123 protein-coding genes and 1 pseudogene (1 of these 124 running past the window's edge) are annotated in these 112,532 nt (G+C 48.8%); 62 read left to right on the top strand and 62 right to left on the bottom strand.

All coding sequences use genetic code 11. The features are described from left to right. The 5 genes from OGX91_RS15790 to OGX91_RS15770 form a co-directional block, all read right to left on the bottom strand. Positions 1-545: the 5' end (the start) of a phage portal protein gene (locus OGX91_RS15790; protein WP_101701335.1), read on the bottom strand. 688 nt of this gene lie to the left of the window's left edge; 545 of the gene's 1,233 nt are visible here — the first part of the coding sequence; its start codon is at positions 543-545; its stop codon lies off the left edge, out of view. Next, a complete protein-coding gene (locus OGX91_RS15785; protein ID WP_046671243.1) occupies positions 535-696 on the bottom strand; it encodes a hypothetical protein in 162 nt (53 codons plus the stop codon). The genes OGX91_RS15790 and OGX91_RS15785 overlap by 11 nt, the downstream gene beginning before the upstream one ends. Continuing rightward, positions 693-2,426 carry a terminase large subunit gene (locus OGX91_RS15780; protein ID WP_131445660.1) on the bottom strand — a complete coding sequence of 578 codons (1,734 nt, stop codon included), beginning with the start codon at positions 2,424-2,426 and terminating at the stop codon, positions 693-695. Before OGX91_RS15780 ends, OGX91_RS15785 begins: the two co-directional genes overlap by 4 nt. Next, on the bottom strand, positions 2,423-2,920 hold the full coding sequence (locus OGX91_RS15775; RefSeq protein ID WP_075848475.1) for a phage terminase small subunit P27 family: 498 nt from the start codon (positions 2,918-2,920) through the stop codon (positions 2,423-2,425). Before OGX91_RS15775 ends, OGX91_RS15780 begins: the two co-directional genes overlap by 4 nt. Positions 2,921-3,046: 126 nt before the next feature. After that, the gene (locus tag OGX91_RS15770) at positions 3,047-3,397 is read right to left on the bottom strand and encodes an HNH endonuclease (RefSeq protein ID WP_286626782.1); all 351 of its coding nucleotides are present in this window, start codon (positions 3,395-3,397) and stop codon (positions 3,047-3,049) included. A 132-nt stretch (positions 3,398-3,529) separates the two neighbouring features. Here OGX91_RS15770 and OGX91_RS15765 point away from each other — a divergent pair, with 132 nt between their 5' ends. Beyond that, complete coding sequence (locus tag OGX91_RS15765; protein WP_286626780.1) at positions 3,530-3,739, top strand: HEAT repeat domain-containing protein; 210 nt, start codon at positions 3,530-3,532, stop codon at positions 3,737-3,739. Positions 3,740-3,821: 82 nt separating this feature from the next. Here OGX91_RS15765 and OGX91_RS15760 read toward each other — a convergent pair whose 3' ends face one another. The 15 genes from OGX91_RS15760 to OGX91_RS15690 form a co-directional block, all read right to left on the bottom strand. Beyond that, positions 3,822-4,019: a hypothetical protein gene (locus OGX91_RS15760; RefSeq protein ID WP_286626777.1), complete on the bottom strand. Its 198-nt coding sequence runs from the start codon at positions 4,017-4,019 to the stop codon at positions 3,822-3,824. After that, positions 3,976-4,245, bottom strand: a complete 270-nt coding sequence (locus OGX91_RS15755; protein WP_286626776.1) for a hypothetical protein — start codon at positions 4,243-4,245, stop codon at positions 3,976-3,978. The genes OGX91_RS15760 and OGX91_RS15755 overlap by 44 nt, the downstream gene beginning before the upstream one ends. A gap of 7 nt (positions 4,246-4,252) precedes the next feature. Beyond that, a complete protein-coding gene (locus OGX91_RS15750; RefSeq protein ID WP_286626775.1) occupies positions 4,253-4,867 on the bottom strand; it encodes a glycoside hydrolase family 19 protein in 615 nt (204 codons plus the stop codon). Further along, positions 4,867-5,148, bottom strand: a complete 282-nt coding sequence (locus OGX91_RS15745; protein ID WP_072161075.1) for a phage holin family protein — start codon at positions 5,146-5,148, stop codon at positions 4,867-4,869. The genes OGX91_RS15750 and OGX91_RS15745 overlap by 1 nt, the downstream gene beginning before the upstream one ends. After that, on the bottom strand, positions 5,135-5,521 hold the full coding sequence (locus tag OGX91_RS15740; RefSeq protein ID WP_001283171.1) for a phage holin family protein: 387 nt from the start codon (positions 5,519-5,521) through the stop codon (positions 5,135-5,137). The genes OGX91_RS15745 and OGX91_RS15740 overlap by 14 nt, the downstream gene beginning before the upstream one ends. A gap of 87 nt (positions 5,522-5,608) precedes the next feature. Then, entirely contained in the window at positions 5,609-5,890 is a 282-nt protein-coding gene (locus tag OGX91_RS15735) for a hypothetical protein (RefSeq protein WP_286626774.1), read from the bottom strand. Positions 5,891-6,100: 210 nt separating this feature from the next. Then, entirely contained in the window at positions 6,101-6,790 is a 690-nt protein-coding gene (locus OGX91_RS15730) for a bacteriophage antitermination protein Q (RefSeq protein ID WP_286626772.1), read from the bottom strand. Between the two features lie 21 nt (positions 6,791-6,811). Continuing rightward, positions 6,812-7,807: a DUF968 domain-containing protein gene (locus OGX91_RS15725; RefSeq protein ID WP_286626770.1), complete on the bottom strand. Its 996-nt coding sequence runs from the start codon at positions 7,805-7,807 to the stop codon at positions 6,812-6,814. Then, the gene (locus OGX91_RS15720) at positions 7,804-8,490 is read right to left on the bottom strand and encodes a phage regulatory protein/antirepressor Ant (protein WP_003034743.1); all 687 of its coding nucleotides are present in this window, start codon (positions 8,488-8,490) and stop codon (positions 7,804-7,806) included. Before OGX91_RS15720 ends, OGX91_RS15725 begins: the two co-directional genes overlap by 4 nt. Positions 8,491-8,503: 13 nt before the next feature. Beyond that, on the bottom strand, positions 8,504-8,890 hold the full coding sequence (locus tag OGX91_RS15715) for a RusA family crossover junction endodeoxyribonuclease (RefSeq protein ID WP_000767088.1): 387 nt from the start codon (positions 8,888-8,890) through the stop codon (positions 8,504-8,506). Then, positions 8,887-10,206 (bottom strand): phage N-6-adenine-methyltransferase, encoded by a 1,320-nt coding sequence (locus tag OGX91_RS15710; protein WP_286626768.1) that lies wholly within the window; start codon positions 10,204-10,206, stop codon positions 8,887-8,889. Before OGX91_RS15710 ends, OGX91_RS15715 begins: the two co-directional genes overlap by 4 nt. Continuing rightward, positions 10,197-11,060 (bottom strand): conserved phage C-terminal domain-containing protein, encoded by an 864-nt coding sequence (locus OGX91_RS15705; RefSeq protein WP_286626767.1) that lies wholly within the window; start codon positions 11,058-11,060, stop codon positions 10,197-10,199. Before OGX91_RS15705 ends, OGX91_RS15710 begins: the two co-directional genes overlap by 10 nt. After that, positions 11,050-11,229 (bottom strand): DUF4222 domain-containing protein, encoded by a 180-nt coding sequence (locus OGX91_RS15700; RefSeq protein WP_003034732.1) that lies wholly within the window; start codon positions 11,227-11,229, stop codon positions 11,050-11,052. The genes OGX91_RS15705 and OGX91_RS15700 overlap by 11 nt, the downstream gene beginning before the upstream one ends. Before the next feature lie 172 nt (positions 11,230-11,401). Continuing rightward, positions 11,402-11,953 (bottom strand): YmfL family putative regulatory protein, encoded by a 552-nt coding sequence (locus OGX91_RS15695; protein WP_286626765.1) that lies wholly within the window; start codon positions 11,951-11,953, stop codon positions 11,402-11,404. Positions 11,954-11,963: 10 nt separating this feature from the next. Beyond that, positions 11,964-12,209 carry a helix-turn-helix domain-containing protein gene (locus tag OGX91_RS15690; protein WP_125112482.1) on the bottom strand — a complete coding sequence of 82 codons (246 nt, stop codon included), beginning with the start codon at positions 12,207-12,209 and terminating at the stop codon, positions 11,964-11,966. Positions 12,210-12,306: 97 nt separating this feature from the next. Between OGX91_RS15690 and OGX91_RS15685 the strand changes: the two genes are divergently transcribed. Then, on the top strand, positions 12,307-12,999 hold the full coding sequence (locus OGX91_RS15685; protein WP_125112483.1) for an XRE family transcriptional regulator: 693 nt from the start codon (positions 12,307-12,309) through the stop codon (positions 12,997-12,999). A 443-nt stretch (positions 13,000-13,442) separates the two neighbouring features. Here the strand turns inward: OGX91_RS15685 and OGX91_RS15680 are convergent, their stop codons facing one another. Then, the gene (locus OGX91_RS15680; protein WP_286626763.1) at positions 13,443-13,997 is read right to left on the bottom strand and encodes a hypothetical protein; all 555 of its coding nucleotides are present in this window, start codon (positions 13,995-13,997) and stop codon (positions 13,443-13,445) included. A 439-nt stretch (positions 13,998-14,436) separates the two neighbouring features. Here OGX91_RS15680 and OGX91_RS15675 point away from each other — a divergent pair, with 439 nt between their 5' ends. The 13 genes from OGX91_RS15675 (at position 14,437) to OGX91_RS15615 (ending at position 22,604) form a co-directional block, all read left to right on the top strand. After that, complete coding sequence (locus OGX91_RS15675; RefSeq protein ID WP_001515608.1) at positions 14,437-14,808, top strand: YfdP family phage-associated protein; 372 nt, start codon at positions 14,437-14,439, stop codon at positions 14,806-14,808. A 56-nt stretch (positions 14,809-14,864) separates the two neighbouring features. Next, positions 14,865-15,692 carry a YfdQ family protein gene (locus OGX91_RS15670; protein WP_106902745.1) on the top strand — a complete coding sequence of 276 codons (828 nt, stop codon included), beginning with the start codon at positions 14,865-14,867 and terminating at the stop codon, positions 15,690-15,692. A 128-nt stretch (positions 15,693-15,820) separates the two neighbouring features. After that, positions 15,821-16,360: an HD family hydrolase gene (locus tag OGX91_RS15665; protein WP_286626760.1), complete on the top strand. Its 540-nt coding sequence runs from the start codon at positions 15,821-15,823 to the stop codon at positions 16,358-16,360. Beyond that, on the top strand, positions 16,348-16,524 hold the full coding sequence (locus OGX91_RS15660) for a hypothetical protein (protein WP_001253786.1): 177 nt from the start codon (positions 16,348-16,350) through the stop codon (positions 16,522-16,524). The genes OGX91_RS15665 and OGX91_RS15660 overlap by 13 nt, the downstream gene beginning before the upstream one ends. Continuing rightward, positions 16,521-16,775: a hypothetical protein gene (locus OGX91_RS15655; RefSeq protein WP_048220741.1), complete on the top strand. Its 255-nt coding sequence runs from the start codon at positions 16,521-16,523 to the stop codon at positions 16,773-16,775. Before OGX91_RS15660 ends, OGX91_RS15655 begins: the two co-directional genes overlap by 4 nt. After that, a complete protein-coding gene (locus OGX91_RS15650) occupies positions 16,772-17,455 on the top strand; it encodes an ead/Ea22-like family protein (protein WP_286626759.1) in 684 nt (227 codons plus the stop codon). Before OGX91_RS15655 ends, OGX91_RS15650 begins: the two co-directional genes overlap by 4 nt. Further along, complete coding sequence (locus tag OGX91_RS15645; protein WP_286626758.1) at positions 17,455-17,694, top strand: hypothetical protein; 240 nt, start codon at positions 17,455-17,457, stop codon at positions 17,692-17,694. The genes OGX91_RS15650 and OGX91_RS15645 overlap by 1 nt, the downstream gene beginning before the upstream one ends. A gap of 116 nt (positions 17,695-17,810) precedes the next feature. Then, positions 17,811-18,374: a hypothetical protein gene (locus OGX91_RS15640; RefSeq protein ID WP_286626830.1), complete on the top strand. Its 564-nt coding sequence runs from the start codon at positions 17,811-17,813 to the stop codon at positions 18,372-18,374. Between the two features lies 1 nt (position 18,375). Further along, positions 18,376-18,945, top strand: coding sequence for a 3'-5' exonuclease (locus tag OGX91_RS15635; protein ID WP_286626757.1), 570 nt, complete (start codon positions 18,376-18,378; stop codon positions 18,943-18,945). Positions 18,946-18,983: 38 nt separating this feature from the next. Beyond that, positions 18,984-19,190, top strand: coding sequence for a hypothetical protein (locus OGX91_RS15630; RefSeq protein WP_024135505.1), 207 nt, complete (start codon positions 18,984-18,986; stop codon positions 19,188-19,190). Further along, positions 19,151-20,326, top strand: a complete 1,176-nt coding sequence (locus OGX91_RS15625) for a site-specific integrase (RefSeq protein WP_100194714.1) — start codon at positions 19,151-19,153, stop codon at positions 20,324-20,326. The genes OGX91_RS15630 and OGX91_RS15625 overlap by 40 nt, the downstream gene beginning before the upstream one ends. Positions 20,327-20,365: 39 nt before the next feature. Beyond that, on the top strand, positions 20,366-21,178 hold the full coding sequence (locus tag OGX91_RS15620; protein ID WP_286626753.1) for a hypothetical protein: 813 nt from the start codon (positions 20,366-20,368) through the stop codon (positions 21,176-21,178). 205 nt (positions 21,179-21,383) lie between these two features. Next, a complete protein-coding gene (locus tag OGX91_RS15615; RefSeq protein WP_109885630.1) occupies positions 21,384-22,604 on the top strand; it encodes an integrase domain-containing protein in 1,221 nt (406 codons plus the stop codon). A 63-nt stretch (positions 22,605-22,667) separates the two neighbouring features. Here OGX91_RS15615 and OGX91_RS15610 read toward each other — a convergent pair whose 3' ends face one another. The 8 genes from OGX91_RS15610 to OGX91_RS15575 form a co-directional block, all read right to left on the bottom strand. Next, on the bottom strand, positions 22,668-23,444 hold the full coding sequence (locus OGX91_RS15610; RefSeq protein ID WP_109885629.1) for a hypothetical protein: 777 nt from the start codon (positions 23,442-23,444) through the stop codon (positions 22,668-22,670). Next, positions 23,445-24,272: a hypothetical protein gene (locus OGX91_RS15605; RefSeq protein WP_085335206.1), complete on the bottom strand. Its 828-nt coding sequence runs from the start codon at positions 24,270-24,272 to the stop codon at positions 23,445-23,447. It lies immediately after the preceding gene. A gap of 312 nt (positions 24,273-24,584) precedes the next feature. Next, positions 24,585-25,022 (bottom strand): hypothetical protein, encoded by a 438-nt coding sequence (locus tag OGX91_RS15600; protein WP_286626752.1) that lies wholly within the window; start codon positions 25,020-25,022, stop codon positions 24,585-24,587. A 28-nt stretch (positions 25,023-25,050) separates the two neighbouring features. After that, positions 25,051-25,287: a hypothetical protein gene (locus OGX91_RS15595; RefSeq protein ID WP_085335204.1), complete on the bottom strand. Its 237-nt coding sequence runs from the start codon at positions 25,285-25,287 to the stop codon at positions 25,051-25,053. Then, the gene (locus OGX91_RS15590) at positions 25,284-25,697 is read right to left on the bottom strand and encodes a hypothetical protein (protein WP_130953981.1); all 414 of its coding nucleotides are present in this window, start codon (positions 25,695-25,697) and stop codon (positions 25,284-25,286) included. Before OGX91_RS15590 ends, OGX91_RS15595 begins: the two co-directional genes overlap by 4 nt. Then, positions 25,690-26,031, bottom strand: coding sequence for a hypothetical protein (locus OGX91_RS15585; protein ID WP_085335202.1), 342 nt, complete (start codon positions 26,029-26,031; stop codon positions 25,690-25,692). The genes OGX91_RS15590 and OGX91_RS15585 overlap by 8 nt, the downstream gene beginning before the upstream one ends. After that, complete coding sequence (locus OGX91_RS15580) at positions 26,021-26,356, bottom strand: hypothetical protein (protein ID WP_085335201.1); 336 nt, start codon at positions 26,354-26,356, stop codon at positions 26,021-26,023. The genes OGX91_RS15585 and OGX91_RS15580 overlap by 11 nt, the downstream gene beginning before the upstream one ends. Further along, a complete protein-coding gene (locus tag OGX91_RS15575) occupies positions 26,353-26,538 on the bottom strand; it encodes a hypothetical protein (RefSeq protein ID WP_085335200.1) in 186 nt (61 codons plus the stop codon). Before OGX91_RS15575 ends, OGX91_RS15580 begins: the two co-directional genes overlap by 4 nt. A 340-nt stretch (positions 26,539-26,878) precedes the next feature. Between OGX91_RS15575 and mobQ the strand changes: the two genes are divergently transcribed. The 3 genes from mobQ (at position 26,879) to OGX91_RS15560 (ending at position 29,451) form a co-directional block, all read left to right on the top strand. After that, positions 26,879-28,180, top strand: coding sequence for a MobQ family relaxase (gene mobQ / locus OGX91_RS15570; protein ID WP_162597963.1), 1,302 nt, complete (start codon positions 26,879-26,881; stop codon positions 28,178-28,180). A gap of 362 nt (positions 28,181-28,542) precedes the next feature. Continuing rightward, on the top strand, positions 28,543-29,037 hold the full coding sequence (locus tag OGX91_RS15565; protein ID WP_085335198.1) for a DUF4755 domain-containing protein: 495 nt from the start codon (positions 28,543-28,545) through the stop codon (positions 29,035-29,037). Between the two features lie 36 nt (positions 29,038-29,073). Then, positions 29,074-29,451, top strand: coding sequence for an SEN1984 family lipoprotein (locus OGX91_RS15560; protein WP_085335197.1), 378 nt, complete (start codon positions 29,074-29,076; stop codon positions 29,449-29,451). Between the two features lie 910 nt (positions 29,452-30,361). Here the strand turns inward: OGX91_RS15560 and OGX91_RS15555 are convergent. Then, positions 30,362-30,565: a helix-turn-helix transcriptional regulator gene (locus OGX91_RS15555; protein WP_053896513.1), complete on the bottom strand. Its 204-nt coding sequence runs from the start codon at positions 30,563-30,565 to the stop codon at positions 30,362-30,364. A gap of 488 nt (positions 30,566-31,053) precedes the next feature. Between OGX91_RS15555 and OGX91_RS15550 the strand changes: the two genes are divergently transcribed. Beyond that, positions 31,054-32,244, top strand: coding sequence for an integrase domain-containing protein (locus OGX91_RS15550; RefSeq protein ID WP_286482879.1), 1,191 nt, complete (start codon positions 31,054-31,056; stop codon positions 32,242-32,244). A 35-nt stretch (positions 32,245-32,279) separates the two neighbouring features. On the opposite strand, the gene OGX91_RS15545 is transcribed toward OGX91_RS15550, so the two are convergent. The 4 genes from OGX91_RS15545 to sid form a co-directional block, all read right to left on the bottom strand. Then, positions 32,280-35,027 carry a TrlF family AAA-like ATPase gene (locus OGX91_RS15545; protein WP_191215492.1) on the bottom strand — a complete coding sequence of 916 codons (2,748 nt, stop codon included), beginning with the start codon at positions 35,025-35,027 and terminating at the stop codon, positions 32,280-32,282. 305 nt (positions 35,028-35,332) lie between these two features. Further along, on the bottom strand, positions 35,333-35,899 hold the full coding sequence (locus OGX91_RS15540; RefSeq protein ID WP_286626739.1) for a phage polarity suppression protein: 567 nt from the start codon (positions 35,897-35,899) through the stop codon (positions 35,333-35,335). A gap of 15 nt (positions 35,900-35,914) precedes the next feature. Beyond that, complete coding sequence (locus OGX91_RS15535; protein ID WP_000468229.1) at positions 35,915-36,154, bottom strand: STY4826 family bacteriophage gene regulatory protein; 240 nt, start codon at positions 36,152-36,154, stop codon at positions 35,915-35,917. Between the two features lie 3 nt (positions 36,155-36,157). After that, positions 36,158-36,901: a capsid size-determining scaffold Sid gene (gene sid, locus OGX91_RS15530; protein WP_286626738.1), complete on the bottom strand. Its 744-nt coding sequence runs from the start codon at positions 36,899-36,901 to the stop codon at positions 36,158-36,160. A 536-nt stretch (positions 36,902-37,437) separates the two neighbouring features. Here sid and OGX91_RS15525 point away from each other — a divergent pair. The 5 genes from OGX91_RS15525 to OGX91_RS15505 are packed head-to-tail and all read left to right on the top strand — an operon-like array spanning position 37,438 to position 41,147. After that, the gene (locus tag OGX91_RS15525) at positions 37,438-37,704 is read left to right on the top strand and encodes a helix-turn-helix transcriptional regulator (RefSeq protein ID WP_179128934.1); all 267 of its coding nucleotides are present in this window, start codon (positions 37,438-37,440) and stop codon (positions 37,702-37,704) included. Beyond that, positions 37,701-38,249 (top strand): host cell division inhibitor Icd-like protein, encoded by a 549-nt coding sequence (locus tag OGX91_RS15520; protein WP_286626736.1) that lies wholly within the window; start codon positions 37,701-37,703, stop codon positions 38,247-38,249. The genes OGX91_RS15525 and OGX91_RS15520 overlap by 4 nt, the downstream gene beginning before the upstream one ends. Further along, positions 38,246-38,449 (top strand): hypothetical protein, encoded by a 204-nt coding sequence (locus OGX91_RS15515; protein WP_286626734.1) that lies wholly within the window; start codon positions 38,246-38,248, stop codon positions 38,447-38,449. Before OGX91_RS15520 ends, OGX91_RS15515 begins: the two co-directional genes overlap by 4 nt. Positions 38,450-38,469: 20 nt before the next feature. Further along, on the top strand, positions 38,470-38,790 hold the full coding sequence (locus OGX91_RS15510) for a DUF5375 domain-containing protein (RefSeq protein ID WP_115181267.1): 321 nt from the start codon (positions 38,470-38,472) through the stop codon (positions 38,788-38,790). Positions 38,791-38,804: 14 nt separating this feature from the next. After that, entirely contained in the window at positions 38,805-41,147 is a 2,343-nt protein-coding gene (locus tag OGX91_RS15505) for a primase-like DNA-binding domain-containing protein (protein ID WP_286626731.1), read from the top strand. A gap of 624 nt (positions 41,148-41,771) precedes the next feature. Here OGX91_RS15505 and OGX91_RS15500 read toward each other — a convergent pair. Beyond that, a pseudogene (locus tag OGX91_RS15500) lies at positions 41,772-41,924 on the bottom strand (phage polarity suppression protein); the annotation flags it as partial. A gap of 413 nt (positions 41,925-42,337) precedes the next feature. Here OGX91_RS15500 and OGX91_RS15495 point away from each other — a divergent pair. Beyond that, a complete protein-coding gene (locus tag OGX91_RS15495) occupies positions 42,338-43,759 on the top strand; it encodes a DUF262 domain-containing protein (protein WP_040233339.1) in 1,422 nt (473 codons plus the stop codon). Beyond that, on the top strand, positions 43,752-45,791 hold the full coding sequence (locus OGX91_RS15490) for a DUF262 domain-containing protein (RefSeq protein ID WP_155021806.1): 2,040 nt from the start codon (positions 43,752-43,754) through the stop codon (positions 45,789-45,791). Before OGX91_RS15495 ends, OGX91_RS15490 begins: the two co-directional genes overlap by 8 nt. Before the next feature lie 73 nt (positions 45,792-45,864). Here the strand turns inward: OGX91_RS15490 and OGX91_RS15485 are convergent, their stop codons facing one another. Next, positions 45,865-46,590: a GNAT family N-acetyltransferase gene (locus tag OGX91_RS15485; protein WP_005123004.1), complete on the bottom strand. Its 726-nt coding sequence runs from the start codon at positions 46,588-46,590 to the stop codon at positions 45,865-45,867. Positions 46,591-46,827: 237 nt separating this feature from the next. Then, positions 46,828-48,297: a MocR-like pyridoxine biosynthesis transcription factor PdxR gene (gene pdxR / locus OGX91_RS15480; protein ID WP_286626728.1), complete on the bottom strand. Its 1,470-nt coding sequence runs from the start codon at positions 48,295-48,297 to the stop codon at positions 46,828-46,830. 126 nt (positions 48,298-48,423) lie between these two features. Here pdxR (OGX91_RS15480) and OGX91_RS15475 point away from each other — a divergent pair, with 126 nt between their 5' ends. Next, a complete protein-coding gene (locus tag OGX91_RS15475) occupies positions 48,424-48,882 on the top strand; it encodes a GNAT family N-acetyltransferase (protein ID WP_005123001.1) in 459 nt (152 codons plus the stop codon). A gap of 635 nt (positions 48,883-49,517) precedes the next feature. Here the strand turns inward: OGX91_RS15475 and OGX91_RS15470 are convergent. The 4 genes from OGX91_RS15470 to dpaL form a co-directional block, all read right to left on the bottom strand. Further along, positions 49,518-50,804: an MFS transporter gene (locus OGX91_RS15470; RefSeq protein ID WP_155021804.1), complete on the bottom strand. Its 1,287-nt coding sequence runs from the start codon at positions 50,802-50,804 to the stop codon at positions 49,518-49,520. Positions 50,805-50,882: 78 nt separating this feature from the next. After that, positions 50,883-52,475 (bottom strand): N-acyl-D-amino-acid deacylase family protein, encoded by a 1,593-nt coding sequence (locus OGX91_RS15465; protein ID WP_005122999.1) that lies wholly within the window; start codon positions 52,473-52,475, stop codon positions 50,883-50,885. 68 nt (positions 52,476-52,543) lie between these two features. Then, positions 52,544-53,728: a YgeY family selenium metabolism-linked hydrolase gene (locus OGX91_RS15460; protein ID WP_286626725.1), complete on the bottom strand. Its 1,185-nt coding sequence runs from the start codon at positions 53,726-53,728 to the stop codon at positions 52,544-52,546. A 33-nt stretch (positions 53,729-53,761) separates the two neighbouring features. After that, positions 53,762-54,976: a diaminopropionate ammonia-lyase gene (gene dpaL, locus OGX91_RS15455; protein ID WP_040233393.1), complete on the bottom strand. Its 1,215-nt coding sequence runs from the start codon at positions 54,974-54,976 to the stop codon at positions 53,762-53,764. A gap of 380 nt (positions 54,977-55,356) precedes the next feature. On the opposite strand from dpaL, the gene OGX91_RS15450 reads away from it, so the two are divergent. After that, complete coding sequence (locus OGX91_RS15450; RefSeq protein ID WP_188232390.1) at positions 55,357-57,105, top strand: sigma-54 interaction domain-containing protein; 1,749 nt, start codon at positions 55,357-55,359, stop codon at positions 57,103-57,105. Between the two features lie 128 nt (positions 57,106-57,233). Here OGX91_RS15450 and OGX91_RS15445 read toward each other — a convergent pair whose 3' ends face one another. Further along, entirely contained in the window at positions 57,234-57,707 is a 474-nt protein-coding gene (locus tag OGX91_RS15445; protein ID WP_040233336.1) for an anti-virulence regulator CigR family protein, read from the bottom strand. 241 nt (positions 57,708-57,948) lie between these two features. Between OGX91_RS15445 and OGX91_RS15440 the strand changes: the two genes are divergently transcribed. From OGX91_RS15440 to galE, 5 genes are all read left to right on the top strand, one after another. Next, positions 57,949-58,200 carry an aminotransferase class I/II-fold pyridoxal phosphate-dependent enzyme gene (locus tag OGX91_RS15440; RefSeq protein WP_286626723.1) on the top strand — a complete coding sequence of 84 codons (252 nt, stop codon included), beginning with the start codon at positions 57,949-57,951 and terminating at the stop codon, positions 58,198-58,200. Between the two features lie 158 nt (positions 58,201-58,358). After that, on the top strand, positions 58,359-58,643 hold the full coding sequence (locus OGX91_RS15435) for a beta C-S lyase family protein (RefSeq protein WP_223237016.1): 285 nt from the start codon (positions 58,359-58,361) through the stop codon (positions 58,641-58,643). A 155-nt stretch (positions 58,644-58,798) separates the two neighbouring features. Then, positions 58,799-59,434, top strand: a complete 636-nt coding sequence (locus OGX91_RS15430) for a carbonic anhydrase (RefSeq protein WP_005122990.1) — start codon at positions 58,799-58,801, stop codon at positions 59,432-59,434. A 153-nt stretch (positions 59,435-59,587) separates the two neighbouring features. Next, positions 59,588-60,526, top strand: a complete 939-nt coding sequence (locus OGX91_RS15425; protein ID WP_286626720.1) for a glucosamine inositolphosphorylceramide transferase family protein — start codon at positions 59,588-59,590, stop codon at positions 60,524-60,526. A gap of 65 nt (positions 60,527-60,591) precedes the next feature. Then, complete coding sequence (galE, locus tag OGX91_RS15420) at positions 60,592-61,608, top strand: UDP-glucose 4-epimerase GalE (RefSeq protein ID WP_005122986.1); 1,017 nt, start codon at positions 60,592-60,594, stop codon at positions 61,606-61,608. A gap of 47 nt (positions 61,609-61,655) precedes the next feature. On the opposite strand, the gene OGX91_RS15415 is transcribed toward galE, so the two are convergent. The 13 genes from OGX91_RS15415 to tctD form a co-directional block, all read right to left on the bottom strand. Then, positions 61,656-63,047 (bottom strand): DUF4832 domain-containing protein, encoded by a 1,392-nt coding sequence (locus OGX91_RS15415; protein WP_155021800.1) that lies wholly within the window; start codon positions 63,045-63,047, stop codon positions 61,656-61,658. 31 nt (positions 63,048-63,078) lie between these two features. Next, positions 63,079-63,486 (bottom strand): membrane protein, encoded by a 408-nt coding sequence (locus OGX91_RS15410; RefSeq protein WP_040233329.1) that lies wholly within the window; start codon positions 63,484-63,486, stop codon positions 63,079-63,081. Between the two features lie 2 nt (positions 63,487-63,488). Next, positions 63,489-64,601, bottom strand: a complete 1,113-nt coding sequence (locus OGX91_RS15405) for a glycosyltransferase family 4 protein (protein WP_040233326.1) — start codon at positions 64,599-64,601, stop codon at positions 63,489-63,491. A gap of 1 nt (position 64,602) precedes the next feature. Beyond that, positions 64,603-65,814 carry a glycosyltransferase family 4 protein gene (locus OGX91_RS15400; protein WP_286626719.1) on the bottom strand — a complete coding sequence of 404 codons (1,212 nt, stop codon included), beginning with the start codon at positions 65,812-65,814 and terminating at the stop codon, positions 64,603-64,605. A gap of 14 nt (positions 65,815-65,828) precedes the next feature. Then, positions 65,829-66,818 (bottom strand): glycosyltransferase family 2 protein, encoded by a 990-nt coding sequence (locus OGX91_RS15395; RefSeq protein WP_286626718.1) that lies wholly within the window; start codon positions 66,816-66,818, stop codon positions 65,829-65,831. Then, entirely contained in the window at positions 66,808-68,193 is a 1,386-nt protein-coding gene (locus OGX91_RS15390) for a hypothetical protein (RefSeq protein ID WP_005122979.1), read from the bottom strand. The genes OGX91_RS15395 and OGX91_RS15390 overlap by 11 nt, the downstream gene beginning before the upstream one ends. After that, positions 68,190-69,401 (bottom strand): lipopolysaccharide biosynthesis protein, encoded by a 1,212-nt coding sequence (locus tag OGX91_RS15385; RefSeq protein WP_040233323.1) that lies wholly within the window; start codon positions 69,399-69,401, stop codon positions 68,190-68,192. The genes OGX91_RS15390 and OGX91_RS15385 overlap by 4 nt, the downstream gene beginning before the upstream one ends. Then, entirely contained in the window at positions 69,398-71,515 is a 2,118-nt protein-coding gene (locus tag OGX91_RS15380; protein ID WP_149692468.1) for a GumC family protein, read from the bottom strand. Before OGX91_RS15380 ends, OGX91_RS15385 begins: the two co-directional genes overlap by 4 nt. Positions 71,516-71,517: 2 nt before the next feature. Then, complete coding sequence (locus tag OGX91_RS15375) at positions 71,518-72,075, bottom strand: polysaccharide biosynthesis/export family protein (RefSeq protein WP_040233320.1); 558 nt, start codon at positions 72,073-72,075, stop codon at positions 71,518-71,520. Between the two features lies 1 nt (position 72,076). Next, the gene (locus OGX91_RS15370; RefSeq protein ID WP_040233319.1) at positions 72,077-73,363 is read right to left on the bottom strand and encodes an outer membrane beta-barrel protein; all 1,287 of its coding nucleotides are present in this window, start codon (positions 73,361-73,363) and stop codon (positions 72,077-72,079) included. Further along, positions 73,353-74,768 (bottom strand): undecaprenyl-phosphate glucose phosphotransferase, encoded by a 1,416-nt coding sequence (locus OGX91_RS15365; protein WP_040233318.1) that lies wholly within the window; start codon positions 74,766-74,768, stop codon positions 73,353-73,355. Before OGX91_RS15365 ends, OGX91_RS15370 begins: the two co-directional genes overlap by 11 nt. A 451-nt stretch (positions 74,769-75,219) precedes the next feature. After that, the gene (locus tag OGX91_RS15360; RefSeq protein ID WP_286626714.1) at positions 75,220-76,632 is read right to left on the bottom strand and encodes a sensor histidine kinase; all 1,413 of its coding nucleotides are present in this window, start codon (positions 76,630-76,632) and stop codon (positions 75,220-75,222) included. Beyond that, positions 76,619-77,293: a transcriptional regulator TctD gene (gene tctD / locus OGX91_RS15355; RefSeq protein ID WP_182289987.1), complete on the bottom strand. Its 675-nt coding sequence runs from the start codon at positions 77,291-77,293 to the stop codon at positions 76,619-76,621. Before tctD ends, OGX91_RS15360 begins: the two co-directional genes overlap by 14 nt. 152 nt (positions 77,294-77,445) lie before the next feature. Here tctD and OGX91_RS15350 point away from each other — a divergent pair, with 152 nt between their 5' ends. From OGX91_RS15350 to OGX91_RS15340, 3 genes are read left to right on the top strand one after another with little or no spacing between them, the layout of a single operon-like run. Then, on the top strand, positions 77,446-78,423 hold the full coding sequence (locus tag OGX91_RS15350) for a Bug family tripartite tricarboxylate transporter substrate binding protein (protein WP_286626712.1): 978 nt from the start codon (positions 77,446-77,448) through the stop codon (positions 78,421-78,423). A gap of 14 nt (positions 78,424-78,437) precedes the next feature. Then, the gene (locus OGX91_RS15345) at positions 78,438-78,872 is read left to right on the top strand and encodes a tripartite tricarboxylate transporter TctB family protein (RefSeq protein WP_199947813.1); all 435 of its coding nucleotides are present in this window, start codon (positions 78,438-78,440) and stop codon (positions 78,870-78,872) included. A gap of 10 nt (positions 78,873-78,882) precedes the next feature. Beyond that, a complete protein-coding gene (locus OGX91_RS15340; RefSeq protein WP_005122965.1) occupies positions 78,883-80,397 on the top strand; it encodes a tripartite tricarboxylate transporter permease in 1,515 nt (504 codons plus the stop codon). Positions 80,398-80,445: 48 nt separating this feature from the next. Here OGX91_RS15340 and OGX91_RS15335 read toward each other — a convergent pair whose 3' ends face one another. Then, positions 80,446-81,330, bottom strand: a complete 885-nt coding sequence (locus OGX91_RS15335; RefSeq protein ID WP_286626710.1) for a LysR substrate-binding domain-containing protein — start codon at positions 81,328-81,330, stop codon at positions 80,446-80,448. Between the two features lie 98 nt (positions 81,331-81,428). Between OGX91_RS15335 and OGX91_RS15330 the strand changes: the two genes are divergently transcribed. From OGX91_RS15330 to csiR, 7 genes are all read left to right on the top strand, one after another. Next, positions 81,429-82,031, top strand: a complete 603-nt coding sequence (locus OGX91_RS15330; protein WP_286626708.1) for a short chain dehydrogenase — start codon at positions 81,429-81,431, stop codon at positions 82,029-82,031. Between the two features lie 260 nt (positions 82,032-82,291). After that, positions 82,292-83,269, top strand: coding sequence for a glutarate dioxygenase GlaH (gene glaH / locus OGX91_RS15325; RefSeq protein ID WP_005122961.1), 978 nt, complete (start codon positions 82,292-82,294; stop codon positions 83,267-83,269). Positions 83,270-83,288: 19 nt separating this feature from the next. Further along, positions 83,289-84,557 (top strand): L-2-hydroxyglutarate dehydrogenase, encoded by a 1,269-nt coding sequence (gene lhgD, locus OGX91_RS15320; RefSeq protein ID WP_199947812.1) that lies wholly within the window; start codon positions 83,289-83,291, stop codon positions 84,555-84,557. A 23-nt stretch (positions 84,558-84,580) separates the two neighbouring features. Then, the gene (gene gabD / locus OGX91_RS15315) at positions 84,581-86,029 is read left to right on the top strand and encodes an NADP-dependent succinate-semialdehyde dehydrogenase (protein ID WP_040233304.1); all 1,449 of its coding nucleotides are present in this window, start codon (positions 84,581-84,583) and stop codon (positions 86,027-86,029) included. Between the two features lie 25 nt (positions 86,030-86,054). Then, entirely contained in the window at positions 86,055-87,338 is a 1,284-nt protein-coding gene (gene gabT / locus OGX91_RS15310; protein ID WP_199947810.1) for a 4-aminobutyrate--2-oxoglutarate transaminase, read from the top strand. Positions 87,339-87,523: 185 nt separating this feature from the next. Next, positions 87,524-88,924 carry a GABA permease gene (gene gabP, locus OGX91_RS15305; protein WP_199947808.1) on the top strand — a complete coding sequence of 467 codons (1,401 nt, stop codon included), beginning with the start codon at positions 87,524-87,526 and terminating at the stop codon, positions 88,922-88,924. Between the two features lie 45 nt (positions 88,925-88,969). Then, the gene (csiR, locus tag OGX91_RS15300; protein ID WP_005122955.1) at positions 88,970-89,656 is read left to right on the top strand and encodes a DNA-binding transcriptional regulator CsiR; all 687 of its coding nucleotides are present in this window, start codon (positions 88,970-88,972) and stop codon (positions 89,654-89,656) included. 12 nt (positions 89,657-89,668) lie between these two features. On the opposite strand, the gene lysM is transcribed toward csiR, so the two are convergent. Continuing rightward, on the bottom strand, positions 89,669-90,118 hold the full coding sequence (gene lysM, locus OGX91_RS15295) for a peptidoglycan-binding protein LysM (RefSeq protein ID WP_005122954.1): 450 nt from the start codon (positions 90,116-90,118) through the stop codon (positions 89,669-89,671). Positions 90,119-90,213: 95 nt separating this feature from the next. Next, complete coding sequence (locus OGX91_RS15290) at positions 90,214-90,372, bottom strand: YqaE/Pmp3 family membrane protein (RefSeq protein ID WP_003037242.1); 159 nt, start codon at positions 90,370-90,372, stop codon at positions 90,214-90,216. A gap of 182 nt (positions 90,373-90,554) precedes the next feature. On the opposite strand from OGX91_RS15290, the gene OGX91_RS15285 reads away from it, so the two are divergent. The 3 genes from OGX91_RS15285 (at position 90,555) to OGX91_RS15275 (ending at position 91,651) form a co-directional block, all read left to right on the top strand. Beyond that, positions 90,555-90,854 (top strand): ArsR/SmtB family transcription factor, encoded by a 300-nt coding sequence (locus OGX91_RS15285; RefSeq protein ID WP_005122952.1) that lies wholly within the window; start codon positions 90,555-90,557, stop codon positions 90,852-90,854. A gap of 9 nt (positions 90,855-90,863) precedes the next feature. Next, positions 90,864-91,391 (top strand): rhodanese family protein, encoded by a 528-nt coding sequence (locus tag OGX91_RS15280; protein WP_005122951.1) that lies wholly within the window; start codon positions 90,864-90,866, stop codon positions 91,389-91,391. An 80-nt stretch (positions 91,392-91,471) separates the two neighbouring features. After that, entirely contained in the window at positions 91,472-91,651 is a 180-nt protein-coding gene (locus tag OGX91_RS15275; protein ID WP_005122950.1) for a GDFGVC terminal motif YodC-like protein, read from the top strand. Positions 91,652-91,686: 35 nt separating this feature from the next. Here the strand turns inward: OGX91_RS15275 and stpA are convergent, their stop codons facing one another. Beyond that, complete coding sequence (gene stpA / locus OGX91_RS15270) at positions 91,687-92,088, bottom strand: DNA-binding protein StpA (RefSeq protein ID WP_040233298.1); 402 nt, start codon at positions 92,086-92,088, stop codon at positions 91,687-91,689. A 556-nt stretch (positions 92,089-92,644) separates the two neighbouring features. On the opposite strand from stpA, the gene alaE reads away from it, so the two are divergent. Next, positions 92,645-93,094: an L-alanine exporter AlaE gene (gene alaE, locus OGX91_RS15265; protein ID WP_005122945.1), complete on the top strand. Its 450-nt coding sequence runs from the start codon at positions 92,645-92,647 to the stop codon at positions 93,092-93,094. Between the two features lie 37 nt (positions 93,095-93,131). On the opposite strand, the gene OGX91_RS15260 is transcribed toward alaE, so the two are convergent. Beyond that, complete coding sequence (locus tag OGX91_RS15260; RefSeq protein WP_005122944.1) at positions 93,132-93,482, bottom strand: DUF2002 family protein; 351 nt, start codon at positions 93,480-93,482, stop codon at positions 93,132-93,134. 123 nt (positions 93,483-93,605) lie between these two features. Then, positions 93,606-94,940: a MocR-like pyridoxine biosynthesis transcription factor PdxR gene (gene pdxR / locus OGX91_RS15255; RefSeq protein ID WP_286626700.1), complete on the bottom strand. Its 1,335-nt coding sequence runs from the start codon at positions 94,938-94,940 to the stop codon at positions 93,606-93,608. Positions 94,941-95,030: 90 nt separating this feature from the next. Here pdxR (OGX91_RS15255) and OGX91_RS15250 point away from each other — a divergent pair, with 90 nt between their 5' ends. The 14 genes from OGX91_RS15250 (at position 95,031) to emrB (ending at position 109,224) form a co-directional block, all read left to right on the top strand. After that, positions 95,031-95,462: a carboxymuconolactone decarboxylase family protein gene (locus OGX91_RS15250; protein ID WP_005122942.1), complete on the top strand. Its 432-nt coding sequence runs from the start codon at positions 95,031-95,033 to the stop codon at positions 95,460-95,462. A gap of 279 nt (positions 95,463-95,741) precedes the next feature. After that, positions 95,742-95,987 carry a glutaredoxin-like protein NrdH gene (gene nrdH, locus OGX91_RS15245; RefSeq protein ID WP_005122941.1) on the top strand — a complete coding sequence of 82 codons (246 nt, stop codon included), beginning with the start codon at positions 95,742-95,744 and terminating at the stop codon, positions 95,985-95,987. Then, a complete protein-coding gene (gene nrdI / locus OGX91_RS15240; protein WP_155021789.1) occupies positions 95,984-96,394 on the top strand; it encodes a class Ib ribonucleoside-diphosphate reductase assembly flavoprotein NrdI in 411 nt (136 codons plus the stop codon). Before nrdH ends, nrdI begins: the two co-directional genes overlap by 4 nt. Then, complete coding sequence (gene nrdE, locus OGX91_RS15235; RefSeq protein ID WP_155021788.1) at positions 96,367-98,511, top strand: class 1b ribonucleoside-diphosphate reductase subunit alpha; 2,145 nt, start codon at positions 96,367-96,369, stop codon at positions 98,509-98,511. Before nrdI ends, nrdE begins: the two co-directional genes overlap by 28 nt. Before the next feature lie 10 nt (positions 98,512-98,521). After that, entirely contained in the window at positions 98,522-99,481 is a 960-nt protein-coding gene (gene nrdF / locus OGX91_RS15230) for a class 1b ribonucleoside-diphosphate reductase subunit beta (RefSeq protein ID WP_155021787.1), read from the top strand. Between the two features lie 354 nt (positions 99,482-99,835). Then, complete coding sequence (gene proV / locus OGX91_RS15225; RefSeq protein WP_003037282.1) at positions 99,836-101,038, top strand: glycine betaine/L-proline ABC transporter ATP-binding protein ProV; 1,203 nt, start codon at positions 99,836-99,838, stop codon at positions 101,036-101,038. Continuing rightward, a complete protein-coding gene (proW, locus tag OGX91_RS15220) occupies positions 101,031-102,095 on the top strand; it encodes a glycine betaine/L-proline ABC transporter permease ProW (protein ID WP_286626699.1) in 1,065 nt (354 codons plus the stop codon). Before proV ends, proW begins: the two co-directional genes overlap by 8 nt. Positions 102,096-102,188: 93 nt before the next feature. Next, positions 102,189-103,184 carry a glycine betaine/L-proline ABC transporter substrate-binding protein ProX gene (proX, locus tag OGX91_RS15215; protein ID WP_005122935.1) on the top strand — a complete coding sequence of 332 codons (996 nt, stop codon included), beginning with the start codon at positions 102,189-102,191 and terminating at the stop codon, positions 103,182-103,184. A gap of 191 nt (positions 103,185-103,375) precedes the next feature. Then, positions 103,376-104,560 carry an MFS transporter gene (locus OGX91_RS15210; RefSeq protein WP_188232399.1) on the top strand — a complete coding sequence of 395 codons (1,185 nt, stop codon included), beginning with the start codon at positions 103,376-103,378 and terminating at the stop codon, positions 104,558-104,560. Between the two features lie 122 nt (positions 104,561-104,682). Further along, on the top strand, positions 104,683-105,420 hold the full coding sequence (locus OGX91_RS15205; protein ID WP_005122932.1) for an AzlC family ABC transporter permease: 738 nt from the start codon (positions 104,683-104,685) through the stop codon (positions 105,418-105,420). Then, positions 105,410-105,745, top strand: coding sequence for an L-valine transporter subunit YgaH (gene ygaH, locus OGX91_RS15200; protein WP_005122930.1), 336 nt, complete (start codon positions 105,410-105,412; stop codon positions 105,743-105,745). Before OGX91_RS15205 ends, ygaH begins: the two co-directional genes overlap by 11 nt. 90 nt (positions 105,746-105,835) lie before the next feature. Beyond that, positions 105,836-106,366, top strand: a complete 531-nt coding sequence (gene mprA / locus OGX91_RS15195) for a transcriptional repressor MprA (protein ID WP_005122929.1) — start codon at positions 105,836-105,838, stop codon at positions 106,364-106,366. A gap of 130 nt (positions 106,367-106,496) precedes the next feature. Then, positions 106,497-107,669, top strand: a complete 1,173-nt coding sequence (emrA, locus tag OGX91_RS15190) for a multidrug efflux MFS transporter periplasmic adaptor subunit EmrA (protein ID WP_040233282.1) — start codon at positions 106,497-106,499, stop codon at positions 107,667-107,669. Between the two features lie 16 nt (positions 107,670-107,685). Beyond that, entirely contained in the window at positions 107,686-109,224 is a 1,539-nt protein-coding gene (gene emrB, locus OGX91_RS15185; protein WP_005122927.1) for a multidrug efflux MFS transporter permease subunit EmrB, read from the top strand. A gap of 98 nt (positions 109,225-109,322) precedes the next feature. Here the strand turns inward: emrB and OGX91_RS15180 are convergent, their stop codons facing one another. After that, entirely contained in the window at positions 109,323-111,749 is a 2,427-nt protein-coding gene (locus OGX91_RS15180) for a hypothetical protein (RefSeq protein ID WP_286626694.1), read from the bottom strand. Between the two features lie 70 nt (positions 111,750-111,819). On the opposite strand from OGX91_RS15180, the gene OGX91_RS15175 reads away from it, so the two are divergent. Beyond that, positions 111,820-112,517 (top strand): IS1-like element IS1A family transposase gene (locus OGX91_RS15175; RefSeq protein WP_103215986.1). Its coding sequence is split into 2 segments (ribosomal slippage): positions 111,820-112,069 and positions 112,069-112,517, totalling 699 coding nucleotides; the frame shifts between segments, so codons are not numbered across the junction. The last annotated feature ends 15 nt before the right edge of the window (positions 112,518-112,532 follow it).

Genomic DNA, 112,532 nt, shown 5'->3' with positions numbered 1-112,532 from the left:
TGCTGCATCACTGGACTAAGCCCCATTTTCTGGTTATTACCCAGCGCGCGAATGTGAACCATATCGTCAGGGCTGATGGCGAAAGCGCCTTCTTCGTTGTAAACCCCATAAGTGTAACGACCACCGGTATTAATCAGGGTCGTTTCCCATGGCATGCAGCAATCCAGTGCAGTTACTTCGCCGCGGCGGTTGCGTTTCACCCAGGTGTACCCATTCCCCCAGCCGAGGATGTGGCGTTGCTTCAGCTCGCGCCATTTGTAACTGGTCTGCCAGGTGTTTGGCTCATCATGAACCAGATAAAACGCAGGGTGATCCCGTGCGGGTTCAACCTTACCATTGTGCTTACGCATAACATGCAGTGGCATCTGGGCAAGGTTGGAAGACAATACATAGATACAGGCATACACCGCCGCCAGTTTCATCGCAGTCTCAGGACTGACATAAACATCTGCCCGGAACAACCCATCAGTATCAACAGCATCCCCGGTAATCGGGGTGGAAGGATTTTCCAGTGACTCACTTCTGAACATAGCATCAAGCAGCACGCGTCCCCCTTCTGGCTATAGCCAGGGCGCCGACCAGCAGGAGTCCGCCGGAGAACATGAGAGCCGGGGCCAGACCAAACTGCAGGTAAAACCCAGACGTGAGCAGGCCGAAACCGGCCATACCGATAACATCAGCAATAAGTGATTTCATAGAATTAAGAGATCATCGTCCGGATCAAGAGATGAGAGGAAATCGCCAGGCTCTTTAAGCATTGCCCGTCCGATCGCCATTATCAGCGCCACCGCGCCGTCGATTTTATTTTCGTTCTGCTCCTTGATAGGCTTCACAACATCATCGTTCCCCGGCAGATATTTCCCCACCACGTTGCTGATACACCAGCTCATTATCGGGTTGCCGTCGTGATGAAAACGCCCAGACTCAATGGCTGCTTCCAGCTCTTTCATTGGGTCTGACATATTGGTGTAGTTCTGAACGATAGTGATCGGATTAAGACTTTCATCAGCCAGATCATGTGAAAGCCCCGTCGCGCCGAATGGGTCAATCGGTGACTCACTGACCGGGTTGAGTTTGTTTGCCGCTTTGGCCTCTTCAAGGATGTAGCGGTAATCCACTTCAGCGCCATCAGTAACTGTAAGCAGTTCCATTTCAACCCATTTCTGAAATCGCTCCGCAGTACGACGATCTTCGTTCTTTTCAACACTGAATACTGTGTCGTAGGGAACCCAGAAGCGGGGAGCAACGCTGTAGTAATGTGTCTTGCCGTCAATTTCCCTGGTGAACAACCGCGCCATACTGTTCATATCCAGCTTGCGCGCCAGGTCAAAAGCCAGAACACATGGTTGACCTTCGAACATTTCCAAGGTCAGGGTTTTATCTTCGCAGTTCTGCCAGGATACCAGGTTGAAGAAAGCTGCTCGGGCAGCAACCCAGATATTGAGATGCTTGGTTTTGAACACGCCAGCCTGGCGAGCATTATTGATAGCACGCTGTTGCTGGCTTAACAGAAAGTCGCGGTAGACTGAGACACCCATATTCGGGTTGGCTTTCTCAAGCACCTTTGGATCAGTCCAGTCGTCACCTTCATCAACCGTATAGATCACGCCAAACAACTCGTCGTTGGGTACCGTGCCGTTTAGCATTTCAATCACTTCACGTCGTTTGTCGTAGCATGGACCTTCGATGTTGTAACCTGCTGTGGTGATCGCCCACATCAGCGGTTGTCGCCGCGCCCCCATACCAGTCAGCATTGTGGTGTAGAGCGAATCTGTTGGGTGTTCGTGATACTCGTCAACAATCGCACAGTGCGGTGAAGCGCCGTCCCCAGGGTTACCAATCAGCGGCTCAAAACGCGCGCCATCTTCTGGCCGGTTCAGGTTGGATGCATTAACTTCGATCCCGAACGCTTCCACCAGCAGCGGTGTGCGCTTACACATCAGACGAGCGGGCCTGAATACTTCCCACGCCTGCTTTTCAGTTGTGGCCCCGGAATATACTTCAGCGCCAAACTCGTTATCACAGGTAAAACAGTACAGCGCCACACCCGCCGAAATGGCCGATTTCCCGTTTTTACGCGGTATCTCCGTGTAAACCTCGCGAAATCGACGAAGCTTCGATCCTTTCTGGACCCAGCCAAAGGCGCAGCACACAATAAACAGTTGCCATGCCTCCAGGGTGATCGGCATCCGCTTGAATGCCCACTCTCCTTTTGTATGTGGCAACAGCTGGATAAATTTCGCAGCCTTTTCTGCCATGTCTTTATCGAAGCGGTAACGAAATTTCTTACTCTTTTCAGCCGCCATGTCATCGATATGACGCTGACAGGCCTGAATGACAAACTGGCACGCCGGAATTTTCCCCCGCACAACGTTGCGGGCGTATTGATTCGCGGCGTTTACGTTGGGGTACGATTTCCGGCTCATGAGTTGATCATCTTCAGGAATGGGTTAGAGGTTTTCTTCTGTCCGGCAAGGCCAATCAGTCGCTGACGACTGCTGGGGTCAAGGCCAAGCATGGAGCCGGTAGAACTCATCTCCGATTCCTGCTCTTTCTTTGCGGTTAGCTCAGGGTTTTTTATCTTCCCCCCCATAGCACCAGTGATAGACAGCCCGTCTCTGGCGATATTTTTAACCGCCCTGCGCCAGAACTCGTAGGCAACACACCAGCGCTCAAGTACGGCAAGATCGGTAACACAGAGTAGCCCCTGTCCACATAATTCTTTCGTGGTCAGTTCCCACATGACGGCCGCCATTGGCAGACCTTCATCCTCAGAAAACCAGTCAGGTGGTGCCACGCCTTTAATCGGTGTGAATACAGGTTCCTCTTTATTCAGGGCTCGTTTGCCGGGGTTCCCTGCCAGCTCCTTGCGCGCCGTTGGCTTGGGGCGACGCCCGGAACGCCCCGCCGTTCCAGCCATAAGCGACACTCCTAGTTAAATTTCATTTTTCGCGGGTATAAAAATACGAGGAGGCGGGCAGTCCGGAAGGCACGCGGTCGCAGAGATTTGACCTCCCCCTCCCCTGCCTGATGATGACAATTATTCTCATTTGAGCCGTTCACGGGCAGTCTTCGCTGCGTGACACGACCAGCACAGGCTTTCAAGGTTGCTGTCTTCATCAGTGCCGCCGTGGGCCTTCGCCTTGATGTGATCCACACAGGAAGCCTGCTTCACTATCGCCTGCCGTAGATGGTTCTGACACAGCCCTTTGTCGCGCTTAAGTATCCGCTCCCGGATGATTTCCCACTTTGTTCCGTATCCACGCTGCTGCCGGGATTGTCCGGGTTTGTATGATTTCCATCCTTCGCCTTTGTGGGATTCACAGTAACCTGATGGATCTGTGGTGGTAGAACGGCAACCACGGACACGGCATGCTTTTGGTGTTCGAGGTGGCATATTAGATCCTCTTAACTAATATCACTATTACCAAAAAAGTTAGGCAATTCGTCAACCTATGCTGCTATGCCTAATCGTTATAATCATCTACTCTATGTAGGGTTAAATTGCCGATTTAAGAGGACTATTATTATGCTTTCAGAAATTGTTGACCGTTTAATCACTCTCACTAGGGATCGTGACCCTTCTGTTGTCATTGCAGCCGCCTTGGCTCTAGGCGAAGGGGCTCCAGACACAAGTGATGTTGTTGAATGCCTGATGTCTCTTACAGAGAACTATGAACCATCAATAAAGAGTGCTGGAGCTACTGCGCTTGGTCGTTTATATCGCCGTCGCAGATAATTCCGATATTTAAATTTGTGACATGATTGAACCAGCTAAAGAACCTCGTCAAGGCAAGGTTCTTTAGTGTTAAATAGCCCCGCTATTGCGAGGTCTGGGGGATTTTTTGCGGACAATTTCGTAGCACTGATTTGTTATGCGCCAGAATGTCACGCTTCGTCTGTTTATCCAACACAGCAATATCGTGCTCAGTGAGGTAGATGATGTTCACCCAGTCACAGGCCGTGTCCGTTACTTCAGGTTTTGCGGGTATATCTTTCGCGCAACTCGCGGTCAACATCGTCATCAGGAAGATGATTAACAGTCTGCTGTACATCCCTGGCTCCCTTTGTTGTTTCTACCCGGCGTTCGGCTACCGCTTCAGTAGCTGCTGCACGTTCTTCAGTGTGTTGTTGGTCCGCTTTTGCTTCAGCAATATTGGTACCGCGTGATTTACCCAGACCAAAAGCACCGGCAATTGCAGCCAGCACAGCAACGGCCAGGCCGATAATCATTTCAAGTCCCATAGTGACCTCATACTAGTGCGGCTTTTGCTTTGGCGTAACGTTCACGGCGGTCTTTGATACCGTTCTGCCCGCCGTTAATAATCTGCGTTACGCGTTCCACATCACCCGAATACATCAGGCAACCGCGTAACGTGAAGTACCACGCCGCCGAACGGGCCGCATGTCGCTCCTGCGTTAGCAGTTCCGGTGTACTGACAAGGTCAAGCTTCAGCGCTGCACCACATTTGGTGTAATTCTCACGACCTGTGATTTGCAGCAGGCCGCGACCGCGATATTTCCAGCCGTCACCCTGGCTGTTATTACCCATGCGGTCACCGTAAACCAGATTAGCTATTTGTGGCTGGTGAGCGACCTGCTTACCATCGACACGCCCCAGCATTTCGCACTGATACGACGTCAGACGCTTACCAAAGGTTTTCTTCAGCCCCTCAACCGAGTAGTTGAAGTTCTCGACCAGCGATGTAAAGCCATTAGATTCGTGCCCGACTTGTGCAATGAACATGGCTTGATCATTAACCGCTGTAATTCCAAACTCTTTCATTGCCGCATCAATGTGCGGAAACCAGCGCGCAGAAACCCCGGCGCTGATACCAGCCGCCTGCTGAAATTGTGATTGGTTCATTATTGCCTCAGATGATCAACCAGCCGCGCTACGTTGCCTCTGACGGCGACCAGCACGGACAGGAAAATAATGTTGGCCCCGATAGTGGCCCACGATGAGTAAGGGTAGATACCGCACAGATACGCCAGTGGAACGGCGCTGTAGATGACCGTAAGCAGCCACGCTAAGCGGGATATCCAAGGTCGATGCCGGGAATCACCGCGACGGTAAAACATCAGGGTCAGCACTACCCCAGCGCAAAGCAGCGCATTGATTGTTGCCGATGGGTCATTTAGTACCACCTGAACCTCCCCGGCGCGTTATCAGCGCCACCAGCGAGCCGACATCCTGATTATTCAGGAACGTCAGGATTTTGACGGCTAAAGCAGAAACGATTACGGCGCCAATGGCATCCAGTGGTTTATCACTGTATCCGGTCGCCTGAGCCAGCTTTGAACCCACCAGCCCGGAACAGAGGATCCCTGCGATATACGACACCAGAAAATATGCCAGTCGGCGCGCTGCACTCAGGTCTGCTGCGGTCGCAATGTAAAATACAGCTCCGGCAAATGCGCCAAACACCACGCCGTAATCGGTTCCGGACAGAAATCCATAGACACTGGCACCCGTCAGGACACCACCAGCCAGCCCAGTACCGGAAATCGGATCGGACATTTAGCCCCCTCTTAATTGCTGTGAGTCCTCTCTGTATGAGGGGAATAAAAAAGCCCCGGCTAATGCCAGGGCTTGAATAATTCAATCTTAGATATCAAATGGGTTTTGTTTTAACCCTAGCGCTTCCTGCTGCCGCCAATGTAGCCACTGTGGCTTGCCCATCTCAGCTTCTTCGGCTGTGGCATATGTCCTTAGATAAGAATACTCAGTCATCGCGATGCTAACGCCGGTATCAGGAAACAATCCATAGTAATAGTTAATTTCATCACAGCTATACCCTGAGATGCAAATTTCCTGCACAAAGCTTTTTATTCCATCATTGGAATTATGGCTAGCTGGAATATAACGTGGTGTATCTGAGATATGCATAGTTTCACCTTTATAGAGACTAACCGCACATCCTACGCGCATCACCCGGCGGGTGATGAGTGTGTTTTACCCTTTTCCAGTAGTGTAACCAATAAAAAACCCGCTCATCGGCGGGTTTATAAAACTTTGGCAACATATCAAATATGCTTCAAATATGGCTTATTTTGTTGCATTTTGCAAGCGCGTTTGAAGGAGATAGTGAAATTTACTTCACATTTCTGCCATTTTGAGGGCTTCTTCTTCCTCATAGTATTCAAGAGCCATGGCCAACGCGGATTCATCAAGCTGGGTAAAAGCGGCCTTTAACCCAGCCCAGTGCCCTGAATAGATGCGCAACCATGTCGAACGGTCAACGCTAACCATGCGGGCCAGCGCTGCACCAGCATAGTCTTTATAGGTTTCATTATTTCTGGCTGCTGCAATTTCCTGCCCTGCAAGCCATACCAGGCCTATAAGTTTCTTTACTACGCGCTCCTGAAGCAAGGTTTCACCCAGGCATTTCTGATAAGTCTTCCATACGTATTCGCACATCATCTCCTGGTGTTTATAGCTCAGGTCAAAGCCGTAGCAGTACCGCAGCCAGGCCTGCTGGTATCCACTAAGCGCAGAAACTGCCCGGCGCCACGGCGCGGACTCAAATTCCGCATCTTTAATCGGCGGCATTGGCCTGCGGCGGCTGCGCGTTTCCAGCACATACAGTGGCGCGGCCAGCGAGTTAACAAATCGAGGCCCCTTCTCTCCCTCGAGTTCGACAAGATGAATGCCACGGCGCGGGGTGGCATTTTTGTCTGCTGGTGGGTGTTCACTGAAAGCCTCAAGCTGCCCTTTTGTTCCCCCAGAGAGGTCTGGTAGCGCGCGGCGCAATTCTATTCTTACAAAATTAAGGTCTTGTTGATTCATGCTTCTTTGCGCTCCATACACTTAAGCTTTCGCAATTACGCCTATCGCCAGCGCCCGATCCATAAAACGCAGTAGCAGCTCAAGCTGCGTACCATGCTTCTGCTCGAATGCCGGTACATCGGCGTGTAACTCGTCGTGGCACTCTCTGCACAGAGGGATCACGAAGAGGTCATGGGCTTTTGTTGCTGTACCACCCATACCATGCCCTACGATATGGTGCGGATCATCTGCTGGCCGTCGGCAACACTCACAGGGTTGTGTTTTTACCCAGCGGGTGTAAGTCTCATTTACCCAGCGGCGTCGCTTTGGCCTGAGCATGAAAGATTCTGGAGACTCCGGATCAACAGAGAGCGTGAGGATCTTCTTCGCCTTCTCCTGCACGAGGCTGGTTGCAGAAGCGGAAGGCACAATGTCGCTTTCCCTCATAACCGAGCGGATCTTCTCATCCGGAAGGCGTAGCCCCTTGTGCGCAACGCTTTCCGGAATAACATCAGCCAGGTCGTTTCTGACCATCCACCAGCACAGTTCCGGAAGCGTCAGGACATGCGACTCGGGAAAACCAGAATCACGCTGAATGACTTCCAGAATCCAGGATACCAGGTTTCCTGCCGCTATACCTGCAAGCTGTTCGGTATGCTGCCCGGACAAAGTGTGATCGCAATGCCAGCACAGGCGAATACTTCCTGGTGGGTGCCGCATTGTTGTGAAGTTCTTGTCGTGCCACGATGAATGTGGCCACTGGCATTCAAACCGATTACTCAACCATTGCTCAAGTGAAGGAAGCCCACCGGCACGCTGAATAACCCGATCATTCTCGAAGACCTGCCGCATTACCGGATCATCAGCCAGCGGCTGAATGGCGGCGGGAACAGCTCCTGTACTGAATGACGCCATTTCTTCTGGTTCAGGCTCAAGCAGAACGCGACCGCGCATGAAGAGGTGCATTAATTCCGCGCCGGGACGAAACAACACAATCCCCATGCGATGGGCGACTTCAGGAGTTAACAAAGCCCTCACGCCGCCTGCCCCCCTGCAATATGTTCAGCCCACAAACCACCAATCCAGCGTACTCCCTTGGCAGTGAAACGCGTCTGGCTGAATGCGTGATTGGATGTGCTCGATGTTCCCGTCTTAACTTCAAATCTTCCCGCGGAAATGTGCTGCGCCATGGGGGTAAGTGTACCGCCGAGGCGATACAGGATATTGCGTTCGATAAGGAACAGACGAAACTCAGTTTCTTTTGCGTTAAGCAATTTGGCTACCTGCCGGAATGACATGGAGCCTTTTGCAGAGCAATAACGATCAACAAACTCCACTTTTGGCGCCGCGGCTGCCAGTTGGATGGTCAGTTGCTCTTTCTGCTCGGCTAAATCAGCAGCCAGGCGAAGCGCTTCCGGCAATGAACGGGGAACACTGACACTCTGCCCTTCTTCCAGTTCCTGCCAGCGATCGACGACCGCAGCGGTAAATTCAGGTGATAATCTGGCAACAATCACCAGAGAGTCGCGTTTGTTAAAACGATACTCCTGGTACACATTACCGTTATGCTCAAAATCGAACTGCGCCAACGGCGCGGTTAAAATTCCCGCAGCAACAAGACGCTCAGCCGAGCGTTTCACGTCACTGTGTTTACTCTGAACCAGATCCGCAATATCACGGCTGGACATTGTTACTACACCATTCACGATTAACTGGCTCATACTTTTCTCCATATCAGGCGGCTGCACCCGCCGGTTCATATCTGCTGATCGTTATCTCTACCCGACCTTTCGGCACAACGGGTCCCCATTCCACCAGCATGCGCTTAATCTGGCTGTCGTCTTCCCAGACACCCGCATGCGTCAGCGCGTCAAACAGGGCTTTGTTGTAATTATCGATATCCCGGCGGCGCGCATCCGGCGGGTACAGGGTGATTTCTACTGCTGCAAGTTCAGTCGATGGCTTTGGAAGGCGTCGTAATTGCTCAATGATCGCCACGCAGGCAGCGCTCTGGTATTTACGGCCATCAGCGCTAATGAGGTGACGACCGGCCAGCGGCCCCTTGTTAGGGGCGCGCCAGTATGTGTTCACGCTCGGAGGAAAAGGCAGGATCAGTTTCACGCGGCCTCTCCCCTCATACTGCGAACAAGTTCAGAAGCTGCAGTAATGATTTCGCTGGTGGCCGTCCGCTCCAGCCAGAGTTGATTGATATTGGCTTTCAGTTTGTTCTGCTGTGATTCATTCAGCATGTCAGCGCCATCAACCTGGTCGAATACAATTCCAACCTCCAACGGCCAGATACGGGGCTCGGGAAGCGGATCCGCCACTGGTTTAGCTTTCTCACGGATGTGCATGCGGATGTGGCGAATATTGGACCAACCGGAAACATCCAGGCTTCCCATAGCTGCAATGAAATCAGCACTGTTCATGCCATATTCACCGGATGCTTCAAGGGCAACAGTGCGAATACGTTCCGACATACCCAGGCGCGCAGCAGCGTCATCGAATTGAATCGACAACAGCCACTCATCCACACCGAACAAAATACTCTCACGAATAAGCAGCTTCGCTTTGTCGATCGTTAATGGTGATACCTGAGTGAATTCCGGTGCTTCGACAGAATCCGCCGCCCAAGTATGCCCAAACTTCGATTCACTGAATGTGTATTCTTCTTTATCGCCGAACGCAGCTCTAACACATGCCCACGCTTCGACACCGCTGATATCAAAAATATCTTTCTGGGTGAGTGGCAACTCTGTTTCTGGCTTACCGGCTACTGTTGGTGTGGACGTTGCTGGTTGAGGTTTGCTGGTGGCAAATTGTGCCAAAGCCATAAACGCACGCCCTTTTGCCTCCAGTTCTGTACGGTTGATATAGCTGAAACGCTCGCCACGCCATGACTTATCGAATACAGCTATGGCACCGGCAAAAAACGCGCTGGTGGGCTTCTGTTTTTCGTCAGCAGGTATAAACCACACAGGCAGATCGAACCCAATGCGCCCACGGATGAATACGATGTGATCGGCATCTTCCGGCCACCACGTTTCGCTCGGCGCAGCTTTTATCAGGAATACATAACGCCCGCCCTTTTCGCGCTGGGCTGCTGCGTAGTTCATGATGTGCGTCATGCCGGTGATCGCCTGTTTCTCGTGGTACTGCGAACGGCTATACGGTGGGTTGCCATAACCAGCGCCACCCAGTTCTGCAAGACGTTCAGACCAGTCCTGCGTCAGCGCATTATCTTCGGCGGTGTACCATGCCGGGCACTTCGCGTTGTCGTCGTCAGCAAACAAGTCCAGAACTAATGGCCCAAATAGCGCATTGATACCCCAGAAAAGCAGATCCGGTGTCCGCCACTGATCGCCTACTTCTTTCAATTCGTGGGCTGGTTGGCTACGTAGTGCCGCCAGCGCCTGGCAATATTTGTTTAACTGCATCCTCTGAACCCCGCAGGAATCTTTGTATCAACCGGACCAAAAGCCATCACATCGCGCTTTTTCGCCCCCCAGTCAGCGCGTTTAGGCCGTCCCTTCTGATCCCAGCGGGTAGCGCTTTGCAGATAGCTCTCGAATTTCTTCGGGCCGAACAGCGTTTCCGGGCGCATGTACTGGTACTGCTCGTCGTTCTCGTGCCAGTGCTCATGCTTCAGGTCGATAACCAGTTGCAGGTCTGCAACGCTGTATCCCTCACGCAGTCGGGCACGAATGTTCTCCAGGGATGTTTTTGATTTCTGATACCGGGATCCGCTTATCTGGTTCAAATGGGACAAAACCAAAATCGCCTGGTCAGTAATCACGACTTCAGGGTCTGGTTGCGCCGCAACCGGACAAGAGGGTTTTGAAGTTACTTGTGGATCTTGTGTTGATTTTACTGACGGATCCCCGCCAGATTCTGACGGGTCAAAACCGCCTTTTTTGCCAGATTTCGACGGGTCAGTTTTTGAGGCGTCAAAATTTGATGCGTCAGATTTTGACGTGTCAGAATCTGACAGTTGAGAAAATGCGGCAGCCTGAAGTTTCGCCACATTCAGGCGGTACACGTTTGACGCATTACGGTTACCATTACGGCGCTGTGTACGCGTGAGCCAGCCATCTTTTTCAAGCTTAGCGATTGCCGTTCTGATAGTGCTCGGCCCAGCGCCAAGCTGGCGAGCGATAGTTTCAATGGACGGCCAGCACACCCCCTCATCGCTGCTAAAATCAGCCAGACGAGCCATGATCGCGACACTAGACAACTTCATGCCCGACGCCGCGCAACCATCCCATACGTAGCCGGTTAATTTAGTGCTCATGATCGTCCGTTATCTCCCTGAACTTTTGCCTGAAATGCTCAAGTGGGCTGAAGCATTCGTGTGGGTAGCCATCACGCAGGTAGATAACGCGCTGTGTTTCTGGCTCCCAGCGGATAACACGGACTGGCACTCCACGGTGGTCTTTGAACCTTCGGTTAAGTTCGCGCACAGGCGTTTTGCCCTCCGGTAGTAGACCCCCACAATTACAGAGGCCTGACTGTGGTTACATGACACCCAGCGATTTGATACTTTGCATTCATACCGAAACAGCGGAAGACCCGGAACCGGGATCATTCGTAGTTGCGGTAAGTGAGGATTTACGATTAAATTGCTCATGCGGATTATTTCTCCATACTCGAAGAGTTGTTCGCCAAGGCGCCCGGAGCTGCACACTCGCGGGCGTCACTCTTTTCAGCGACACAAAAAACTCGGTAAAGCAGCGTGACGTGCTCCTGGAACTTCGCGATCACCTGGTAGCTGTTTTCCTCAATCTGGGCGCGTTCCTCTGCATCGATAACCCCGTCAGCGGTTGCCTTACGCACGAAGGTTGAATGACGACCAATCCACTCGATAGATTCCATCAGGCGCTGGTTAATATCGGCGTTATCCAAATCATCAACATCTGCCAGCGGTACGAATACGCCCTGAGAATGGCGCGCAACGGCATCAGCAATATGAGTCGAACCACCAGCACGCTGTAGAACCATCGCCCAGCCCAATGGGAAGATCTGATCGCCGTCAACTCTGAGGCGGTTAAACAGCGCGTTTTCTGTTACCCCCAACCATTCCGCCGCTTCGGCGTAGCCACCAGGCAGGTCGGTAATCGTTTTTTTAATTGCGACCACCAGCCAGGCTGGCTGACGTTCAACTTTCCAAATAGGTTCATTACCCACGGTTAACCCCTTAATTTTGTGGTTTTGTATCTGTATTCGCACCTGTACAGTTCGAATATCGATGCGGGTAAAGAATTTCTAGCTCATTGATTTTTCCTGAGAAGAAGCTGACTAGTCGCTCAGCTATATCCAGGGAAGCAATTTGCTGTCCTCGCTCTATCCGACTTAGATTTCCCGGGTCGATATCGACACCTTTTGCGACATAGGAAAGAGTCATACCTTGCGATTTACGCAAGATTCGTAACGGTGATTGCATATACCCTCCTTTAATTGCGTAATGCGCATATTAATTGGAACATACGACTTGCGCAAGTTGCTTTGCACATCACGCAAAAACAACATGTAATAGGCGCATGAATATTGGAAACCGCATAAGAGAACTTCGCACTGCGAAGGGCCTGAAAATCGCTGATCTTGCAGAGGCTGTCGGTGTCGACGGCGCAAATATCTCTCGCCTTGAAACCGGCAAGCAGAAGTCATTTACTGAACAATCACTTAGTAAATATGCTGAAGCTTTAGGCGTTAGTGTCGCTGAGCTATTTACTCCTAGTGGAAATGCAACTACTGTATATAAAAACAGTATAACAGCCCCACATATTGGAGATGACTCGGTGTTTAGAGTGGAAATTCTTGATGTTAGCGCTAGCGCTGGCGGAGGCTTTATTCAAGGTAGCGACGTTATAGATGTCATCAGATCCATCGAATACAACAACGAGCGTGCTTTATCCATGTTCGGTGGTCGGGCAGCTGAGCAAGTGAAGGTAATCAACGTTCGTGGCGATAGCATGGCAGAGACTATTGAGCCTGGCGACCTGATTTTCGTTGATATTTCAATACATGAATTCGACGGCGATGGTATATATGTATTTGGTTTTGATGACAAAATATATGTTAAGCGTTTGCAGATGATACCAGACCAATTGCTAGTAATATCAGATAACCCAAAATATCGAGAGTGGTCTGTCGATAAATCGAATGAGCATCGTTTTTATGTCTACGGGAAAGTAATGATAAGCCAATCCCAGTCATTTAAACGCCACGCCTAGTCTATATATCCTTTCAGAAACCGCCAGTCAGGCGGTTTTTTTTCGCCATGACAGTTGCATTTTACGCAATTTATTACTTGCGCAATACGCAATTTGGATTTATCGTTATTCACATCAACAGCGAACAGGCAGGACGCCCACGAAGTAGCCGCCGGTGGCATATGAATGACCGGATGATTCGCAGGCAACAAAAAAGCGCCCATCAGGACGCTTCGCTCTTTAAAAATCTGGATATCCCTTAACACCAAAACTACTGCCGTGCTTTCGGCCTTGGCGTGGGCATTGGCCGAGGCGGGACGTAACTATCAGGCCTTGGCTCCTCATGAATTGTGCTGTGTGCTTTCATGTTAGCCCTTATTATTTTCCAGGCCGGGGCGGCATTGGCTTTGGTGGAACATGAAACGGCTCAATTGGTTTGCTCATGCGTACGATCCTTGTGCTTATTATTTTTTAGGCTGAGGTTTCACTGGTTGTGCAGGTGGCTTTTTCGGTGGCATGTGGTCATTTGCAAATTTGCTCATCTGTTTTTCCTCAAAGTCTTTCTTTCGCGGCGAGTCACCGGCTAACAATGACATGCACTTCTGAAAGAAAGTTAGATTGTAAGTGGCGGGAAGACTGAAATAAAGACAGGCTTTTAGATATGCCGCGTTCTCCAATGATCGCCACGGGTTGTTGTCTGTGTCCTGGGCTTTAATGAAGCGGTCGGTTAGCTCTGGATCTGATAAAGATGGTGACTCAGCCAGTAGCCTTTTGTATTGCTTCATTTGCTCTTTAGAAGACCCCGCCTCCTGTCCGAAATGATAAACAAGCTGTAGAACTGAAAGGACCGATACAAATACCCCAAAAACGAAATAGTTGTTAAATGAAGAAAACACCGAGAAGCCTACGACAATAAGCACCAAAGTAATTAGCTTATCTATTCTCGTAAGCAGGGTGTAATTCATTCTTTCCAAGGTATATGAATAATAAATAGCAAAATTGCAATCGTCCCTACTCATTTATCACCTCATTTTTCAACTTATTCCCCTAGCTTCGGGGGTGGTTTAGGTACTTGCCGGGGAGGCATATGCCTCTCCTCGTAATCATCCGGTTTACTCATTTCATGATCCTTTTGTGTTGTTGGGGATATCCAGATTAACCGAATCCTTGTTGTTGGGGAATAGCAGGATCCACCGCGCCTGATGTGGTTAAAAGCAGGCCAAAGCAATAACAAGTAACTCCCTGTTCTGGCGGCCCGGTGTTTTCCCGTTTGTCCGGTAACCGCCAGCCTTTTTCAGGGCACTACAGAAAAGGGCATCACCGGGCGACGGGCTCATAACCCAATCCACCCGGGCAAAAGAAAGCGGTCTCTGCAAGCCGCCGACCAATGCAGGTGCCTTTCTCTGTTGTGTATGGAGAAAGTTCGGCGGTTGCAGCCGCCTTCACGAGGGTAAAAGCATGAGTAATGACCGCATGACCGTAGTGCCAGATTTTCTTGGCGAACTGGATGCCGGCGTGTTCATGAACAAAATCGCGGCAGCACTTAACACCACCGCGCTTGGCGTTCTGAACAACGGCAACAAAGGCAAAGTAGTCCTCACATTTGATTTTGAGCGCATGGGTAATTCCGTTGAAGAGAAGCGCGTCAAGATCAAGCACAAGCTGAACTACAGCACCCCTACACCGCGTGGTAAAGCCTCCGAAGAGGACACAACCGAAACCCCGATGTGGGTCAACAAAGGCGGGAAGCTCACCATCCTGCAGGAAGATCAGGGTCAGCTGTTCGGGATCACTGGCGCGGTGGATGGAAAGCTTAAAGCGGCTCAGTGATCCGCAACAACAAACTCACTGATACCACTTTGATCATCAGTTAATAAGGAATTTTTATGTCTCAGTTAGACAGCGGTACCTTCAAGCAGGTCAAAGACCTGGTTCTTTCCGGTTATCACCTGAATGATATTCATGGCCTGGCTTGCCCGACCGCATTACTGCCAGAGGGTACTGGCGTTGAAAGCCTCGAGCGCTTTTCTCTGGAGCGTTTCCGCTTTCGTGGCGCAATGACCACAACCAGTATTGACGACTTCGCACGTTATTCTAAAGGTTACGCCAGCGACAGTGAGCCAGCTCGTTGCTTCATTGACGCTGACAACATGACCGCCCGTTCAGTGTTCAACATCGGCACCCTGGATAATCCCGGCCACGCCGATAACGTTGCTTCCATCACCCTGAAGAAAACCGCCCCGTTCCGCGCGTTACTGCAGATCGATGGCCAACGTCTGAAGCAAAAACAAATCGCTGAATGGCTGGAAGACTGGAGCGATTACCTGCTGGCGTTTGATGCTGATGGCAATACGATGCAGATTTCCCAGGCCGCTCAGGCTGTGCGTCGTATCACTATTCAGCAAGCAACACAGCAGGACCATGAAACTGGTGATTTCGCTGGTAAAAAATCGCTGATGCAAAGCGTTGAAGCAAGCAGCAAAGACGTAATGCCTGTGGCGTTCGAGTTCAAATGTGTGCCGTATGAAGGTCTGGGCGAACGCCGCTTTAGCTTGCGTAACAGCCTGCTGACCAGCGACGAACCCTGCTTTGTACTGCGCATCGTCCAACTTGAAGCCCAGGAAGAAGAGATCGCCAACGAATTCCGCGATTTGCTGATCAGCAAGTTCGAAGGTGAATCAGTGGAAACTTTCATCGGTAACTTTAAAGCCTAATTGCTCTGCATTAAATCCCCGGCGCCACGGGGATTTATTGAAGCGTAATTCCATTAATTATCGCCATCCGGCGAGGGATTCGTGCAACCAAAATCTGCGCGGTGCAGCGCGCCAATATGGAGAAAACCATGAGCTACATTCAGACATTATCCGGTAAAAAATTTAACTACCTGACCGCCACAATCGACGATATCGATGTTGAGGATATCGCGACTGCTCTTTCCAACATCTGTCGATTCGCTGGGCATCTGCCAGAGTTCTACAGCGTGGCCCAGCACTCTGTGCTTGTAAGCCAGATTGTGCCGCCAGAGTTCGCCTTTGAAGCGCTGATGCACGACGCTGCGGAGGCATATTGCCAGGATATTCCAGCCCCGCTCAAAGCCTTGCTGCCTGACTACCAGCGCATAGAAACTTATATTGATGGTCTTATCCGCTTTAAATTCGGTATCCAGCTTGAGCAAGCTGCCGTCGTGAAATATGCCGATCTAACCATGTTAGCTACCGAGCGCCGTGATCTGGAAATCGATGACGGCTCGAAATGGGAAATTCTCGAAGGTATTCCCTGCTCTGATCTCGTTCAGGTTATCCCTCTCCGTCCTGGTCAAGCCTATGGCCTGTTCATGAACCGATTTAACGAACTGGTGGAGCTGCGCCAATGCGCCGCATGAAGGTAAAAGAACTCGTTGCGGAGGCTTTTGCCTCCGTTGCTGAACTGCCACCAAAGCATGCACCGCTTATGCGCGAAGTCGCCACCAGACTGGACGCTACGTTCGCAGCATTAAAAGAGTCTCTGGTGCAACTGGAACAGGAACGTAAAGGTAAAACGCCATGACCGTATTTGAATATCTCCAGGCTCACCCCAACGCCACCAGCGCTGAAATAGCTAAGGGTTTAAACAAAAAGACAGCTTCGATCGCTGGCGCATTATCGCAACTCTATGGCACCGGCCGGATCGTGAAGTCTGGTGTTCGCAAGGGCATTCCAACATACCGTGTTAACGATATGCCGTTTGGGTGCAGTAACAGCCTAACCATGATGTTTAACCAGCTATTGAATAGCGCCAGACAGGGAGCAGCCCAATGAAAGCACTCAACAAACAGGCGTTGCGTGAAGCGGCGGAGAAGGCGACAGCAGGGAAATGGGTTGTTGAACTCGGCGATGAGGTTTACGCCGTTGATGGCAATGACAGCGAGCAAATTGCCATGGTGTTCAGTGACAACGGACGGAGTGATGCTGTATTCATAGCCGCAGCAAGTCCCGTAGCAGTGCTGTCTCTGCTAGATGAAAACCTCCAACTACAGCGCGACAAGGATTCCCTTGAAGCAGTTGCGATTGCTATGCGTGACGATATGCGGGATGCGCGTGAAAAGCTGGAAGCAGCAGAGAAGCGCATAGCAGAACTCGAACGTAGTGAGACGCAGCTTATCAATGAGCGCGATGATGCAGAATCAGCCATGAACGATGCCTATAAAGCCGTAATGGGTCAGGCACCAGAATGGAGTAATTGGTTTAGCTTTGCTGATGCAATAGATGAAATTGAGTTGGCGTGCAGACTTTGGCGCAACCAAACAGAGGACGTAATCCAGTTCCGCCAGCGCATAGCAGAACTGGAGGCGCGGACGGTCAACCTACCAAAGCGCAGCGTCGGTGAAGTCATGCACATGAGCGGATTTAGCCGTGATTATGCTGAGGGTTGGTGTTCTGGTAATGACAATGCGATCCACGAAATACGCGCCGCTGGCATCAGCGTAAAGGAGAAGTGATGGGAAAGGTAACTTTTGTTGTCGATTTCAAGGATGGCGCAGAGACTGTTGTATCAGCGGCAACCGAGATTCTCGGTGGGCGTCTTTCGGCTGTTCTGTGGGCCGACTACCGCGATGATTTCTTCTGTCCAGAACAACGCGATGTAGTTATTGAGGCCTTGAATGAATTGGCTTGTGATGAGGTCGAGGAAGACTGCCATTCAGAAATCATCAAAAAAATGGAACTCATGACACTATGACCACTATTACCAGATCCACCAAAGAGCAGTTACTCAAGCGGCTGGAAGAGCAGATGTCGTCAGCACGCTATGCACTGGGCTTTGTGCAGGATAGTGAAATCCTGCGAGATATTGAAATGGATTTGCGTCTTGCTGAAATCGCAAGGGCATCGCTTACCGCCGAACCGATTGGCGCATTCCACATTTCAGATCAGCAGGTGGAAGGAACCTCGGATTATATCAAGGATGGTGAGTGGCCCATCGATAACGGCGTCATTGAGGTCTACACCGCACCGCCAGCGCCGGAACCGATGAAAGACCATCAAATCCGCGAACTGGTAAACGACCTGCGCGATATTGCCGTGGAGTATCACGGAACACAGCAATTGCGAGAACGCATAGCTCGAACCGTCCGCTCCGCCATGCTTCAGGCTGGCAACTCTCCGGTAACTCCAGATGGTTTGGCTTTGGTGCCTAAGAGGCTAACCGCCGAGAACGGCGCAAAGGGTGTGCTGTCCGGTGAGTTTTCAGAAACGAAATTTATAAACTGCCCAGAGTGTTTTGGTGATGATGAATGCGAAACATGCGACAGCAGCGGTCGAATTGAGATAACAGTGCCAGTCAGTTGGACGAACATCAAAGCCATTTGGGCTAAAGGTGTCGAGCATTTCGAAGCAGCACCTCAGCAGGAGAATGTATAACGTGAACAATTTAATGATCGACCTTGAGTCCATGGGCAAAAAACCAAATGCCCCTATCGTCTCCATTGGTGCCGTGTTCTTCGATCCGCAAAGCGGTGAACTGGGTCAGGAGTTTTACACCGCCGTTAACCTTGAAAGCGCTATGGAGCAGGGAGCGGTGCCGGATGGTGACACTATTCTGTGGTGGTTAAGACAAAGCTCAGAAGCACGATCAGCAATCTGTGTTAATGATGCGATGCCGATATCGTATGCCCTATCTGAACTGAGCCATTTCATTAATCGGCATTCTGATAACCCCAAATATTTAAAAGTTTGGGGCAATGGAGCTACTTTCGACAACGTTATATTGCGCGGAGCATATGAGCGTGCCGGCCAGGTTTGCCCGTGGCAATTTTGGAATGATCACGACGTCAGAACCATCGTCACATTAGGCAGAGTTGTAGGTTTCGATCCTAAGCGTGATATGCCATTTGATGGGATAGCACATAACGCGCTGGCTGATGCCCGCCACCAAGCGAAATATGTTTCAGCGATTTGGCAGAAACTAATCCCAACCACCAGCAACAGCTAAAATTTTCCCCGGGTGCAGCCGGGGTAATGGAGAAATATATGCTGAGCCTCGATTGTGTTCCCATCTCAACTTATTGCAAAGAGACTGGCGAAACCCCGGATGCCATCAACAAACGTGTGCAACGTGGAGTATGGCGTGAAGGGGTTCAGGTGCTAAAGGTCGACGGCGTTAAGGAAAGATGGATTGATCTTAGTGAGGTTGCAAAATGGGCACGACAGAATCGCCTAAGCTCCCGCGCGGCGTAACCATCAGGAAACACCGCAACGGCGAAACCATCAATATTACCTTCACTTATAAAGGGGTTAAATGCCGTGAGCCCCTTTCTAATCTGGACGTAACCCCAAAAAACATCAAATACGCCGAGCGCACACTCGGCGAAATCCATAACAAGATCGAGAGGGGGACATTTGTTTATGCAGAATACTTTCCCCGTTCTACCCGGTTAAAAATTTTCGGCAACGCTGCCGCAGGCAAAACGGTGAAGATGTACCTGGACGAGTATCTGGTTATCTGTGAAACGAGAAAACTATCCCCTTCAACAATTGGTGGATATAAGAAATGCCGAAGCGCGCTGTCATCACTTCATATTTTTCCTGCAAGTGAGTTGACGCCGGCCGCGCTGAAGACATGGATCCAAAACCAGAAAACAACATTAAAGACTATCCGAAACCAACTGTCATTCCTGCGTTCTGCTTTGGATGAGGCGGTGACGGATGGTGTGCTTCAGATTAACCCTGTATCACTGGTAACAGCCTCACGGTACCAAAGTGATAAATCAGAGGCAGAAAGTAGTTATGTGGTTGATCCGCTATCACCAGCAGAAGTAGACGCTTTGCTCTCTGCTGCTGGCAATAAGCAGTGGGAGAATCTTTTCCGGTTCGCGATACAAACAGGGCTGCGTAGTTCCGAATTGTGTGCTCTTCGTTGGCGTGATATCGACTTTATAGGGATGACGGCCCATGTTCAGAACGCCAGCGTTGTTGGCGTAATCAAAGGGACCAAAACCAAAGCTGGAACACGGAAAGTTGAACTGACTACCGAAGCAATAGATGCTCTAACTAGTCAGAAATCTTTCACTTTTATGAAAGATGATACGGTCTTCGAAGACCCCAAAAGCAATAAAGCATGGGCTAGCGCTGATGCTATTAGGAAGAAAGCGTGGGTACCTACATTACGTAAAGCTGGAATTCGATACCGTAACCCCTACCAGACCAGACATACATTCGCCACAAGGCATATCAGTCAAGGTACAAATTTGTTCTGGCTCGCCACTCAGATGGGCCATAAAGGTCCAGAAATGTTGTTTAGGCATTATGGTCGATATTTGAAAGAGTACGATAATAATACTTCATTACAAACATTGAATCGCAAACAAAACTGAAGAATAATCTCATCTCTTGAATTGAGTTGAGATGCGAAGATGACCCCAGATAGATTGATAGCCTTAGTAGCAGCTATTGCAGCATTGGTATCTGCAATAGCTGCTTTAATGGTTGTTGGGCAGGCCAGTTTACAAAGAAAACTATCGTATAAACCACAAATTGTATTTAAACCTCAGTCATTTACTTACAAACTAAACAATAATAAAAATGACATATTTAACAGAATCCATCTAAAAAGAAGCAGTAACACTCACCTAAATAAAAGTAACATAGCCATAAACATTGGGCTTGGTGCAGCGTTGGATGTAGCCATTCATTGGGATTATGAATATCAAAAGTCAGTGGATACAATAAATTCATATTTTAGTAAATTAGAAAAATCAACTAAGATTTCACTATATACCAATGAATTAATAATTGATGATGCAGACCCCGAGATTGGATATCAATTCGCGTCGCGTTATGGAGAGGACTTTCATGATTACATCCTATCATCCAATCAAAACCCTGCATCAACAGACATACTAATCCCATTTCCCTGCATATCTTTAAATTGTGCGATTTTAATCCATTCACTAAATGCAGAAGGTAAAATAAATAGAGATTTACCAAAACTCACACTCGCAATAAGTTATAAAGATATAGGTGGCAGTAAATTTAAAGAGGAATACGATATAGAAGTAGACTTTTACAACATAGTCAATAATGGAGATGATATCTTGATGAATGGGAAAATCATTTTCAATAAAATTGGTATAAAGGAAAAGACAGTAAAGGGACTTGAAGGTATCCGCAAAAGATACGCCGAATTGATTAATGAAAATGATTTCAATAAAAACAGTATGTTATAGACTTTCGGACGCGTGTTCAACTCCCGCCAGCTCCACCACTTTTTAGTAAAATGACGTCTACTCAAGTCTACTAAGGCCGCATTCCACAAGGGTTTGCGGCCTTTTTCATGTCCAGTGAAGTCTACTGAGAATTGCTAGAAACCACTCCTTATGGCACCCTCCTATTATCCCTCGTCGATGAGGGAGTAAAAACGAGGGAGCAAAAATGCCGAAGGTAGCAACAAAACTCACTGACACAGAGATCAAAAAGGCCAAGCCCACAGAGAAAGAGTTCACGCTATGGGATGGAGACGGCTTGTTCCTGCGTATCAAACCAAGTGGTAAGAAAATCTGGCATCTAGCCTATGCCGCTCCAGTGTCAAAGAAGCGCTCGAAAATGAGTCTTGGATTTTATCCGCACTTAACGCTTGCTCAAGCAAGAGCTTTGCGCGACGAATATTTATCTTTGCTAGCGAATGGTATAGATCCACAATCTCATAACGAACAAAAAGCTAACGCGCTAAAAGATGCGGCTGAACACACACTGCAGACAGTTGCGAAGCAGTGGCTTGAAGAGAAGGTCAAAACTTCCGGCATCTCAGAAGATCACGCAAAAGACATCTGGCGCAGCCTTGAAAAAAACATCTTCCCCGGTCTTGGGCATCTTCCAATTAAAGAAATACGTCCAAAGCTTTTAAAACAGCATCTTGACCCTATAGAACAGAGAGGTGTGCTTGAGACGCTACGCCGCATCATTTCCCGACTAAATGAAATATTCCGCTGGGCAGCAACAGAAGAACTCATCGAGTTCAACCCAGCGGATAACCTCGGTCACCGTTTCAGTAAGCCTAAGAAGCAAAATATGCCAGCTCTACCTCCAAATGAGCTACCGCGATTCATGATTGCTTTATCTAACGCCTCTATCCGTCTTGAGACGCGTCTGCTGATTGAATGGCAGTTGTTGACTTGGGTTCGTCCCGGTGAAGCCGTTCGGGCGCGTTGGGGAGATATTGATGTAAAGAATAAATTTTGGAACATCCCGCCAGAGTTCATGAAGATGAAACGGCCTCATAAAGTTCCGCTTAGCAAAGAAGCACTACGCATCCTCGAAAAAATGCAGCCAATCAGCGGGCATCGTGAGTGGGTTTTCCCCAGCATCAAAGCACCTCTTAATCATATGCATGAGCAAACAGCTAATGCCGCCATAATTAGAATGGGATTCGGAGGTGAACTGGTTGCTCACGGTATGCGTTCTATAGCCAGAACAGCCGCAGAGGAATCTGGTAAGTTCAGAACAGAAGTTCTTGAGGCAGCTCTCGCTCATTCAAAAAAAGATGAAATTATCGCTGCTTATAACCGTGCGGAATATTTAGTTGAACGTGCCGAGCTAATGCAATGGTGGAGTGATTACGTTCAAGCACAAAAATATAAGTTTATGGTTGCTTAAGATGGATGATACCTAACTTAACATATTATGTTATAAAAATCCTCTCACACTGATGATTAATCATCAGTGGAGATCTTTCAAAGTATTTATATACTTCTGAACACCTTCGTTATCTATGAACCCTTTCCCATTACCATTAATATAAGAAATACTCTTCCAGTCCATATAAACAGACATTATAGAAACCAAATTAACTAACTTTACAGGCATCATATTAACAAAAATATCAAGATAATAGTCTCGGTGTTCTTCTGGGCACTTTTCCTTTACAACTTTGAAAACAACATACACACACCTTACCATTGAAAATATAGACATAGAAGACTCATTATCTATGTTATCTATAAAACGTCTAACCTCAATAACTTCGCATTCTCCATTATCACTTATCTGTGCTTGAATAAAATCCCATATAGCTTGCTCGATTTCCGAGACCGCATTAGATGACTTAAACTCAGTATTATTTATAGTTATAGAAAAAGAGCTAAACTCTTCCCGCTCCGAAGATATGAGATTATAAAAGCTATCCTCAAACCTCTTTAACATGAGATCTTTTTCTTGCCTTCTTTCATCTTTAATCAATATTTCGTTAGCTTCCCTCTGTAATTTTAGAGAGTTTATAAGCATAACAATAGTTATGAATGTGAGAAGGGGATTTAATACTCCACCAACGAAATCACCGAAAGTTCCCCAATCCCCTTTATCATCAGAAAACCCCATCCACTTCTCTTTATTTAGGAGATCTAAAGGGTTATCCCAATGATTAAAGTGAGAAAAATACAAATACCAAACAACCAATATTATTAAAACAGTAATCAGTTTCAAGGTAGACATCTTCATTTAAAGGACTTCTTGTATAATGTAAGTTTTAAGTTCGCCTATGTGATTTCTTAATTCAATAGCAGAGATTGTTATTGGTATGAAAGCATCTCTACCGCCCCTGTTGTTAACATCAAGATTCCTTGAAAATTTATTTTTTTGGCTTTGAAGAACATGCTCCCAATTTAAAGCATGCCTAAAAGCAATAGAATCAGATTGCCTGTCAAGTAAAAGCCTACCTGTTCCAGTTAACATATTAAATCTTGTTATTATGACATTTTCTTGTACTGGTTGAGGAGACTCATGTTCAATATTTATATTATATAAAGTAGCCGAATCCATTTTAGCTACGATAATTTTCCTTTGTGGAGTTCTCCTTCTTAATAGGACATTATACCCTTGTTTATCAACAGTGCGATGCATGTTTTCAATAGGATCCTGAATCCTATTCAGGAGAGTTCTCTCTAAAGGTTCAAGCTCATTTACAAGATCTATCGAAGCTTGATTAGTTAGATTATGAACCTCTCCCATCCCTTTGGAGATGTAATAAGACATAACATCAAAAAAAACAGTTTTCCCAATTTCGTTAAATCTGGTTATTTTTTCTGGATCTTCTATCCTGACACAAAATTTCTGTCCAAAAGAACCATCGAAAGTATGTTTAAAAATATTCCTAAGCCCATGTATAGATGTTGATTTTTTAGGAACCGAATCATCTAATATTGTGCTTGCTGTAATTTGTGTTATATCCGAAGCCCCACTGAAAACTTTTATGCCAGAAGTCATTTCTAGCTCTTCAAAATCATCTTGCCCATGACCGACTACAACATCCATATCTAGATTAATCATTGAAGTTCTCTTTATGTGTTGATGTTGAGTGCTTTTCACTCAGAAATATCTTAATTATGTCTAAAAATTTCAATCATGCCTATATGTATTACAAAAAATTTTTCCGCAGCCTTACCTTGCCTCCAAAAGGACGCAACCAAATGATTAATAACAATAAAAATAAGATAACCGATCGTCGCAGGCAGGATGGCTCACCAAGTGCACCATCCCACAACGCGAAGGATATGTGATCTGACCGTCGTCAAGAACAATAGCGGAACCCTCAAAAGGGAACCCCCGCCATTCTTCTTGACGTCCTAAATATTGGAGTTGTCATTTAGTCTTACTGGAGAGATTGCGGCGTTCCATGAATAACTTATAACGTTCATCAGCTTCTTTTTGAAACTTTTCAGCGTCAAAAGTATCAGTTTTTATTTTTATTTTTTTCTTCAACCCTTCATCTAATAGTTTATTTTCTTTTATCCTTTCTTTTTCTGCCAATATAAGTTCATAGTACTTTAGCTTAATATTAAAACTTGCTTTTGCTAACTCGTTAGCGTCAAAATCAATATTGTATTTTTTAAGAAGCTTTAATATATAATCTATAGTCATTTTCTTCACTTGTCTTTTTATTTTCCCTTCATTCTCATCTTTTTTTATACTTCCGCTTTTTAGCCACCGTTTAAACTTATATCCGTTATAATGCTGCCATTGATAGATCTCAGCAGCGTAAATAACTGAAAGCATACAAACAATAATAAATAAAATCATAAAAACTACACATACTAAATAATACATATTACCCACCACCTTTCTTTCTGTATTGCTCTTTTATTAGTGCTACGTGATATTTTTTTGCATTACTTATACTCACATCTGCTGAGTTTTTAGCAGAACGAAAAGCACTTGAAACAACAGACGCAATGATAGCAACTAAAAAAGCAGCAACAAAAAACCCCATCGCCGGCCCCATGAAACTAGCCCCGCCATCATCTACTGCCGGTTTTGCTTTTGCTAACAATGATAATATGCTCATATACTTCTCTCTTCTTCAATAGTTTTAATCGCTGCTTCTATTCTTTGTTTTACAAAGTCTCTAAACACATAACTGACTATTCTCGCATCTTCGCCCATATCTAACTCATCTTGTTTTTCAAAATATAAATCAGCGCTCAATAACTTTTCGCTTTTAATATTTAACATTTTGCTTGCAAGTGATATTCTAATAATGTTTCGTATCTCTAAATCTAAGCTCTCTCTATCGTGTTTATTCAAAAGCATCAAAGGATGAAAATCTTTTTTTCTTTTCATTTCTTGCATGTCATTATCGAAATCTATCATTAGAAAATGCAAGCAAGTGAAAGACGTATCATAGAAATTTAGGCGGTTCATCATGTCCGCCGTTCCCTCTTTTCGAGGGTTCGGGTTAGGTCTTAAGTTATTCATCTGCTTTACTCCTTTTCTTGTTGTTTTTTAGCTTCCATTCATTCAATCTTTTATCGCCTTCAACTTTTAAGAACTCACGCTGATCGTGTATTCTTTTCAGTATTAGATTATTAGTTAACGATCCTACTAACAAAGAAATATCATTAGCAAAATCTAATGTCTCGATGTTATTTTCTCTAACTATTCTTATTAGTTCAGCGCCAATTTTTATTTTACGTGCCGCCTCTTTTTTCCTTTCCTCTGCCTTCATTTCTTGCTCCATTCTAGTCAATAAGTTTGCTTTTTGCTCAAGCTCTTTTTTTACTTTATTATATTTTTCTATATTAAACGCCATTTTTCGCACCCCTCTTTTCTTTCAATGTAATAAAAAACGCAATCAATCCAGCTATAAACAAAATCGGCAGCGTAAAAATAAACCCTAACAATAAAACAACAGTAAAACCAAAAACACCGGACATTTCGTATAAATGACCAAAAAATGCATTTTCATTTTTATACTCAATCATTTTCTGTAAAACAGATTTTTGTTCTTGCTCTTGTTCTCTTAAATAATCCTCTCTATATTCGTCATCTTCACAGCTCAAAGGGATTTCTATAGTGTCATCATTTAAATACTCATTATCATCATAGTCGTAATCATTGTTATAATTTCCAATCATTCCAGATCTCCCCCTAACGTGTCATAAACAACAGTAAAATCGCTTTCATGAGAAAAAAGATTGTAAGTTATAAATAAGCTCGTTCTACATATAACATCCGTATTTTCATCTTGTAGCTTTCTAATAATCAATCTAACAAGTTCAGACGCTGCCACTTCTATTTTTTTATCATTATCATTCATATTTCACCTCTTCTATTTTTATGTTTTTCTGTTATATATATTTTAAGTAATATATTTATTTATTTAAGTAAAGCGCGATATATGTATTTTCATTTCCAGAGCGCGATTTTATAGATAAAAGGTTTACGTATAGCGGCTATTTTAGTTTTACTAAAAACTACAATAGCGCACTTATACATTCTTCGAATGTGCGCGCCCCATAAATGGGGATTTACTAACGCATAAAAATAAAAAGTAATATTCGCTTTATGCTCAATATTACTTAATCGATTTTAAAAAAAGCAAATATATTTTGCTTGTTTTAAAAAGTATGTGCTTTCAATATCAGGAGATAAAAACAATGGCAATATTTCATATGAGCGCTCAAACAATAACACGCAGCAAGGGGCATAGTAGCGTAGCTGCGGCAGCTTATCGCCACGGCGAAAAGTTAATAGACGAACACACAGGAGAGATCCACGACTACAGCAAAAAGAAAGGTATTTCAGACAGTGTGATATTAATACCTGAAAGCGCAGACCGTAATTTTTTAAAGCCTGCATATTTATGGAACACGATAGAAAAAAGCGAAAAAAGAAAAGATGCGCAGTTAGCACGCGAGTTTAATATTGCGCTTCCTGTCGAAATGACAGACGAACAAAAAAAGGCGTTAGCAATAGATTTTTGCCAAGAGAATTTTGTAAAAAATGGAATGATTGCTGATATAGCCTTCCACAAACTCGATAGCGACAACCCGCATTTTCACGTAATGCTAACTACTCGCCTCCTTACTCCTGACGGCGCGGGGTTCGGTCAGAAGGAAAGGAAATGGAACGATAAAGAACTGTTAGAGCAATGGCGCAAGAGCTGGGCAGACGCAGCAAACGAGCACATGCAAAAGGCTGGCATCGATGCGCATATCGATCACAGATCACTGAAAGAACAAAAAGCAGAGTTTGACGCTATCCTGCCCCCTCTCAGAACGGTTGAGCAAGAGGCGCAGGCAATCAGCTTAGACAGACCGCCGACTATCCATAGAGGCCATAGCCGCAATCCAGAGCGACAAGCACGCTTTGACGTGCTCCAAGAAGTGAAAGTATCACAAGAGGCAAAAGCACTTAACCACATTGAACAGAAACAGCTTAAGCCCTCGCCGTTGGCTCCAGCTTCCTCCCCTGCCGCATCTTTGCAAGATGCTACACAGGGAGGCAATGAAAACAACCCGCAAAATAGACTCGGCGAAGTTGGCGAATATCTTCAATCTAAACTCAATAAAGAAGATAAAGCAGATCTTAATGCTGATAATGAAATCAAAGTTCACACCACTAAAAATAATAGTAAAAGCAGTTCAGCAGCGGCTATAGGTTCAACATCAAATATTAATTTAACCGATGAGAAAGTAGATAAGAATCTACACTTAACAGAAGCACAAAAAGAAGAGTTAGAGGATTTAGAAAATAAAGAAACAGCAGCGAAGAAAAAAGCTTATCTGATGGGCGGCGCTGTCGTTCCTGAATTTTCTCAAGATAACAAAACACAGTCAAAAAGTGAGTTTAAAAATAAGCTTCATATAGCAAAACTATCAATATCATTAACTGAACAGAGATTTAATGAAGAACGTGAAGCATATGAGAACAGAAGAAACCGACCAATAACGCGCTAAATATTTTGCTCATTTTTCATCCCCAATGAATGACTTGGAGTTATATTACCTTTAACCAATTGATAGTATTGGTTTATTTCCACCTGCCGTCGTATCGTTTATATCGATCAAAATCGATATAATGATAGTTTATACCTATCATAATTATATCATCGATCGATTAAAACAATTAAAACACCGATCGATAGGCACTTTTTAATCGCTAAAAACTATCAATATTAAATAATTGATCTGTAATAACGATCATTTTACTTGAGAGCAGCCCTCCTCATGGTATGCTCGGAGCGTGGAAGACCGGGCGAATCACCTTGGTATCTTCATGATTAAGCTAAAAACTATCGCTCTATGAGGAATGAAATTTTATGAAAACCGAAAACATTATTTTTCTTTTTTGGGCAGTGATTTTTATCCTGATTCTCTGCCAACTGTTTTACTTTGGCCCTAAAAAAAGAAGATATCTCAATACTTATACAGAGGTATTAGATGGTGATGTCCTCTCATATGAATGTCAAAACACCGGTGTAGTCATTGATACTAAAAAACACACAGTACGTATTTTCAATACAGATAAGGACAGCACTTTCAAATACGACAACATCAGGGAAATAAATTATACGCTATCCGAAGCTGGAAAAATTTATAGCACAGGTAATAATCTAAACTCTATGATAAAGTCCGCTGGAGCTAACAGTAATGAACAAATGTTAGCTAATCAGCGTTCCGGTATTTTTATACTGACAGATGATATAAAAAATCCTTCATGGAAAATCAATCTACCAATGAAAAACAAAACATCATCGACCAATCACGAGATCTGCGATCGCTGGCTTCTCATTTTTAATAAATACGTTTTATAACCTTGTTATGTTTTATTATTTATATTTGGAGTTGATATGAAAAGATTGATTACGGCAGCATTTATTATTCTTCCTTTAGCGAGTTGTACCGTTTATGGAAACAAATCTATTAAAGACGAAACACAGCAGAATATAGCCTCTAAGATTATCAAGGGTAAAACTACTCAACAAGATATCCTTCGTTTTTATGGGGAGCCTCAGACTAAAGAAACTAACGATGGTAAAGAAATGTGGGGCTATTCCGTTATGTCCGGTGAATCCCAGATTTCAAATTACATACCGGGATTAGCATTATTAAAGAACAGCAGCACAGCGCACATGAAAGATCTTGAGATCTGGTTTAAAGGTGATGTTGTTGAACGCTATACCTTTAGACAAACGGCAAGTAAAACTTCTCGCGGTTTGTTAGATTAATCTAAATCGAATACCATTTTATCTATAAAAGAAGTTGGCGTAATCTGACTTCTTTTATATTTTATCCATGATCTAACTTCACTTATATTTCTATTAGCTCTTCATTAAATAACACTTTACTTTTTATATTTGGGATTTTATATTTATTTTTATTAAAATTTTGTACTAGTAGTACTAATTAATTAATTTAAAAGTTTTTGGTTTTAAGGTTTTGGGGTTTGTGTTTTAGCGGGGCGGCTTTCAGCCGTAGTAGTTTTCCTCCGAAGGAGGAAATAGTTTTTCTTTAAGCATTCCCCCCCTACCCCCCACGCCAAAAAGGCTAAAATAGAGAGACAGGAGATGCTCATTGCGCCTTGAAAATATTCAGAACGTTTCCATCCTGATACTTCCCCCACGACCCGCGCAAACACAAATCATGAAACTTTCAAACGACTCTCGTTTTACTAAAGAGTCTATACTACAGTTTGTAAATTTTTTAGATTATGCGATTCAGGTTGGCAGCTACGCGTCATCCGGCACTGCCACAATAACATAAGAATTGCCAAACACTTGAGGAACCTTCATTCTTATACCCGATACACAGGATTAGCGTTATTGCTTTATTAAAGATTAAAATCTTCTGGAAGTGGTATTTAACGTAAGTTAAAAGTCGGCGAAGAGTTTTTAATTTTTCGTATCTTTATATTATATAAATCCATTTATAACATCAGTCAATAGATAAAATCAAAAATATTTAATAAAATGATTAGATGATAAAATAAAAAAAGACCAGTTCAAAACCCAGTCTTTTATTTTAAATAAAAGATATTTTTCATATGTAGCTCTAAAACGCTCTATACGCGATTTTGAGAGGTTTTCACTTTTAATGATGAATCTGTCAGGAATAAATCAAAAAAGCATTTAATAACATTCAGGCGGCTTTATTTCTTGATAAATAAATCTTTTCGTCAATCCACGCATCTATTTCACTTTCTACGAACCCGATTGCACGATCACCGATTTTTATAGGTGAAGGGAATTCGTCACGACTAATCAAACGATAAATCCAAGCTTTACAAAATCCTGTTCTTTCCAGAACTTCAGGTAGACGTATAAAGTTGTTTTTTTCTTTCATTTATCTCTCCCATTGTTTTTCGACAGAGGCTATTATTCGAATATCGCTTATGACGATCAACAACTTTTTTAGCAAAAAGTGCTTTTTTTGTTGACTATTTTAAATTAACAGTCATTCAATCACTTTCGGAAGTTGAACTCATGAGTTCAACTCCTCACCGCTAGTCATGACATTCAAAATGTGATTGATTTTTAGCCACAATACTTTTTTATCCCTTTATTGCACCTCAATGTAAAATACAAATCATTAATATATATAATAATCAAACAATTAAAGAGTGGATTACAGGGACGCCAGCCCACCAAATCATGATCCGGATACGTCCGGTGAAGTACAGAAAGCCCGCACGGCACAAGCCCTGCGGGCTTTTTTGTGTCTGTCGTTGTCCGAGAACATCCGGCTAAATCCGGTGATTATTGGTATACGTTTAGGTATACGGTAGGATGTATACCTAAAAGCGTATACCAATTCATGAAGGAGCGGCCGCAGTGGCACGGACAACACGCCCCCTTACCAACACCGAAGTTCTTCGCGCTAAAGCGTTAGAGAAGGATCTAACTCTACATGATGGCGATGGCCTTTTCCTGATAGTGAAAACCAGCGGGAAAAAGCTCTGGCGTTTCCGTTATCAACGTCCAGCGACAAAACAGCGGACAATGATGGGGCTTGGTGCTTTCCCCGCCCTTTCACTGGCTGATGCCCGAGGGTTGAGAGCGGATTACCTTGCCTTGTTAGCTAATGGCATAGACCCCCAAGTTCAGGCTGAAGTTGTTGAAGAACAGCAGCAAATCGCTCTGGACAGTATTTTTTCGACGGTCGCCGCTAACTGGTTCCAGCTCAAAAGCAAAAGCGTTACCCCTGATTACGCTAAAGATATATGGCGTTCACTGGAAAAAGACGTATTTCCAGCTATCGGGGAGACCCCTGTCCAGCAAATCAAAGCCCGAACACTGGTTGAAGCCCTTGAGCCAATCAAAGCTCGTGGGGCGTTGGAGACTGTTCGTAGGCTGGTGCAGCGTATTAACGAAATCATGATCTACGCCGTCAACACTGGCCTGATTGATGCCAACCCGGCATCTGGTGTCGGAATGGCCTTTGAGAAGCCCAAAAAACAAAACATGCCGACACTGCGGCCAGAAGAATTGCCGAAGCTGATGCGTTCTTTAGTCATGTCAAATCTGTCTGTTCCGACTCGCTGTCTCATTGAATGGCAACTCCTGACGCTCGTGCGCCCTTCTGAGGCTTCCGGGGCTCGGTGGGGAGAGATCGATCTCGATGCCAAACTTTGGACGATCCCGGCCGAACGGATGAAGGCAAAGCGAGAGCACATTGTTCCTTTATCTACTCAGGCATTAGACATTCTAGAGGTAATGAAACCTATTAGTGCGCATCGTGAGCATGTCTTCCCAAGCAGAAATGATCCAAAACAACCAATGAATAGCCAAACAGCTAATGCAGCTTTAAAGCGGATTGGTTATGGAGGCAAGTTAGTTGCACATGGATTACGCTCTATTGCTAGTACTGCCATGAATGAAGCTGGCTTAAACGCTGATGTAATAGAGGCAGCATTGGCTCATCATGATAAAAACGAAGTCCGCAGGGCATATAATCGGAGTACATATTTAGAGCAAAGAATAAAACTTATGGCTTGGTGGGGGAATTATGTAGCAAATAGATAGCTCAAAATGTACCTTGAGCTATCTATTTTAATTAATTACAGGTTAATAATTCGTTTATATCTTTGCTCGAAAGCAACTTTACCGCCTTCCATAATATCACAGATGGCGGTTCTAACTTCATCATCCTGAAGGCCCCCATTAGAGACAGCAAAAGTACTTCCGGAGTTTTGTGATAAAGCTACGACATACTCAGCATCACCATTCACGACTATATTGGCATTATGTGTAATTACCATAACTTGCCGAGATTTCTTCGTTTCCTTGAGTCTTTTAACAATAAGGTTATAAATAAGTCGATTATCTAAATCATCTTCGGGTTGGTCTAAGATCAAAGGGTCATTACTGTATGATAGCAAAAATGCTAGAACAGTTGCTGCTTTCTGTCCCGCTGAACCTTGTGATATGTCCCTAAATTTATTTCCATCTTTAAATTTTATTTTAATCTCATCATCTGGGAACCAGCATTTTAGACGATCGATTACATCTGTAGATAGAGAATTTTTCAAATCATTAAATCTTTTACTTAATTTAACACCCAAAACTTCATCACTATTTCTTGTCACAAATGGAGTTTTAAAATCATCAATAATTTCAATCATTTTCTCATCACTTGTTTCTTTAGTTACCTTGTTAATCAAGGTAGCTAAAATACCTTCACCATTATCAATTAAATCAGAGGCAAAAGTACCGTCATTTTTAGCAATAAGGTTGCGAAAAGACTCATCAATACTACCTAAATTACCAAATGGGATAACATCAACTTTTATATATGTATCATCCAATCCCAAATCATTCAAAAAACGCTCTCTTCGCCGGGTAAGGTCGGTGCGAAGTGCTACCAGTTCTGAATATATTAATATGGAATTATTATTTTTCAGTCTAACGCTTTCTTCATCTAAAGATATCTTATGTAATTTTTCATTTAAATCCTTTTCTGAAATAATCAAATCATGGTATTCATTAGGATTATTAACGCCACTATCTTTAAGGTTTTGCACAAGCTTAAGATATTCTGACTCCTGCATATCATGATGTGATTTCAATGAACTAGAAGCATACCAACTATAAAAATCATTTAATTGATTTACACCATAATCCAACCATCCCTTCACATTCTTTTTAACATCTGAAATTGAACTATTGGTTCCAGACAGTTTGTCTGCAAACTCACTATACATACCTTGTTGATTGGAAAATTCAGCACTATCTAAATGTTTAAGTGATGTGGACTCAAGGGAGGCATATAAGGCCTGTATAGCCTCTTTATTATTTGAAACATAGTTAGTTATATTAGTTCTTTCAATCATTGCGATTTGATATTCAGAAAATATCTTTGCATGACCAGAGTTAGCTATAGATTCAATTTTTCTTTTAACATCTGACAACTGCCCTATCAAAGTACTCTTGATTTTAATATTTTGTTCAAGCTCTCGAATATCACTCTGATTTCTTATGTATCGTCTAATACAATCATCCCAAGATAATTTCCATGTAAAGTAATTAACTTGAGTCGAACCATCAATTATTTTCAATAAAAAATCAGGGGAACGTGATATTTCATATATTTGTTTTTGACTATATATATGAATTGGGAATCGTGATTCAACATCCCCGTCCTCCTCAATATACCCATCACCATCCACTCTAAATATCTTTGTGTTGGATGTTTCATTACTCCAGTGTAATAGGTATTTTTCACCACTTTTTTCATATAATATTTTTATATCACTATTACTTAACAAAACTCCATCATCATCACCTCTAGATGAAACCTTTGCAAATTTCTTAAAGTTTTCATATAACTCTCCATTCTTAGTCAAACTATTAAGTTCTTTTTCACGTGCCAAGCCTAATCTTATAAACTCGACTAAAGATGATTTACCACTCCCTCTTCCACCGATTATGCAATTAAGCCATGGGTGAAAATTAATATTAAATTCTTTAACCCTACCACAATACTTAGTGTTGCTAATTTTAACTTCTAGCAATCTATTTTCAGCATAAAGATTAGGATCACCGGGGTGTATATCAGAGCGTTTAATTGACTCATCTGCTTCATATAGAGCCAACTTCAATCCATTAATTGAAGGAGCCCCCATTTTAACCCATGTAAATGCTCGACCTACATCAGCAGGAATATGAGAATCTGAGCCAATAACTTCAGCCAGCCCTTTATTTAAAGAAATATATCCACGTAAGGGATTTGCAGTTGATTCAACTGCTTCATATTCATCATTTCTTGTAATTATCTCTACAGCTGAACACTCATCTAAGACCTGTTCTAAAGTGTATCCAGAACTATGAACACTACATAATCCAGCTTTCTTATCTATATGAGCTGGTATTGCCACCCCTCCTTTTTCTATTATTTTTTTTATAACCGACTCGGGGCTATCCCCTGTAACAGCATCACTATCACCTTGCGTCCCCTTATAGTTTATTGATCCAATAAGCTCTGATATTTTATTAGAGCTTTCTGTTGGATCAAAGATACCTAAAATATGAACATTCCCATTTGAGGTTACTTCAATACCTGGAAATACGTAAATAGAATAATTTTGCGCTCTTAGCGCAGCGGCCTCTTCTTTTAATTTATCAATCCATCCACCACTGTTATGGTCTGTAATAGCTACGCATTCAACACCTTTTTCTACAAACTTCATCAACCATTCATGAGGTGTCATCAAATCCTTAAGATTCTTGTCCCCTCGCCCATAATCGAAAGATGCTGGTGTGTGAGTATGGAAGTCAAACTTCCACCACTTAGAGCCGATTTGCTGCATGATTAAAGTCCCTTATCAAGATGACAAAAAAAATCATAACCCTCTCGTTATTCGCAATAAAAATATCAAAGATAAACTCATCTTACTAAAGAACATTTTTATTTCTGCGCGCAATGCTCTCCCCGCCACGCCTGCCCGCTTAAGTGGTCGCTTTTAATGCAGATGCATGATCCGTCTCAGGCCGCGCCGGTACTGGCGCGGCGGGGAAAATAAAATACGGGGATTTGCATGCAAAACCATGCACCTTATGGATGCATGGCTTTTTTCGGAAAAAATAGCGGAATTTTCGCGGATTTTTTCGCGTGCTACCGTGCGGCCAGTTCTGCACGTCGGCGGGTGTAAATCAGGTTCTGTGCCGGGGTGAATTTCTGGCGATTATCATCCCGCGAAGCCGCATCAGGCCTGAATCTGATAGCCGTTAAAATGTCGTTGTCCTGCGCGGAATAATTAATTTTTTCACCTGCGGCCAGCCACACCGACAGGGCTTCACGCAGATAATCAACCGAGTGCTGCATGGCGCTCTGTTTTACTGCGGGAAGCTGTTCGTTATACCCCATCAGCTCAGGTGCCAGCGTGGCGGCCAGCTCCGCGCCGTGCTGCCGCATAAAGTCATGGAGCCGGTTGCGGATGCTGATGTGCTGCACCTCCTCATGTGAGCGGATATAGCGACCGGCGGCCTGATTAATCTCCCATTTTTTCACGTCGATATCGTCGCGCAAATCCTGCATTCTGCGCGGAATTTGTTCGTCACCGGCAAGGAGCTGTTCACGGTATTCAAGTTCAAGATCGGCCAGTTCGGCTTTACGTTTCAGCCAGGTGTTTTTGTTCGTCTGACAGGCCTCAAAGGCCTGCTGCAATGTCACAGTGGTCACGTGTCTCTCTCCTGATTAATGCCGGAACGGCGAACTGTAGCAGCCCTGCACCTTACGCGGCGGCGGTGGCGCCACCGGCGCGGGGTCGGGTTTCTCCGGTGCGGCACGTATCACACCGTCAACCGACTCGATGGTGCGGAAAGTGGCCGAACATTCGATATTGGTACACTGGTGATAACGTTGTTTGACGTTTTCCGACAGATACCGGCTGGTACGGACATGCGCGGTCTTTTTGCAGAACGGACAGTGAAACATAATTCAGCCCTCTGCCTGTTCGTGGTCTTTTGTGGCCAGTTCAGCGGCAAGCTTCATCCGTCTGGCCGGGCTTCTTAACAGCGCCATATCAACCCCGGTTATGACCGGGCGATTCATGCCGGTTACGGACAGGACCGGCTCCTGCTCCATATCAAAATGATACAGGGCTGACTGCAGATTCAGGGCATCACCCAGCTCGCGGGTCACGGTCGCACGCGGCGAGGTTTCTCCGCTCATTTCCAGCGACCGTATACGCAACAGAAAGGCACGTAACAGTGCGGGGCTGATACCGGCCAGCGCCTTCTTCCACTCGCTGTTGGCGTATGTGGTGAACGCTTTTTCATGGGCGCTGATATAAGCCGTACCGGAGGAGCATGCGCCAAGCATGGCGTGGCTTTTGTCTTTCTCCAGCTCGGTAATCAGACCGGTGAACTCATCAGCCAGTTCGCGGCTGGCGATACGTTTACTGTGTTCAGCTTTCAGTTCAGGAGTGAGGTTGCCGCGCAGAGTTCGAAAGCGGCTGCGCCAGTCCTGTTCGGCCTGTGCACTTTCACTGAGCGCGGTCTGTCGTTCCTGCTCACAACGCTGAATGGAAGCCTCAATGTCGCTGAGTTTACCCATGCTGGCCGTGTGTGCGTCTTTTGCTTCGTTAAGTGCGGCCAGCGCACCGGCAATACGTTGTTCCGCGCCTTCATCCTGTTTACTGATAACGGTCTGCATGGCTTTGATAATGAGTTCGGGTTTCATGTTCAGGCTCTCCGTGTGTTCAACCTGAAATGATTCTGACGCCTCCTGCACAACAACACGATTCATTGCCGTTGTCAGAGTGCTGGCACAAACAGACCTTAAAATCAGGCTGGCCAGAGAAAGGTCGCAGGAAAACCTTACTCACCGTTTGTTTTTTTACTTATAACTATTCACCACTGTTCACCTTAAATAAAAAGATAAGTAATACAGTAAGTTAAAGGGTGAACAGTTGAGGGTCTGACTGTTCACCGTCTGTTCACCACTGTTCACCTCCTGTTTTGCTCTGGTTATAGCATTTAGACTTTATTTTGATTAAAAACGAAAAATATATAACTAAAAGAAATAGAAATTGCTGCATTGTAATGCAGTGATTTGCATATGTTTGCCAGCGTTTGCCTTTGTTTGCCAGAGCGAAAAGTCAATGTTTGTTTCCCCGAAAATCTCACATGACCTGAGGAAAAATATAGACATAATAAGGAGCTACCCGAAGCCGGACGGACACGACCGGCACTGTATGGACTTTGTGAGGTAGCCCGATGCACACCGCTTTTTCTTCCCCGTCTTCTGCCCCTGCCGCACCGCTGATGCCGGTTTCTGATATCGTTCACGAGCGCTTTATCCGTCTGCCCGAAGTGATGCATCTGTGCGGCCTGTCCCGCTCGACCATTTACGACCTCATCAGCCGGGAAGCCTTCCCGAAACAAATCTCCCTCGGCGGAAAAAATGTGGCGTGGGCGCAGTCTGAAATCACTGCATGGATGGCGGATCGCATTGCCGAACGTAACCGGGGCTATGACGCATGATGATGACCGTTCAGCAAACAGCCCCTTTTTCTGGCTTGCTTCTTTTCGCCGTTTCCAGGTATAGTTTTCCCGCTGTCGCAAAATCGGCAGCCGGGCGTGAGAACCCGATTTACTCAGTGGCGACACCGGACGCGCCATGCGTCTTTTTTTGTGTCTATGCCTATGTGCACCTGTTGTTTACGCATCGGTTCTTAAGCCGTTGCTGTATCTGCGTAATGGTGGCTCAGGCGGGGCAGCCTTCGGGCTGGCCGGTACCCATTGAGGCCGGTTTCTCACCCCCGTCTGGGCTACCACCCGAGCGTGAGAACTCCGGTGGTAGCGTTAACCGCTACTCAATGGAGGTTGCCCTTATGGCTACGACCCTCACCCCGTCACACCCGCAGTTTGTCTTTGTGTTTGCCGCTGTTCGTCGCGCAGACCGTACCCCCCGTATTTGTATGCTCCGCACCGTTGCCGGTGATGAGCACGCCGCACGCCTTTCTCTCGTTCGCGATTACGTTCTCTCGTTTGCTGGCCGTCTGCCGGTTGCAGAGGTGCGCGCATGAGACACACCACCATTACCGCCCGCGACCTCGAATGCCTCGAGCACATGCGCAACGTCGGCCAGCTCGTCAATGAGCTGATGCAGGTGCAGGACTGCGCCACTGTTCGTCGCGACCCTGCGCAGCAGTTGCAGCTCACCTCCGTGATTTACCTCATGACCGCCCAGCTCGACGGCGTGGTCGAACGCTGCAATCATCAGTGACTGACCGGGGAAGGTAATGTATGAAAAAGCCATTACCGCCCGTATTACGCGCCGCGCTGTATCGTCGCGCCGTGGCCTGTGCATGGCTGAACCTGTGCGAACGCCAGCACCGCTACCCGCACCTCACCCTCGACGCACTGGAAAGCGCCATTGCCGCCGAGCTGGAGGGCTTCTACCTGCGCCAGCACGGCGAGGAAAAAGGCCGCCAGATTGCCTGTGCACTGCTGGAAGATTTAATGGAAGCCGGACCACTCAAAGCCGCGCCGTCGCTGTCCTTTCTCGGGCTGGCCGTGATGGATGAGCTTTGCGCCCGTCATATCACCGCACCGGTACTGCACTGAGGGAGAAAACAACGATGAAAATGAACGTAACAGAAACGGTAAAACAGGCGTGCGGCCACTGGCCGCGCATTCTCCCGGCATTGGGTGTGAAGGTTATTAAAAACCGCCATCAGGCCTGCCCGATTTGTGGCGGTGATGCCTGTAGCGATCGCTTTCGCTTTGATGACCTGGAGGGGCGCGGCACGTGGTACTGCAACCGGTGCGGTTCGGGTGACGGACTCAGGCTTGTCGAAAAGGTGTTCGGTGTAAATCCGTCTGAGGCCGCCCGGAAAGTGAACGCCGTGACCGGCAACCTGCCGCCGGTTGCCCCGGAAGTGATTGCGGCCGCAGAGGCTGCAACCAGTGCCGACCGCAAAGCGGCGGTCGCGCTGGCCGTCAGGCTCATGGAGAAAATCCGACCGGCCACCGGCAACGCCTACCTCACCCGCAAGGGTTTCCCCGCTCAGGAATGTCTGACGCTCACCGTCATACATAAAACCGGCGGCGTGACGTTCCGCACCGGTGATGTGGTTGTCCCGCTGTATGACGATACCGGCGCACTGGTTAACCTTCAGCTTATCAATGCTGACGGTCTCAAACGCACCCTGAAAGGCGGTCAGGTCAAAGGGGCATGTCATGTCATCGAAGGGAAAAAACAGGCCGGAAAACGCCTGTGGATTGCGGAGGGTTATGCGACCGCGCTCACCGTGCATCATCTGACCGGGGAAACCGTCATGGTAGCACTGTCCTCCGTGAACCTCCTTTCTCTGGCGAGCCTTGCCCGTCACAAATACCCGGCCTGTCAGATTGTCCTCGCCGCCGACCGTGACCTTAACGGCGACGGCCAGAGTAAAGCCGCTGCGGCCGCAGACGCCTGTGAGGGCGTTGTTGCCCTGCCGCCGGTATTCGGTGACTGGAATGATGCGTTTATACAGTACGGCGAGGAAGCCACGCGGAAAGCGATTTATGACGCTATCCGGCCACCGGAGCAAAGTCCGTTTGATACCATGAGCGAGGCGGAATTTACCGCCATGAGCGCCAGCGACAAGGCTTTGCGGGTGCATGAGCATTACGGCGAAGCGCTGGCCGTGGATGCGAACGGCCAGCTCCTGTCCCGCTATGAAAACGGCATCTGGAAAAATATCCCTGCCGCCACTTTCTCACGAAATGTGGCTGACTTATTCCAGCGCTTACGCGCCCCGTTCTCATCCGGGAAAATTGCCTCGGTGGTGGAGACCCTGAAACTGATTATTCCGCAGCAGGATACACCGGCACGTCGTCTGATTGGCTTTCGCAACGGGGTACTCGATACCCAAAGCGGCATATTCAGCCCGCACCACAAATCGCACTGGCTGCGCACGCTGTGCGATGTGGATTTTACCCCGCCGGTGGACGGGGAAATGCTGGAGACGCACGCGCCGAACTTCTGGCGCTGGCTTGACCGTGCGGCCGGTAAAAATCCACAAAAACGCGACGTGATTCTGGCTGCACTGTTTATGGTGCTGGCGAACCGTTACGACTGGCAGCTCTTTCTCGAAGTCACCGGTCCCGGCGGGAGCGGCAAAAGTATTCTGGCCGAAATCGCGACCCTGCTCGCCGGGGAAGATAACGCCACGTCAGCCGATATCGACACACTGGAAGACCCGCGCAAGCGTGCCTCCCTGATTGGCTTCTCGCTTATTCGTCTGCCAGACCAGGAAAAATGGAGCGGTGACGGCGCAGGGCTTAAGGCCATCACCGGCGGCGATGCGGTCTCGGTTGACCCGAAATACCAGAACCCGTATTCAACACATATTCCGGCGGTGATTCTGGCCGTGAACAATAACCCGATGCGCTTCACCGACCGCAGCGGCGGCGTCTCCCGTCGCCGGGTGATTATTCATTTCCCGGAGCAGATTGCCCCGGAGGAACGAGACCCGCAGCTCAGGGATAAAATTGCGCGCGAGCTGGCCGTCATCGTGCGCCAGCTTATGCAGAAATTCAGCGACCCGATGACCGCGCGCGCACTGCTCCAGTCGCAGCAGAACTCCGACGAGGCGCTCAGCATTAAGCGCGATGCTGACCCTACATTTGATTTTTGCGGCTATCTGGAAATGCTCCCGCAGACCAACGGGATGTTTATGGGGAACGCCAGCATCATCCCGCGTAATTACCGTAAATATCTCTATCACGCGTATCTTGCCTATATGGAGGCTAACGGGTACAGGAACGTGCTCAGCCTGAAAATGTTCGGGCTGGGGCTGCCCATGATGCTGAAAGAGTACGGCCTGAATTATGAGAAGCGACACACAAAGCAGGGGATACAGACCAACCTGTCGCTGAAAGAGGAAAGCTACGGCGACTGGCTGCCGAAGTGCGACGACCCCGCAGCAACATAACCTCACTCAGACCGGCAACAGCCGGTCTTTTCCTTTCTGGCCATTGCCACAAGGTGAACAATCCACTGTTCACCCTTCACCGTATATTCACCCTGTATCACCATGAATTTATTGATAAAAAACCAGAGGTGAACAGTGTGAACAGTTAAATACAAAAAAACTTTTTATCACCCTGCGCATCTCCTGAGCGGGCGGATCCAGAACGAGCAAAAATCACAAAGGTGAAGAGTCGACTGTTCACTCTTCACCAACTCATCACCACCTAACCACATGATATAAAATGATAAATAACCGAGATGAACAGTGTGAACAGTTAAATGCAAAAAAACTTTTTTTCGATGCGTTCTATTCAAAAAAACAGGTTTGCATAACCACAGTAAACACTACAGCAAATCGCCATTGGTATACGCTTAGGTATACCAATGAAAGTTGAATTAATAAATATCCAACAAAATCAAAATATTGAGAAATATTTTCAGACTCCGCCAGCCCACCAAAATTCTCCATCGGTGATTACCAGAGTCATCCGATGAAGTCCTAAGAGCCCGCACGGCGCAAGCCCTGCGGGCTCTTTTGTGCCCGTTACAGACCGAGAACATCCAGCCAAATCCAGAGAAAATTGGGCACCGCCTCATGTGAGCGGATATAGCGACCGACTGTCTGATTAATCTCCCATTTTGTCACGTCGATATTGTTGCGCAACCCTTGCATTCTGCGCAGGCTCGGTTCATCACCGGCAAGGAGCTGCTCGCGATATTTCCATTCAAGGTCGGCCAGCCCACCAAACACCGGTGACAAGCCCTCGGCGTAAGCTGAGGGCATTTTGTATCTGTTCGGTTTAACCCTAGCCCCACGAAAATTGGATTAGAACAACACCAAATTGCATCTGGACAACATATCATCTGCTTACTGTCATTCAATTGGGTGAATAAAATAGAATGAATACATCCGATTTTAATATATATATCCACAAAAAATAAAAACCGCATGGCACAATAGAAAAAAATCAAAACATCTAAAAAATAATGGTAAAATTCTTAGTAAATTTAATAATAAATAAGAAACCACGAGCCATAAAAATTTAGCTTTAGTCAGCCAATAACAATAAGTTAGACCATCATTGATTGCATTAATAGAACGTTTCAGGGACAATAAAAAACTGTTCTCCATTTTAAATTCATGCAGGAGGCATGATGGAGCAGCTTGATAAACAGGTCATACCCATTCGTCAATTACTTTCTGTTAAGCAATTAGCGATTCCGAGTTACCAGCGCCCTTATCGCTGGAATAGCAAAAATATAGCTGACCTTTTTTCCGATCTGGGATCACATCGTGATAAAACGGCCTATCGACTAGGCTCCGTTGTTTTCCATAAGCACTCGGAAGAAGAAAAAACGTGGCTGGATATTGTTGATGGTCAACAACGAACCCTGACCTTAATGCTGGCAGTCAAAGCATTGACAGAAACTCGCCTGCACAACCTCAAACGCAAAGACCTGGTCGAGCAACTTACCAAACTCAAACCTGATGTCGATGCTTTTATGGCACGTCAGCGTTTTACCAGTCTGGATTCACAAGCCAATCTTCGACGTAATTACCTGGAGTTACTCAGGCTTGTTGAACGCACCGAGTTCAGCGAAGAACTTATCGACTTTATGCTGAACCGCTGCGAAGTTGTCACTTTCGTGTTGAATGAAGTTTCAGAAGCATTTCAGTTCTTCGATTCACAAAATGCACGCGGTAAAGATCTGGCTCCCCACGATCTACTTAAAGCCTTCCACTTACGTGAGTTTTCCTCTGATGAAGCTGGGCTAAAAGCTAAAGCCGTCGCTCACTGGGAGAGGTTGCCTAGCGAAAGGCTGGCAACGCTCTTTGCCAATTACCTGTTCCGGGTTCGTCAGTGGGCAGAGGGTAAATCAGCCCGCTTCTTTGGCAAAGGTGAAGTTGACCTGTTTAAAGGGATCAATATTTCTCAGATCGCGCATTTCCCGTATGTGGGTTCATTGCGGATCGCCCACCACTATGTCGATGATTACAACAGTCAATACCAACGCAAAATTGACGGTCAGAGCCTAAGCTTCCCCTTCAGTCTGGATCAGATGATCATCAATGGCCGCCGTTTCTTTGAAATGGCCGAACATTATCAAAAGCAGGTCGCCGTTATTATCAACAGAGAAAAAGATGCTGATGAGAATAAGCCAATTACTCTATTGAATGAGGTGCTGGAACCCTGCGCAAGCAATATTCTATACACCCTGAACAGCTATGTCAGGCGCACCCGCACTGGCGATCGCTATGTCCGGGCGATGTTCGATTGCGCTCTGATTTTTTATATTGATAAATTCGGGACTCAGGAACTGTCTCTGGCGATAGAAAAATGCTTTATCTGGGCATATACCTGCCGTATTGGTCAGCAGGTGGTTCAATTAGCTACCGTCGATAACTATGTGCTACATAACAACCTACTACGTACTATCCGCGATGCACGTCACCCCAAAGATCTACATGCTTTCCCCCTGCGCACGCTCGGCATCCAGGATAATAAAAATAATCGCAATGGAACTGAAGATGAGCTAATCATGCTATTCAGGAAGATGAGATATTATGAGTAATTCCCACGTACGGCCTTTTTTTATAAACGATTTACTTAGCGACCGCGCAAAATATTTGATTCCAATGTACCAGCGTAATTACGCCTGGGGCCAGGGCGAAATCACTCAGCTTTTACAGGATGTGCTGGATTATCAGAAAAAATCCACTTCCGCCAGGCACCCGCAGACTTATTACATCGGTACATTAGTGGTGTTTTCCCGGGGTGATGACTGCTATGAAGTTATTGACGGGCAACAACGCTTTACAACGCTCTCCCTACTTGCTAACTGGCTCAAATGCCACGCAGATAAATCTGTTGATATGCAGTGGTATCAAAAACTCAATCTCACTTTCGAAAGTCGTCCTGTCTCTACCCTCACCTTCGAAAAGTTATGGCAAGGCGTAGATGTGCAACATATGCGCGGTGACGATTATAACGAAGGTTTGATCAGAGGTTACGAAATGATCGGCAAAGCATTGGCTGAGCTTCAGCTTAAAGGCCGCGCGTTGAAGGTGTTTTGCAAGTATCTGTTCAATCACGTGCAGATTTCTCGTATCGAAGTGCCAGCAGATACCGATCTTAATCATTTTTTTGAGGCGATGAACAATCGCGGCGAACAGCTCGAAAAACACGAAATCGTCAAAGCGCGTCTGATGAATGTCCTGAATGGGATTAGGAATACCAAAGAGCGGCACAAAAGTCTTGATACTCTGGCCAGGGTATGGGATGCGTGTTCGAATATGGAACGTTACATCCAATACGGTTTTACGCCAAAAGAACGTCAACAACTGTTTGGCAAAAAGCATATACATCAATTTAATCCGACCAGTTTCTCAAATTTGGTTGAATTGCTGGATCAAGCTGGCTCATTTCCAGATACCGACGCCACAGAAGCGCAACATCAACGCCAGGGGCAAACTCTGGAAGAAATATTGTGTGACACTCGTCTGGACAGTACTCTCCAGCAAGAGGAAGACAGCGCAGGCTCAGAGCGTTTTAACAGCGTGATAAATTTTTCAAATTTCCTTCTTCATGTACTCCGTCTTGTCTGCAGAGACCCGGGTACAACTGAGGGAGTGCCACTTGATGACAAGCAACTCGTTGAGCAATTTGAGTCACGCCTGCTGAAGCAGGAAAAGCCAATCGCCGCGGTAAAATCTTTCATTTATAGTTTACTGAAATGCAAATATCTTTTTGATCGCTATATTATTAAGCGAGAATTCACTCAGGGCACTGACGGATGGAGCCTGAAACGCTTGTATCAATACTCGCCCCAAAGTGTAGGTTATGTTAATACCTTTGATAATAACGAGGGAGAGTTTGATGATATAAACCGCCAGGTCCTGATGTTGCTATCAGCTTTCCATGTCTCAACGCCAACACTGGTTTATAAACACTGGCTCAATGGTGCGCTGACATATTTGTTTGATGAGCACAGTCCGGAAGATGAAATTGATGCTGGAGACTACCTGGCATATCTTGAGAACATGGCTCGCCGCTTTGTCTTTATGCGATTTTTAGCCCAGGATGAAACTGTATCATATTACAATATGATCTTTGGTGATGATGATTTTCTTCCAGAGATCATCTGCGACAAACGTTGGTCGCAGGCTATCAACGCTAAATTACGATTCGGGACTATCGAAAACAACTTTGTTTTTAACTATCTTGACTATTTACTTTGGAAAAAACAAAACACGAGTAACGATATTGCCCGCCGTTTTGAGTTTACCTTCCGAAGCTCGGTGGAACATTTTTATCCTCAGCACCCTATAGATGGCCACCCCAAAATGGATGAAGAGCAGTTACATGATTTTGGGAATCTCTGCCTGATTAGCCACAGTAAAAACTCGCGGCTAAGTAATTTCCAACCCCAGCAAAAGAGAGAACATTTTGAAGCCAGCCTGGCTCGTAAAGAGATCGACAGTCTGAAACTTCTGGCGATGCTCGAGCTGATGAAGCGCAATAAGCAGTGGAGCGAGAAAGAGATTATCAGTCATGGTAAGGAGATGGTAGCGCTGCTGGCCGAGGAAGTGGAAGAGATGTATTAATGCAGAAAGCCGCTCCCGGCAAGGTGTCGCGAGCGGATATAACGTTGTCGGCGTGTTATGGCGGTGCGGGCACCTATGCCGTCATTCTTTCATTGTTTATCAGCGTTGCCAGGCGCTTAATCTGTTGTCCTTCGCTATCAAAATTACCCTCATCAAGCCAAAGGGTGAACGCTTCGCGTAGCGCTGGGTATTCACTATCAATGATCGAATACCACGCGGTGTCCCGATTACGCTGGTGTACAACAACGGCCTGACGGAATATGCCTTCAAAGGTAAAACCAAAGCGTGTTGCTGCCGCACGAGAAGGCGCATTAAGCGCATCGCATTTCCATTCAACGCGACGATACCCCAGCCCCTCAAAAACATAATCTAACAGCAGCGACATGACCTCCGTTGAAACCCGCGAACGTTTCATGCGTGATGAATAGGTCACCCAACCCACTTCTATTACGCCATTCGATGCATCAATGCGCATAAGTGCCAGCGTGCCGACAGCCTGCATACTGGCCAAATCGATTACGGCAAAATGCATGGGGTCGGTCTGCGCCGCAATCTTCGTTAAATAGTTTAAGAAAGAATCAAAGGTCGCGAATGGCCCTGACGCGAGATAGGTCCAGTCGCGAGAGTCAGGCGTATCGCAATAGGCTTCATAAAGTGCCTTTGCGTGGCGTTCGACGTTAATACGCTCAAGTTTGCAATAATGACCGGTGATGTGCTGAGCCGCGGGAAATCGCGCACCTTGCCAGTCCGGTAACGCTAAACCAACGGGTTGCTGGAATTCATTAAACGTGGATGACATGCTATTTACCTCTCATAATAGAGTGTCAAATGACTGCAGAATAAGAGACATATGACGGGGTAAAAAGAACCACAATGGATGTTTTTAACAGATCCACATGGCAATGCTATACCGAATACCAGCACCGTATTGCTTATGCGCAATTAAAAAATACCGGTCATGCAACTGTGGTGGAAATAAGAAATACTGCTATTAATGACATTATTATGCGCCATCACTATCAGCATCAAAGCGACGCTACATGGCATGGGCAAGACGACGAATACCCTCAACAATAACCTCTGGTGGATGATTCGCAAAACCGATCAAAATCCCCTGTCGGGAGGTATCCCCATGATAATAATGACTCAATGATTGAATCCCCAGCCCCAGCATTCTGGCTTTCTGTTCGACCTCATCGCCAGTCAACCCGTCATGCAACCAGCAGACGATATGCACCCCAGAATCAGAAGGCTGAACGGTCATTTTATCGGCAAGATAGCATTGAATAGCATTGACCAACGCCGTTCGCCGCTCGTAGCATGCCTTACGAACCCGTCGCACATGGCTGGCGTAATGTCCTTCTTCAATAAAACTCGCCAGTACCGCCTGCTCAAGATAACTGGAGCCAATATCGGAAAAATATTTTGTCACGATAAACTGTTCTTTTAATCCTGGCGGAACAACTAAAAAACCTAAACGAAATTCTGGGTACATCATTTTTGAAAATGTCCCTGAATATATTACCCGCTGATGCTGATCTAATCCCTGCAAGGCTTGCAAAGAGCGTGCGGCATAACGAAACTCACTATTGTAATCATCTTCAAATATCCATGCCCGGTTAACCCGAGCCCATTCCAGTAACTCAAGTCGTCGGGATAAACTGAGTGTTCCGCTAAGCGGGTACTGATCGGAAGGAACAACATAGGCCAGTTTCGCATGAGGGAAATGATCAATGCCGTATTGAACATTCATTCCTTTGCTATCCACCGGCACAGGTCTCACAATTGCCCCTGTTGACATAAATACCCCGCGCGCACCTTTATAACCAGGGTCGTCCAGCCAAACATCATTTCCTTTTGTAAGTAACGCCCGGGCAGTAATATTTAACGCCTGCTGAATACCGTTTACGATAATTATCTGATCTTCACTACAGTTAACCCCTCGCGTTGTTTTCACGTAGTGAAAAATTGCTTTTCGTAAGGGATAAAAACCGCAGGGGCTGGTATGAGAGCTGAGTTGATGCCGGGATTGTCTCCAGACTCGTCCCAGTAACTTGCCCCATAATGAATGAGGAAAGAGATCAGTACAGCCCACACCGACGGCGAACAGACGGTTCATTTCACGCCCTTCAACATCACCAGACCATAGACCACGAACGGATACGATATCCGCATTTAGCTGCCCATCGGCGGGCAGTTCATCTCCTTGCTGCGATTCAGGATAGAGCCCGCTGATGCTGCGGTCAGGAAGACTTGGCGTGACAAAGGTTCCAGCGCCTTTGCGCGTTTGAATATACCCTTCGTCTAACAGTCGGTCATAACCCGCAATTACCGAGTTCCGTGAAATTGACATCATCTCGGACAGCCCCCGGGTTGAGGGTATCTTTGTCCCTGGCGGCAGACGGCCTTCTACGATTGCGTTGCGTAGCGCATGGTACACCTGTTCCTTAATAACGCCTTGCTCTAAGAAAAGCTCCTGAAATAAAGGTGCACTATTTTTTTTCATTGCACTCACTCTTACGTTAAAAGTGGATCCTGGAAATATATGCAAAGTGTCTCTTTGCGGTGGCTTAAGCAATATTTAGGATAACCGCCATAGCAAACCACTCTGACTAAAATTATCAGGAGACCTATGAGTAACCAAAACACAACTACGCCGATTACCATCGAACCCGTCACCCAGCAAGACTACGCGGACTGGCTACCGCTTTGGATAAATTACCAGATTTTTTATCGTACTGAAATTTCAGACAAGGTCACACAATTAACCTGGGGCCGTTTTCTCAATCCTGTGGAGCCTGTTTTCTGTGCTGTCGCAAAATCTGACGGTAAAATTGTCGGTCTGGTGCATTATCTCTTTCATCGCTCAACCTGGGCGGAGTCTGATTATTGCTATCTGGAGGACTTATTCGTTAGTGAAGAAACCCGGGGCAAACACATCGGCAAGCAGCTTATCGAGTATGTTCAAAAACACGCCCGCAAGCGCCATGCTGCAAGATTATACTGGCACACACATGAAACAAACCTCCGCGGTCAGCGCCTTTATGACTGGGTTGCCAGCAAGAGTGGGATGATCGAGTATCGTATGTAAAATAAATAATACCCATTAAATCGGGTAGTTCTAAGTAAACATCCCCCCGTACTGTACCTTCATTTTTCAACACTTCGTCTGCGGCTCTGTTTCGCAAAGCCGCAGAATCCGAAATCGTCAGATTTCCGAGGCCAAATACCCGCTACGCTGAAAAGTGACATATTCATATATATTCTAAACTTGCCATCAATAAACAAGCATTACTTTTCAACACGTTGTACATATCTTATTACTCATGATTTTTATTCCCACATAAAATTACCCTACACTTGTTTCTACATCTCTATATTGATGGAGCGTTATCTAAACAAGCCGCCGGGTTGCATTTAATTGATGGAGTGCCAATGCAATTGTTCTAAATGTAGTTTATTCACCAGAGAAGTATATAAAAGAGCCAGACCATTAAATGCCGAGGTTTTAAATTACCTTGACGTCTATACAAATTGTGTCCCTAATAACAATGTTATACGCACCTATCCTGAACTGGATGAAATAAATAGTAAGACATCTTATTTTTGCAGTTTAAAAAATCCGCTATTGTTTTCCTTAGAGAGAACGATTAACGGTTTAATTTAACAGCATAACTATAAATCCTGTGGCTCTGGAACAGCAGAGCCACAGACATTTGACACTAATCAGGCTTTACTGGGTATTGCACCTACGGCATGCGAACCTTTTACGGTCAACGTCACCACGGCGGAACATAACAGTGCGGCGATCATAAAGATAAATGCACTGTTGTAACTTCCGCCGCTGCTTTGGATCAGCCAGCCAATAATCGGTGCAGAAACTACCCCCGCCATCTGACCGCCAAAGTTAACGATACCGGAAGCCCGCCCCATGATATTGCTGGGGATGGTATCCATTAAAATGCCCCAAAATGTCGCCATGGCAAAAAACATAAACAGCGCAGAGATACACTGATAAACCACCGCCATATCCGCACTGCTCACGCTGAAGGTCAGATACAGGAAGCCCGCCGCAATAACCGACGTCGCGACATACAACGTCTTGCGCATCGGTTTGAATTTATCTGAGCAATATCCGCCGATTAATGTCCCACCCGCGCCAAACAGGAACGGAATTGCCGCCATCACCCCCGTCTTCGCCAGTGAGAATTCACGCACCGTGATCAGGTAGCTTGGCAACCAGGTTGAAAACCCCCAGAAGGTGATATCAAACAAGAACCAGATACTGGCCATCTGCCAGAGCACCGGCATCTTGAGCACATCTTTAAACGCGATAGCGTTCGTATTTTGCAGACCACCCTGATCGTCAGCTGCTAAATCGGCCAGATCCTGTTGCGTAATCGCAGGGTGATCTTTCGGGTTGTCACGTGTGAATAAGTAGATACCCGCAGCAATAAACAGGCCCGGGATCCCCAGCACAATAAAGACCATGTGCCAGCCAAACGCCCCGATAATACTTGCAGCAACCACCACCGCCAGTGCGGGGCCTAAGGTATTTACCGTTGACTGAATTGCTGTAGCTCGACCGCGTTCTTTCGAAGGGAAATAGGTGGAAATCATTTTCCAGGAAGCTGACGGGAAGCACCCTTCGCCAATACCGAAGAAGAAGCGAACAGCCAGCATCAACGGCAGCGTTAATACCGCACCGGTTAAGCTAGTGAAGACAGACCACCAGGCAATACCAATGGCCATAATTTTACGTGAGCCAAACTTATCCGCCAGTAAACCACCGGGGATTTGGAACGCGGCGTAACCAATGAAAAAGGCGCTAATAATTAAACCTTGTTGGGTTGTATCAAGATTTAAATCTTTGCCGATATAAGGCAACGAAACGCTCATGACCATTCTGTCGAGGAACGAGAGCAGCCATGCCAACCAGATTAATGTCAGGACGGTATATCTTGCTTTCCAGGTCTTAGGTTTACCTGAAGGTAAAGATGTTTGTAGGTTCATTGTGATGTCCTTGGGGTGTAGTGATCTACCGCGGCCATAAATGGTCGCGATAGATCCATGCGTGTTTAGCGTTATTTATTAATATTGTTTTCTGATAACAGTACCGCTACAGGCATAACTTTCCGTGCCATTAATTAAGGCTATGCGTCCATTAACCATCACGATTTCAATCCCTTCCGGATACTGATTAGGTTCAACAAATGTCCCCTTATCCGCAATAGTATTGGGATCGAACATCACAATATCCGCCGCATACCCTACCTTCAGTAACCCGCGATCCTGCAGGCCCAACACCTCAGCGGGTTTGCCTGTCATCTTGCGGATTGCCGCTTCCCAGCTCAGGCATCCTTCTTCACGCACGTATTTACCCAGCACGCGCGGGAAGGCGCCAAACACACGTGGATGTGGTTTACCCGCGCCCATCAGTCCGTCAGTGCACACGTTTTGTTCCGGCCGGCAGAGAAATTTAATGACGTGCTCTTCAGTGCCGTAGAAATCGACCATGCCAACGGCATTTTCTTCTTCAAACAACAGATCGAAGGTGGCGTTGTACGGATCTTTACCGCGCAATTCCCCCAGTTGAACAAGGTTCAGACCAACAGCATCCTGATTTTTCTCTGTCTTGACGCTGGTGACAAAAATCTGATCCAGGCCTGCAAAATCAATGAAGTTATCCCAGCCAGGAATACCCTGCTGGATATCCTCTATCATTTTGGCGCGCAAATCAGGCGAGGCCAGACGCTCAAGTAATTTGTCCGTCCCGCCAGAGTGAACCCACGGTGGCAGGATCACGCCGAGCATGGTGCTTCCCGCCACGTACGGATACTGGTCGAAAGAGATACGGATCCCCTCTTCCTGGGCTTGCTCCAGCATGCCCAACATCTGGTCAATCAGCCCCCAGTTTTTCTTCCCACAGACTTTCATATGTGAAATATGCAACCAGACGCCGGTGGCTTTAGCGATATCGATCAGTTCCTGCGTTGAACTGATGATATCGTCAGCCTCACTGCGCTGGTGTACCACAAAGATCCCGTCATATTTCGCCGTGACCTTGCACAACTCAATCATTTCAGCGGTATCACCAAAAGCACACGGCATATAGATAAGCCCGGTAGAAAGACCAAACGCGCCGGCTTTTAGCTCACGCTCAAGGACTTCACACATCTTCGCCACATCTTCACGTGTGGAAGGGCGTCCATCCAGGCCCATCGCTTCCATGCGTACGTTACCGTGTGGCACCAGATACGCCAGGTTTGTCGCCGGATGTCGGGATGCCAACAGATTGAGATAACCGTCCGTGTTTTTATATTTCCAGTCAATTTTGTCGGTATCGCCGTCCAGTCCGGCAATATTTTTACGCCATGCCGGAATATACTCCTCCGGCAATGGTGCCAGCGCTACGCCATCCTGCCCCAGCAATTCGGTAGTAATTCCCTGGCGGATTTTCGCTGACAACGCAGGATTAATAATGGCTGACAGGTCAGAGTGTGTGTGAGTATCAATAAAGCCCGGACAAATAATTTTTCCTGTTGCATCAATAACCTGTTCATTGACGCCAACATCAATTTGACCAATTTCGACAATATGCCCTTCATCAACCATTACATCAGCAATTCGGCCTGGATTACCCGTTCCATCAATCACATTTCCGTTTTTAAAAATGGTTTTCATCGTTATTCTCCATTGCGGTGCCGCGAAGCAGCGCCACCTGTAAGGTAAGAGGTATTTATCTTTATTTTTTAACGGCGATAGAGTGTCTGGATGATGCTGTAATAGCCGCGGGCCGATCCGGTCAACTGATCGATCTCAATATACTCGTCGATGGTATGCGCCAGGTTTTCACGCGACGGCCCAAATCCGATGGTTTTGATCCCCGCTTCCCCCGCGTAGTGGCTGCCGTTAGTGCAAAATGAGTACTGAGTAATCGTTGGCGAGAAACCCGCTTCACGAACGCCCGCCAGAGCGGCCTGCACGAACTCGTCGGACTCGTCATAAACCCAGCCAGGGAAGAAACGCTCACCCTCAATGGTGGCGCCGGTATAGCAAGACTCCTTGCCAACGGCGTAAGAGACGCGGGCTTTGAACTGTGGGTCCTGAGCGGTTAGCTCCGCAAGTGCATTTTCCAGTGGCGCAATAACGCTTTCTTTGGTTTCGCCCACCAGCAAGCGGCGATCGTAAGTGGCACGGCAGTAATCCGGCACCACTGATGCGCCTGGATACGGCGACGATTTAATATCTGTCAGTTCCAGGATTCCGGGGCCAAGAACCGGGTGGGTTGGCGGAGTAATGGTGCGAATTTTGTCGATCAACTGCGCCATTTTGTACACCGCGTTAATTCCTGCCTGCGGGTTAGCAGAGTGGGCAGGTTTACCAAAGGTTTCAACCACAATTTCAGCACGCCCACGCTGGCCGATTTTCAGATTCAGTTCAGAAGCTTCGCCAATAATGACGTAATCAGGCTGATAGCGCTCACTGACCAGACGAGCGGCAATGCCTTCAAAACACTCTTCATGAACGATACAGGCGACGTAAATTTTCCCGGCAAAATTACGCTGATTATCCTGGCCGAAAAATCCTACGGCGGAGATCATCGCAGCAACAGCACCTTTCATATCGGTGGTGCCACGGCCATAAATTTTGCCATCGTCAATATCCCCACCGTACGGGTTGCGGGTCCACTTCTCCTCGTTCACCGGCACAGTATCGATATGACCATCCAGAACCAGCGTTTTCCCCGGATGATTTCCCACAATACCGCCGACGATATTGCCGTATTTATCAACATGGATGTCGTCGAACTGGTAATGCTGCATCATTATTTTTATGGCATTTACCACGCCCCCTTCCTGACCGGAATAACTTTTTTGCTGGATCAGCGCCTGGCAATTTTTAATAACTTCTTCAATACGTGTTGCAGATAACATGGGGTTTCTCCGTTAATACTCTCAATCAGGAAATTATTTATTGATGCCCGGGTACTGACCGCCCCAGACAATATCCAAATACTGTTGCGGGTCGGTATCACCTTCGGTACTTATCAGCAACACGCGGGAATGCTCATCCAGACCCAGTTGCTCACGGGTTTGGGCCAAATCCGGGGAGGTCATCAACAGCGCCAGAAGACCTGTCGTGACGGCCCCAGACTCACCTGAAATAATTTGTGGATCGCCCGCCAGCGGATTACCCAACATACGCATGCCCAGCGCCGCGACTTCATCAGGGCAGGAAGCAAATGCGGTGGCATAATCACGCAGTAACTTCCAGCCAATGCTGTTTGCCTCACCACAGGCCAGACCCGCCATCACGGTCTGTAAATCGCCGCCTACCGCAACAGCATCCCCCTCTTTTGCACGGGCTGAACGATAGAGACAGTCGGCAATTAACGCTTCGGCGACGATCACTTTCGGACGATTTTCGCCCCACGCGGCCGTCACCATGCCCTGCACCATTCCCGCAAATGACCCCACACCGGCCTGAACGAAAACATGCGTCGGGGCGACCTGATGGAGTTGATCAATCGCCTCCAGCATCAGCGTGCCGTAGCCCTGCATAATCCACTGCGGAATCTTTTCGTACCCTTCCCAGGCCGTGTCCTGTACAACGATCCAGCCATACTTTTGCGCCTGATCCGCGGTCATACGCACGGCATCGTCATAGTTCATATCCACGATTTCAGCGGTAGCGCCTTCATTGCGGATAGATGCCAGCCGCTGCTGTGAAGACCCTTTCGGCATGTAAACCACTGCATTTTGCTTGAGCTGGCGCGCCATCCACGCCACTCCACGCCCGTGGTTACCGTCGGTGGTGGTGGCAAACGTCACGGTCTTCAGGTCATGACGTACAGCTTCACTGGTCATGACATCAAACGGCAATTCGCTGATATCCTTCCCCACTAATTCCGCGATATGGCATGCCATCGCGTAGGCGCCGCCCAGCGCTTTGAACGCTTTCAGGCCAAAACGCTGAGACTCATCTTTGAGGTAAATATTTTTTACGCCCAGTTTTTGTGAAAGTGCCGGCAACGTATACAGCGGCGTTGGAGCGTATCCCGGAATAGACCGATGAAAATTCAACGCTTTTACCAGTTCCTGGCGACTAAAGGGTGCCAGCGGTGCGTTAGGGTGCTCGGTAAACGGCGTCTGGTTGATAAAAAATGATAAGTTTTGCTGCATCATAAAACCTCATTATCCTGGTAATTCATTCCCTGTAATCGGTGTAATACAGAGTTATTTACGCTATCGGTAATCCATAAAAGCAAAATGCTTACCAGTTTTTTAGAAAATGAGGGAAAACTTAAAAATAATTTAATAAATTCTTTTATTTCAATGTATTAATCAATTTTCAATAATAGCAAGGTAAAAACAGCCGTCGTTAGTTTATCGCCAGTTTTTGATAAATTCTCATAAATGATAAATAGTGTGATCACAAAGGATAAAAATAAAAAAACATCCAAAAACAATGCGGTAGATTGATTTTTCGCAAATCAATTTTGCAATAGTTCGCCTATTTATCATTTTCCTTGAGAAATGAGACACCTTACCGGAGAAGTATCATGATTTCAGTACTGAGCAATATCCAGGATGATATATGCAATTATGCCGACGCTATTTCCGGCATTACCGGGACTGATGTAGAAATCATTGATGAATCTTTAATGCGCATTGCTGGCACCGGTAAATACCGGCATATGCTCAATGAGAACGTGGCAAAAAATGGTTATATCTATCGGCATGTTTTGCAGGTCCGTGAGACGGTATTGATCAAAAACCCCGGTGAACATCCTCTATGTCAGCTGTGTGAAAAACACCATTACTGCTCTGAAATGCTGGATTTGAACGCCCCTATTTTTCTCAATAACCGCGTCATTGGGGTGATCGGCATTATTTGCTCAACGCAAACACAGCGTGACACTTTGCTAAGCCAGATCGATAAATTTGTCACGTTTATAGAGCAAATCGCCGTCATGATCTCCAGTAAGGTCTTTGAATGCCTGGAACGCTTACGCGCGCAGGAGACGCTCGGTGCCTTTCGTCGTCTGATTGATGCAATGGATCGCGGCGTTGTGGCCATCGATGGCAAGGGCCGCATCTGGCATGCCAACCATTCAGCAGATCGCATACTTAACCGTGAGGTTCAGGGATTACCCCTGACCATTGAAACGACCGGAGACAGTTTGTATGGCGATGAGGAAGCATGGCTGACGCTTGAAGGGCAAAAACACCATGTGCTGTGTAAACAAATCTCGCTCTCGTCACTGGATAACGACCGATTAACCATGGTTATCTTTCGCGATGCGTACGACTACCTGAGCACGATTGCCCCCTCACCCTATGAGTCTGACACACAGGTACGTCTTATTGGCCATTCCCCCTCAATGGAACAACTCAGAAGTACCATTAGCAAAATCGCCAACAGCTATGCCAGTGTACTGATCACCGGGGAAAGTGGTTCAGGTAAAGAAGTTGTGGCATTTGCTATTCATCAGAGCAGTCCGCGTAAAGCCGCCCCCTTCGTGACCATCAACTGCGCCGCTATCCCTGAACAACTCCTGGAAAGCGAACTGTTTGGCTACGTACGCGGCGCATTCAGCGGTGCCGATCCCAAAGGACGCGTGGGGAAATTTGAGCTGGCCAATGGGGGGAGTCTGTTCCTCGACGAGATTGGCGATATGCCACTGCATTTGCAGGCCAAGCTGCTCAGGGTACTGCAGGAAAAAGCCATCACCCGTGTGGGGTCTAACAACACCATCAATATTGACGTGCGGATTATTGCCGCAACCAACAAAAACATCAGCGCGATGGTCGAGAATAATCAGTTTCGTGAAGATCTTTTCTATCGCCTGAACGTGGTGCCATTGGTTCTCCCTTCCCTGCGCGAGCGACGGGCGGATATCGCCGTCCTGGCACAATATTTTGCCGATGAATTTTCGCTAAGCTACCAGCGACCACCGCAAAAACTTCCCGATGATGTTATTAACCGCCTTTATGCCTGGCACTGGCCGGGCAACATCCGTGAACTGCGCAACGTCATCGAGTACATTTTTGTCATGCGCGGAGAAGCCGCCGGGATCAACGCCAGCCATCTGCCCCCTTACCTGCTTACCGCAGCCGATGGCAGAAAAAGCACAATGATGGCGCAACCTCGCCAGCTTGCCCACCAGGGCAAACAAGCAGAGAGAGATGCCATTGAAAACGTCATGCAGCGATTTGGTTCAAGCGTTGAGGGTAAGAAACAAGCCGCGACAGAACTGGGGATCAGCATTGCGACGCTGTACCGAAAAATAAAACTGTACGGGTTATGATTTCCCCTTGCGTCCGCCACGGGCAATCAATGTCTGATGACGCCCCGCTTATCAGGCCTACGTCTTACAAGCTTTAGTAGGCCGGATAAGGCATCAGCGCCGCCATTGGGCAGTTACGGCTAAGCTTCTTAATCAAACACACCATTAATAATGGCGGTGACGACAGCGGTGCTCAGTGCAATCAACACCAGATTGTCACCGATAACCTGCCATTCATAGCCAGGATAATACGGGAGTTGATTCAGCATAGAGGGTGGGACGCTCTTCTTCGCAATTCCAGGAGGGAGTGGTTTTCCTCGAGCCAGATTTTTTGCAATACCCGGTGGCAGTGATTTATACCCCGTCAAACCATATCGGACAGCGTATTGCCTTGCCACGTGATAGCTGATGTCACTATCGACGTGATCAGGTTTGCCATAATTTTTACGCTGATCTGACTGCTGATTACCTTTGTGACCTGAATTTCCTTTCTGACTATTACCATGATTGCCGCTGTTACCATTCCCATTACCGTTTCCGGGGTTAGCAAATGCAGGCGTGACACATATCGTCATCGCGGCAACAGCGACTAAAGCCGTTGCTAAAGTACGGAGCATGGACATGATGATTCCTTTATCAGTGGTTACCTCTAAAAATGTACGATATGGCGTGAATTTGAGCCATTGCTATAACTCCGATTTGTACACCTCTGCATGCCAGTCATTCTGATGTCTCGCGCTTATTAGAGCGAGGTGGCGCAATCTCTATGTTCAGCTGTTTTGTGACCGTCTTCAGCGCCTTTAGTTTTGCTGGCGCCATGAATTTGACTGGCAAGATTTCAGCGAGAAACTTAAACAGTGCAAAATGTTTCTTTTTCCCTCGCCGCATAATCCTGGTGGAATGGTGTGGTCACGGGAAACGCTTGAAAAAATCAGTCACTATTGCCAGCAGGCCGGCGTCATCATTCTATCCGATGAAGTGCATAGCGATTTAACCCTGCCAGGTAAGCAACACCTGCCCTTTTTTACCCTCGATGACGCAGCAGGAAGTCAGTCAATCGTACTGACCTCTGTCAGCAAGACCTTCAACACGGCGGCGATCCAGGGGGGGGGATAGCCATTATAAAGAATGATGAACTGCGTCACCGGTTCTATCATTTTCTCGATAACTGTTATCTTGCAGAGACTCACTCACTGCAACAGGCAACGATTTATAGCGCCTATACCCATTGCGGTGACTGGCACCGGGAATTATTGGCTTATCTGGCTGATAACGTGACATTTGTTAGAAATGAAATCGAAATTCACTGTCCGTTGATCTCAATTGTCTATGGCGGCGCATCCTATCTGCTCTTTCTGAATGCCGAAAAAATGGCGCTTAGCGAGACGCAGCTAAGCGATTTTTTTGTCCATGAAGCCAGACCAGGCCTGTCACCAGGGTCACAATATGGTCCTGGCGGAGAGGGGCACATGCGTCTGAACGTTGGCTGCCCGCGCGCTTTACTGGTAGAGGCGATGAACAGACTAAAAGCGGCATACCAGAAACGGCTGAACGCATAACGCAGGCCGCTACGCTTGCCCTGCTTCGTCAGGGCAAAATGGCCCAAAGATATTGACCGAACTGCTATAAAGTCTTTCCCTTCTGTCGGCGGGTGTTAAACTGGAAAGTGTGATCTTCATCATAACCTGCTTAAACAGAGAAAAGAGACACTGCTATGCAACATATCATTGAGGGCTTCCTCAACTTCCAAAAAGAGATTTTCCCTCAACGTAAGGAACTCTTCCGCAGCCTGGCGTCCAGCCAGAATCCTAAAGCGCTTTTCATTTCCTGTTCTGACAGCCGTCTGGTGCCAGAGTTAGTGACGCAGCAAGAGCCAGGACAGCTTTTCGTTATCCGTAACGCCGGTAATATCGTACCGTCTTTTGGCCCGGAGCCTGGCGGCGTGTCTGCTACCATTGAGTACGCGGTCGTTGCTTTAGGCGTGACTGATATCGTTATCTGTGGTCACTCCAACTGCGGCGCGATGAAAGCCATCGCAGAAAGCCAACCCCTGGATCCGATGCCTGCTGTCGCCCACTGGCTGCACTATGCCGATGCCGCAAAAGCCGTGGTTGAAAAGAAAACCTGGGCTAACGAAATCGATAAAGTGAATGCCATGGTGGAAGAAAACGTAATTGCCCAGTTGAACAACATTAAAACGCATCCTTGCGTGGCTGTTGGCCTGCGCAACAACGCGATTCGTCTGCACGGCTGGGTCTACGACATCGAAAGTGGAGAAATTCGTACTCTGGATAAGAACAGCAAAACTTACGTTTCGCTGGCCGATAATCCACACGTCCATTTCGAGTAAAACTGCACTGGAGCACGGATGCTCTGGCAATCCTCCCACTACGATTTCTGTTAGTAGACAAACACCCCTCATGCGACTAGCTTTTAAACTAGCCATCAGTGTGGCTGTCGTGGAACCCGCAATAGATTAAGCGATCAAAAGGAGCAGGTACGCATGCGAACGAAAAATAACAGACTGATTAATATGTTATTTTTTCATGAGTCGTGGGATATTATGATCCTGAAAAATAATGGTTCGCATACCTTTCCCACTAACACACTGGAAATTCTGAACCGCACTCGGGCCCAGCAGCTCAAAAAGAAATATACCTTTCAGGCCGATCCTTTCATTATTGAAAAAGACAATAAAGTTTATGTTTTTTATGAAGCATTAAGCTTTCGTAATTCGCAAGGTATCCTGCGCTGCCGTATCCTTGATGCTAACCTGGTTGAGCTTGAGGATGTGAAACTCGACGGTTTTGATAACCTAAAATGCCATTTATCATTTCCTTTTTTATTTTACAACAACGATCAGCTTTTCATGATCCCGGAGTCTTCTGAAAGGAAAGAGGTTATCTTATTCCAGTCGATAGATTTCCCTACGCGCTGGAAACAGGTAAAAGTAATAGTGCCTGACCAGGCGCTCACCGATAACGTCGTCGTTTCGTTACATGAAAATTTTTATCTTTTATCCACCACGATGGAAGATAAGTTAGTTATCCATACGGCCAGTAATGTAACCGGGCCATGGCAAAAAATAGTGCCAACGCTTAACCTGTCGAATCAACACCCCCGAGGCGCTGGCGCACCACATTGCGTTGAGAATAGACTCTATTTTCTCACCCAGGAATGCACACCAGAGACGTACGGAAAGTCAATTTATATCAAAGAGTTAATCACACTTAACGCATCCAACTTTGATGAGCGTTTGATTGCGCAGATCAATGCCAGCATCAACCAAAGCGAGGGCGTCCACACGCTGAACTTTACCGATAACTATATCGTGTATGATAGTAAGATAAGCAAATTCAGCCTGTTTTCTATACTTAAAAAAATATCTTATAAATGCAGGGTGAAATACCGGAATTATTACTTTAACCGACGCCACCAATAACGTTTATTTATGCCGGTGGCATTAATGAATTAATGATAGTTTGCAAAAATATATCTGGAGACTGTATGGCAATTTTAGTCACTGGCGGTGCTGGTTATATTGGTTCACATACCGTGCTGACGCTTCTGGAAAGAGGTGATGACGTTGTGGTCATCGATAACCTTTCCAACTCCTCACAAACATCCCTGGACAGGGTTGCGGAACTGGCCGGCAAAGCACCCATCGTTTATATTGCCGATGTGCTGAACAACGATGTTCTGAAAACGATTTTCTCTAACCATAACATCACCGACGTCATTCATTTCGCTGGATTAAAATCAGTTTCAGAATCAATAAAAGAGCCGCTTGCCTACTATGACAATAACGTCACCGGCACGCTGGTTTTACTGCGTGAGATGTTAGCTGCGGGAGTGAAGCACTTTATTTTCAGCTCTTCCGCCACGGTATACGGCAACCCGGAAAGCGTTCCATTAAGTGAACAATCGCCAACCGGTGGTACCACCAATCCGTATGGCACATCAAAATTCATGGTCGAGCAAATTCTGGCAGACTTTTCCCGCGCACAGCCCGATTTCCGAATCACCTGCCTACGCTACTTTAACCCAGTCGGCGCACATCCATCGGGCAGGATTGGCGAAGATCCGAATGGTATCCCCAACAATCTGGTACCGTATATTTCTCAGGTGGCGATTGGCAAGCTGGAAAGCGTTTCGGTCTATGGAAATGACTATCCAACCCCCGACGGTACCGGTGTGCGTGATTACATCCATGTGATGGATCTGGCAACTGGCCATTTAGCGGCACTGGATTGCCAGGAAAAAGGTGCGGCATACAAAGTCATCAATCTCGGTACCGGTATCGGGTATTCCGTACTTAACCTGATCGCAGCCTTCGAGAAAGCGGCGCAAACCCGAATTAATTATAAGATTGTGGCCAGAAGGCCCGGGGATATTGCCGAATGTTGGTCAGACCCGTCGTTAGCACGAAAAGAGTTAGGATGGCAGGCCATCTACAATCTGGATGAAATGATACGCGATACCTGGAACTGGCAAAAAAACAATCCGGATGGCTATCACGTTTAATTTTTAACGCTAAGGAGCCTGATTGCCAGGCTCCTGACTACGGCAGACTATTTCACCGTGACCGCGGAGACGCGATACCAACCGTTGCTCTGCTTCCCTTCATTGGCAAAGTTAATTCTTGCCGCACCGGTTTTATCCACTATCGCCGCCTCAATAGCATACTTCCCTTTCAGCAGCGTCCCGGGCATCGGCATCGGGTAACTCAGTGAGTGCTTTCCGGGCAGCCAGTGGCGTATATCTTCCGGGGCATTCCCTTGTGCCACCACCTTATTGGCCTCATCAACCAGACGAAATGCCAGCGTGTAGGGCAGGTAAATCGGCGCGTTCCCCTCATTATACCAGGTGCTTGTCAGGGTGAATTCTTGTCCACCTTCCCAGACTGACTCGTGGCTCAGGGATGCTAAGCGAAACCGATAGCCCAGTTTTGTCAGTGCCTCGTCGACAATCGGACGATACTCACGAGGCACTGTTCTCGATTTCAGGTTAATCGTACTGGTATGTTGCTTCACCGCCCAGTCAAAAATCCCCTGCACTTCCTCTCGCGTATAGTGAAAAGTATTTTTCCAGTCCTGCATGTACGAGCAGATCTCAAAGCTCACTGGCGCATGTTTCCAGGCATCATTAAATCCTGAATAGCTTTTCCGTGCGGCCTGCAGCCGTTGCGGATAATCATCCGCCATATGATTCCAGGAAGCAGAAAACACGCGGAGATCGCCCAGGCAGTCCGCACGCCAGCCCGCCCCGCGCGCGACCGCATTCGCCAGACTTTGCCCACCACTCATCAACATGATTTTTGGCGTACTGGGGAAAGCAGTGAAATGCATCGTCACATAGCGGTCCAACTGCGCCGTGGTGTAGCGCTCCAGCAATGGCTTCAGCATCGGGAAGTTGCTGTTATGCCACTCTCCCCACGACCCCACCATACCGATATCCACGAAAGCCAGGTTCTCGTTACCATCATAGCGTTTACCCATCGCGTTCAGCAGGCGCTGGCTATATTCAATAAATAAGGGATCGTCTAAATCAGGGATAAAGGTTTTTTTGTCAGGCGTCCAGGTTCCCTTTACACCTTTGTTAATCAACCAGTCGGGAATTTGTGAACCGGTTTCCGGCTCAGCAAGCGCCATAAACCGCAGTCCGACGTTCATCGCCGGTCGATGCGCCGCGGCATACTTGAAAGCGTCATCAACCAGTGCAAAATTGTACTGGCCTTCGACAGGCTCAAGGTCACGCCAGTAAAAGCGCTCATATTCAAAGCCGGTGTCGGGATAATCCGCCAGTCCAAGCGTTTCACCATATCCCTGATGAAAACTGGCGATCCCGATACCTGGGTTTGTCAGTGGGCCCGTCATTGCCTTGGGGGTTACGGTCGTTACTGCGGCCAATACCGTCAGCGGACAGAACAGACACAACAGCGCAGAAAACCATTTACACTTCATCGCAGTGACGCCCTCCACAGGTTTGTTAACACTAGCGGTCTTTCAGGCTTAACCACCAGTCCCAGATACCAACGTGAAAATGTTGGAATACATCAATACCCAATGCGGACTTGATCATATACAGCGTCAGTAATACGCAGCAGGAGACAAACAGCGTGCCTAGCAGCAGCAAAAAAGTGAGTAACATGGTCGATAAGGTCGACTCCTGACGATGCCGCTGACGTAAGTCTCTGCCGAATAAAAAAACCAGATAAAAGCGTTTACCGAAAAATGGAAAACTTCTGCGAATATCGATCCGATGTCTTGATGCCAGCGTGCTGGCGACGATCGCTTTCTCGATCCCATCTTTTTGTTCCGGAGTCAGTCCCTCCGATATATGCTCATCAAGTTGCGCATAAAATCGTTCGATGACGGGGGGGCGATTCTGAGGACTGGTCAAAATTAACCTATATCTTTATCAATTGAGTGATAGACATTGACTGTTTTTCTGGCAATTTCCTGCCAGTCATAATTTTGCAAATATACACGATAGTCCACGCTATTTGCGCTGGCCCAGGCAGTTAATTTCTCAGCAAGACTGGACAATGAGCCGACCCGAAAATAGGTCTCAGACGGCAACTGCACTTCCAAATTTGCGGGAATGTCGCTCACCACCGCCGGGAGGGAATACGACATCGCCTCCAGAAGCGCAATCGGTAGCCCTTCATGGTAGGAAGGCATAACGAACAGCCTGGCCTGCGAAAACACCGCCTGAAGTTCATCTCCCCTTAAAAATCCGGTCATCACCACGCCAGGGGTATCAGCGGCAAGTTGCTTGAGTCGAATACTGTATTCCGTTGGGTGATCGGCATCGCCAATGAGCACTAGCGGCTGTTGCAAACCACTTTGTTTGTACGCGGAGATGGCATCATGCATCCCCTTTTCTTCCACAAACCGTCCGACCACCACGAAATAGTTTTTCGCCTCGAGTCCAAAGCGGGAAAGCGTGGCATGAAGGGTTTGATCTGACAACGGACGAGGCTTATTGACGCCGTTGAAAATCAAATGCGCATCATAGCGAGCATGTTTTTTCTGAATCAGTTGGTTAATGACCTCAGAAATCACTATCACCTCATTGGCATATCTCACCGCCCAGCGTTCGCCCAGCAGCAATATTTTTTTGGCGACAAATCCCCATTTTTGACGATCGTAATCAGGCCCGTGGTGGGTAAAAACCACCTTCTTACCTAACACGCGTAATAATGGGATCACCAAACCCGGCCCTATCGCATGGACATGCACAATATCAGAACGGTCGACACAGGTTCTAAACGCCGCTAAAACGGAGTGCACAATCGCTTCCAGTGACCGTTTTTTGGGTGCCCACAGCGCATAGGTCTCAACTTTCTTATAAGAGGATCGTTTGTAGCTAACATACGGCGAGCGGGCGATAACACAAATATCAACGTCAAACTGTTGTTTAATCGCCGGATAAAGATTCTGACAGTGGGTTTCCACCCCGCCCAAGACATCCGGAATACCGCGGGTACCAAAAACCGTTATTTTTTTACTCATTCTATGGCCTGCTCAGAAGTTCTTTATATAGCGCCTGTAAGGTGTCCATATGTTTGCTAAGCGCATATTTTTCACTCAGGCGCGCGCGACCCCGTAAACCCATGACACGTGCTTTATCCGGATCATCAACCAGAGCATCCATCGCCTTCGCCAGTTCCTGCGCATTACCCGGCTCAAATAAAATCCCTTCAATACCGTCGCGTATTTGTTCGGGGATCCCGCCAATGCGCGCCCCGATCACTGGTTTCGCGAAAGACATCGCCTCCAGCACCGCCATTGAGCAGTTTTCATAACATTCAGAGGGGAGGATCACCACACGGGCATGCTTAATGAGCGTATTGAGGGCATCCCCTTGTTGTACATAACCTAAAAACTCAGCTTCCGGGTATTTCGCCACTAACTCGTCATGCAACGGACCGTGCCCCACTATTTTCAGCGGAGTCGGGTTACGCATTTTTTGATGAGCGGCCAGCAACGTTGCCACCCCCTTTTCACGACTCAGGCGGCCGACGTACAGTATATAACCGTCTTCGACGACCTCATCGATGGGCAGGCTATCATCAACACCATTGACGATCACATCGATCCGCGATTTCGGCAACGTTCGGAGTAACACGCCGCGTAGAAAAACGCTGGGTGAAACAATCACATCCAGAGCCTGATAATTTTGGGCAATGTATTGCCAGGTCGCTTCTAACGAGAGCAGCAAGCTTTTAGAGGCAGAGCCTTCCTGACAGCGATAGCGGAAGGCATTGAAAACGGTACCGGTGATGCAGGCATCACACACTTTCCCATCGCGTAACATGGAGTATGCAGGACAGACAATCTTATAGTCGTGCGCCGTCAACACCGTTTTACAGCCAAAATTGCGCGCCACTTTAATCAACGCCGGCGTCAACTGATGGTAAATATTATGAAAGTGAACGATATCAGGGCGTTCTTTTTGTAAAAGCGCCAGCATTTTTTTGCAGGCCTGGGTGTTATGAATAAAGTTAACCGCGGTTTTGATGCCCCCCAACAGATTACTCTCTTTATGGTAATCGACATTGCTGACGAAATAATCCGCATAATCAGAGGGGAAATTTTTCTCATGCTGCATGGAAAAATCAATGACCTGGACACCAGCCTGTTTCAGCATGTCGCGTTCTTGAAAATAAACCGTTTCCGCGCCGCCTTTGATGAAAAAAAACTTGTTAACTAATAATACTTTCATGGCGCCTGCCCCGGTTATTCATGAATGATTTTACTGTTGGGCGGAGTCAGCGGATCGCGTACCGGATAAAAAATACCTTTGATCAACCCCGCTGAACGTACGATTAAATTAATAACGCTTTGCAGCCCATCTGTTAACGAGCGGTTTTGCACAATCTTCAACAAGGCAAATGCCAGTAAGGGTAGAAGCGCAACGGCAAACACATTGATATTAAAGGTGAGCAGCGCAACAAATAAGAGAATAAGGTAGAGCGCAAATACCGCCTCATTCCTCACGATGTTGAATGACTGGGAAAACCAGGGTTTCCCCCAACTACAACGCAAAAGCTCACCCGGAGCCTGGTAATAACCGCTGGTCCAGCGGCGCGCCAGCATCTTAAACGTCGGCAGCGTATGTGACGTATGGCTGAAGTAAGGAATATCCAGACGTCGCAGTTTATAGCCCGCTTCGCTTAAACGCAGACCCAGCTCAGCCTCTTCATAAGCGTGCAAATTACGGTTGGTCAGATAACCAATTTTTTCAATTGCCGACCGACGATACAGTCCGCCGCCCCCCAGATGATCGCTATCGCCAAGAGGATAGATTTTATTGATCCGCTGCTTACGAGACTTAAATTCATAGTTAACGGCATCATCCATTTCGACGGTACCGGCCACCCCGGCATAGTCCGGTTCCGCCTGCAAAAAGGCAACAGCCTGGTCAATGAAGCCATCCTCCAGCTCCATATCTCCATCCATCAGTAATAAATATTCCCCTTCGCTATACAGATAGCCCAACTGATGGCCCACCCCACAACAGCGATCGCCAGGATCGGTGAGTGACACTACCGTGACGCCTTTATTGGCTGCCAACTGTTGGGTGTTATCTGTCGACAGACTGTCAGCCACAATAATTTTATGCGGATACCCGACCAACTGACGCCGAATGCTGTCGATCGTTTTCTCAATACCTTTAGATTCGTTGAGCGTCTTAATACTCACGGAAATAAATGGCTTATTGTCCATGCCAGCCCCCTGCACTGCGAAGTACGGTTCGACGAATCACTAAGCTCGCCCCCAGCGATAAATAGAATAAGAACTGTAACATCGGCGTAATCATCAATATCTGGCTGTAAGGTAAGCTGATTAAACAACTGATAGCAAAAGCGTTAAACGCTGGCGCAAAGCTCAGTAACTGCAGATCCTGTTTATCCAACTGTTCAAGCATCAATATTGGTTTTGGCTGGCATACTTTCAGAATATAAATAAACAAGCCAATAAACAGCAGCGTGCCAATAATGCCAACTTCCCACAGCAGCATACTCAGCGCAGTCGAGTCTAAAATCAGGTTATAGATAATGTTCAAAAACCCAGGAGAGACCGTACTACCACTGTTTGTGGCATTAAGCCCGTAGCCAAATAATGTGCCCGACAGTCCCCATAGATCGTTATTTTTTAACCAGAACAGAAACGTTGTGAAACGCCCCAACTCTCCGGTCGACATGATGTAGTTCGGATCAAAAATATAGCTCAATGAATCAATAAAAATGCTTAATGAGCCTTTCGTCGGATCGCTGCCAAAAGCAGAAGAGTAGTACCAGGCCAGTATCATAATCGACAGGCCGATGAGCACCAGCATTCCTGCCACAATGATAAATAACGTCTTCAGGTTTACCTTACTGACATCTTTAACATAGCTCGGCGATATCCACACCCACGCCAGAAATATCGGTGACAGCAGGATGACAAACTTGACCTCACCAATGATGCATAACCCTATTCCAAGGATGATATGCAGCGCTGCGGATTTAAACGTCGTAAGCCCATGCTTATATTCAGAGAGTTTCAGCAACATAATTAACAGGCAAAATAACCCCATCGCCGCCGTATTGCCGCCACCCATTGGGTCTCCGCCAAATGTCCCTACCACGGAGTCCCATTTTTCATCTTCCCCGCGCACAGCCACACGCTGAGGAACAACCAGCAAAACCTGATAAATCATTACCGGGATTTGCGCATAGAACACCCAGTACAGATAGCGTGTCGCCCGATATATCTGCGATTCACGGCAAAAACCCAACAGCAAGCAAACCATCACCAACGATAACGCGATTTCGTTTTTGAAGGCCACTATTGCAACGGTGACCCCGCCCTGAATCAGGGTTGATGTTCCCGCCAGCACCAGAAAGGAAAAATACAGCGCAAGGATAATGGTTTCCTGTGCATCCAGACGCAGCGCCCCGTCTCGCGTCTGCATCACCAGTAATCCCACCATCAGTAATGTCAGGAAAAACGGGATCCACAACACGGACTGCATGCCGGTGAAATACTGCACCAGACCACACAGGATCAGCGTTATAAAGGTGTAGACCTGTAAATAATTTCCGGTATTCAGTGTCATGGCGTCACCGGCTTGTTTTTCAGGAGATTGGCCCGCTTGTTCATTTTCAGGTAAATGAACGCATAGCGAATAAATGTCAGTGAAGAGAACAATATTACTGATGCCGCATAATCATGGTAAAAATAGGGAACGACCACAAACGCCAGTAGCACAATCGCCAACTGTTCAAGTTGGATACGCAGAAAATAGCGGTGCGAACCAAAAATAAGCTCAATCACCGTTAAAGGACTTATCGCCAGCGCCGGGAACAAATAGGGCAGCATGTAGCGCGACGTTTCAATGGAGTTAATCCAGTCTTCGCTAAAACCCAGGCGCATCACAATGGGATAGAAAATAAAGACGCCTAAGGTACAGATAACCCCCAGCACTAGCAGCAGCATACGTACCTTCGTATACTCCTGATAATTGAAGGTGTTATTTCTGAAGTCGATGGACCATTTAGAAAAAATGGTATTGCGTACCGCGTTGCCGATAATCACTACCGGTGCCAGACAGAACCGGCTGACAACGGAAAAATACCCCGCCGTCAGCGCCGAAAACCAGAAGTTAATCAGCATAATAGGCAAGTTACTGCTCGCCATTGCCAGCACCTCAGCACTACCAACTTTGGTGATATGATGAATATTCTGTTTAAAAAATCGCAAATTACTTGCCGGGCGCAAATGCTGCGACGTCACCGAGCGAATATCAAACGAATGAAAAATACAGCTAGTGGTCAGCAATATCATGGCGCAGGCCCACGACCAGTAAAATGTCTGTACCTGGTGCGTGAGCAGTACCGAGAGCACCACCACCACGGAGACAGAAATACGCTGAAAGATTAGAAAATAAAAGTTGGCTGTCCGCAGCGATAAGTTTTCCGATATTAACGCCCACGCCGTTGAAAGCGTCAGCAAATAGAGAAACAGTATGTTCTGGTGAAACAACCACGCGGTCAGGACGGCATACGGTAACGCAATGAGCGCGCTTTGCAGCAAACAAAACACCACATTTTGCGCCAGCTCGTCATCCTGCTGTTTGGGAATCAACAGCTGGGAGGCAAAGGTACACACCTGCGCCCCCACCACCGCGATGCTGTAATTGAGCGCATACAGCCCAACCTCTGCCATATTGTACTTATGTGAGATCAACCAGATAGACAGCGCACCAATCAGCTGCGAAACGACTGATGAACTGGCTATCGTAGAAGCGCTCTTCAGTAAACTCATACACGACCTGGCGTAGTCATCAGTTGGTCAGTATTGAAGTTCAATGAGCGCAACCCTTCCTGCGTTTCAAGGTTTTTTTCCTCGACCGCATTCAACACTGCGCCAATCACCACGCCCTGATTATCCTCAATCTTATCCAGTGCGCCGGCAATATTCTCCGCAGAACCGGTCCCGGCTTTCACGATAAAGATAACCCCATCAACGGCTCGTTTGATCAGTTGGATATCCTGACTTTGATTCACCGCTGCAACGTCAATAATAATGCGTTGATACTGCGACTTCAGTTCGCGCATCACGGGTTCAACGTGCTCTGACGACAGCATCAGTAAAGAGGAAATGGTCGTCTTACCGTGGGGGATGAAATCAAGATTTTCAGTGATCTTAACCCGTGCCTTTTCAAGCGGAGCCTCTCCCCGCAACAGCTCCGCCACACCAGCAGAAGTCGCTGATGCCAGTTCAGAAGACAGCCCGTTGGTATTGAAGAAATCAGCATCAATAAGCAACGTTTTCTGATCGAAGCTGAATGAACTGGCCAACAAATTCGCCAGCAGAGAGCGCCCTTCACCCTGCTCCGCCGAAGCAATAGCGACCGTTTGCAGCGGCCGATTATCCAGCATAATTCGGGTGCGAATACCGTGGATGATATCGGCATTCAGCGGGTTCTTCAGTATCATATCCCGCACCTGTGCGCGTGCCGAAGTACCGGTAAATCGACGAATTTCGCCCAATGGCTCGACATTGAGACGTTTCTTCAGACGGCTCAGGGTGCTAATTGAATTATCCATTGCCGCTTTGACGATGAAATACATGATGCTGAATACCACAACCAACATCACCACCATCACGAGTAGCAGCGATTTATTCGGCTTAGACGGCTTTAACGGAGGAACGGCTGGATCATACAGCACCGCATCCGCATTAACCCCGGACAGCGACAATTCCTGAGTCCGCTGATAAAGCGTCTTATATAGATCTTCCATTTTATCTAACGCCAATTTTTGGCTGTTCCAGGCATCCCGTTTTGATGCCATCTTCTGGAAGATCTCTTTTTGCTCAGCAACCTGCTGCTGGTAATTCTTTTCGTCGGCCAGCGCAGCCAAATACTGCTGACGTAAGCCAAGTTTTAACTCACCCAGTACCCGACCCGTTTGATTTTGGATTGATTGCACATCGGCTTCTGCTTTTAAAATATTGGCACTTTTAGGCCCATACACTTTGCGCAGTTCCGACAACGTGCGCTGCGCCTGAATCAGCGCAATGCGTAAATCCTGAATCTGCGCATGGTCAGAAACTGATGGCAGCGAAATGATATCGCCTGAAGATTTCCCTCGGCTATTTACTTCATTGTAAACAGACTCCGCGGCGACACGACGTTGGGTCGCATCGGCAAGACGGTTGGTCACAATGCTTAACTGCTCTGTTTCAAAACCATCAATACCACGGAAAGTCAGCAGCCCAGAGTTTTTCAGGTAGCTATCCATTTCCTCTTTTTGTTTCGCTATCGATTTCTGAATCTCTTCCATTTTTTCAAAGTTGAGATTGCGAGCCTGCTCTGCTTTCAGACGCTTTTGATCGACCGTGTAGTTGATAAAGGCCTGAGCGACGCCATTGGCTATCTCAGCTGAAAGTTGAGGCGAGGAAGATTCATAAGAAATAGAGGCCAGATTAGTGGTACGGATACCGATGACCTTCAGATCTTTCGACAATGTTTTCAGCGCCTGATCAACCCTCAGTTGCTGATCTTCACTGCCAGAGCCGGGCTTCACCCCGGTAAAATCCGGGTTTTCATCCAGCTTCAGATCGCGGACCGCCTGCTCGAGGATAATGCGTGACTGCATCAGCGCATATTGCGTTTCGTAATATCCACTACGCGTTGAATCAAAACCATCCACCTGTGGAAACGGCGAAACGTTATCGGCTTGTGCCTTAATCAGCACCGTTGCCGTCGAGACATATTTTGATGACATCATGCTGATCAAGGGATACGCCACTACCCCGGCAATAATGCCGGCCAGCGCGATTTTCCAGGCATTCTTTTTCAGTTCTTTGGCAAAACGGGAGAAATCGACGGAGTTTTCTCGTTGCTTGCCGTTTTCCACTATAGATAGTTTCATCGTTAGAAGAACCCCATGCCAATAATCACGACATCCCCAGGACGAACAGAGTGCGTTAAATCAACATTCTCAAGTAGCTGATTGCTACCGGAGAGGCGAATGTTGATATCTTTGCGATCTGCACGGTCAGTAAATCCCCCCGCCTGAGCAATAGCTTTCTCTACGGTAAGTCCCGGCTCCCAGGCGAATCCATTCGGGCTTTTCACTTCCCCTGACGCGTAGAATTTGCGGAACTCGGCAATACTCACTGTCACCATGGGATTAACCATATACCCATTGCGCAAGCGTTGAGTTAATTCAATATTCACCTGTTCTGGTGTTTTATCTTTTAAACCCAGCACGCCGATATAAGGGAAGTTTATTGTTCCACTCTTATCCACGATAAACTTCATCGTCATTTCGGGTTCCCCGTAAACAACGATATTGACAGTATCCCCCGCCCCAATTCGGTAATCCTCTGCCACCGCAGCAGGATCGTCCATTAATGGTGGCCTAGACGTTGTGCATCCGACCAACAGGATACTGAGTAGCAAAAACGCGCACAGTTCTATTATTTTCATTTTAGATCTGAACCTTAGCTTTAAGCATAATCATAGAATTATCATAACCCAACGTTCTAATGACTTCCTGACTGTCGTCGGGACCGATATAAAACGAATCAGTATCCTTATTCGAATTTAAGGTATCTAATTGATATTTAATCTCAAAATTGACAGACGGCGTGTAGTCATAGCTCATGGTTACGCTAAATACACCATTTTTATCATGTCGATCCTTGTTCTGTTTTTTATAGTCTTCCGTGGTGTATGAGTAGTCCAGCAAAGTAGAAAAACGATTGCCCAGCCAGAAATGCTGATAAGAAATCCCATACTCAGTCACTAAGATATACCCCCCAACTTCCGAAGGGTCTTTAATACTTTGAGCAGAATGGGCGGTGAAGACTGACTGATTTAACGGCTTCCACTCCCCCTTTATATCCCAGTTTAGACCATTAAAATCACTCGAGTTTGCGGCATTTTCAAATGTTTTGTACAGCCATGAAATATTCATGTCGACGTTGGTTTTCCCCGTCAACTGCGATTTCAGACCGTAAAGCAAATAGTATTCATTACTGTCTTTTTCTGAGTTGTTATCATAGTGACGCTGATTAGTAATAAAACTATAGCGAAAGCGCGTTCTGGATGTGTATTGGTCAAAAACTTCAGCCACCAGACTATTTTCATGCCATTCCTGCTGCTGAATATAATTGTAAAAATCCGGGCTGGTATCCTGCACATCCGAGGTATTCCCGAACGTCAGTTTTTTATACAACAGTGCCAGTTCCGCTTTGCCGCGTCCATCTGGTGCGCCATAGCTATAGCGCAACTCACTGTTGATAAAATTATTCGTCAGCGGAGAGTTAATTCCATACTGGCGGAACTGGTTCGGCAAAAAGCCCTCTGTGATATCACGGCCGCGAGATTCATGTCCAATTGAATCTTCCAGATTCAGGGTTAAGCCGTGCATTTGCCCGTAACGCCAGGCACCGTTAAAACGGAAAAAATGGTCGTTATAGTTATCGGCAGAATCGCTTGAGTAGTTACGATAATCACCTGAATACATTAGCAAATACTTATCCTGGCCGCGCTCACCGATCATACTAAACACAGGCGCCGCGCTCTGGAAAGCTGAACCTATCGCATCGCGGTTATGGGGCTGATAAGTCACGTTATCATCATAACCGTAATCCACAGCAGCTTGGCCCTGGAAGTCGATCCCCGCAAAGCCAATGTGTGATTTCGGCGTTAGATCAGCCCATGCGGACTGCGATATCACGATTCCGGTAATAACTATTAATTTAGTATGCATTCTTACCGACAAATCCTTTGAAAATAGTTTTAATAATAATTTTTATATCCAGCCATAACGACCAGTTCTGAATATATTCAATATCATACTGAACGCGCTTTTCCATCTTATAAAGTGCATCGATTTCCCCACGGAAACCGTTAATCTGCGCAAGCCCGGTGATCCCCGGCTTAACTTTATGGCGGATCATGTAGTTTTCGACCTGTTTGCGGTACTGTTCATTATGCGTAACCGCATGAGGTCTGGGGCCGACAATAGACATACTTCCCTGCAATACATTAATGAATTGCGGGAGTTCATCAAGAGAGGTGCGTCGCAAGAAACTACCAAATTTTGTCACGCGCGGATCATTCTTAGTGGCCTGGATAACCGTATCGGAATTCTCCATAACTCGCATCGAGCGAAACTTCCATACCTTAATTTTTTGTCCGCTCAGGCCGTATCGATCTTGTTTGAAAAACACCGGACCACGGGAGGTAAGTTTAATACCAATAGCAATCGCTAACATCAGTGAGGAGATCATCACCATAATGATGCTACCGAGAATCAGGTCTTCCGCACGTTTAATAAATGAACCGGCTCCTTCAAACGGTGAGCTAAAGATGCCAATGGTTTGCAGATTGTGGATCGAGCGCAACTTGGACATATTGTTACTGTAGGTATAAAAATCAGGAACAATATAGGTATCTACCGTGGTATCTGACATCATGGCCAAAAAGTGACGGATACGATGTAATGCCACCATCGGCAATGCGATATAGATCTCGTCGATATTCCCTTGCTTAGCCTCTTCAACCAGATTAATGACAGGGCCGCGAAAGGGACTTTTAATCTTATCCACGATATCACCACAGCGGGACAACGCACGTTCGTCATAAAAAGCTAAATCTAATTTGATATTGGAATATTCAGCTATCAATGCATTTTCTGCTGCCACACCGTTGTCGGTCAGACCAATAATCGCCACACGAATGTTTTTTTTCGTTGAATATTTAAAAATGAAAAAACGAATAAAATAAAGAAAAGGTAAAGGAATGAAATACCAGTAAACAATAGGGGATAAAAATGACGGAGTCAGACTTGCCAGGTATCCAAGTGACTCTGGTTCGGCCACCGTCATGCTGATCACTTCGTTGAACGAGATTGCCAGCAGCGTACAGAAAAGTAGCCGTTTTTGGTTACGTATGCCGATGGTTTTTATCTTCTGCTGATACATTTTGGTGTATTCAGCAAGCAACAGGAAAAACACTGAGAAGAGGATACTCAGAATGACAATGGTCTTAAACGGCACCATATCTAACAGATGGGCGCTAAAAATTAACGTAATATTGATTACAATAAAATCGACCAGCTTTAAAAAGACTGGATATCCTTGACTGCTAATCTTTAGCGAATTTTTAAGCATATCTCAGCCCATTATTTATTGATATTTAATTATTTTTTTCTCTTTTCATGTTGCTAATTATATCACAAGTCTAAAAAACGCAATGGCACATTGTCAGTAAATGTAAAAAATAATGTTGACTAGTGTGACTATCACCCACGTTTCATTTATATCATTATGATTTTTATCATTAATTTCTGATTGGGCGTTTTATCGCCACCACCAAAAAAGATGATAATTTACAACACAACCGTTATTGACAGATAACAATTAGTAGACTATGAAAAGCCGCTATATGTATGATGAATAGCATAAAATCGTTTCTCTTTTTCCCCTAAATAGCCGTTAAAAATAATTAACTGCCCTGCAATACAAATAAAATCAATAAATCACATAGCGTTATTATTAATAATGATCAGCTTTCTTATTTGTAATTTTATTAAGAAAAATCTGCACCTGAGAAATAAATATATCAGTTCGTGATGCTTAAAAATCGTACTCGTACGCTCAGTCCCCCTAACGTATCGCTGCGCGACAACTGTGGGTGTGTACGGTGCAGACGAGCAATATCATTGACCAGCGCCAGCCCAATCCCCGCCCCGGGGACGTTGCCCACGTTTTCCAGACGATGAAACGGTAACAGCGCCTGATGCACCATTTGTTCATCAATGCCGGGCCCGCTGTCTTCAACCATCAGCACTACGGCCTCCCCTTCTCGCAATAGTCGGGCGGTCACCATCCCCCGCGCAGGCGTGTATTTCAGCGCATTATCCAGCAGATTCCCGCACAGCTCGCCGAGCAGGACATCATCCCCTTCAATCCACACCGCGTCCTGCTCCCCTTCATAGCCGAGATCGATAGCTTTGCTGCGCGCCTGCGCCAGGCGGGTAAAACAACTGGTTTGCACCACCTCAAACAGATTGACCGGTGAAAAGTGCCTTTCCCCCTGCTCTTTGCGCTTCACAGCCGAAAGTTGTAATAACCTTTCCGTCAGATGAATGGTGCTATCCAGCGTGGTACTCATGGCCTGTAAACTCTCATACCACTGCTGCGGTTGCGGGCTGGCGAGGGCGACCGCCGCCTGGGTTTTCAGCACCGCCAGCGGAGTTTTTAACTGATGAGAGGCATCAGCGCTGAAACGTTCCTGGCGCGAAATAAGCGCACGTAGCCGATCAATGTAGCGGTTGAATGCCACAATCAGCAGACGAGTCTCTGACCACGGCAGTAGCTCCGGCAGCGGTGTCAGCAACCCCGGCTCGCGGCGTACCATCAGCGATGACAACTGGCGCATCGGGCGTAACACCCGGCGCAGCAGCCAGCCAACCAGCACCAGCGTGAGCAGTACCAACAGCCCTTGCGAAACCCACGAGGAAAACAGCAACTGTCGCGCCAGATAGCGACGCGATTGCAGCGTTTCGGCGACATAAATCTCCGCCATACCGACAATCCCGCCTTCATTCACCGGCTGGAGCAGACGCGCCACGCGAATGGCCTCGCCGCGATATTCGGTGTGATAAAACCACGCCAGCGCCGGGTATAATTGGGTGCGCGAAGTGGCAGGCGGCATCTGCGGTAAATCGTCATAGCCTGAAATCACTTTCCCCGCCGGGTCCACCACCTTGTAGTACAGCCTGTCGTTCATGTTCAGTTCAAAGCTGTCCAGCACCACCCACGGCACGTTGACTTCCAGGTGTTTATTGCGCACCACCAGCCGCTCAGAAACCGTTCTGGCCGATGAGAGCAGCGTCCGGTCATACGCCTGCGTCGCGGCCTGTAATGCGCTTACGTAGCTGTTAAATGCCGACAGTCCCCACAGCAATAGCAGCGGCAGGCCAAGGAACATCAGCAGTTGCAGATACAACGACTGGGGCTTAACCCACCTCATCGCAGCGTTCCAGCACATAACCCAGGCCGCGCAGCGTGGCTATACGCACGTCGCTCCCTTGCAGTTTCTTCCGCAACCGATGGATATACAGCTCAATGCTTTCGGGGCTGACCTCATCGCTCAAACTGAACACCTGTTCGAACAACTGCTGACGCGAAACCGGACGCAACCGTCGGTACATCAGCACCGTCAGCAGCGCCTGTTCGCGTGGCGTGAGCGCCAGCGGTTGTCCCTGCAACAGAAAATAGCCTTCATCGTGAAACGCCAGCTCTCCTAGCTGCTGGATGCCCTGCACCTGTCCCGCACTGCGCCGCAGCAGAGCCCGCAGCCGGGCATCAAGTTCTTCGATTTCAAATGGCTTCGCCAGATAGTCATCAGCGCCTGCGTTGAGTCCCTTCACCCGATCCGCCACCGCGCTGCGTGCCGTCAACAGCAGAACGGGGAGCGTCTGCCCACGCTTACGCAGCCGTTGAACCACCTCAAGGCCGTCCAGTCCCGGCATATTGATGTCCAGTACCGCCAGCGCGTAGGTTTCGCTATGTAAAAGGTGATCGGCTGCCAAACCGTCAAAAACGCAGTCAACGGCAAAACCGTTTTGTACCAGCGCTTTCTCCAGCCAGTGAGCAAGTTCACGGTTATCTTCCGCTAATAAGAGACGCATATCACATCCTGTAAAGTTTCTGCCGCATTGAAAGGGAATTGAAAGGTTAATGTTTTAACAATCACGCAACCGAACTGCTACACATCGGCTCACATAATCACAAAAATAATCTTCCGTACCCGAAATCCGGTCATCCGGCGTGAGGATAAATAATGAAAAAACAATTACTTCGTACCCTTACTGCAAGCATGTTACTGATGAGTACCTCTGTTCTGGCGGAACAAGCGCCCTCGCGCACCGAATGTATCGCCCCGGCGAAACCCGGCGGAGGTTTTGATCTCACCTGTAAGCTGATTCAGGTGAGCATGATGGAAACCGGCGCCATCGAAAAACCGATGCGCGTGACCTATATGCCTGGCGGCGTGGGAGCCGTGGCGTATAACGCCATCGTCGCGCAACGCCCTGCCGAAGCCGGCACCGTGGTGGCCTTCTCCGGCGGCTCGCTGCTGAACCTGTCGCAGGGCAAATTTGGCCGCTACGGCGTCGATGATGTGCGCTGGCTGGCGAGTGTGGGCACCGACTACGGCATGATTGCCGTGCGCAACGATTCCCCGTGGAAGACGCTGAAAGACCTGCTGACGGCGATGGAGAAAGATCCCAACAGCGTGGTGATTGGCGCAGGTGCCTCTATTGGCAGTCAGGACTGGATGAAGTCGGCGCTGCTGGCGCAAAAGGCCAACGTCGATCCGCACAAGATGCGTTATGTGGCGTTTGAGGGCGGCGGCGAGCCGGTCACCGCGCTGATGGGCAATCACGTGCAGGTGGTTTCAGGCGATCTCAGTGAGATGGTGCCTTATCTCAGCGGCGACAAAATCCGCGTACTGGCGGTGTTCTCTGATGAACGCCTGCCGGGTCAGTTAGCCAATGTCCCTACCGCCAAAGAGCAAGGCTATGACCTCGTGTGGCCGATCATCCGTGGCTTCTACGTTGGGCCAAAAGTCAGCGACGCCGAGTATCAATGGTGGGTGGACGCCTTTAACAAACTCCAGCAGTCCGATGAGTTTAAAAAACAGCGCGATCTCCGTGGCCTGTTCGAGTTCAACATGAGCGGGAAGCAACTCGACGCCTACGTGAAGAAGCAGGTCACCGATTATCGTGAGCAGGCAAAAGCCTTCGGTCTGGCGAAATAAGTCCGGGGACAAAGATGATGAGCGATCGTATTTTCGCGGGTATCTGGCTGCTGCTCTGTATAGCCGGGCTGTTCGTGGCCTGGCAAATCAGCAGCGAATACAGCTATGAACCCGTCGGGCCACGTCCCTTTCCACTTGGCATTATTAGCTTGATGCTCTTGTGTGCCGTCGCGCTGCTGTTGCGCCACCCGGACACCATCAGTTGGCCTCGCCGCCACGTGCTGCAAAAGTTGCTCACGATGGTGATTGTGTTGTTGATGTACACCTGGGGGTTTGAATGGTTGGGCTTTCCCATTGCCACCGCCATTCTCACCGTGGTGATTGGCATGCTGTTCGGCGCAACCATCCCGGCAGCGGGCATTTCCGGTTCGGTTCTCGGCATTCTGTTGTGGTATGCCTTCGACCGACTGCTTGACGTCACCTTACCACTCGGCGCCTGGCTGGGTTAACGGAGAAACGATGGATACCTGGATTTATCTTTCTCAGGGTTTCGCGGTGGCGATGACGCCGGAAAACCTGGTTATTGCCTTGATCGGCTGCTTTGTCGGCACCATCGTTGGGTTGCTGCCTGGCCTGGGGCCGATCAACGGCGTGGCGATCCTGCTGCCGCTGGCCTTCGCTTTGCATCTCCCTGCGGAGTCTGCGCTGATCCTGTTGGCAACTGTTTATATCGGCTGCGAGTACGGCGGGCGCATCTCCTCTATCCTGCTCAATGTTCCTGGCGATGCGGCAGCCATTATGACCGCCCTTGACGGCTATCCAATGGCCCAACAGGGACGCGGCGGCGTGGCGCTTTCTATCTCAGCAGTCAGTTCTTTCTTCGGTTCGCTTATCGCTATCGGCGGCATCATTCTGTTTGCCCCGGCGTTAGCCCAGTGGTCGCTGGCCTTCGGTCCGGCGGAATACTTTGCCTTAATGGTCTTTGCCATTGCCTGTCTCGGCAGCATGATGGCGCAGAACCCACTGAAATCATTTCTGGCAGCGCTGATCGGTCTCGGCCTTGCGACCGTCGGCGTAGACGCCAACACCGGGGTTTATCGCTTCACCTTTGACAGTGTTCATCTCTCCGACGGTGTGCAATTTATCGTAGTAGTGATTGGGCTGTTCTCTGTCTCAGAAATATTATTAATGCTGGAACATACCAGCAGTGGCCAGACGCTGGTGCGTAAAACGGGCCGTATGCTGTTCAATGCCAAAGAAGGTATGCAGTGCGTGGGCGCAACGCTGCGCTCATCGGTGATTGGCTTTTTCGTCGGCGTCCTGCCCGGCGCCGGGGCCACCATCGCCAGTGCTATCACCTACATGACCGAGAAAAAGCTCAGCGGTAACAGCGACAGCTTTGGGAAAGGGGACATTCGTGGTGTTGCCGCACCTGAGGCGGCCAACAACGCCTCGGCCTGCGGCTCGTTTATCCCAATGCTGACGCTCGGCGTGCCAGGTTCGGGCACCACGGCGGTAATGATGGGGGCGCTGACGCTGTACAACATCACGCCGGGGCCGGCAATGTTCACCGAACAACCGGATATCGTCTGGGGACTGATCGCGGCGCTGCTGATTGCCAACGTGATGCTGCTGGTGATGAACATCCCGTTAATCGGTCTGTTCACCCGCATGCTGACCATTCCGCTGTGGTTCCTGGTTCCGGCCATTGCGGCGGTTTCGGCGGTCGGTGTGTATGCCGTCCACAGCACGACCTTCGATCTGGTACTGATGGTCGGTCTCGGCGTACTGGGATACATTTTGCGTAAAATGCACTTCCCGATGTCGCCATTGATTCTGGGCTTCGTTCTGGGAGAAATGCTGGAGCAGAACCTGCGTCGTGCCCTGTCCATCAGTAATGGCAGCATGGATATTCTGTGGGCCAGCGGCGTGGCGAAAGTCCTGCTGGTGATGGCGGTCATGGTTATCGTTATCCCGCCAGTGCTGCGCCTGATCCGCAAACGCAACAATAAGCCGCAGGTGGATATCGGCTAACAAATTGCCGGATGGCGCAGTTCACAACGCCATCCGGCATTTTCATCTTCATTCCTGAAATGCACTGAGTACGTGTTCGACAAACTGCGTCAGTTTCGGCAATGGGCGTAAATCCTGGCGCCACAGCAGATGAATCGGTCGCGGCTCTGGCGTAAACCCTTCCAGCACCCGGACCAGTTTGCCGCTGGCAAGCTCTTCCGCCAGTAACACCTCTGGTTGTAACAACAAACCCGCGCCCGCCACTGCCGCCATACGCAGGCCATGACCATCATTACAGCGTAGAATCGCATCACGTTTCCACCTGACCTCACCCGCCACACCCGGCAGTTTCCATTCATTACGTGCCGTCCACACGGTATGCGACAAACACAGATGATCCACCAGATCCACGGGCGTTCGTGGAGTGCCGTATCGGGCAAGATAGTCCGGCGACGCACAGATAGCCATACGGTACGGACACAGATATTTCGCCACCACATCCGTCTGATGAATATCGCCAATGCGGATCGCCAGATCGATACCTTCATCCACCAGATCGACCATTCGGTTGGTCAGATCTAACTCAATGCGTACCTCTGGCCAGGTTTGCAAAAAATCCGCGGCCAGCGGCGAGATAACACAGGCCCCAAAGGAAGTAGGCGCGCTGATGCGCAACGTGCCCGCAGGAGCCAGCCGCAAACGCTCTACCGAGCGTTCGGCTATCGACACTTGTTCCAACACTCGCCGGGCTTCCTCAAAACAGACACGCCCGGCATCGGTCAGACTCTGACGGCGTGTGTTACGTTCCAGCAAACGCGTACCGAGCTGCGCTTCCAGCAGGGAGATATATTTCCCCACCATCACCGCAGATATCTCCAGTCGCGTAGCCGCACCGGTAAAGCTTCCACTTTCCACCACCGCGATAAACGTTTCCATGCCGCGCAGCTTATCCATATTGCAAACCTCTGGTTAGTAATCATCTAACTTTTAGCCAGTTTATCTGATTTCATTTTCATTAAAGAATAGCGGCTCACACTATTGCGGAGGTGGTTATGAAAATCGTCATTATTGGTGCCAGCGGTACAGTGGGTCGTGCAGTCACAGAGACGTTGAGCCGTAAACATGAGGTTATCCGCGTGGGCCGCACGCAGGGTGATTACCTGGTCGATATCACCTCACAAGAGAGCGTACAGGCGCTATTTGAAAAAACAGGACGCGTGGATGCGATTGTTTCCGCCACCGGCAATCTGTTCTTTGGGCCGTTGTCGACGATGACCGACGAAGACTTTAATCAGGGGTTACAGGATAAACTGTTAGGTCAGATACGCCTGGCCTTAACGGGACAGCATTTTCTCAACGATGGCGGCTCGATTACGCTGATTAGCGGCATTATCGCCCATGAGCCCATTGCCCAGGGGGCAAATGCGGCAACGATCAATGCCGGTCTGGAAGGATTTGTGCGCGCGGCTGCCTGTGAGCTGGAACGTGGTCAGCGTATTAACCTGATAAGCCCGACCGTTCTCAGTGAATCTGCTGAAGCCTACGACGGTTTCTTCCCGGGCTTTGAAAGCGTGCCAGCGGCAACTGTGGCCAACACTTACCGCCGCAGCGTGGAAGGCATTCAAACGGGACGTATTTATAAAGTCGGTTACTAACATTTTTACTGCCGCTGTGCCCCAGCGGCGGCAGTATTATTAATCCTCTGTTTTTAAATAATATTCTCCTGTTTATCTCCCGCGCTTTTCATTTAACCCCACCCTTTATAATGTTAAATATTTGTTGCTTTTGATCACAAATAATAAACAAACAAGCTCGTTCTGTGCGCGCTTTCCAAAAATGTAGATATTTTTAATTTATGGCTACGAAACGAGCATCGCCATGTCTCCCTGACAATCTACTGAGAGGATCGATTCTGATGAACGCACTGACTGCCGTACAACCGAACGCTGAAGATCCAGCCCAGCACTACAGCGGTTTCACGTTGAAACCATCAGCCCAGTCTCCACGCTTACTGGAGCTGACTTTCTGTGCTGAAACTACGGAGCAATTTCTGCAAGCCGTCGCACAGTGGCCGGTGCAGGCACTGGAATACAAATCCTTCTTGCGCTTCAAAGTCGGCAAAATCCTCGATGACCTGTGCGGCAATCAGTTGCAGCCTCTGCTACTAAAAACCTTGCTGGATCGTGCTGAAGGCGCACTGCTGATCAATGCCGTGGGCGTGGATGATGTGGCGCAGGCGGAAGAGATGGTCAAGCTGGCGACGGCGGTAGCGCATCTTATCGGGCGCTCCAATTTTGATGCGATGAGCGGGCAATACTACGCGCGATTTGTGGTGAAAAACGTCGATAACTCCGACAGCTACCTGCGCCAGCCGCACCGCGTGATGGAGCTACACAACGACGGTACCTACCTCGAAGAGGTAACCGACTACGTACTGATGATGAAAATCGACGAGCAGAACATGACCGGCGGTAACTCGCTGCTGCTGCACCTCGACGACTGGGAACATCTGGATCAGTACTTTACCCATCCGCTGGCACGTCGCCCCATGCGCTTTGCCGCACCGCCTAGCAAAAACGTGAGCCAGGACGTGTTCCATCCGGTGTTTGACGTTGACCAGCAGGGCCGTCCGGTGATGCGTTACATCGATCAGTTCGTCCAGCCAAAAGACTATGAAGAAGGCGTCTGGCTGAGCGACCTGTCCGACGCGCTGGAAACCAGCAAGAACATTCTTTCCGTTCCGGTTTCAGTGGGTAAATTCCTGCTGATCAACAACCTGTTCTGGCTGCACGGTCGCGATCGCTTTACATCGCACCCAGACCTGCGCCGTGAACTGATGCGTCAGCGTGGTTATTTCGCTTACGCGACAAACCACTACCAGACCCATCAGTAAGCGCGAAGGAAAAAAGCGGATGTATGATTTTGTGATTATTGGCGGCGGCATTATTGGCATGTCGACCGCCATGCAGCTGATTGATGTCTACCCGGATGCCAGAATCGCGCTACTGGAAAAAGAGTCCGGCCCGGCCTGCCACCAGACGGGCCACAACAGCGGCGTAATTCATGCCGGGGTCTATTACACTCCCGGTAGCCTGAAGGCGCAGTTTTGCCTGGCCGGAAATCGCGCCACCAAAGCCTTTTGCGACCAAAACGGCATCCGCTATGACGTTTGCGGAAAAATGCTGGTTGCCACCTCGGCGCTGGAAATGGAGCGGATGCGCGCGTTATGGGATCGCACTGCCGCTAACGGTTTAGAGCGCGAGTGGTTAAACGCCGAAGAACTGCGTGAGCGTGAGCCAAACATTACCGGACTGGGCGGTATTTTTGTCCCGTCGAGCGGGATCGTCAGCTACCGCGAAGTCACCGCCGCGATGGCGAAAATTTTCCAGACCAGGGGCGGTGAGATTGTTTACAACGCCGAAGTCAGCGCGCTGAAAGAGCACGCGGCGGGCGTTATCGTGCAGACCCGCCAGGGCCTGGAATATGAGGGCGCAACGCTGATTACCTGCTCTGGCCTGATGGCGGATCGACTGGTGAAAATGCTTGGCATCGACCCCGGATTCATCATCTGCCCGTTCCGCGGCGAATACTTCCGCCTGGCGTCAGAACATAACCAGATAGTCAATCATCTGATCTACCCGATCCCCGATCCGGCGATGCCATTCCTTGGTGTGCATCTGACCCGGATGATTGACGGCAGCGTCACGGTCGGCCCCAACGCGGTGCTGGCATTTAAACGCGAAGGCTACCGTAAACGCGACTTCTCGCTCAGCGATACGCTGGAGATCTTCGGCTCTTCCGGCATCCGCCGCGTGCTGCAAAACAACCTGCGTTCCGGGCTTGGTGAAATGAAGAATTCGCTGTGCAAGAGCGGTTATCTGCGACTGGTGCAAAAGTACTGCCCGAGCCTGACGCAAAACGATCTGCAGCCGTGGCCTGCAGGTGTGCGGGCACAGGCGGTGTCACCGGACGGCAAACTGATCGATGATTTTCTGTTTGTCACCACGCCACGCTCAATTCATACCTGTAATGCCCCGTCTCCTGCGGCAACGTCAGCAATCCCTATCGGCGCACATATCGTCAGCAAAGTTCACGCCCTGCTGGAGAACCAGAATAATCCCGGACGCACGCTGCGTGCGGCACGTAGCGTGGAGACATTACACGCCGCATTCACCCGTTAAAACGATGAAGACAGGAAGCAATTATGCAACTTAACGATCCCACCTTATTTCGCCAGCAGGCACTGATCGACGGCAACTGGCGTAACGCCAACAGCGGCGAGACCCTCGCGGTGACCAACCCCGCTAACGGTCAGCAATTGGGTAGCGTACCGAAAATGGGGGCGGATGAAACCCGCGAAGCCATTAACGCCGCGAATCGCGCCCTACCCGCGTGGCGGGCGCTGACCGCCAAAGAGCGGGCCAATATCCTGCGCCGCTGGTTCAACCTGATGATTGAGCACCAGGACGATCTCGCCCGCCTGATGACCCTGGAACAAGGCAAACCGCTGGCGGAGGCCAAAGGCGAAATCACCTACGCCGCTTCCTTTATTGAGTGGTTTGCCGAAGAGGGCAAACGCATTTATGGCGATACGATCCCTGGCCATCAGGCCGACAAACGCCTGATCGTCATCAAGCAGCCGATCGGCGTTACTGCCGCGATTACGCCGTGGAACTTCCCGGCGGCGATGATCACCCGCAAAGCCGGCCCGGCGCTGGCGGCAGGTTGCACCATGGTGCTTAAACCGGCCAGCCAGACGCCATTCTCCGCGCTGGCGCTGGCAGAGCTTGCTAATCGCGCCGGGATCCCGGCAGGCGTTTTCAGCGTGGTGACGGGGTCAGCCAGTGCTGTTGGTAATGAGCTGACCGGCAACCCGCTGGTGCGCAAGCTGTCATTTACCGGCTCCACTGAGATTGGACGCCAGCTAATGCAGCAGTGCGCCAAAGATATCAAGAAGGTGTCGCTGGAGCTGGGCGGCAATGCGCCGTTTATCGTCTTTGATGATGCCGACCTTGATAAAGCCGTGGAAGGCGCGCTGGCCTCGAAGTTTCGTAACGCCGGGCAGACCTGCGTCTGCGCCAACCGTCTGTATGTTCAGGACAGCGTGTATGAGCAGTTTGCCGACAAGCTCCAGCAGGCGGTGAACAAACTGCACCTCGGCGATGGTCTGCAACCTGACGTCACCACCGGGCCGCTGATCGATGAAAAAGCTGTCGCCAAGGTGCAGGAGCACATCGCCGATGCCCTGGATAAAGGCGCACGCATTATCACGGGCGGTAAACCTCACGCGCTCGGCGGAAATTTCTTCCAGCCCACCATTCTGGTGGATGTGCCTGCCAACGCGAAGGTCGCCAAAGAAGAGACGTTTGGCCCGCTGGCGCCGCTGTTTCGCTTTAAAGACGAAGCGGACGTCATCGCTCAGGCCAACGACACCGAGTTTGGTCTGGCAGCCTATTTCTACGCCCGTGATTTAAGCCGGGTATTCCGCGTTGGTGAAGCGCTGGAGTACGGCATTGTCGGCATTAATACCGGCATCATCTCCAACGAAGTCGCCCCGTTTGGCGGCATTAAAGCCTCTGGTCTTGGCCGCGAAGGTTCGAAGTACGGCATCGAAGACTACTTAGAAATCAAATATATGTGTATTGGCCTTTAATAAAATAAATACTGGAGAACACCTGATGAGCACCAATAAAGAACTCATGCAACGTCGCAGCAACGCCGTTCCCCGTGGCGTAGGACAGATCCACCCGATTTTTGCCGAACGCGCAGAAAACTGCCGGGTCTGGGACGTTGAAGGCCGTGAGTTCCTCGATTTTGCTGGCGGTATTGCGGTGTTGAATACCGGTCACCTGCATCCGCAGATTGTCTCTGCGGTGGAAACGCAGTTAAAAAAGCTGTCCCATACCTGTTTCCAGGTACTGGCCTATGAGCCGTACCTCGAGCTGTGCGAAATGATGAACAAGAAAGTGCCGGGCGATTTCGCCAAGAAAACCCTGCTGGTAACGACCGGCTCCGAAGCGGTTGAAAACGCGGTAAAAATCGCCCGCGCCGCCACCAAACGCAGCGGCACGATCGCCTTCAGCGGCGCTTACCACGGTCGTACCCATTACACCCTGTCGCTGACCGGGAAAGTCAACCCGTACTCTGCCGGAATGGGGCTGATGCCAGGCCATGTGTATCGCGCGCTTTACCCGTGCCCGCTGCACGGCATCAGTGACGACGATGCTATCGCCAGCATTCATCGCATCTTCAAAAACGATGCCGCACCGGAAGACGTTGCCGCCATTGTGATTGAACCCGTCCAGGGCGAAGGGGGTTTTTACGCCGCCTCGCCTGCTTTTATGCAACGACTGCGCGCCATTTGTGACGAGCACGGCATCATGCTGATTGCCGATGAAGTACAGAGCGGCGCGGGCCGTACCGGTACGTTGTTTGCCATGGAGCAGATGGGCGTTGCGCCCGATCTCACTACCTTCGCCAAATCCATCGCCGGAGGTTTCCCGCTGGCGGGCGTGACCGGACGCGCCGACGTCATGGACGCTATTCCTCCGGGCGGTCTGGGCGGTACCTATGCCGGTAACCCGATTGCCTGTGCCGCCGCGCTGGCGGTACTGAACATTTTCGAGCAGGAAAACCTGCTGCAAAAAGCCAACGATCTGGGGCAAACCCTGCGTGAAGGCCTGCTGGCCATTGCGGAAACCCACCGCGAGATTGGCGACGTACGCGGGCTGGGGGCGATGATTGCTATCGAACTGTTCGAAGATGGCGACCATACGAAACCAGACGCCAAACTGACCGCCGAAATTGTCGCGCGTGCACGTGATAAGGGACTGATCCTGCTCTCCTGCGGGCCTTACTACAACGTGCTGCGCATCCTTGTCCCACTGACCATTGAAGATGCGCAAATCCGCCAGGGGTTGGACATCATCGCGCAATGTTTTGCCGAGGCGAAGCAAGGTTAACACTCCTGCATCCGAGCCGGATGGCGACGCAAATGCGTCTTATCCGGCCTACAAAAAACGCAATCCGTAGGCCGGATAAGGCGGAGCCGCCATCCGGCAAACAGATCAATAACAATAATACGCGTGCCCCGGCGCGGGAATGCCGGGGTGCTCTCCCAAGTGCAATACTTTCGAGAGGTTTAAAGATGGGGCAAGTGTCACAATCACATGATTTAGGGGGCGGGCTGAAATCACGCCATGTCACCATGCTGTCTATTGCCGGCGTTATCGGCGCAAGTTTATTTGTCGGTTCAAGCGTGGCGATAGCAGAAGCCGGTCCCGCTGTACTATTAGCGTACCTGTTCGCCGGGTTACTGGTGGTGATGATTATGCGTATGCTGGCCGAAATGGCCGTCGCCACCCCGGATACCGGATCGTTTTCCACCTACGCCGATAAAGCCATCGGCCCGTGGGCAGGTTATACCATCGGTTGGTTGTACTGGTGGTTCTGGGTGTTGGTTATCCCACTGGAAGCGAATATTGCCGCCATCATTCTGCACTCCTGGGTCCCTGGCATCCCCATCTGGCTGTTTTCTTTGGTTATCACGCTGGCATTAACCGGCAGTAATTTGCTGAGCGTCAAAAATTACGGCGAGTTTGAATTCTGGCTGGCGCTGTGTAAAGTGATTGCCATTCTGGCGTTTATCACCCTCGGCGCAGCGGCGATTAGTGGTTTCTACCCTTATGCCGACGTCAGCGGGGTTTCGCGCCTGTGGGATCATGGCGGCTTCATGCCCAACGGTTTTGGCGCTGTACTCAGCGCGATGCTAATCACCATGTTCTCCTTTATGGGCGCGGAGATTGTCACCATCGCCGCCGCCGAATCAGACACCCCGGATAAACACATCGTCCGCGCCACCAACTCGGTCATCTGGCGTATCTCCATTTTCTATCTGTGCTCTATTTTCGTGGTGGTAGCACTGATCCCGTGGAACATGCCGGGACTGAAAGAAGTGGGCTCTTACCGTTCGGTGCTGGAATTACTGCATATCCCACACGCGAAGCTGATCATGGACTGCGTCATTTTGTTGTCGGTGACCAGCTGTCTCAACTCCGCGCTGTATACGTCCTCGCGTATGCTCTACTCCCTGAGCCGTCGCGGCGATGCCCCCGCCTTTATGGGTAAAACAAACCGCAGTAAAACGCCTTATGTCGCAGTGTTACTGTCGACAGGTGCCGCCTTTCTCACTGTGGTCGTCAACTATTACGCCCCGGCCAAAGTATTTAAGTTTCTGATCGACAGCTCCGGCGCCATCGCGTTGTTGGTTTATCTGGTGATTGCGATTTCCCAACTGCGGATGCGTAAAATCCTGCTGGCGCAAGGCGGTGAAATCAAACTGAAAATGTGGCTCTATCCGTGGCTCACCTGGTTGGTGATCGCCTTTATAGTCTTCGTATTAGTGGTGATGCTCTTCCGTCCGGCGCAACAGCTGGAGGTGGTTTCGACCGGGCTACTCGCCATCGGGATTATTTGCACCGTGCCCATTATGTCACGCTGGAAAAAACTGCTATCGTGGCAAAAAGCACCATTGCAAAATACGCATTAAACCTGTTCCCGGCGCAGGCCGGGAAATCCTTTCAGGAGTAAGACCATGACCGCCATTCCCCAACCGACGGCCATTGATGGATACCGCTGGCTGAAGAACGACATCATCCGCGGTGTGTATCAGCCTGATGAAAAACTGCGTATGAGCCTGCTGACTTCACGTTATGAACTGGGCGTTGGGCCACTGCGTGAAGCGCTTTCGCAACTGGTTGCCGAGCGGCTGGTCACGGTGGTCAATCAGAAAGGGTATCGGGTGGCACCGATGTCCGAGCAAGAGTTACTCGATATTTTCGATGCCCGCGCCAATATGGAAGCCATGCTGGTCGCGCTGGCCATTGAACGCGGCGGTGACGCCTGGGAAGCAGAGATTCTGGCGCGGGCGCATATGCTCGCTAAGCTTGAAGCCGTAGATGCCAGCGAACAGATGCTCGACGAGTGGGATCTGCGCCATCAGGCTTTTCACACGGCAATTGTCGCCGGCTGCGGTTCACAATATTTACTGCAAATGCGCGAACGACTGTTCGATTTGGCGGCGCGCTACCGGTTTATCTGGCTGCGAAAAACGGTGCTGTCGGTGGAAATGCTGGAAGATAAACACGATCAGCACCAAACGCTGACCGAAGCAATTCTGGCACGCGATGCCGCGCGCGCCAGCGAGCTAATGCGCCAGCACCTGCTGACGCCAATTCCGATTATTCAACAGGCGATGTCCGGCAAATTGCTGACGCAATAAACCTGGACATCATCATTGTTGCGGAATACGTAAAACCTGCCCGGGATAAATTTTATCCGGGCTTTTCAGCATCGGTTTATTGGCTTCAAATATTTGATTATACAGATTGGCGTTACCGTAAACCTGTTTGGCAATCGCGCTCAGGGTATCCCCTGATTTCACGGTATAAAACTGGCTTTCGCTCGCTGGCGCAGAGGTTGTAACCTGATCGTCGACGCTGGCGATACCGGAGATATTACCAATCGCAATCAGGATTTTTTCTTTCGCTTCCTGACTTAATCCATCGCCAGAAACGGTGGCTTTGCCTTCGTTAATTTGGACGTCCACTTTATCCGCATCCGGAATACCGGTTTTATTCAGGTGTTCCTGCACTTTTTTTGCCAGATCGGCTGTGTCATGATTTCCAGTGACCGCATCCCACAGTTTTTCACCCGCATCTTTTACAAAATTGAAGAGTCCCATATCCACCTCGGTAATTAACAATCAACCCCAAAAGTGTAGCAGAGGAGAAAGGAGCGCAAAGAAAACGGCGCAAATGCGCCGTTATAGAAGGGGAATTAGTTACGCGTCTGTATCCAGAAGGCGTGGATAAGGCCAGGAATGTACCCCAGCAGCGTCAGAACGATATTGAGGATAAACGCCCAGCCGAATCCTTTACCCAGCAGCACGCCGAGAGGAGGCAAAATAATAGTAAAAACGATTCTCCAGAAACCCATACACACTCCATACAAGCAAAAAAATAATCATTTCTTAGAAATCTAAGGTTAGTGAGTTTATCCAACTCTGCCTGGCTTACCCTGCGGTTTTACCCTCCTTTACGCTCTTTACGCTCTTTACGCTGGCGTACGATGCTTATTTACTTTAGAATAACCTTAACTTAGCAAATACTAAAATACATATGACTGAACTTGAACAACTGCAGGCCAGCGCAGAACAGGCTGCCGCCCTGCTCAAAGCGATGAGTAATCCAAAGCGGTTACTGATTTTGTGCATGCTCTGCGGTTCACCCGGCACCAGCGCAGGCGAGTTAGCCCGTATTACCGGCCTCAGCCCCTCCGCCACTTCGCAGCACCTGGCGCGTATGCGAGAAGAAGGCCTGATAGACAGCCAACGCGATGCCCAGCGCATCCTGTACTCCATTAAAAATACGGCCGTGAATTCGCTGATCGCCACATTAAAAACACTGTATTGCCCATAAGGAGCCATCATGACTATTGGGACGATTTCCCCGCGCGAGGCGCAGGCGCTGGTCGCGCAAGGCGCAAAACTGATTGATATCCGCGACACTGACGAGTATCTGTACGAGCATATCCCCGAGGCGCATCTGGCACCGTTATCCACCCTGGAGCAGGGTTCACTCCCCGCAAACTTACGGGCTGAGCGCATTATTTTTCACTGCCAGTCAGGCAAGCGTACACAAAACGCGGCGGCAAAATTGAATGCCGCCGCCGCGCCGGCACAGGTCTGGCTGCTGGAGGGCGGAATCGACGGCTGGAAAGCGGAAGGTCTGCCGGTTGCAAAAGATAGCTCACAACCGTTGCCGCTAATGCGTCAGGTGCAGATTGCCGCAGGCAGCCTTGCCCTGCTTGGCGTCATTCTCGGTTACGCCGTTAACAGCGGCTTCTTCTTACTCAGCGGTTTTGTCGGTGCTGGGCTGATGCTTGCGGGTGTAACTGGCTTCTGCGGTATGGCGCGACTGCTCGACAAAATGCCCTGGAACCGACGTACTCATTAAGCGGTAATAGAAGAAACAGCGCTGTACCCGCCGATTGACGTGATCTATGGTGGGCTTTGTGATTAAGAAAGGAGCGCAATATGTTTAAACCTGGCGATCTGGTGCAACCGCGTATGGGTGGACCAAAACTGAAAGTTGTCGAAGTGAAAGACGAACAAATTGTGGCGGTACAAGCCAGCAATGAAAGCGGCGAAAAATACACCCTAAAAGCGGCTGATGTCACACGATATTCTGAAGAAGGCGATTTCGGCGTCTGCTGAAAATAAGCGGTGAGGTTCCCCTCACCGCATTGATATTAGATCAAAAAATCATCGAGAGATTTACCGGCAGCCAGCGCCTGCGCAATCGGCTTTGGCGTGCGGCCTTGTCCAGTCCATGTTTTTGTTTCACCATTGGTATCCGTAAAACGATATTTCGCCGGACGTGGCTGACGTTTTTTAACCGAACGCGATGTTGCCGCCGACATGCTCAACAGTTCTTCAGGATCAATCCCATCGGCTCTCATCATCGCCAGCAGTGTATTAATTTTTTCCTGCTGTTCTGCACGTTGGCGCTGTAGCTGTTCTTCTTCGTCACGTCGTTCTTTGGTGACTACCCGGAGTTTTTCCAGCATATCTTCCAGAACCTCGACGGATAATTCACGTGCCATGACACGTAGCGATCGAATATTATTTAAGTTTTTTAACATTGAACTCATATTAATAAAACCTCTTTAACGCAAAAACAGAAATCGGTATTACGAAGCAAATTGTATGCGAGTATTTTTTCTTTTTCCAGTCTCTTTTTTGTCGCAAGATATTAAAACAACAATCGCTATTATTATTTATCTTGTCATACGGTGATCTTTAGTCAGCGATATTTTATATTTGGCCAGAAACCAGAATAAATAGACTTTGGGATATCTCGCTGCCGCACCAGATAAACCAATACCGGCATCGCGCAGGCGTTGCGGTAGATATGCGAAATTTTCGTCAACATTCAAAAAGGAGCGCAAAAAGTTCAGAAAAACAAGTCAAAATAACCTGTTGATTTTTAATGATTTTAAGTTGCATGACAACGAAAATGCCAAAACGAACAAAAAACAAACCATCACAGAGTATTTTATCGACAAAAAGGCAATAAATAAAAATTTTAAGCTAGTTGATAGTTATTATGCAGGCATATATCCTATTAAAACGCGAAAGCGACAAGACAAATCACTAGCAGAAAAGGTATTGAAAACCTTTTTTCCCCTTTTTACAAGGAGCATTAACATGTTCTCTCCGCAGTCACGCTTGCGTCATGCTGTAGCAGACACGTTCGCGATGGTTGTTTATTGTTCTGTCGTGAACATGTTGATCGAGATATTCCTTTCAGGAATGAGTTTCGAACAGTCACTGTACTCCAGACTGGTCGCTATCCCCATCAACATCCTGATCGCCTGGCCATACGGTATGTACCGCGATTTGTTTATGCGCGCGGCACGCAAAGCCACGCAGGCAGGATGGGCAAAAAATCTGGCGGATGTGCTGGCCTATGTCACGTTCCAGTCACCGGTGTATGTGATTATTCTGCTGACGGTTGGCGCTGACTGGCACCAGATCACGGCTGCGGTAAGCTCCAACATCGTGGTCTCAATGCTGATGGGTGCAGTATATGGCTACTTCCTTGATTATTGCCGCCGCCTGTTTAAGGTCAGCAGCTACCACCAGGCTAAAGCGTAAAAACATCTCATCGCGACTGGCACCGCCAGTCGCGTTATCAGTTTGAACTCACGTCGCCAAACAATCCATTCAGATAACGTTCCAGCGCGATACGCGAGCTAAAGCCGTGTGGAATACCATAATGTTCATGCGTATCGCCGGCTAAATAAAGCGGGAATTGCTGATAGTGATCGCAGGTTTTAATATCCGTGGCCGGTTCTGCCAGTGAAGAACTACGCTCTTTTAGCGTGGGATGGATCACCAATGCGGTACGCCCCATCCGCGCTTCACGGTTAACGTACACATAATTTTCGCCACGACGATAGCCGTACGTTTTCTGCGTCACTACATCAACGGTAAAGCCCACTTTTTCAAGTACGCGCGCCACCTCATCAGGTCGTAAATACATATTATTTTCCTCGTTATCTTTTACTGCGGGCTTACCTTACCTGATTCAGCATTAGCAACGCTTTCAGAAAAGTCCATAAACGAGTGAACACGATGGGACGAATATCTTAAGAACCGTACAGATTTATGTCAGCGCCATCCGCAGTTGGTACGCCGCCTGTTGCGCCATTTCCGCCGAGCTGATATTGGTAAATGACAGCAATATTCCCCCCTTTCCTTCTGACGTTATTCGCCAGCGGCTTAACGCCTGAACAGCTAACCCGGCCTGATTCGCTTTACACACCAGCGCAACATCATCTCCGTCCACACTCATCACCAGTTGGATCCCCCCTTCCTGAGGAATGACGCTAAATCCTTGTTCGGTCAGGGCGTTTTCCATCCACTGACGCCGCTCGGCATAATGCTGGCGCATGCGTTTTAAGTGCCGCCAGAAGTGGCCGTCTTGCATAAAATCCGCCAGCGTTTGCTGCCATAAAACCGGAACGCTACAGGCCGTTAGCGCCGCCTGCTGACGAAAATGTTCGACCTGAGTCAGAGGCACCACCAGCCATGCCGTGCGCAACGCCGGAAACATCGATTTGCTGAACGTGCCGGCATAAATTACCCGCTGCGGCGCATCCAGACTTTTGAGCGGTGGTAACGGTTTGCCGTGGTAACGAAACTCACTGTCGTAGTCATCTTCGATTACCCACGCCTGTGCGCGATCGGCCCATTCCAGCAACTGGTGACGGCGTGCCAGAGAAAGCGCCACGCCCAGTGGGCTTTGGTGTGCAGGTGTCAGCATGACAAAACGAGCCTGTGGAAAGTCGCGGATCCCCGCGCTGACATCAAGGCCATCGGCATCAACCGCTACAGGCATCAGCTCGATGCGTTCCTGGGTGACTACGGGCCGAATCAATGGAAAGCCGGGATCTTCAACCCACATTCCCTCGCCGGGTGTGGCCAGCGCGCGCAGGATCAACATCATCGATGCCGCATAACCCGACGTAATAAAAACCTGCTCCGGAAGACATTCAATGCTGCGCGACACGCGCAGGTAATCGACTATCGCCTGGCGTAACAGCAGTTCACCGCAAACATCCCCCACCGCAAGATCAAAACGTGTTTGGGTACGCAAACGTCGCCCCATGACCCGTGCCCAGATATCGCGCGGAAAAAGATCGAGAGCTGGCAATCCCATCTGAAAAAGCTGTGGTGTGCCGTTTTCTCCGGCGAATACAGCAGGGGTTGCAGGCGAGGTTTCCAGTCGCAATTGCTCGCTGACAAAGGTTCCCGCCTGCCCGCGTCGCGTAAGCCAGCCCTGCGCCACCAGCTCAGCATAAGCGTTTTCTACCGTAGAACGTGAAATCCCCAGTTCCTGGGACCAGGTTCGGCTGGAAGGTAATCTTGCGCCCGGCTTAAGATCGCCTTTCTCAATAGCGGTTTTTAACTGACGGGCAATTTGCTGGTAGCGCGGCATTTATGGTCTGCTTTTTAAGTAAAAATATGGCTCTCTTTAGCAGACCATTATAGTGCTACATTGCAGGTCATCCAAATGAGGAGCAATACCATGACCATGTTACGCCAGCCCTATTATGAACTCAGCCCTGAAATCTACACCGCTCTGGTTCAGGCAAGCAAAGCGCTGGAGAACTGCGCGCTGGAACCTACGCTGACGGAACTGATTTACCTGCGGGTCTCGCAAATCAACGGCTGCGCCTTTTGTCTGGAAATGCACAGTAAAGCGCTGCGAAAAGCCGGTGTTGCGCAGGCTAAACTGGACGCGCTGGCAGGCTGGCGGGTGAGTCACCACTTCAGCGCGCAGGAACGTGCGGCGCTGGCGTGGGCCGAATCCGTCACCGATATCGCCAGCAGCCATGCCGGAGATGATGTTTATCTGCCGCTGCTTGACCATTTTAGCGCCAAAGAAATAAGCGACCTGACCTTCGCAATCAGCCTGATGAACTGCTTTAACCGCCTGGCTGTGGGAATGCGCATGTAATTCTGCGCTGCCGGATGGCGGCATAAATGCCTTATCCGGCCTACGTTGTGCTCTCCTGTTGCCCGTAGGCCCGATAAGCTTAGCGCCATCGGGCAATTTACAACCACCAGTAAGCCTTCCCCCGCCACGTTCATCACCCGGCCCTCATCAATCTAAAATTCCCATATCTTGTATGGTTGAATCCTTTCAAAACTACATCTAGTATCTTCTATATCAAATGCACACAACCTGACGCTGTCTATCGCGTCACTCTTTCATCTTTTAATGGAAATACGAATCATGCGCATTGTTATTTACACTCGCAATAACTGTGTTCAGTGCCACGCCACCAAACGGGCGATGGAAAGCCGTGGTTTTGACTTTGAGATGGTAAACGTCGATTTACAGCCCGATCTGGCTGATAGCCTGCGCGAGCAAGGTTTTCGTCAGTTGCCTGTCGTGGTGGCAGGTGAAACCCGTTGGTCAGGGTTTCGCCCGGACATGATTAATCGCCTGCGCCCGGAACCACGCGTGGCCAGCGCATGACGACGCTCGTCTACTTCTCCAGCAGTTCCGAAAATACGCACCGATTTATGCAGCGTCTGGGGGTGCCTGCCATCCGCATCCCGCTTAATGAACGCGAGCGGATCCGGGTAGACGAACCTTACATTTTAATCGTGCCGTCCTACGGTGGCGGCGGCACGGCTGGCGCGGTTCCGAGACAGGTGATCCGCTTTTTAAACGATACGCATAACCGGGCATTAATCCGTGGCGTAATCGCCTCCGGCAATCGCAATTTCGGTGATGCATACGGTCGCGCGGGTGATGTCATTTCACAAAAATGCGGCGTGCCGTGGCTTTATCGTTTTGAGCTAATGGGCACCCAAAGCGATATCGACAACGTTCGAAAAGGAGTGAGCGAATTTTGGCAACGACAACCGCAGAACGTGTAATGCAGCCAACGCTGGATTATCACGCCCTGAACGCCATGCTGAATCTGTACGATAAAGCCGGGCGCATTCAGTTCGACAAAGACCATCAAGCGGTGGAGGCTTTCTTTGCCGCCCACGTCCGCCCCAATTCGGTGGTGTTTGCCAGCCAGCAGGCGCGTCTCGAAACATTGGTGGATGAAGGCTATTACGATGCCAGCGTGTTAAGCCGCTACAATCGCGCGTTCGTGCTGAAGCTATTTGACCACGCCCACGCCAGCGGATTCCGTTTCCAGACGTTCCTCGGCGCATGGAAGTTCTACACCAGCTATACGCTGAAAACGTTCGACGGTAAGCGCTATCTCGAAGATTTTGAGGATCGGGTAACGATGGTGGCACTCACGCTGGCACAAGGCGATGAAGCACTCGCGATGCAACTGACCGATGAAATGCTCTCCGGGCGCTTTCAGCCCGCCACGCCAACCTTTTTAAACTGCGGTAAACAGCAACGCGGCGAGCTGGTCTCCTGTTTCCTGTTACGCATTGAAGACAACATGGAGTCAATTGGTCGGGCGGTCAACTCGGCGCTACAGCTTTCTAAACGCGGCGGCGGCGTGGCATTTTTACTCTCCAACCTGCGCGAAGCGGGTGCGCCGATTAAACGCATTGAGAACCAGTCCTCTGGGGTGATCCCGGTAATGAAAATGCTGGAAGATGCGTTTTCTTATGCGAATCAGCTCGGCGCACGTCAGGGCGCGGGTGCGGTGTACCTGCACGCGCACCATCCGGATATTTTACGTTTTCTCGATACTAAGCGCGAAAACGCCGACGAGAAAATCCGTATCAAAACGCTCTCGCTTGGCGTGGTGATCCCGGATGTTACCTTTCGACTGGCGAAAGAAAATGCCCGGATGGCGCTGTTCTCACCTTATGACGTGGAGCGCATTTACGGCAAACCGTTCGGTGATATCGCCGTGAGTGAGCGGTATGACGAATTGGTGGCCGACGAACGCGTGCGCAAAAAATACATTAACGCCCGCGAATTCTTCCAGCGGCTGGCCGAGATCCAGTTTGAGTCTGGTTATCCTTACATCATGTTTGAAGATACGGTGAATCGCGCCAATCCGATTGCCGGTCGGATCAATATGAGCAACCTGTGCTCGGAGATTTTGCAGGTTAACAGTGCCTCCACCTACGATGAAAATCTCAATTACGCGCAGACAGGACACGATATCTCCTGCAATCTCGGCTCCTTGAACATTGCCCATACCATGGATTCACCCGACTTTGGCCGCACCGTTGAAACAGCCGTGCGCGGCTTAACCGCCGTTTCGGACATGAGCCACATCCGCAGCGTGCCCTCGATTGAAGCCGGGAACAGCGCGTCGCACGCGATTGGCCTTGGACAGATGAACCTGCACGGGTATCTGGCACGGGAAGGGATTGCCTACGGTTCGCCAGAAGGGCTGGATTTCACCAATCTCTATTTCTACACCATCACCTGGCATGCGCTGAATACATCGATGAAGCTCGCCCGCGAGCGCGGTAAAACCTTTGCCGGATTCCAGCAGTCCCGCTACGCCAGCGGCGAGTATTTTAACCAGTATCTGCAGGGCGACTGGCAGCCAAAAACCGACAAGGTCCGCACACTGTTTGCCGCCAGCGGCATTACGCTGCCGACGCGCGAGATGTGGGCGCAACTGCGTGAAGATGTGATGCGCTACGGTATTTATAACCAGAATTTACAGGCGGTTCCGCCCACCGGTTCTATCTCCTACATCAACCATGCCACGTCAAGCATTCACCCGATCGTGTCGAAAGTGGAGATTCGCAAAGAGGGCAAAACCGGGCGCGTTTACTACCCTGCCCCGTTTATGACCAATGAGAATCTGGCCTTGTATCAGGATGCCTACGAGATTGGTCCGCAAAAAATCATCGATACCTACGCTGAGGCAACGCGCCATGTCGATCAAGGGCTTTCACTGACGCTCTTTTTCCCCGATACCGCCACCACTCGCGATATCAACAAAGCGCAGATTTACGCCTGGCGTAAGGGCATCAAATCGCTGTATTACATCCGACTACGTCAGCTGGCGCTGGAAGGGACTGAAATAGAAGGCTGCGTGTCATGCGCACTGTAAGGAGAACAAAATGGCATTATCACGCGTGAGCGCCATCAACTGGAACAAGATTGAGGATGATAAAGATCTCGAAGTCTGGAATCGCCTGACCAGTAACTTCTGGCTACCGGAAAAGGTCCCGCTTTCCAATGACATCCCGGCCTGGCAAACGTTGAACGCTGCCGAGCAGCAGCTCACCATCCGCGTATTTACCGGCCTGACGCTGCTCGACACCATTCAGAATATTGCCGGTGCGCCAGCATTAATGGCTGATTCATTAACACCACATGAAGAGGCGGTGCTGTCGAATATCAGCTTTATGGAGGCGGTGCACGCCCGTTCCTACAGCTCTATTTTCTCCACCCTTTGCCAGACCAAAGACGTGGATGCGGCTTACGCCTGGAGTGAAGAAAATACCCCACTCCAGCGCAAGGCGCAGATCGTTTTGGCACATTACGCCAGCGACGAACCGCTGAAGAAGAAAATTGCCAGCGTGTTTCTGGAATCCTTCCTGTTCTATTCCGGTTTCTGGTTGCCGATGTATTTTTCCAGCCGCGGCAAATTGACCAATACTGCCGATCTTATTCGTCTGATCATTCGTGATGAAGCGGTTCATGGTTATTACATTGGCTATAAATACCAAAAAGGTCTGGAGCATATTTCCGAATCCGCACGCGAGGAGTTAAAGAATTTTGCCTTCGACCTGCTGATGGAATTGTATGATAACGAAGCGCGTTATACGGAAGAATTGTATGCAGAGACCGGCTGGGTGGAGGACGTCAAAGCCTTCCTTTGCTACAACGCCAATAAGGCATTAATGAATTTGGGATATGAGGCATTATTCCCGGCAGAAATGGCGGATGTGAACCCGGCAATCCTTGCCGCGCTGTCGCCCAATGCTGACGAAAACCACGATTTTTTCTCGGGTTCAGGGTCATCTTATGTGATGGGTAAAGCCGTCGAAACAGAAGATGACGACTGGAGTTTCTAGCGCTCATTTTCGCGAAAAATACCGTACAATTTTCGCGGAAATATTTTAACAGGATCACACTTTTATCGCACAAATATAATTGTGTGATCTACACTCAATACCAGCCGCATTATTCGCCTGCATTTCATCAATTCAGGCGATTTTCCCTTGCCATTTACAAAAAATATCAGACAACTCACATTCGCGCTCAGCCCTTATATCATGGGAAATCCCGCCGCCTGGCCTTCGGCAATATTCGTGCCACAACCAAATTCAGGGTTGTCTCAGATTCTCAGTATGTTAGGGTAGAAAAAGGTCACTATTTCCATCAGGTAATATATCGATATAAACAAATAACAGGAATCATTCTATTGCATGGCAATTAAATTAGAAGTTAAAAATCTCTATAAGATATTTGGCGAGCATCCGCAGAGAGCTTTCAAATATATTGAAAAAGGACTTTCAAAAGAGCAGATTCTGGATAAAACAGGGCTATCGCTTGGCGTTAAGAACGCCAGTCTGGCCATTGAAGAAGGCGAGATATTTGTCATCATGGGATTATCCGGTTCGGGTAAATCCACAATGGTACGCCTTCTCAATCGCCTGATTGAACCCACCCGCGGACAGGTATTGATTGACGGCGTAGACATCGCCCGGATATCCGATGCCGAGCTTCGCGAGGTGCGCAGAAAAAAGATTGCGATGGTGTTCCAGTCCTTTGCCCTGATGCCGCACATGACGGTGCTGGACAATACGGCATTCGGCATGGAATTAGCCGGTGTTGGTGCGGATGAACGTCGTGAAAAAGCGTTAGATGCGCTACGTCAGGTTGGTCTGGAGAATTATGCTCACGGATACCCGGATGAACTTTCCGGGGGTATGCGCCAGCGTGTAGGCCTCGCCCGCGCATTAGCTATTAACCCTGATATCTTATTAATGGATGAGGCCTTCTCAGCCCTTGATCCATTAATTCGTACTGAGATGCAGGATGAACTGGTAAAACTACAGGCGAAGCATCAGCGCACCGTGGTCTTTATATCGCATGATCTCGACGAAGCTATGCGTATTGGCGACAGAATTGCCATTATGCAAAACGGTGAAGTGGTCCAGGTCGGCACGCCGGATGAAATCCTGAATAATCCAGCCAATGATTATGTCCGCACCTTCTTCCGCGGCGTTGATATTAGCCAGGTCTTCAGTGCGAAAGATATATCACGCCGTAGTCCCGAAGGGCTAATTCGTAAAACGCCCGGGGTGGGTCCACGTTCGGCGCTGCAATTATTGCAGGACAAAGATCGCGAATATGGTTACGTGATCGAACGCGGCAACAAATTCGTCGGCGTTGTCTCTATCGACTCATTAAAAACAGCGTTAAGTCAGGCGCAAGGTATTGAAGCGGCATTGATCGATGAGCCGCTAGCCGTCGATGCGCAAACTCCTCTCAGCGAGTTGCTTTCTCATGTCGGCCAGGCCCCGTGCGCGGTGCCGGTTGTTGATGAGGAACAGCAATATGTGGGCGTCATTTCAAAACGCATGCTGTTACAGGCTTTGGATCGTGAGGGGGTAAACAATGGCTGATCAAACTAATCCGTGGGATACCACACCAGCGGCCGACAGTGCCGCACAAACTGCCGATGCCTGGAGCACGCCATCCGGTGCGCCCACTGACGGCGGTGGCGCGGACTGGCTGACCAGCGCCCCCGCGCCGTCGCCAGAGCATTTCAATATTATGGATCCGTTCCATAAAACGCTGATCCCACTGGACAGCTGGGTCACAGAGGGGATCGACTGGGTCGTTACCCATTTCCGTCCGGTCTTCCAGGGCATTCGTGTCCCGGTTGATTACATTCTCAACGGCTTCCAGCAGCTTCTGTTAGGTATGCCTGCCCCCGTGGCGATTATCCTGTTCGCCCTGATTGCCTGGCAGATTTCTGGCGTTGGGATGGGCGTTGCTACGCTGATTTCCTTGATTGCCATCGGTGCCATCGGCGCATGGTCCCAAGCCATGATCACCCTGGCACTGGTGCTGACCGCGCTGTTGTTCTGCGTGGTGATCGGCCTGCCGATGGGGATCTGGTTAGCGCGTAGCCCTCGGGCAGCAAAAATAGTTCGCCCGCTGCTGGATGCGATGCAAACCACACCTGCGTTCGTCTATCTGGTGCCGATTGTCATGCTGTTCGGTATTGGCAACGTCCCGGGCGTGGTGGTGACGATTATCTTCGCCCTGCCGCCAATTGTGCGTCTGACCATTCTGGGGATTAATCAGGTGCCCGCCGATCTGATTGAAGCCTCGCGCTCGTTTGGTGCCAGCCCACGTCAGATGCTGTTTAAAGTGCAGCTCCCGCTGGCGATGCCCACCATTATGGCCGGGGTGAACCAGACGCTGATGCTGGCACTCTCCATGGTGGTTATCGCATCGATGATAGCCGTCGGCGGGCTGGGTCAGATGGTTCTGCGCGGAATCGGTCGTCTGGACATGGGGCTGGCTACCGTTGGCGGTGTGGGTATCGTGATCCTCGCCATCATTCTCGACCGTCTGACGCAGGCCGTAGGCCGTGACTCGCGTAGCCGTGGTAACCGCCGCTGGTACACCACAGGTCCTGTTGGGCTTCTCACCCGCCCTTTCACGAAGTAATTCACCCGTTGCCCGGTGGCGCTGCGCTTACCGGGCCTACAATTCATCAACTTACACAAAATCATTCAGGATGAAGTGTAATAAGGAACAACGATGCGACAGAAAGTAATTATTGCCACAGCGTTTGCCACCCTTGTCTCCACCAGCGCTTTCGCTTCTGACCTGCCGGGCAAAGGCATCACTGTACAACCTATCCAGAGCACCATCTCTGAAGAGTCCTTCCAGACGCAGTTAGTTAGCCGTGCGCTGGAGAAACTGGGCTACACCGTAAATAAGACAAGCGAAGTCGACTACAACGTCGGCTATACCTCTATTGCCTCTGGCGATGCGACGTTTACCGCCGTGAACTGGCAGCCGCTACATGATGATATGTATGCCGCTGCAGGCGGAGATAAAAAATTCTATCGCGAGGGGGTATTCGTAACAGGCGCTGCACAGGGTTATCTGATCGATAAGAAAACCGCTGAGCAGTACAAAATCACCAATATTGCCCAGCTAAAAGATCCGAAAATCGCCAAAATCTTTGATACCAACGGCGATGGTAAAGCTGACATGATGGGTTGCTCGCCGGGCTGGGGTTGTGAAGCGGTGATTAACCACCAGAACAAAGCGTTCGATCTGGAAAAAACAGTCGAGGTCAGCCACGGTAACTATGCAGCAATGATGGCTGACACCATTACCCGCTTTAAAGAAGGCAAACCGATCCTGTACTACACCTGGACACCATACTGGGTCAGTGACGTGATGAAACCGGGCAAAGATGTCGTCTGGCTACAGGTCCCGTTCTCTTCTCTGCCAGGTGAACAGAAAGATATTGATACCAAACTGCCGAACGGCGCGAACTATGGCTTCCCGGTAAACACCATGCACATCGTCGCTAATAAAGCCTGGGCGGAGAAAAACCCGGCGGCGGCGAAACTGTTTGCCATCATGAAATTACCACTGGCAGATATCAATGCGCAGAACGCAATGATGCATGATGGTAAAGCCTCAGAAGCTGACGTTCAGGGCCACGTTGACGGCTGGATCAAAGCCCACCAGCAGCAGTTCGACGGCTGGGTGAAAGAAGCGCTGGCTGCGCAGAAATAACCCACTCGTAGGCCTGATAAGCATAACGCTATCAGGCCCAGTAACCACACCAATGCCGGATGGTGGCGCGATGCGCCTTATCCGGCCTACACGCCCTTCCCTCACCGCACAATCCATCACCCAACAAATCAGCAACATTTAATCACTTCCGTTATGATTGTTTTCTGCACCCCATTATTCAGTTGAAAACAATGACCAAACCCACTCACGGGCTTAGCCCGGCACTGATTGTATTAATGTCTGTGGCGACCGGCCTCGCCGTTGCCAGTAACTATTACGCCCAGCCGCTGCTCGACACCATCGCGCGAAACTTTTCGCTGTCGGCCAGTACTGCGGGCTTTATCGTCACTGCAGCCCAGCTTGGCTACGCTGCAGGGCTCCTGTTTCTGGTACCGCTTGGCGATATGTTTGAACGCCGGATGCTGATTGTCTCGATGACACTGTTAGCAGCAGGCGGCATGCTGATTACCGCCAGCAGTCAGTCGCTGGGGATGCTGATCCTCGGCACTGCGCTAACCGGGTTGTTCTCAGTTGTGGCACAGATCCTGGTTCCGCTGGCAGCGACGCTCGCCACGCCTGACAAGCGCGGTAAAGTCGTTGGTACGATTATGAGCGGCCTGTTGCTGGGGATTTTGCTGGCACGAACGGTTGCAGGGTTGCTGGCGAATCTCGGCGGCTGGCGCACCGTGTTTTGGGTGGCCTCAGTACTGATGGCGTTGATGGCGATTGCCCTGTGGCGTGGTTTGCCGAAGATGAAATCAGAGACCCATCTTAACTACCCGCAGCTATTGGGTTCTGTGTTTAGCCTGTTTATCCACGATAAATTACTCCGCACCCGCGCGATGTTGGGCTGCCTGACCTTTGCCAACTTCAGTATCCTCTGGACATCAATGGCATTTTTACTTGCCGCACCACCGTTTAACTATTCAGAGGGGATGATTGGCCTGTTCGGTCTGGCCGGAGCCGCCGGTGCGTTAGGCGCTCGTCCGGCGGGCGGTTTTGCCGATAAGGGTAAATCACACCTCACGACTACCGCAGGCCTGCTGCTACTGTTGTTCTCCTGGCTGGCTATCTGGTTCGGACATACTTCAGTGCCGATGCTGATTATCGGTATTCTGGTACTGGATCTGACCGTTCAGGGGGTACATATCACCAACCAGACCGTTATCTATCGCATTCACCCGGACGCACGTAATCGCCTGACTGCCGGATACATGACCAGCTATTTCATTGGTGGTGCGGCAGGTTCGCTGATTTCAGCTTCAGCCTGGCAGCATGCCGGCTGGGCTGGCGTTTGTCTGGCAGGTGTGACTGTTGCCGTACTCAACCTGCTGGTCTGGTGGCGAGGTTTTCACCGCCAGGAAGCCGTAAATTAGGCGTATAACGTCTGTTTATCTTTGATTGGGCTCCTCAGGGTGTTAAGGAGCCCATCAGTCTGCTAAGGTTATAACGCATTGAGCCAGGTTATTTTAATTTCGGTAATGAAGCCTATAATCCTATGGAAAGCCCTGTTCCCCAGTCTGAATCCCGTTCTGCAACGTTAACTGAAGGATTCAAAGACAGCCTACCGATAGTTATCAGTTATATTCCGGTCGCATTTGCATTTGGTATGAATGCGACTCGCCTGGGCTTTACTCCCGTTGAAAGCGTTTTTTTCTCCTGCATCATTTACGCCGGCGCCAGCCAGTTTGTCATCACCACGATGCTCGCCGCAGGCAGCTCACTGTGGGTCGCGGCTCTGACCGTCATGGCGATGGATGTTCGCCACGTTTTGTACGGCCCTTCTCTGCGCAGCCGTATCGCCCGACAGCTGAGCAAACCTAAAAGCGCGCTATGGGCCTTTGGCCTCACCGACGAAGTCTTTGCCGCGGCAACGGCCAAGCTGGTGCGGGATAACCGGCGCTGGAGTGAAAACTGGATGATCGGCATCGCGCTATGCTCCTGGGCTTCCTGGGTACTTGGTACGGTTATCGGCGCATTTTCCGGCACTGGCTTACTGAAGGGATTCCCGGCGGTAGAAGCGGCGCTGGGGTTTATGCTCCCGGCGCTGTTTATGAGTTTTCTGCTGGCCTCTTTCCAGCGTAATCAAACGCTATGCGTCACGGCGGCTTTAGCCGGTGCGCTGGCTGGCGTGACGCTGTTTTCTATCCCGGCAGCCATCCTCGCAGGCATAGTCTGCGGATGCCTGACCGCGCTCATTCAGTCGTTCTGGCAGGGAGGTCCTGATGAGTTATGAGGTTCTGCTGCTCGGCCTGCTGGTCGGCTGCGTCAATTACTGTTTTCGCTATTTACCACTGCGTCTGCGAATGGGGAATGTGCGCCCGACAAAACGCGGAGCCACTGGAATACTACTCGACACCATCGGTATTGCATCAATTTGCGCCCTGCTGGTGGTGTCTACTGCGCCAGAAGTGATGCACGATGCCCGTCGTTTTGTGCCTACGCTGGTGGGGTTTGTGGTACTGGGTGCAAGCTTCTATAAGACCCGCAGCATCATCATTCCGACCTTACTGAGTGCCCTGGGCTATGGATTAGCCTGGAAAATGCTGTTTGTTTTATAGATTAAAATAATCATTTTAAATAAATAATACATTTACTTTATTTGTCACTGTCGTTACTATATCGGCTGAAATTAATGAGGTTATACCCAAATGGATAGTTCGTTTACGCCCATTGAACAAATGCTAAAATTTCGCGCCAGCCGCTACGAAGAGTTCCCTTATCAGGAAGTGCTTCTGACTCGTCTTTGCATGCATATGCAGGGCAAGCTGCTGGAAAACCGCAATAAGATGCTGAAAGCTCAAGGGATTAACGAGACGTTGTTTATGGCGTTGATTACGCTGGAGTCTCAGGAAAACCACAGTATTCAGCCTTCTGAACTGAGTTGCGCACTTGGCTCGTCACGGACTAACGCCACCCGTATCGCGGATGAGTTAGAAAAGCGTGGCTGGATCGAGCGCCGCGAAAGCGATAACGATCGCCGCTGTCTGCATCTGCAATTGACCGAAAAAGGCCATGCTTTTTTGCAGGAGGTATTACCGCCTCAGCATAACTGCCTTCATCAGCTTTGGTCATCTCTCAGCACCACCGAAAAAGATCAACTTGAGCATATCACCCGTAAACTTCTGACCCGTCTTGATCAGATGGAGCAGGATGGCGCGGTGTTAGAAGCGCTGCGCTAACGCGCTGACTCGCTCAGAAATCCAGATTTATAAATGAAAAACCGACAGGCCAGCACGCATACTGCTGGCCTGTCTGATAAACAGGTCGGCTTCAGCCGATGTGAAAAAAAATAAGATCGTGGAGAACAACATGAGCGCAAATGCGGAGACTCAAACCCCGCAGCAACCGGTCAAGAAGAATGGCAAACGTAAAAGTATGCTGCTCCTGCTGACCTTGCTCTTTATTATCATTGCCGTGGCATATGGGATTTATTGGTTTTTAGTACTGCGTCATATCGAAGAGACAGACGATGCGTACGTGGCAGGGAACCAGGTTCAAATTATGGCGCAGGTATCAGGCAGCGTGACGAAAGTCTGGGCTGATAACACTGACTTTGTAAAACAGGGCGATGTCCTGGTCACTCTCGATCAGACAGATGCCAGGCAGGCATTTGAAAAAGCCAAAACTGCGCTGGCGTCCAGCGTGCGCCAGACGCACCAGTTGATGATCAACAGCAAGCAACTGCAGGCCAGCATTGAAGTGCAGAGAACTGCGCTGGCCCAGGCACAAAGCGACTTTAATCGCCGTGTCCCGCTGGGTAATGCCAACCTGATTGGCCGCGAAGAACTGCAACATGCCCGCGATGCCGTCGCCAGCGCTCAGGCTCAGCTTGATGTCGCAATCCAACAATATAATGCGAATCAGGCAATGATTCTGGGCAGCAAGCTGGAAGATCAACCTGCTGTACAACAGGCTGCCACCGAAGTGCGTAATGCCTGGCTGGCGCTGGAACGTACCAAAATTGTCAGCCCGATGACCGGCTATGTTTCCCGTCGTGCCGTGCAGCCTGGCGCGCAAATTAGCCCGACTACGCCGCTGATGGCGGTTGTTCCGGCCACTAACCTGTGGGTGGATGCCAACTTCAAAGAAACACAGCTGGCGCACATGCGTATTGGTCAACCGGCGACCGTTATCAGTGATATTTACGGCGATGACGTGAAATACACCGGGAAAGTCGTCGGCCTGGATATGGGTACGGGCAGCGCGTTCTCCCTGCTGCCGGCGCAAAACGCAACCGGTAACTGGATCAAAGTTGTCCAGCGTTTACCGGTACGTATCGAACTGGATGCGCAGCAACTGGCACAACATCCACTGCGTATTGGTTTGTCGACACTGGTTACGGTAGATACCGCTAATCGTGACGGGCAGATCCTGGCAAGCCAGGTCCGCACGACGCCAGTATCAGAAAGTAATGCACGTGAAATCAACCTTGATCCGGTCAATAAGATGATCGAAGAGATCGTGCAGGCCAACGCGGGCTAATTCAAAGGTGCGTGTGATGCAACAGCAAAAACCGCTGGAAGGCGCGCAGCTCGTCATTATGACGATTGCGCTGTCCCTGGCGACATTCATGCAGGTGCTGGACTCCACCATTGCTAACGTGGCGATCCCCACTATCGCCGGGAACCTCGGCTCTTCACTGAGCCAGGGAACCTGGGTGATCACCTCATTCGGGGTGGCGAATGCTATCTCTATTCCGATCACCGGCTGGCTGGCCAAACGCGTTGGTGAAGTAAGACTATTCATGTGGTCAACTATCGCCTTCGTCATTGCCTCATGGGCATGTGGGATGTCCACCAGCCTGAACATGCTGATTTTCTTCCGCGTCATTCAGGGTATTGTCGCCGGTCCGTTAATCCCGCTCTCGCAAAGCCTGTTACTGAATAACTATCCTCCCGCCAAACGCTCCATTGCCCTCGCGCTATGGTCGATGACGGTGATTGTTGCCCCGATATGTGGCCCCATTCTTGGGGGCTATATCAGCGACAACTATCACTGGGGCTGGATATTTTTCATCAACGTGCCAATCGGTGCTGTAGTGGTATTAATGACGTTGCAAACCCTGCGAGGTCGGGAAACCAAAACCGAGCAGCGGCGTATCGACGCCATTGGTCTGGCACTGCTGGTCATTGGTATCGGCAGTTTGCAGATTATGCTCGACCGCGGCAAAGAATTGGACTGGTTCGCCTCGCAGGAAATTATCATCCTGACGGTGGTCGCCGTGGTGGCAATCAGCTTCCTCATCGTCTGGGAGCTTACCGACGAGCACCCCATTGTCGATCTCTCGCTGTTTAAGTCGCGCAACTTTACCATCGGCTGTCTGTGTATCAGTCTGGCCTATATGCTCTACTTCGGCGCAATCGTTCTGTTGCCGCAGTTATTGCAGGAGGTGTACGGATATACGGCAACCTGGGCAGGTCTGGCGTCTGCGCCGGTTGGGGTGATTCCGGTGATCCTGTCGCCGATTATCGGCCGTTTCGCACACAAGCTGGATATGCGTCGGCTGGTCACTTTCAGCTTCATCATGTATGCCGTCTGTTTCTACTGGCGTGCGTGGACATTCGAACCCGGTATGGATTTTGGCGCATCGGCCTGGCCGCAGTTTATTCAGGGGTTCGCGGTAGCCTGCTTCTTTATGCCACTGACCACCATCACGCTATCGGGTTTACCGCCTGAACGTATGGCGGCAGCATCGAGCCTGTCTAACTTTACGCGAACGCTGGCGGGTTCTATTGGCACATCGATCACCACAACGATGTGGACTAGCCGTGAGTCGCTGCACCATGCGCAACTAACGGAGTCAGTAAACCCTTACAACCCTAATGCACAGGCGATGTATGACCAGTTGCAAGGGCTGGGAATGAGCAAGGAGCAGGCCTCCGGATGGCTGGCACAGCAAATCACCAACCAGGGGCTGATTATTTCTGCTAACGAAATCTTCTGGATGTCTGCAGGGATTTTCCTCGTGCTACTCGGCCTGGTATGGTTTGCCAAACCGCCATTCGGTGCAGGCAGTGGCGGCGGCGGCGCGCACTAATACGTTAATAATTAATTAGAGTTTATAATATAAAAAGCAGCAAAGATTATCTTTGCTGCTTTTAAGTGCCATATTACATACCCGCAAGAGGAATATGCTTATGGCTTCAAGCCAGTAACATCTACCGTTAATATTGAAACAATACCTGAAGGTGCAATATTGGGAATACCCTTACCACCATATGCTAAATCAGGCGGTATATATATTTTCACGCGCCCCTTTGTGCCTACAAGAGTAACGGCCTTACTAAGTAATTCAGGTAATTTATCAACCTTGCTGTTAATATTAACATTATTTGATATAACTGCGCCCGTACTAACCTCTTCTTTCATTACAAACTGTATATAATCTTTTTTCTTCGCTTTCCGCTTTGCGCCTTTGCTTTCCACAACATAAATAACACCATCGGATTGCTGAATAGCTCCTTTTATCGCCTTAACTGAACGCATCAATTCCTCTGACTGTTCTTTAACAGAAGGCGAAGTTATTATCGTTTGTGAGTTTTGTTGCTGTTGCAATAACGGTTTTTTGACAACCGCATTACCACCAGGTGTGGCATTCTCTGGCACGTTAGCTGCCTTTCTGGTACTCAAATTCATCTGTCGTATTGATGCTTCAAGCTCAATATTTTTTTGAGTATTTTTAGACAACTCTTGCTCAAGCACGCCAATTCGCGATGATTTTTCACCTATTGAAACATTCAATCTAGAAATCAAGGTATTAAGTTCAATATTTTTCCTTCTTTCCTCCGCAACTAACTTTGACAGAGTCTCAGAATTTCGCAATGACTCAGCCATTTTAACCATATTTGATTTTTGCTCACTATTCTGAGCGATCAAACTGACGTTCTGAGATTCCAGATATTCTTTTACTTTTTTCGTATCTTCTATTACGTTGACAAGCTTCAAAACCTGTTGAGCAAGTAATGTAGATTTTGCTGCTGCTTTAGCTTTGTCTTTCTCCAGTACCGCCAGCTGAGCCGTCTGTTTCTCCAGTTTCGCCGCATCAGCGCTGCCGGATTTATTCAGGTCGGCTATCTGCTTCGCCAGCACGCCCTTGTCTTTCTCCAGCACTGCCAGCTGAGCCGTCTGTTTTTCCAGTCTCGCCGCATCAGCGCTGCCGGATTTGTTCAGGTCGGCTATCTGCTTCGTCAGCACACCCTTGTCTTTCTCCAGCGCCGCCAACTGAGCCGTCTGTTTTTCCAGTCTCGCCGTATCAGCGCTGCCGGATTTATTCAGGTCGGCTATCTGCTTCGTCAGCGTGACTTTGTCTTTCTTCAGCGCCGCCAGCTGAGCCGTCTGTTTCTCCAGTTTCGCCGCATCAGCGCTGGCGGATTTGTTCAGGTCGGCTATCTGCTTCGCCAGCACGCCCTTGTCTTTCTCCAGCGCCGCCAGCTGAGCCGTCTGTTTTTCCAGTCTCGCCGTATCAGCGCTGGCGGATTTATTCAGATCGGCTATCTGCTTCGCCAGCGTGACTTTGTCTTTCTCCAGCACGGCCAGCTGAGCCGTCTGTTTTTCCAGTCTCGCCGCATCAGCGCTGCCGGATTTGTTCAGGTCGGCTATCTGCTTCGTCAGCACGCCCTTGTCTTTCTCCAGTACCGCCAGCTGAGCCGTCTGTTTCTCCAGTTTCGCCGCATCAGCGCTGCCGGATTTGTTCAGGTCGGCTATCTGCTTCACCAGCACGCCCTTGTCTTTCTCCAGTGCCGCCAGCTGAGCCGTCTGTTTCTCCAGTTTCGCCGCATCAGCGCTGCCGGATTTGTTCAGGTCGGCTATCTGCTTCGTCAGCGTGACTTTGTCTTTCTCCAGCACTGCCAGCTGAGCCGTCTGTTGTCCCAGCGCTAATTTCTGTTTCAACGCATCAGCGCTGCCGGATTTGTTCAGATCCGCTATCTGCTTAATCAGATCAGCTTTATCTTTCTCTAGTGCAATTTTGTCTTTTTCTAGCAATGCCAACTGAGCTATTTTTTGCTCTGAACTTACTTTCTGTTTTAAAAGTTTTGCTTTTTCCGTTTCCAAATAGCTAAGCTTTTTGGTCTGCTGTTCCAATAAAAATCTTTGTTTAGGTGCCTCTTTTGAACTCGCCGCTAATACCGTTAATTGTTTTGATAAATCATATTTTTCTTTTTCTAAAACAGCCAACTTTGCAGTCTGTTGCTCTAGTTTTTCTTTCTGGTTAGTCACATCCGCGAGTTCTTTTTCAAGACCAGAAATCTTTTTATTTAATATTATTGATTGGTTATTTAACTCACTTTTAACATCAACAGCGATAGATTTATTGGTTGTTTTTTTGTCCTGGGAATTGACACCTTCAGCAAAGGATGCTTCAAGCTTCCTCTTTAACTCCTTATTTTTTTCGAGGGCGATACGATACTGCGCCTCCCGGAGACGATTAACTCTCTCCAGAGCTGTAATTTTTCCCTGCAGGTCATTCGCGCGTATCTGTGTAGTCGGTTCTGCAATAACTACGCTATTGGGAATACCACTATTACTGATAACCTTATCCTCAGATAACTTCTCTAAAAGCATAGAGTGTTCTTTGGAGGTGATGCTGCCAACTTACTGATTTAGTGTATGATGGTGTTTTTGAGGTGCTCCAGTGGCTTCTGTTTCTATCAGCTGTCCCTCCTGTTCAGCTACTGACGGGGTGGTGCGTAACGGCAAAAGCACTGCCGGACATCAGCGCTATCTCTGCTCTCACTGCCGTAAAACATGGCAACTGCAGTTCACTTACACCGCTTCTCAACCCGGTACGCACCAGAAAATCATTGATATGGCCATGAATGGTGTTGGATGCCGGGCAACCGCCCGCATTATGGGCGTTGGCCTCAACACGATTTTACGTCACTTAAAAAACTCAGGCCGCAGTCGGTAACCTCGCGCATACAGCCGGGCAGTGACGTCATCGTCTGCGCGGAAATGGACGAACAGTGGGGCTATGTCGGGGCTAAATCGCGCCAGCGCTGGCTGTTTTACGCGTATGACAGGCTCCGGAAGACGGTTGTTGCGCACGTATTCGGTGAACGCACTATGGCGACGCTGGGGCGTCTTATGAGCCTGCTGTCACCCTTTGACGTGGTGATATGGATGACGGATGGCTGGCCGCTGTATGAATCCCGCCTGAAGGGAAAGCTGCACGTAATCAGCAAGCGATATACGCAGCGAATTGAGCGGCATAACCTGAATCTGAGGCAGCACCTGGCACGGCTGGGACGGAAGTCGCTGTCGTTCTCAAAATCGGTGGAGCTGCATGACAAAGTCATCGGGCATTATCTGAACATAAAACACTATCAATAAGTTGGAGTCATTACC

The sequence above is a fragment of the Citrobacter sp. Cpa228 genome (assembly GCF_030333085.1).
Lineage (GTDB): Bacteria > Pseudomonadota > Gammaproteobacteria > Enterobacterales > Enterobacteriaceae > Citrobacter > Citrobacter pasteurii.
Note: the sequence above shows the minus strand (reverse complement) of the source record. Positions and strands in the feature narration are given on the sequence as shown.

Excerpts from the sequence above, each read along its gene's own strand:
- OGX91_RS15510 (WP_115181267.1), top strand. The coding sequence starts at position 38,470 with ATGAAAAAGCCATTACCGCCCGTATTACGCGCCGCGCTGTATCGTCGC.
- OGX91_RS15610 (WP_109885629.1), bottom strand. The coding sequence starts at position 23,444 with ATGAAGATGTCTACCTTGAAACTGATTACTGTTTTAATAATATTGGTT.
- OGX91_RS15640 (WP_286626830.1), top strand. The coding sequence starts at position 17,811 with ATGGATTTGCGTCTTGCTGAAATCGCAAGGGCATCGCTTACCGCCGAA.
- nrdF (WP_155021787.1), top strand. The coding sequence starts at position 98,522 with ATGGCATTATCACGCGTGAGCGCCATCAACTGGAACAAGATTGAGGAT.
- OGX91_RS15600 (WP_286626752.1), bottom strand. The coding sequence starts at position 25,022 with ATGATTTTATTTATTATTGTTTGTATGCTTTCAGTTATTTACGCTGCT.
- gabP (WP_199947808.1), top strand. The coding sequence starts at position 87,524 with ATGGGGCAAGTGTCACAATCACATGATTTAGGGGGCGGGCTGAAATCA.
- OGX91_RS15525 (WP_179128934.1), top strand. The coding sequence starts at position 37,438 with ATGCACACCGCTTTTTCTTCCCCGTCTTCTGCCCCTGCCGCACCGCTG.
- stpA (WP_040233298.1), bottom strand. The coding sequence starts at position 92,088 with ATGAGTTCAATGTTAAAAAACTTAAATAATATTCGATCGCTACGTGTC.
- glaH (WP_005122961.1), top strand. The coding sequence starts at position 82,292 with ATGAACGCACTGACTGCCGTACAACCGAACGCTGAAGATCCAGCCCAG.
- OGX91_RS15450 (WP_188232390.1), top strand. The coding sequence starts at position 55,357 with ATGATTTCAGTACTGAGCAATATCCAGGATGATATATGCAATTATGCC.
- OGX91_RS15585 (WP_085335202.1), bottom strand. The coding sequence starts at position 26,031 with ATGGCGTTTAATATAGAAAAATATAATAAAGTAAAAAAAGAGCTTGAG.
- OGX91_RS15660 (WP_001253786.1), top strand. The coding sequence starts at position 16,348 with ATGCGCCGCATGAAGGTAAAAGAACTCGTTGCGGAGGCTTTTGCCTCC.
- OGX91_RS15395 (WP_286626718.1), bottom strand. The coding sequence starts at position 66,818 with ATGGACAATAAGCCATTTATTTCCGTGAGTATTAAGACGCTCAACGAA.
- OGX91_RS15680 (WP_286626763.1), bottom strand. The coding sequence starts at position 13,997 with ATGAGTAGGGACGATTGCAATTTTGCTATTTATTATTCATATACCTTG.
- OGX91_RS15735 (WP_286626774.1), bottom strand. The coding sequence starts at position 5,890 with ATGCATATCTCAGATACACCACGTTATATTCCAGCTAGCCATAATTCC.
- OGX91_RS15785 (WP_046671243.1), bottom strand. The coding sequence starts at position 696 with ATGAAATCACTTATTGCTGATGTTATCGGTATGGCCGGTTTCGGCCTG.
- OGX91_RS15330 (WP_286626708.1), top strand. The coding sequence starts at position 81,429 with ATGAAAATCGTCATTATTGGTGCCAGCGGTACAGTGGGTCGTGCAGTC.
- OGX91_RS15615 (WP_109885630.1), top strand. The coding sequence starts at position 21,384 with ATGCCGAAGGTAGCAACAAAACTCACTGACACAGAGATCAAAAAGGCC.
- OGX91_RS15625 (WP_100194714.1), top strand. The coding sequence starts at position 19,151 with ATGGGCACGACAGAATCGCCTAAGCTCCCGCGCGGCGTAACCATCAGG.
- tctD (WP_182289987.1), bottom strand. The coding sequence starts at position 77,293 with ATGCGTCTCTTATTAGCGGAAGATAACCGTGAACTTGCTCACTGGCTG.
- emrA (WP_040233282.1), top strand. The coding sequence starts at position 106,497 with ATGAGCGCAAATGCGGAGACTCAAACCCCGCAGCAACCGGTCAAGAAG.
- mobQ (WP_162597963.1), top strand. The coding sequence starts at position 26,879 with ATGGCAATATTTCATATGAGCGCTCAAACAATAACACGCAGCAAGGGG.
- gabT (WP_199947810.1), top strand. The coding sequence starts at position 86,055 with ATGAGCACCAATAAAGAACTCATGCAACGTCGCAGCAACGCCGTTCCC.
- OGX91_RS15750 (WP_286626775.1), bottom strand. The coding sequence starts at position 4,867 with ATGAACCAATCACAATTTCAGCAGGCGGCTGGTATCAGCGCCGGGGTT.
- OGX91_RS15385 (WP_040233323.1), bottom strand. The coding sequence starts at position 69,401 with ATGAGTTTACTGAAGAGCGCTTCTACGATAGCCAGTTCATCAGTCGTT.
- dpaL (WP_040233393.1), bottom strand. The coding sequence starts at position 54,976 with ATGCAGCAAAACTTATCATTTTTTATCAACCAGACGCCGTTTACCGAG.
- OGX91_RS15690 (WP_125112482.1), bottom strand. The coding sequence starts at position 12,209 with ATGCAATCACCGTTACGAATCTTGCGTAAATCGCAAGGTATGACTCTT.
- OGX91_RS15365 (WP_040233318.1), bottom strand. The coding sequence starts at position 74,768 with ATGCTTAAAAATTCGCTAAAGATTAGCAGTCAAGGATATCCAGTCTTT.
- OGX91_RS15405 (WP_040233326.1), bottom strand. The coding sequence starts at position 64,601 with ATGAGTAAAAAAATAACGGTTTTTGGTACCCGCGGTATTCCGGATGTC.
- OGX91_RS15620 (WP_286626753.1), top strand. The coding sequence starts at position 20,366 with ATGACCCCAGATAGATTGATAGCCTTAGTAGCAGCTATTGCAGCATTG.
- OGX91_RS15290 (WP_003037242.1), bottom strand. The coding sequence starts at position 90,372 with ATGGGTTTCTGGAGAATCGTTTTTACTATTATTTTGCCTCCTCTCGGC.
- OGX91_RS15350 (WP_286626712.1), top strand. The coding sequence starts at position 77,446 with ATGAAAAAACAATTACTTCGTACCCTTACTGCAAGCATGTTACTGATG.
- nrdI (WP_155021789.1), top strand. The coding sequence starts at position 95,984 with ATGACGACGCTCGTCTACTTCTCCAGCAGTTCCGAAAATACGCACCGA.
- OGX91_RS15650 (WP_286626759.1), top strand. The coding sequence starts at position 16,772 with ATGAAAGCACTCAACAAACAGGCGTTGCGTGAAGCGGCGGAGAAGGCG.
- OGX91_RS15205 (WP_005122932.1), top strand. The coding sequence starts at position 104,683 with ATGGAAAGCCCTGTTCCCCAGTCTGAATCCCGTTCTGCAACGTTAACT.
- OGX91_RS15370 (WP_040233319.1), bottom strand. The coding sequence starts at position 73,363 with ATGCATACTAAATTAATAGTTATTACCGGAATCGTGATATCGCAGTCC.
- OGX91_RS15180 (WP_286626694.1), bottom strand. The coding sequence starts at position 111,749 with ATGCTTTTAGAGAAGTTATCTGAGGATAAGGTTATCAGTAATAGTGGT.
- OGX91_RS15560 (WP_085335197.1), top strand. The coding sequence starts at position 29,074 with ATGAAAAGATTGATTACGGCAGCATTTATTATTCTTCCTTTAGCGAGT.
- OGX91_RS15440 (WP_286626723.1), top strand. The coding sequence starts at position 57,949 with ATGTTTCTTTTTCCCTCGCCGCATAATCCTGGTGGAATGGTGTGGTCA.
- OGX91_RS15740 (WP_001283171.1), bottom strand. The coding sequence starts at position 5,521 with ATGTCCGATCCGATTTCCGGTACTGGGCTGGCTGGTGGTGTCCTGACG.
- pdxR (WP_286626700.1), bottom strand. The coding sequence starts at position 94,940 with ATGCCGCGCTACCAGCAAATTGCCCGTCAGTTAAAAACCGCTATTGAG.
- OGX91_RS15565 (WP_085335198.1), top strand. The coding sequence starts at position 28,543 with ATGAAAACCGAAAACATTATTTTTCTTTTTTGGGCAGTGATTTTTATC.
- OGX91_RS15780 (WP_131445660.1), bottom strand. The coding sequence starts at position 2,426 with ATGAGCCGGAAATCGTACCCCAACGTAAACGCCGCGAATCAATACGCC.
- OGX91_RS15390 (WP_005122979.1), bottom strand. The coding sequence starts at position 68,193 with ATGACACTGAATACCGGAAATTATTTACAGGTCTACACCTTTATAACG.
- sid (WP_286626738.1), bottom strand. The coding sequence starts at position 36,901 with ATGAAACCCGAACTCATTATCAAAGCCATGCAGACCGTTATCAGTAAA.
- OGX91_RS15675 (WP_001515608.1), top strand. The coding sequence starts at position 14,437 with ATGAGTAATGACCGCATGACCGTAGTGCCAGATTTTCTTGGCGAACTG.
- OGX91_RS15445 (WP_040233336.1), bottom strand. The coding sequence starts at position 57,707 with ATGTCCATGCTCCGTACTTTAGCAACGGCTTTAGTCGCTGTTGCCGCG.
- pdxR (WP_286626728.1), bottom strand. The coding sequence starts at position 48,297 with ATGAAAAAAAATAGTGCACCTTTATTTCAGGAGCTTTTCTTAGAGCAA.
- OGX91_RS15460 (WP_286626725.1), bottom strand. The coding sequence starts at position 53,728 with ATGTTATCTGCAACACGTATTGAAGAAGTTATTAAAAATTGCCAGGCG.
- OGX91_RS15505 (WP_286626731.1), top strand. The coding sequence starts at position 38,805 with ATGAAAATGAACGTAACAGAAACGGTAAAACAGGCGTGCGGCCACTGG.
- OGX91_RS15210 (WP_188232399.1), top strand. The coding sequence starts at position 103,376 with ATGACCAAACCCACTCACGGGCTTAGCCCGGCACTGATTGTATTAATG.
- OGX91_RS15345 (WP_199947813.1), top strand. The coding sequence starts at position 78,438 with ATGATGAGCGATCGTATTTTCGCGGGTATCTGGCTGCTGCTCTGTATA.
- OGX91_RS15670 (WP_106902745.1), top strand. The coding sequence starts at position 14,865 with ATGTCTCAGTTAGACAGCGGTACCTTCAAGCAGGTCAAAGACCTGGTT.
- OGX91_RS15515 (WP_286626734.1), top strand. The coding sequence starts at position 38,246 with ATGAGACACACCACCATTACCGCCCGCGACCTCGAATGCCTCGAGCAC.
- OGX91_RS15775 (WP_075848475.1), bottom strand. The coding sequence starts at position 2,920 with ATGGCTGGAACGGCGGGGCGTTCCGGGCGTCGCCCCAAGCCAACGGCG.
- OGX91_RS15555 (WP_053896513.1), bottom strand. The coding sequence starts at position 30,565 with ATGAAAGAAAAAAACAACTTTATACGTCTACCTGAAGTTCTGGAAAGA.
- OGX91_RS15535 (WP_000468229.1), bottom strand. The coding sequence starts at position 36,154 with ATGTTTCACTGTCCGTTCTGCAAAAAGACCGCGCATGTCCGTACCAGC.
- lhgD (WP_199947812.1), top strand. The coding sequence starts at position 83,289 with ATGTATGATTTTGTGATTATTGGCGGCGGCATTATTGGCATGTCGACC.
- OGX91_RS15705 (WP_286626767.1), bottom strand. The coding sequence starts at position 11,060 with ATGAGCACTAAATTAACCGGCTACGTATGGGATGGTTGCGCGGCGTCG.
- OGX91_RS15415 (WP_155021800.1), bottom strand. The coding sequence starts at position 63,047 with ATGAAGTGTAAATGGTTTTCTGCGCTGTTGTGTCTGTTCTGTCCGCTG.
- OGX91_RS15685 (WP_125112483.1), top strand. The coding sequence starts at position 12,307 with ATGAATATTGGAAACCGCATAAGAGAACTTCGCACTGCGAAGGGCCTG.
- proW (WP_286626699.1), top strand. The coding sequence starts at position 101,031 with ATGGCTGATCAAACTAATCCGTGGGATACCACACCAGCGGCCGACAGT.
- OGX91_RS15655 (WP_048220741.1), top strand. The coding sequence starts at position 16,521 with ATGACCGTATTTGAATATCTCCAGGCTCACCCCAACGCCACCAGCGCT.
- OGX91_RS15285 (WP_005122952.1), top strand. The coding sequence starts at position 90,555 with ATGACTGAACTTGAACAACTGCAGGCCAGCGCAGAACAGGCTGCCGCC.
- csiR (WP_005122955.1), top strand. The coding sequence starts at position 88,970 with ATGACCGCCATTCCCCAACCGACGGCCATTGATGGATACCGCTGGCTG.
- OGX91_RS15520 (WP_286626736.1), top strand. The coding sequence starts at position 37,701 with ATGATGATGACCGTTCAGCAAACAGCCCCTTTTTCTGGCTTGCTTCTT.
- OGX91_RS15630 (WP_024135505.1), top strand. The coding sequence starts at position 18,984 with ATGCTGAGCCTCGATTGTGTTCCCATCTCAACTTATTGCAAAGAGACT.
- gabD (WP_040233304.1), top strand. The coding sequence starts at position 84,581 with ATGCAACTTAACGATCCCACCTTATTTCGCCAGCAGGCACTGATCGAC.
- OGX91_RS15545 (WP_191215492.1), bottom strand. The coding sequence starts at position 35,027 with ATGCAGCAAATCGGCTCTAAGTGGTGGAAGTTTGACTTCCATACTCAC.
- OGX91_RS15335 (WP_286626710.1), bottom strand. The coding sequence starts at position 81,330 with ATGGATAAGCTGCGCGGCATGGAAACGTTTATCGCGGTGGTGGAAAGT.
- OGX91_RS15260 (WP_005122944.1), bottom strand. The coding sequence starts at position 93,482 with ATGTATTTACGACCTGATGAGGTGGCGCGCGTACTTGAAAAAGTGGGC.
- OGX91_RS15275 (WP_005122950.1), top strand. The coding sequence starts at position 91,472 with ATGTTTAAACCTGGCGATCTGGTGCAACCGCGTATGGGTGGACCAAAA.
- OGX91_RS15380 (WP_149692468.1), bottom strand. The coding sequence starts at position 71,515 with ATGAAACTATCTATAGTGGAAAACGGCAAGCAACGAGAAAACTCCGTC.
- OGX91_RS15665 (WP_286626760.1), top strand. The coding sequence starts at position 15,821 with ATGAGCTACATTCAGACATTATCCGGTAAAAAATTTAACTACCTGACC.
- OGX91_RS15765 (WP_286626780.1), top strand. The coding sequence starts at position 3,530 with ATGCTTTCAGAAATTGTTGACCGTTTAATCACTCTCACTAGGGATCGT.
- proX (WP_005122935.1), top strand. The coding sequence starts at position 102,189 with ATGCGACAGAAAGTAATTATTGCCACAGCGTTTGCCACCCTTGTCTCC.
- OGX91_RS15770 (WP_286626782.1), bottom strand. The coding sequence starts at position 3,397 with ATGCCACCTCGAACACCAAAAGCATGCCGTGTCCGTGGTTGCCGTTCT.
- lysM (WP_005122954.1), bottom strand. The coding sequence starts at position 90,118 with ATGGGACTCTTCAATTTTGTAAAAGATGCGGGTGAAAAACTGTGGGAT.
- OGX91_RS15400 (WP_286626719.1), bottom strand. The coding sequence starts at position 65,814 with ATGAAAGTATTATTAGTTAACAAGTTTTTTTTCATCAAAGGCGGCGCG.
- OGX91_RS15470 (WP_155021804.1), bottom strand. The coding sequence starts at position 50,804 with ATGAACCTACAAACATCTTTACCTTCAGGTAAACCTAAGACCTGGAAA.
- mprA (WP_005122929.1), top strand. The coding sequence starts at position 105,836 with ATGGATAGTTCGTTTACGCCCATTGAACAAATGCTAAAATTTCGCGCC.
- OGX91_RS15475 (WP_005123001.1), top strand. The coding sequence starts at position 48,424 with ATGAGTAACCAAAACACAACTACGCCGATTACCATCGAACCCGTCACC.
- OGX91_RS15485 (WP_005123004.1), bottom strand. The coding sequence starts at position 46,590 with ATGTCATCCACGTTTAATGAATTCCAGCAACCCGTTGGTTTAGCGTTA.
- OGX91_RS15465 (WP_005122999.1), bottom strand. The coding sequence starts at position 52,475 with ATGAAAACCATTTTTAAAAACGGAAATGTGATTGATGGAACGGGTAAT.
- OGX91_RS15495 (WP_040233339.1), top strand. The coding sequence starts at position 42,338 with ATGATGGAGCAGCTTGATAAACAGGTCATACCCATTCGTCAATTACTT.
- OGX91_RS15760 (WP_286626777.1), bottom strand. The coding sequence starts at position 4,019 with ATGTTGACCGCGAGTTGCGCGAAAGATATACCCGCAAAACCTGAAGTA.
- ygaH (WP_005122930.1), top strand. The coding sequence starts at position 105,410 with ATGAGTTATGAGGTTCTGCTGCTCGGCCTGCTGGTCGGCTGCGTCAAT.
- galE (WP_005122986.1), top strand. The coding sequence starts at position 60,592 with ATGGCAATTTTAGTCACTGGCGGTGCTGGTTATATTGGTTCACATACC.
- proV (WP_003037282.1), top strand. The coding sequence starts at position 99,836 with ATGGCAATTAAATTAGAAGTTAAAAATCTCTATAAGATATTTGGCGAG.
- OGX91_RS15645 (WP_286626758.1), top strand. The coding sequence starts at position 17,455 with ATGGGAAAGGTAACTTTTGTTGTCGATTTCAAGGATGGCGCAGAGACT.
- OGX91_RS15755 (WP_286626776.1), bottom strand. The coding sequence starts at position 4,245 with ATGGGACTTGAAATGATTATCGGCCTGGCCGTTGCTGTGCTGGCTGCA.
- OGX91_RS15360 (WP_286626714.1), bottom strand. The coding sequence starts at position 76,632 with ATGAGGTGGGTTAAGCCCCAGTCGTTGTATCTGCAACTGCTGATGTTC.
- OGX91_RS15720 (WP_003034743.1), bottom strand. The coding sequence starts at position 8,490 with ATGAGCCAGTTAATCGTGAATGGTGTAGTAACAATGTCCAGCCGTGAT.
- OGX91_RS15575 (WP_085335200.1), bottom strand. The coding sequence starts at position 26,538 with ATGAATGATAATGATAAAAAAATAGAAGTGGCAGCGTCTGAACTTGTT.
- OGX91_RS15250 (WP_005122942.1), top strand. The coding sequence starts at position 95,031 with ATGACCATGTTACGCCAGCCCTATTATGAACTCAGCCCTGAAATCTAC.
- OGX91_RS15280 (WP_005122951.1), top strand. The coding sequence starts at position 90,864 with ATGACTATTGGGACGATTTCCCCGCGCGAGGCGCAGGCGCTGGTCGCG.
- OGX91_RS15580 (WP_085335201.1), bottom strand. The coding sequence starts at position 26,356 with ATGATTGGAAATTATAACAATGATTACGACTATGATGATAATGAGTAT.
- OGX91_RS15730 (WP_286626772.1), bottom strand. The coding sequence starts at position 6,790 with ATGAATCAACAAGACCTTAATTTTGTAAGAATAGAATTGCGCCGCGCG.
- OGX91_RS15375 (WP_040233320.1), bottom strand. The coding sequence starts at position 72,075 with ATGAAAATAATAGAACTGTGCGCGTTTTTGCTACTCAGTATCCTGTTG.
- OGX91_RS15425 (WP_286626720.1), top strand. The coding sequence starts at position 59,588 with ATGCGAACGAAAAATAACAGACTGATTAATATGTTATTTTTTCATGAG.
- OGX91_RS15605 (WP_085335206.1), bottom strand. The coding sequence starts at position 24,272 with ATGATTAATCTAGATATGGATGTTGTAGTCGGTCATGGGCAAGATGAT.
- nrdH (WP_005122941.1), top strand. The coding sequence starts at position 95,742 with ATGCGCATTGTTATTTACACTCGCAATAACTGTGTTCAGTGCCACGCC.
- OGX91_RS15710 (WP_286626768.1), bottom strand. The coding sequence starts at position 10,206 with ATGCAGTTAAACAAATATTGCCAGGCGCTGGCGGCACTACGTAGCCAA.
- OGX91_RS15595 (WP_085335204.1), bottom strand. The coding sequence starts at position 25,287 with ATGAGCATATTATCATTGTTAGCAAAAGCAAAACCGGCAGTAGATGAT.
- OGX91_RS15490 (WP_155021806.1), top strand. The coding sequence starts at position 43,752 with ATGAGTAATTCCCACGTACGGCCTTTTTTTATAAACGATTTACTTAGC.
- emrB (WP_005122927.1), top strand. The coding sequence starts at position 107,686 with ATGCAACAGCAAAAACCGCTGGAAGGCGCGCAGCTCGTCATTATGACG.
- OGX91_RS15590 (WP_130953981.1), bottom strand. The coding sequence starts at position 25,697 with ATGAATAACTTAAGACCTAACCCGAACCCTCGAAAAGAGGGAACGGCG.
- OGX91_RS15340 (WP_005122965.1), top strand. The coding sequence starts at position 78,883 with ATGGATACCTGGATTTATCTTTCTCAGGGTTTCGCGGTGGCGATGACG.
- OGX91_RS15430 (WP_005122990.1), top strand. The coding sequence starts at position 58,799 with ATGCAACATATCATTGAGGGCTTCCTCAACTTCCAAAAAGAGATTTTC.
- alaE (WP_005122945.1), top strand. The coding sequence starts at position 92,645 with ATGTTCTCTCCGCAGTCACGCTTGCGTCATGCTGTAGCAGACACGTTC.